The organism is Mucilaginibacter sp. SG538B, from assembly GCF_013376065.1.
Classification (GTDB): Bacteria; Bacteroidota; Bacteroidia; order Sphingobacteriales; family Sphingobacteriaceae; genus Mucilaginibacter; species Mucilaginibacter rubeus.
Genome location: NZ_JABMJI010000007.1, coordinates 57,672 through 173,014, shown reverse-complemented (window position 1 = coordinate 173,014; position 115,343 = coordinate 57,672). Strand labels below are relative to the sequence as shown.

86 protein-coding genes and 1 tRNA gene (2 of these 87 cut by a window edge) are annotated in these 115,343 nt (G+C 43.9%); 41 read left to right on the top strand and 46 right to left on the bottom strand.

All coding sequences use genetic code 11. The features are described 5' to 3' along the window. On the bottom strand, positions 1-52 hold the beginning of the coding sequence (locus FHW88_RS28130; protein WP_176628850.1) for an outer membrane beta-barrel protein. The gene continues 704 nt to the left of window position 1, outside the view; the window shows 52 of its 756 coding nt (coding positions 1-52); the start codon lies at positions 50-52; its stop codon lies off the left edge, out of view. A 341-nt stretch (positions 53-393) separates the two neighbouring features. Between FHW88_RS28130 and FHW88_RS28125 the strand changes: the two genes are divergently transcribed. Genes FHW88_RS28125 through FHW88_RS28115 form a run of 3 tightly spaced genes read left to right on the top strand, consistent with a single transcriptional unit; the run spans position 394 to position 4,196 of the window. Beyond that, a complete protein-coding gene (locus tag FHW88_RS28125) occupies positions 394-2,511 on the top strand; it encodes a prolyl oligopeptidase family serine peptidase (protein ID WP_176628849.1) in 2,118 nt (705 codons plus the stop codon). A gap of 31 nt (positions 2,512-2,542) precedes the next feature. Continuing rightward, a complete protein-coding gene (locus tag FHW88_RS28120; protein ID WP_176628848.1) occupies positions 2,543-3,319 on the top strand; it encodes a GDSL-type esterase/lipase family protein in 777 nt (258 codons plus the stop codon). A gap of 7 nt (positions 3,320-3,326) precedes the next feature. Then, positions 3,327-4,196 carry a hypothetical protein gene (locus tag FHW88_RS28115; RefSeq protein ID WP_218117318.1) on the top strand — a complete coding sequence of 290 codons (870 nt, stop codon included), beginning with the start codon at positions 3,327-3,329 and terminating at the stop codon, positions 4,194-4,196. A 22-nt stretch (positions 4,197-4,218) separates the two neighbouring features. On the opposite strand, the gene FHW88_RS28110 is transcribed toward FHW88_RS28115, so the two are convergent. The 7 genes from FHW88_RS28110 to pdhA all read right to left on the bottom strand — a co-directional run bounded on the left by FHW88_RS28110 (position 4,219) and on the right by pdhA (position 16,965). Further along, positions 4,219-9,597: a PKD-like domain-containing protein gene (locus tag FHW88_RS28110; RefSeq protein WP_176628847.1), complete on the bottom strand. Its 5,379-nt coding sequence runs from the start codon at positions 9,595-9,597 to the stop codon at positions 4,219-4,221. 348 nt (positions 9,598-9,945) lie between these two features. After that, positions 9,946-10,728, bottom strand: coding sequence for an indole-3-glycerol phosphate synthase TrpC (trpC, locus tag FHW88_RS28105; protein ID WP_176628846.1), 783 nt, complete (start codon positions 10,726-10,728; stop codon positions 9,946-9,948). 395 nt (positions 10,729-11,123) lie between these two features. Continuing rightward, on the bottom strand, positions 11,124-11,744 hold the full coding sequence (locus FHW88_RS28100; protein ID WP_176628845.1) for an anthranilate synthase component II: 621 nt from the start codon (positions 11,742-11,744) through the stop codon (positions 11,124-11,126). 77 nt (positions 11,745-11,821) lie between these two features. Continuing rightward, positions 11,822-13,231 carry an anthranilate synthase component I family protein gene (locus FHW88_RS28095; RefSeq protein ID WP_176628844.1) on the bottom strand — a complete coding sequence of 470 codons (1,410 nt, stop codon included), beginning with the start codon at positions 13,229-13,231 and terminating at the stop codon, positions 11,822-11,824. A 248-nt stretch (positions 13,232-13,479) separates the two neighbouring features. Next, the gene (locus FHW88_RS28090; protein ID WP_176628843.1) at positions 13,480-13,905 is read right to left on the bottom strand and encodes a cytochrome B; all 426 of its coding nucleotides are present in this window, start codon (positions 13,903-13,905) and stop codon (positions 13,480-13,482) included. 272 nt (positions 13,906-14,177) lie between these two features. Next, positions 14,178-15,830 carry a dihydrolipoamide acetyltransferase family protein gene (locus FHW88_RS28085; protein ID WP_176628842.1) on the bottom strand — a complete coding sequence of 551 codons (1,653 nt, stop codon included), beginning with the start codon at positions 15,828-15,830 and terminating at the stop codon, positions 14,178-14,180. 139 nt (positions 15,831-15,969) lie between these two features. Continuing rightward, positions 15,970-16,965 (bottom strand): pyruvate dehydrogenase (acetyl-transferring) E1 component subunit alpha, encoded by a 996-nt coding sequence (gene pdhA / locus FHW88_RS28080; protein ID WP_090534807.1) that lies wholly within the window; start codon positions 16,963-16,965, stop codon positions 15,970-15,972. 467 nt (positions 16,966-17,432) lie between these two features. On the opposite strand from pdhA, the gene FHW88_RS28075 reads away from it, so the two are divergent. Both FHW88_RS28075 and FHW88_RS28070 read left to right on the top strand, forming a co-directional pair. Next, positions 17,433-18,038, top strand: a complete 606-nt coding sequence (locus tag FHW88_RS28075; protein ID WP_090534806.1) for a C40 family peptidase — start codon at positions 17,433-17,435, stop codon at positions 18,036-18,038. A gap of 62 nt (positions 18,039-18,100) precedes the next feature. Continuing rightward, positions 18,101-19,243 carry a CapA family protein gene (locus tag FHW88_RS28070; protein ID WP_090534804.1) on the top strand — a complete coding sequence of 381 codons (1,143 nt, stop codon included), beginning with the start codon at positions 18,101-18,103 and terminating at the stop codon, positions 19,241-19,243. Between the two features lie 289 nt (positions 19,244-19,532). Here FHW88_RS28070 and FHW88_RS28065 read toward each other — a convergent pair whose 3' ends face one another. Then, positions 19,533-19,721: a hypothetical protein gene (locus FHW88_RS28065; RefSeq protein ID WP_090534854.1), complete on the bottom strand. Its 189-nt coding sequence runs from the start codon at positions 19,719-19,721 to the stop codon at positions 19,533-19,535. A gap of 94 nt (positions 19,722-19,815) precedes the next feature. Here FHW88_RS28065 and FHW88_RS28060 point away from each other — a divergent pair, with 94 nt between their 5' ends. Next, positions 19,816-20,763 (top strand): SPFH domain-containing protein, encoded by a 948-nt coding sequence (locus FHW88_RS28060; protein ID WP_090534803.1) that lies wholly within the window; start codon positions 19,816-19,818, stop codon positions 20,761-20,763. Positions 20,764-20,789: 26 nt separating this feature from the next. Next, complete coding sequence (locus tag FHW88_RS28055) at positions 20,790-21,347, top strand: DUF922 domain-containing protein (protein WP_090534801.1); 558 nt, start codon at positions 20,790-20,792, stop codon at positions 21,345-21,347. Positions 21,348-22,023: 676 nt separating this feature from the next. On the opposite strand, the gene FHW88_RS28050 is transcribed toward FHW88_RS28055, so the two are convergent. Together FHW88_RS28050 and FHW88_RS28045 are read right to left on the bottom strand one after the other, a co-directional pair. After that, positions 22,024-22,668, bottom strand: coding sequence for a DUF2306 domain-containing protein (locus FHW88_RS28050; protein WP_090535026.1), 645 nt, complete (start codon positions 22,666-22,668; stop codon positions 22,024-22,026). Beyond that, a complete protein-coding gene (locus FHW88_RS28045; protein ID WP_176628841.1) occupies positions 22,665-24,569 on the bottom strand; it encodes a WG repeat-containing protein in 1,905 nt (634 codons plus the stop codon). The genes FHW88_RS28050 and FHW88_RS28045 overlap by 4 nt, the downstream gene beginning before the upstream one ends. A 186-nt stretch (positions 24,570-24,755) precedes the next feature. Here FHW88_RS28045 and FHW88_RS28040 point away from each other — a divergent pair, with 186 nt between their 5' ends. Both FHW88_RS28040 and FHW88_RS28035 read left to right on the top strand, forming a co-directional pair. Then, positions 24,756-25,301 carry a peroxiredoxin gene (locus tag FHW88_RS28040; RefSeq protein WP_090535023.1) on the top strand — a complete coding sequence of 182 codons (546 nt, stop codon included), beginning with the start codon at positions 24,756-24,758 and terminating at the stop codon, positions 25,299-25,301. Between the two features lie 233 nt (positions 25,302-25,534). Further along, positions 25,535-26,119 carry a carboxymuconolactone decarboxylase family protein gene (locus FHW88_RS28035; RefSeq protein WP_176628840.1) on the top strand — a complete coding sequence of 195 codons (585 nt, stop codon included), beginning with the start codon at positions 25,535-25,537 and terminating at the stop codon, positions 26,117-26,119. Positions 26,120-26,374: 255 nt separating this feature from the next. Here the strand turns inward: FHW88_RS28035 and FHW88_RS28030 are convergent, their stop codons facing one another. The 4 genes from FHW88_RS28030 to FHW88_RS28015 are packed head-to-tail and all read right to left on the bottom strand — an operon-like array spanning position 26,375 to position 30,997. Continuing rightward, positions 26,375-27,919 carry a DHA2 family efflux MFS transporter permease subunit gene (locus FHW88_RS28030; RefSeq protein WP_090535020.1) on the bottom strand — a complete coding sequence of 515 codons (1,545 nt, stop codon included), beginning with the start codon at positions 27,917-27,919 and terminating at the stop codon, positions 26,375-26,377. A 4-nt stretch (positions 27,920-27,923) separates the two neighbouring features. Then, positions 27,924-28,979: an HlyD family secretion protein gene (locus tag FHW88_RS28025; RefSeq protein WP_090535019.1), complete on the bottom strand. Its 1,056-nt coding sequence runs from the start codon at positions 28,977-28,979 to the stop codon at positions 27,924-27,926. A gap of 22 nt (positions 28,980-29,001) precedes the next feature. Next, positions 29,002-30,366 (bottom strand): TolC family protein, encoded by a 1,365-nt coding sequence (locus FHW88_RS28020; RefSeq protein ID WP_090535017.1) that lies wholly within the window; start codon positions 30,364-30,366, stop codon positions 29,002-29,004. After that, positions 30,350-30,997: a TetR/AcrR family transcriptional regulator gene (locus FHW88_RS28015; protein WP_090535016.1), complete on the bottom strand. Its 648-nt coding sequence runs from the start codon at positions 30,995-30,997 to the stop codon at positions 30,350-30,352. The genes FHW88_RS28020 and FHW88_RS28015 overlap by 17 nt, the downstream gene beginning before the upstream one ends. 263 nt (positions 30,998-31,260) lie before the next feature. Here FHW88_RS28015 and FHW88_RS28010 point away from each other — a divergent pair, with 263 nt between their 5' ends. Continuing rightward, a complete protein-coding gene (locus tag FHW88_RS28010; RefSeq protein WP_176628839.1) occupies positions 31,261-33,714 on the top strand; it encodes a PIG-L family deacetylase in 2,454 nt (817 codons plus the stop codon). Between the two features lie 561 nt (positions 33,715-34,275). Next, complete coding sequence (locus FHW88_RS28005) at positions 34,276-37,170, top strand: DEAD/DEAH box helicase (RefSeq protein WP_176628838.1); 2,895 nt, start codon at positions 34,276-34,278, stop codon at positions 37,168-37,170. Between the two features lie 141 nt (positions 37,171-37,311). Here FHW88_RS28005 and FHW88_RS28000 read toward each other — a convergent pair whose 3' ends face one another. The 6 genes from FHW88_RS28000 to FHW88_RS27975 form a co-directional block, all read right to left on the bottom strand. Next, complete coding sequence (locus FHW88_RS28000; protein WP_176628837.1) at positions 37,312-38,568, bottom strand: pyridoxal phosphate-dependent aminotransferase; 1,257 nt, start codon at positions 38,566-38,568, stop codon at positions 37,312-37,314. 236 nt (positions 38,569-38,804) lie between these two features. After that, positions 38,805-39,539, bottom strand: a complete 735-nt coding sequence (locus FHW88_RS27995) for an acyl-CoA desaturase (protein WP_090534794.1) — start codon at positions 39,537-39,539, stop codon at positions 38,805-38,807. Between the two features lie 156 nt (positions 39,540-39,695). After that, entirely contained in the window at positions 39,696-40,709 is a 1,014-nt protein-coding gene (locus tag FHW88_RS27990) for an LLM class flavin-dependent oxidoreductase (RefSeq protein ID WP_176628836.1), read from the bottom strand. 182 nt (positions 40,710-40,891) lie between these two features. Next, on the bottom strand, positions 40,892-44,221 hold the full coding sequence (locus tag FHW88_RS27985; protein WP_176628835.1) for a vitamin B12-dependent ribonucleotide reductase: 3,330 nt from the start codon (positions 44,219-44,221) through the stop codon (positions 40,892-40,894). A gap of 380 nt (positions 44,222-44,601) precedes the next feature. Beyond that, a complete protein-coding gene (locus FHW88_RS27980) occupies positions 44,602-45,363 on the bottom strand; it encodes a phosphosulfolactate synthase (RefSeq protein ID WP_176628834.1) in 762 nt (253 codons plus the stop codon). 268 nt (positions 45,364-45,631) lie between these two features. Further along, the gene (locus FHW88_RS27975; protein ID WP_110586176.1) at positions 45,632-47,035 is read right to left on the bottom strand and encodes a tetratricopeptide repeat protein; all 1,404 of its coding nucleotides are present in this window, start codon (positions 47,033-47,035) and stop codon (positions 45,632-45,634) included. A gap of 238 nt (positions 47,036-47,273) precedes the next feature. Here FHW88_RS27975 and FHW88_RS27970 point away from each other — a divergent pair, with 238 nt between their 5' ends. The 13 genes from FHW88_RS27970 to FHW88_RS27910 all read left to right on the top strand — a co-directional run bounded on the left by FHW88_RS27970 (position 47,274) and on the right by FHW88_RS27910 (position 61,297). Further along, positions 47,274-48,815, top strand: a complete 1,542-nt coding sequence (locus FHW88_RS27970) for an aldehyde dehydrogenase family protein (protein ID WP_176628869.1) — start codon at positions 47,274-47,276, stop codon at positions 48,813-48,815. A 273-nt stretch (positions 48,816-49,088) separates the two neighbouring features. Next, positions 49,089-50,738 carry a S8 family serine peptidase gene (locus FHW88_RS27965; protein WP_176628833.1) on the top strand — a complete coding sequence of 550 codons (1,650 nt, stop codon included), beginning with the start codon at positions 49,089-49,091 and terminating at the stop codon, positions 50,736-50,738. Between the two features lie 162 nt (positions 50,739-50,900). Further along, positions 50,901-51,425, top strand: a complete 525-nt coding sequence (locus FHW88_RS27960) for a YceD family protein (protein ID WP_176628832.1) — start codon at positions 50,901-50,903, stop codon at positions 51,423-51,425. 16 nt (positions 51,426-51,441) lie between these two features. Then, complete coding sequence (rpmF, locus tag FHW88_RS27955; protein WP_090534782.1) at positions 51,442-51,633, top strand: 50S ribosomal protein L32; 192 nt, start codon at positions 51,442-51,444, stop codon at positions 51,631-51,633. Between the two features lie 16 nt (positions 51,634-51,649). After that, positions 51,650-52,588, top strand: coding sequence for a phosphate acyltransferase PlsX (gene plsX / locus FHW88_RS27950; protein WP_176628831.1), 939 nt, complete (start codon positions 51,650-51,652; stop codon positions 52,586-52,588). A 10-nt stretch (positions 52,589-52,598) separates the two neighbouring features. Next, positions 52,599-53,588, top strand: a complete 990-nt coding sequence (locus tag FHW88_RS27945; RefSeq protein WP_176628830.1) for a beta-ketoacyl-ACP synthase III — start codon at positions 52,599-52,601, stop codon at positions 53,586-53,588. Positions 53,589-53,844: 256 nt separating this feature from the next. Then, on the top strand, positions 53,845-54,318 hold the full coding sequence (gene accB, locus FHW88_RS27940) for an acetyl-CoA carboxylase biotin carboxyl carrier protein (RefSeq protein ID WP_176628829.1): 474 nt from the start codon (positions 53,845-53,847) through the stop codon (positions 54,316-54,318). 148 nt (positions 54,319-54,466) lie between these two features. Next, positions 54,467-55,801 (top strand): acetyl-CoA carboxylase biotin carboxylase subunit, encoded by a 1,335-nt coding sequence (gene accC / locus FHW88_RS27935; protein ID WP_090534775.1) that lies wholly within the window; start codon positions 54,467-54,469, stop codon positions 55,799-55,801. A gap of 74 nt (positions 55,802-55,875) precedes the next feature. Further along, a complete protein-coding gene (gene tatC, locus FHW88_RS27930) occupies positions 55,876-56,742 on the top strand; it encodes a twin-arginine translocase subunit TatC (RefSeq protein WP_090534774.1) in 867 nt (288 codons plus the stop codon). 170 nt (positions 56,743-56,912) lie between these two features. Next, positions 56,913-57,350: a ribose 5-phosphate isomerase B gene (gene rpiB, locus FHW88_RS27925; protein ID WP_176628828.1), complete on the top strand. Its 438-nt coding sequence runs from the start codon at positions 56,913-56,915 to the stop codon at positions 57,348-57,350. A 144-nt stretch (positions 57,351-57,494) separates the two neighbouring features. After that, complete coding sequence (locus tag FHW88_RS27920; protein ID WP_176628827.1) at positions 57,495-59,063, top strand: M28 family peptidase; 1,569 nt, start codon at positions 57,495-57,497, stop codon at positions 59,061-59,063. A gap of 322 nt (positions 59,064-59,385) precedes the next feature. Then, the gene (locus tag FHW88_RS27915; protein ID WP_176628826.1) at positions 59,386-60,774 is read left to right on the top strand and encodes a LutB/LldF family L-lactate oxidation iron-sulfur protein; all 1,389 of its coding nucleotides are present in this window, start codon (positions 59,386-59,388) and stop codon (positions 60,772-60,774) included. 4 nt (positions 60,775-60,778) lie between these two features. Next, on the top strand, positions 60,779-61,297 hold the full coding sequence (locus FHW88_RS27910; protein ID WP_176628825.1) for a dihydrofolate reductase family protein: 519 nt from the start codon (positions 60,779-60,781) through the stop codon (positions 61,295-61,297). Positions 61,298-61,378: 81 nt separating this feature from the next. On the opposite strand, the gene FHW88_RS27905 is transcribed toward FHW88_RS27910, so the two are convergent. The 4 genes from FHW88_RS27905 to FHW88_RS27890 all read right to left on the bottom strand — a co-directional run bounded on the left by FHW88_RS27905 (position 61,379) and on the right by FHW88_RS27890 (position 64,515). Next, positions 61,379-61,939, bottom strand: a complete 561-nt coding sequence (locus FHW88_RS27905; RefSeq protein ID WP_090534765.1) for a hypothetical protein — start codon at positions 61,937-61,939, stop codon at positions 61,379-61,381. A gap of 209 nt (positions 61,940-62,148) precedes the next feature. After that, complete coding sequence (locus FHW88_RS27900) at positions 62,149-63,072, bottom strand: ROK family protein (protein WP_176628824.1); 924 nt, start codon at positions 63,070-63,072, stop codon at positions 62,149-62,151. A gap of 61 nt (positions 63,073-63,133) precedes the next feature. Continuing rightward, positions 63,134-63,745, bottom strand: a complete 612-nt coding sequence (gene gldD / locus FHW88_RS27895) for a gliding motility lipoprotein GldD (protein ID WP_255485473.1) — start codon at positions 63,743-63,745, stop codon at positions 63,134-63,136. Next, complete coding sequence (locus FHW88_RS27890; protein ID WP_091173039.1) at positions 63,709-64,515, bottom strand: shikimate dehydrogenase family protein; 807 nt, start codon at positions 64,513-64,515, stop codon at positions 63,709-63,711. Before FHW88_RS27890 ends, gldD begins: the two co-directional genes overlap by 37 nt. 361 nt (positions 64,516-64,876) lie before the next feature. Here FHW88_RS27890 and FHW88_RS27885 point away from each other — a divergent pair, with 361 nt between their 5' ends. After that, entirely contained in the window at positions 64,877-67,591 is a 2,715-nt protein-coding gene (locus FHW88_RS27885; RefSeq protein WP_176628823.1) for an ATP-binding protein, read from the top strand. 637 nt (positions 67,592-68,228) lie between these two features. Here the strand turns inward: FHW88_RS27885 and pyk are convergent. Then, the gene (gene pyk / locus FHW88_RS27880; RefSeq protein WP_112651752.1) at positions 68,229-69,668 is read right to left on the bottom strand and encodes a pyruvate kinase; all 1,440 of its coding nucleotides are present in this window, start codon (positions 69,666-69,668) and stop codon (positions 68,229-68,231) included. A 65-nt stretch (positions 69,669-69,733) separates the two neighbouring features. Continuing rightward, a complete protein-coding gene (locus FHW88_RS27875; protein WP_255485472.1) occupies positions 69,734-70,159 on the bottom strand; it encodes an IPExxxVDY family protein in 426 nt (141 codons plus the stop codon). A gap of 148 nt (positions 70,160-70,307) precedes the next feature. Here FHW88_RS27875 and FHW88_RS27870 point away from each other — a divergent pair, with 148 nt between their 5' ends. From FHW88_RS27870 to rnc, 3 genes are read left to right on the top strand one after another with little or no spacing between them, the layout of a single operon-like run. Then, positions 70,308-70,544, top strand: a complete 237-nt coding sequence (locus FHW88_RS27870) for an acyl carrier protein (protein ID WP_031266521.1) — start codon at positions 70,308-70,310, stop codon at positions 70,542-70,544. 19 nt (positions 70,545-70,563) lie between these two features. Continuing rightward, on the top strand, positions 70,564-71,817 hold the full coding sequence (gene fabF, locus FHW88_RS27865) for a beta-ketoacyl-ACP synthase II (RefSeq protein ID WP_090534755.1): 1,254 nt from the start codon (positions 70,564-70,566) through the stop codon (positions 71,815-71,817). 10 nt (positions 71,818-71,827) lie between these two features. Then, positions 71,828-72,553: a ribonuclease III gene (gene rnc / locus FHW88_RS27860; protein ID WP_090534754.1), complete on the top strand. Its 726-nt coding sequence runs from the start codon at positions 71,828-71,830 to the stop codon at positions 72,551-72,553. Positions 72,554-72,571: 18 nt separating this feature from the next. On the opposite strand, the gene FHW88_RS27855 is transcribed toward rnc, so the two are convergent. Further along, positions 72,572-73,381, bottom strand: coding sequence for a hypothetical protein (locus FHW88_RS27855; RefSeq protein ID WP_129567832.1), 810 nt, complete (start codon positions 73,379-73,381; stop codon positions 72,572-72,574). Between the two features lie 224 nt (positions 73,382-73,605). On the opposite strand from FHW88_RS27855, the gene FHW88_RS27850 reads away from it, so the two are divergent. The 3 genes from FHW88_RS27850 (at position 73,606) to nadD (ending at position 75,825) form a co-directional block, all read left to right on the top strand. Beyond that, positions 73,606-74,481: a YicC/YloC family endoribonuclease gene (locus tag FHW88_RS27850; RefSeq protein ID WP_229701771.1), complete on the top strand. Its 876-nt coding sequence runs from the start codon at positions 73,606-73,608 to the stop codon at positions 74,479-74,481. A gap of 101 nt (positions 74,482-74,582) precedes the next feature. Next, positions 74,583-75,164: a guanylate kinase gene (gmk, locus tag FHW88_RS27845; protein ID WP_090534749.1), complete on the top strand. Its 582-nt coding sequence runs from the start codon at positions 74,583-74,585 to the stop codon at positions 75,162-75,164. Positions 75,165-75,252: 88 nt separating this feature from the next. Further along, positions 75,253-75,825, top strand: coding sequence for a nicotinate (nicotinamide) nucleotide adenylyltransferase (gene nadD, locus FHW88_RS27840; RefSeq protein WP_090534747.1), 573 nt, complete (start codon positions 75,253-75,255; stop codon positions 75,823-75,825). Between the two features lie 71 nt (positions 75,826-75,896). On the opposite strand, the gene FHW88_RS27835 is transcribed toward nadD, so the two are convergent. The 4 genes from FHW88_RS27835 to FHW88_RS27820 form a co-directional block, all read right to left on the bottom strand. After that, positions 75,897-76,358 carry a MaoC family dehydratase gene (locus FHW88_RS27835; protein ID WP_090534746.1) on the bottom strand — a complete coding sequence of 154 codons (462 nt, stop codon included), beginning with the start codon at positions 76,356-76,358 and terminating at the stop codon, positions 75,897-75,899. Positions 76,359-76,421: 63 nt separating this feature from the next. Next, complete coding sequence (locus FHW88_RS27830; RefSeq protein WP_176628821.1) at positions 76,422-78,038, bottom strand: ATP-dependent DNA ligase; 1,617 nt, start codon at positions 78,036-78,038, stop codon at positions 76,422-76,424. Beyond that, complete coding sequence (locus FHW88_RS27825; RefSeq protein WP_176628820.1) at positions 78,035-79,132, bottom strand: ligase-associated DNA damage response exonuclease; 1,098 nt, start codon at positions 79,130-79,132, stop codon at positions 78,035-78,037. Before FHW88_RS27825 ends, FHW88_RS27830 begins: the two co-directional genes overlap by 4 nt. Positions 79,133-79,375: 243 nt before the next feature. After that, a complete protein-coding gene (locus FHW88_RS27820; protein WP_176628819.1) occupies positions 79,376-80,314 on the bottom strand; it encodes an LD-carboxypeptidase in 939 nt (312 codons plus the stop codon). 121 nt (positions 80,315-80,435) lie between these two features. Here FHW88_RS27820 and metG point away from each other — a divergent pair, with 121 nt between their 5' ends. Both metG and FHW88_RS27810 read left to right on the top strand, forming a co-directional pair. After that, entirely contained in the window at positions 80,436-82,505 is a 2,070-nt protein-coding gene (gene metG, locus FHW88_RS27815) for a methionine--tRNA ligase (protein ID WP_176628818.1), read from the top strand. A 138-nt stretch (positions 82,506-82,643) separates the two neighbouring features. Beyond that, a tRNA-Arg gene (locus FHW88_RS27810) sits at positions 82,644-82,715 on the top strand. Between the two features lie 162 nt (positions 82,716-82,877). Here the strand turns inward: FHW88_RS27810 and FHW88_RS27805 are convergent. The 3 genes from FHW88_RS27805 to FHW88_RS27795 form a co-directional block, all read right to left on the bottom strand. Continuing rightward, complete coding sequence (locus FHW88_RS27805) at positions 82,878-85,967, bottom strand: ABC transporter permease (RefSeq protein WP_176628817.1); 3,090 nt, start codon at positions 85,965-85,967, stop codon at positions 82,878-82,880. A 761-nt stretch (positions 85,968-86,728) separates the two neighbouring features. Beyond that, positions 86,729-88,363, bottom strand: coding sequence for an ABC-F family ATP-binding cassette domain-containing protein (locus FHW88_RS27800; protein WP_176628816.1), 1,635 nt, complete (start codon positions 88,361-88,363; stop codon positions 86,729-86,731). 323 nt (positions 88,364-88,686) lie between these two features. Next, positions 88,687-89,451: a DUF4382 domain-containing protein gene (locus FHW88_RS27795; RefSeq protein ID WP_176628815.1), complete on the bottom strand. Its 765-nt coding sequence runs from the start codon at positions 89,449-89,451 to the stop codon at positions 88,687-88,689. A gap of 217 nt (positions 89,452-89,668) precedes the next feature. On the opposite strand from FHW88_RS27795, the gene FHW88_RS27790 reads away from it, so the two are divergent. The 4 genes from FHW88_RS27790 to FHW88_RS27775 all read left to right on the top strand — a co-directional run bounded on the left by FHW88_RS27790 (position 89,669) and on the right by FHW88_RS27775 (position 93,077). Further along, on the top strand, positions 89,669-90,262 hold the full coding sequence (locus tag FHW88_RS27790) for an FMN-dependent NADH-azoreductase (protein ID WP_176628814.1): 594 nt from the start codon (positions 89,669-89,671) through the stop codon (positions 90,260-90,262). An 8-nt stretch (positions 90,263-90,270) separates the two neighbouring features. Continuing rightward, a complete protein-coding gene (locus tag FHW88_RS27785; protein ID WP_176628813.1) occupies positions 90,271-90,609 on the top strand; it encodes a YciI family protein in 339 nt (112 codons plus the stop codon). Between the two features lie 5 nt (positions 90,610-90,614). After that, on the top strand, positions 90,615-91,856 hold the full coding sequence (locus FHW88_RS27780) for an RNA polymerase sigma factor (protein WP_255485470.1): 1,242 nt from the start codon (positions 90,615-90,617) through the stop codon (positions 91,854-91,856). Between the two features lie 180 nt (positions 91,857-92,036). Next, positions 92,037-93,077: a methyltransferase gene (locus FHW88_RS27775; RefSeq protein ID WP_176628812.1), complete on the top strand. Its 1,041-nt coding sequence runs from the start codon at positions 92,037-92,039 to the stop codon at positions 93,075-93,077. Positions 93,078-93,123: 46 nt separating this feature from the next. Here the strand turns inward: FHW88_RS27775 and FHW88_RS27770 are convergent, their stop codons facing one another. Further along, positions 93,124-93,900, bottom strand: a complete 777-nt coding sequence (locus tag FHW88_RS27770; RefSeq protein WP_176628811.1) for an SDR family oxidoreductase — start codon at positions 93,898-93,900, stop codon at positions 93,124-93,126. Between the two features lie 163 nt (positions 93,901-94,063). Then, positions 94,064-94,321: a hypothetical protein gene (locus tag FHW88_RS27765; RefSeq protein WP_176628810.1), complete on the bottom strand. Its 258-nt coding sequence runs from the start codon at positions 94,319-94,321 to the stop codon at positions 94,064-94,066. Positions 94,322-94,489: 168 nt separating this feature from the next. Here FHW88_RS27765 and FHW88_RS27760 point away from each other — a divergent pair, with 168 nt between their 5' ends. Next, complete coding sequence (locus tag FHW88_RS27760) at positions 94,490-95,104, top strand: DUF1349 domain-containing protein (RefSeq protein WP_176628809.1); 615 nt, start codon at positions 94,490-94,492, stop codon at positions 95,102-95,104. A 240-nt stretch (positions 95,105-95,344) separates the two neighbouring features. Beyond that, complete coding sequence (abc-f, locus tag FHW88_RS27755; protein WP_176628808.1) at positions 95,345-96,934, top strand: ribosomal protection-like ABC-F family protein; 1,590 nt, start codon at positions 95,345-95,347, stop codon at positions 96,932-96,934. Positions 96,935-97,001: 67 nt separating this feature from the next. Here abc-f and FHW88_RS27750 read toward each other — a convergent pair whose 3' ends face one another. Next, positions 97,002-99,980, bottom strand: coding sequence for a ligase-associated DNA damage response DEXH box helicase (locus FHW88_RS27750; protein WP_255485469.1), 2,979 nt, complete (start codon positions 99,978-99,980; stop codon positions 97,002-97,004). Between the two features lie 84 nt (positions 99,981-100,064). Here FHW88_RS27750 and FHW88_RS27735 point away from each other — a divergent pair, with 84 nt between their 5' ends. After that, positions 100,065-100,736 carry a hypothetical protein gene (locus tag FHW88_RS27735; RefSeq protein ID WP_176628807.1) on the top strand — a complete coding sequence of 224 codons (672 nt, stop codon included), beginning with the start codon at positions 100,065-100,067 and terminating at the stop codon, positions 100,734-100,736. 161 nt (positions 100,737-100,897) lie between these two features. Here the strand turns inward: FHW88_RS27735 and FHW88_RS27730 are convergent, their stop codons facing one another. The 4 genes from FHW88_RS27730 to nagB form a co-directional block, all read right to left on the bottom strand. Continuing rightward, complete coding sequence (locus FHW88_RS27730) at positions 100,898-103,759, bottom strand: M16 family metallopeptidase (protein WP_176628806.1); 2,862 nt, start codon at positions 103,757-103,759, stop codon at positions 100,898-100,900. 71 nt (positions 103,760-103,830) lie between these two features. Further along, the gene (locus FHW88_RS27725) at positions 103,831-104,376 is read right to left on the bottom strand and encodes a DUF2059 domain-containing protein (protein ID WP_176628805.1); all 546 of its coding nucleotides are present in this window, start codon (positions 104,374-104,376) and stop codon (positions 103,831-103,833) included. Position 104,377: 1 nt separating this feature from the next. Further along, entirely contained in the window at positions 104,378-105,490 is a 1,113-nt protein-coding gene (locus FHW88_RS27720; RefSeq protein ID WP_176628804.1) for an acyltransferase family protein, read from the bottom strand. Positions 105,491-105,691: 201 nt separating this feature from the next. Beyond that, positions 105,692-107,611 (bottom strand): glucosamine-6-phosphate deaminase, encoded by a 1,920-nt coding sequence (gene nagB, locus FHW88_RS27715; protein WP_176628803.1) that lies wholly within the window; start codon positions 107,609-107,611, stop codon positions 105,692-105,694. Between the two features lie 442 nt (positions 107,612-108,053). Here nagB and FHW88_RS27710 point away from each other — a divergent pair, with 442 nt between their 5' ends. Then, positions 108,054-109,247: an anhydro-N-acetylmuramic acid kinase gene (locus tag FHW88_RS27710; RefSeq protein WP_255485467.1), complete on the top strand. Its 1,194-nt coding sequence runs from the start codon at positions 108,054-108,056 to the stop codon at positions 109,245-109,247. 81 nt (positions 109,248-109,328) lie between these two features. Here FHW88_RS27710 and FHW88_RS27705 read toward each other — a convergent pair whose 3' ends face one another. The 4 genes from FHW88_RS27705 to FHW88_RS27690 form a co-directional block, all read right to left on the bottom strand. Then, the gene (locus tag FHW88_RS27705) at positions 109,329-110,231 is read right to left on the bottom strand and encodes a glycosyltransferase (protein WP_129567866.1); all 903 of its coding nucleotides are present in this window, start codon (positions 110,229-110,231) and stop codon (positions 109,329-109,331) included. Positions 110,232-110,351: 120 nt separating this feature from the next. Beyond that, entirely contained in the window at positions 110,352-112,304 is a 1,953-nt protein-coding gene (locus tag FHW88_RS27700) for an OmpA family protein (RefSeq protein ID WP_176628802.1), read from the bottom strand. A 1-nt stretch (position 112,305) separates the two neighbouring features. Beyond that, on the bottom strand, positions 112,306-113,304 hold the full coding sequence (locus FHW88_RS27695; protein WP_176628801.1) for a PorP/SprF family type IX secretion system membrane protein: 999 nt from the start codon (positions 113,302-113,304) through the stop codon (positions 112,306-112,308). Continuing rightward, a protein-coding gene (locus FHW88_RS27690; RefSeq protein WP_176628800.1) for a gliding motility-associated C-terminal domain-containing protein crosses the window boundary here: on the bottom strand, positions 113,301-115,343 show its 3' portion. The gene runs 792 nt beyond the window's last position; 2,043 of the gene's 2,835 nt are visible here — the last part of the coding sequence; the start codon falls outside the window, past its right edge; its stop codon occupies positions 113,301-113,303. Before FHW88_RS27690 ends, FHW88_RS27695 begins: the two co-directional genes overlap by 4 nt.

Genomic DNA, 115,343 nt, shown 5'->3' with positions numbered 1-115,343 from the left:
ATGCCAGCAGCATTAAAAGGCCTGCCGTAAAAAAAGTAAGGGTTTGTTTCATGTTTGTTATTATGTAACTGTATTACCGTAAGTTGCCGCTGCATCCTTAACCGCAAAGCAAACGTGTAAAAAAACGCATTATTATTGATACTTCGGTGATAACAAGCTCCGCTTCCGGGTTAAAAATCACACGGGTTATCGACTCCAAAAGTTAAAGGGGGTAATTTTTAATAACTTGCCCTTATTTTACAACAGTTTTTTCACGCCGCTAATATAGCCTGCCACGGGCAATTAAACAGCAACCGGGTGCAAAATTAACAACTTTTAACCTTTTGAACCGTTATTGCCTTGCGGCAATGTAACCTGAATAGCTATCTTTAGTTGCCTGTAATTTAAACAACCATGACAAAAACGTTCTGTTTATTTGCATTAGCTGTTTTATTTTGCAGCTATACACATGCACAAATGACTATAAAAACACTTCCATACCCTAAAACAAAAAAAGTTGATGTTGTTGATACCTATTTTGGCACACAAGTGCCCGATCCCTACCGCTGGCTGGAGAATGACCATGCCGATGATACCAAAGCCTGGGTACAGGAAGAAAATAAGGTAACGTTCAACTATCTCGATCAGATCCCCTACCGGGCCGACATTCATAAGCGCCTGGAGTTTTTATGGAATTACGAAAAATATAGCGCTCCCTTTAAGGAAGGCAAATACATTTACTTTTATAAAAACGACGGGCTGCAAAGCCAAAATGTATTGTACCGCCAGTTGGGCGATAACGGCGCCCCCGAAGTTTTTCTCGACCCGAATAAATTCTCTGCCGATGGTACTACCTCTTTACAGGGCATCCAGTTTAGCAAAAACGGGGAGCTGGCAGCCTACCAGATCTCTGAGGGAGGCTCGGACTGGCGCAAGGTTATCACTATTAACACCGAAGATAAAAGCGTTGTGGGTGATACCCTGAAAGATGTAAAATTCAGCGGACTGGCATGGCATGGTACCGATGGCTTTTATTACAGCAGCTATGATAAGCCGACAGAAGGCAGCCAGCTTTCGGGTATGACACAGTTTCATAAACTTTATTACCATAAGCTGGGCACACCTCAAAGCACCGATAAGCTGATCTTCGGCGGTGATAAAACCCCTCGCCGTTACATAGGCGCTTACCTTACCGAGGATGAACGCTTTTTGGTGATCACAGCCGCCACTTCAACAACCGGCAACGAGCTTTATATCCAGGATTTAAGTAAACCCGGCAGCCAGATCATTAACGTTGTGAACAATTTTGATAACCAGCACAGCGTTTTGGATAATGTGGGGAGCAAGCTTTATATCCTCACCAATATCTACTCGCCCAATTTTAAAATAGTTACTGTTGATGCTGCCGAACCCGGCATTACCCATTGGAAAAACCTGATCCCCGAAACTAAAAACGTATTAAGCGCCACTACCGGCGGAGGTAAAATTTTTGCCGAATACCTGCAGGATGCCACCTCGCTGATCCAGCAATATAATATGGATGGCAAACTTGAACGTACTATCCAGTTGCCGTCAATAGGCTCCGCGTCGGGTTTCGGCACAAAAAAAGAAGAGAAGGTTACCTATTACACTTTTACCAATTACATATACCCGCCAACTATTTTTAAGCTGGATATTGAAACCGGTGCCTCCTCTGTCTATAAAAAATCGGGGGCAAAGTTTGATCCTGAACAGTATGAATCAAAACAGGTGTTTTATACCTCGAAGGATAAAACAAAGATCCCAATGATCATCACCTATAAAAAAGGGACGGTACTTAACGGGCAAAACCCAACCTTGCTGTATGCTTACGGTGGTTTTGGCGTTAGCTTAACCCCTGCTTTCAGTACATCAAACATCATATTGCTTGAGCATGGAGGTATTTATGCTGTGCCTAACCTGCGGGGCGGCGGCGAGTATGGCGAAACCTGGCACCGCAAAGGCATCAAGCTAAAAAAACAAAATGTGTTTGATGATTTTATTGCCGCGGCCGAATACCTTATCAAAAATAAATATACTTCCAAAGATTACCTTGCCGTTTCGGGCGGCTCAAACGGTGGCCTGCTTATCGGCGCTATGCTAACCCAGCGTCCCGACCTGTTTAAAGTAGCATTCCCTGCCGTAGGCGTGCTTGACATGCTGAGGTATAATAAATTTACTGCCGGGGCCGGCTGGAGCTATGATTATGGCACCGCCGAAGATTCGGAACAAATGTTTAAATATCTTTATAACTACTCACCATACCATGCCCTTAAACCGGGTATTTACCCTGCTACCATGGTTACTACCGCCGATCATGACGACCGTGTAGTACCAGCCCATTCCTTCAAGTTTGCGGCACGCCTGCAGGAATACCAGCAGGGGACTGCGCCAACACTTATCCGCATTGAAACCAATGCCGGCCACGGAGCAGGACAAAGTACAGCCCAGCTCATCAATGGCCAGGTTGATAAATGGGCGTTCATGTTCTGGAATATGGGGATAAAGTGGTAACGATTTTTTAATTTCAATACTCAATTTATAAATGAAAAAATACCTGTTAGCTGTTGTTCTGTTATTCGTTGCCTCGGCAATAACATTCGCGCAGCATAAAAAACCAAATTTAAACATTGTATTTATAGGCAACAGCATAACCCAGGGCGTGCAGCTGGCCAATCCGGCAACTGAAGCGCCGCCAGCCACGGCAGTGGCTTATCTGCAAAAACAAAATAACCTGGACACAGTAAGTTTCAGTAACCAGGGCCATAGCGGCTACACTACACTCGATTTTTTGCCAGGCACAGGTACTTTTGCCAAAGTTGAAGAAGCTGCTAACGCTTTTACCAATAAGGACGCATTACTCATATTTTCGGTAAAACTTGGCACAAATGACAGTGCTATACACGGGCCGCATGGTGCTCCCGTATCGCCTGAAGATTATCAAAAAAATTTAAAGACCATAGCTGATAAACTTTTAGCCGATTTTCCAAAAGCGGTTATTATTTTCCAGCATCCGCTATGGTACAGCCCCAATACATACAACGGCGCAAAATATTTGCAGGAAGGGTTAGACAGGCTGCAAAGCTATGTGCCGATGATAGATGCGCTTGTAAAAGCATACGCTTCAACAAACCCCAAACAGGTTTTTGTGGGCGATACCAAAGCGTTCGCCTACTTCGAAAAAAATCATTTAACTGATCTCATCCCAGAGAACGGTAAGCAAGGTACTTTTTATCTTCACCCCAATAAAAAGGGGGCCGATGCTTTAGGGCAGTTTTGGGGGATGGCTATCAATAAAATAATAAAGCGTTATTTTAAATAAACAGGCGATGGGTTACATAGCACATACCAAGATCCGGATTTTTACGGTATCGATATGTTTATTCATTTGCTCGTGCAAACCATCTTTAAAACAGCCTGCTCAAACTGGTAGCAGCCATGCAGCAGTGCCCAAATTCAAAACCATTGCTTATACTGATACCGCTTTTAAAGTAATCCATGTTTTTGTTGCCCTTTGCGATAATAAATATCAGGGAATAGTACCTGTGCCGCCCGCAATTGGAAATGGTCAGGATCCCGAAACCAATTTATATTGGGGCTGCGATAACGGTGTGCGCACCTATTTTAAAAAAAGTAAAGACTGGCAATTGCTTAAAAAACAAAAAAGAAGCCCAATGATATTGGAAAGGCTCATCTTTCGGCATCGCACAAAAAAGGTTTATTTAGTAGCCGATGCCTGGGATGGCCAGGCTATTGAAAAAACTACCGAAGATTTTTTATTCAGTTGCGCGGGCCAATTAAAGGACACCATACATTATAACAGACGGGTTATAGGCATTAATGGCAATGCGCAATTGCTGGCTTATATTGGTCATGATGGGCTGATGGACTTCAAACTACCCAACGAATTTAAAAATGCAGATAGCAAAACCCGGGATTGCATCATTTTGGCCTGTATCAGCAAAAAATATTTTGGCGATTTTATTAGTACTGCCAAAGCTAATCCCCTGCTTTTAACAACCGGGCTCATGTGCCCCGAGGCCTACACTCTTCATGATGCTATAACAGGCTATGTCAATAACGAATCGCAATCAAGCATTCGGAAGCGGGCAGTTGCGGCTTATGTAAAATATCAAAAATGCAGTATCAGGGCGGCTGAAAACTTATTGGTTAACAATCAAGCGTCGGTAACTCATTAAATTGTTTGTTAATTTCATTCCATCACCTCAAAATCACTACATAGCCCGAAATAACAATGTTATTCATCTTTGTATTTACTATATAGTAGTAAGTACCGGACGGTAGCGGTTTTCCCTGGTAAGTGCCATCCCAGGGTTTAGGATAGCCTACAGAATGAAATAAAAGTTGCCCGTAGCGATTGTAAACATCAACGGTAGAATTTTCATATGCTACTAAGCCTTTAATTTCCCAAAAGTCATTTACCCCATCACCGTTTGGTGTAAAGGTGTTACTAACGTTTATTACCGGCGAAACCTTAACCGCAACAGTGCTCTTGTTAACGCAGCCGTTTGACTTATCGGTGATTTTCAGTTGATAAATGATATCCTGATCACCTGTTACTACCGGGTTTTTAGCTGTAGGGTTATCCAGACCGGTGGCCGGTGTCCATTCATAGCTTACGTTTTCGCTGCCTACTACCGGGTTTAATGTGATGATATGCCCTTTTAAAACATATCTCGTATCGCCGGCTGCATCTGCCTGCACTGTTGGCGGCGGAACAAAATTAATGGTGATGTCATCAGTCGGCGTATGACAATTATCAGCCTGGGTTGCTCTAAGCGTTAATTTAACCGAGCCTTTTGCAATATCTATTGGGTCGGGCTGAAATGTTGGAGCGTATACATCATCCGAAGGGATAAATTTACCTAAGCCCGATGCTGACGTCCACTTTACGGTTGTGCCTGAAAGCGGCTGGCCATTTAATGGCACCATAGGGTTTTGATTACAAACATTATCAATGCTTGGTGGTCCGGCATCGGCACCAGGATCCGGTGCAAACTTAAATGTTACATCTTTTGATACGGCCGAACACCCATCAGGACTTGTTGACGTAAGGGTTAAAGTGACGGAACCAGCATTCTTATCTGCAGTTGATGGAAAATATTTACCTATCGGGTCATCCTGTTTAGAGAAAGTGCCGCTGCCGCTGGTACTCCAGATACCGGTTCTATATACGCTAATCACCTCGCCGGCAAGTTGTATAAATGGATCATTAACACATACGTTATGAGAAGGGCCGGCAACAACAATTGGGAGCGGGTTAACTTTAACGTCTACTGGATCACTTGGTTCGCCCGGGCAGTTATTAATTATCAAATACAAATTATAAGGACCCGCGTTAGCAGCTGTGGCGTTTGGAATGGTTGTGCTCGGGCTTTGAGTTTCCAATCTAAAATTGTTGGGACCGGTCCACAAATATGTTGCACCTGCTATAGGCTGGGTTTGCAGTATAATATCGTTGCCTTCGCAAACGGGGCTGTTGCTGTGCCCATCTATTTTTAATGTCTGGGGCCTTACAGTTACCGTATATTTAACTGGAGTGCCCGGACAGCCAAATGCTACAGGCGTTATGGTATAAGAAACCTGGATAGGGTTTGTTGTAGTATTAACCAGGGCTTCATTAATAGGATTGGCGGTTTGATCGGTAACCGGGGCATTGCTGATGCCGGTGACAGCCGGCCTGCTCCATAAAAAAGTAGCCGTAGATATATTGGATGTTAAAGTAAGCCCCAGTGGTGTGTTGTTACATTTCGGCTCTGAAGGTGGTGGATTGGTAATTACCGCTCCCGGATTAACCCTTACCTTAAGCGGATACGGGATTCCCGGACAATCATTTGTTTTAAAATTAAACACGTAAATAACATCAATAGGATCAGTGGTGGTATTATAAAGCACCTCTTTTATGGTAGGTGACGCCTGGCCCGCTACAGCAGCATTACTGATACCCGGAACGGCCTCCCTGCCCCATGTAAAGCTTGTAACCTGGGTGTTAAATTTAACTTCATAATTGGTGCTTGTACCATTACAAACCGGGCCGGGGGGAGCACTTTTAACCACAGGGGTGGCATTTACCTTTACTGTGTATGTAAACACAGGCCCGGGGCAACCGTTTAAATATGGTGTTATTTTATATGCCACGTCAACAGCTGCACCGTTTGCATCGTTATTTAACAGTGTTTCGGTAATTGAGCTTGATGTTTGGCCCGTTACCGGGGGGTTACTGATGCCGGCAACCGCGGGGCGGTCCCATGAGAAAGTGGTACCGGGCTGGTCGGCGGTGATCGCGTAATTTAGCGCGGTACCGCTGCATATCGGATCGCCTGTGGCGCTGCTTATTACCTGTGGGGCGGGCGTAACTTTTACATCAACTTTAGTGCGTTCACTAATACAGTTATTAACCTTAGTCTCCACATAATAAGTTCTGTTGATGGTTAACGGAGCTGTAGGAAAAGGGTTTCCCTGGTGTACAGGGGTGCCTCCGACGGGCACATTGTACCAAGTGTAGGTGCCCGTTGAGCCGCTTGCGGTAAGTATAGCAGATTGGCCTTCACAAACCGTTGCTGTGTTATCGGTGCCAACCGTAGGTGCTGCCGGAGGGGGTATCGCCTTAACCAAAACAGGGGTACGCGCACTGGTAATACCGCCCACTGTTGTCGCAACATAATAAGTAATATCGTTTAGTATTGGCGGGGTAGTAAATATCGGGCCAACCTTAAGAGGTGTTCCACCGGTAGCATCGCTATACCAGCGGTATGTTCCGCCCGGCGCTGTGGCTACGAGGGTGGTTGTACTGCCTGTACAAACAGATTTACCAGGGGCCGTTGGCGCGGCAGGCACCGGGTTTATAGTTATGGTAACCGTGCTTGATTTTGAACCGCAAGGTCCCGCAGGATCATTAGATGTTAAAGTTAGTGTCGCTACTTTTTCTCCCGTAGCCGGCGTATAAACAGCATCCTTACTTGTTGGGTCGGAGAACGTCCCCGCGCCGCCTGTCCATTTTACTGATGTAGCCCCCCCTCCAAAACTTCCGGCCAACTGTACAAGGTCGCCCTGCTTTTTAACCTGGTCCGGGCCTGCATCAACGATAACCCTATTGTAAATAGTTATCTGGTTGGTAGCAATACTTTGCGGACAGCCGCTGCTCGCCGCTATAGTATTGGTTATGGTGTACGGCCCGCCGGCGCGGCTTCTCACCAGGTCAATCTCGCCGGTGCCGGGATTCTTAAATACGATATTACCGGTCGGTTCGCTGAAAACGCCGGCACTTGCCCCCGGCTGGAAAACCGGCAGCGGGTTTTTTACATCGTTACAGATGGGAGTATTATATGTAAAAGTAGCATCCGGTGTTGTTACTATGGAGATGCTTTGGCTGGCCGTTCCCGGGCATGAGCCCCCATAGGTAAAAGTAATGGTGTATTTTCCGGGAATACTTGCCGCCACATTGATCTCGCCTGTGGTGTTACTCACAAAAACCAGCCCGGGTGTTGACGAAAAAGTACCTCCGGCCGGATTAAGAATAGCAGGCTTTACATTACTTCCCGATGTACATATCGTGCCCGAAGGATACCGAAACTGGGGGTCAATAATAGATGTTATTGATACCGTGAAAGCGGTACGCGGACTAACACATGTGCCATTAACGGCCTCGGCATAAAAAGTTGTTTGTGCAAACAAAGGGTCGGTAGTATAAGTGTTGCCGGTGTGCACCGGTGTACCGCCTGTAGCACCAGTATACCATTGGATGGTTGCGCCCGAAGCCGGAACGCTTAAATTGGCAGGGTCGCCGGGGCATACCGTTGCAGTACCGTTAACCGTTGGAGCGGCAGGCAGTGGGGTAACCTGTATGGTTACCGGGGTACGCTGGCTGCTACAGCGGTTGGCTGTACTTTGTACATAATAAGTGGTATTTGCAGTTAGCTCGGGCGTAACATAGGTGTTGCCGGTTATTAACAGGTTGCCGCCGGTGGCCTGGTCATACCATTCATAGTCATCGGGCGAGCCTGTTGCTGTAAGTGTAGCCGCTGTACCGGCACATATTGCCGGGACTGGTTGCACAGCGGGGGCCGGGATCGGATCAAGTACGGTTACGGTAATTGCCGATCTGTCGCTGATACATGTCCCTACCGTTGTTTGAACATAATAAGTTGTAGTGGCTGTTAAAGCGGGAGTTATAAACGTATCGCCCGAAAATATAGAGGTACCTCCGGTGGCCGCGGTAAACCATTGAAAACTTCCGCCTTGTGCCGACGTTGCTGTTAAAGAGGCTGTTTCCCCATTGCAAATTACCGGCCCGTCGGGCACCACCGGTGCATCCGGGGCAGGGGTAACAGTAATTGTTATCGGGGTACGCTCGCTTGTGCAACCGCCGGTGGTATGCTCAACATAATAAGTTTTATTACTGGTTAAAGCCGGGGTTTGAAAAGTATTGCCAGTACCAACCGAACTGCCACCTGTGGCTGCTGTATACCAGTTATACGTGCCGGTGGGCGATGGATCGGCAGTTAAGGTAATACCGGTGCCATAGCAGGCAGACGGTGATTGCGAAGGTGGCGCGGCCGGTATTGGCGTTACAGATACCGGCACCGCGATACGGTCGCTTGTGCAATCGCCTACCCGTGTTTGCACATAATAAGTAACCGCAGAGGTAAGCACCGGGGTTGTATAATCCGGGCTTGAAATTAACGGCGTGCCTCCTGAAGGTACATCAAACCACTCGGCTACCCCCGAGGCATCAGCATGCAGCGTAATAGCCGATCCGGAACAAGTGCTGTAGCCACCTGCAGGAAGTACAGGAACGGCTGGCGGCGCATTAATCCGGGCAACTACAGGGATACCAGAGCTGGCACAATCTTTAATTACTGTAAAAAGATAATAAGTGGTATTTGCAAATAATGGGGGCGTTGTATAGGTTGCATCGTTGCTCAATGGTGTTCCTGTTCCCGAGGAATTTGAATACCAAGCATAACTGTCGGCACCCGACGCTATTAACGTTGCAGGGGTACCATAACACACCGGATCTGCCTGGATGCCTGGCCGGCCTGTTACATTAACAACAACCGAGCTCCGTGTACTGGTACAGCTGCCTACTGTTGTTTCCACATAAAAAATGGTACGCTGGGTAATCGGGTCTGTTTTATATGGGTTACCAGTAAACAGGAAATTGCCATCAGCATCGTACCACTGGTAAGTTCCTCCGGGAGCCGTTGCTGTTAAAGTTGCCGAAGTATTGGGGCAAACAACCGGATTGGCTACCGTAGGCGGATTTGGAGAAGCTACAGCGGTAATCGGAATATTGGCAACCTTTGGCTGGCAGCCCGGGGTTTTATCACTAACCGTTACCGTATACGTTCCGGCTTTGTTTACATCAATAGATGGCGTATTTTCACCGGTGTTCCAGATGTAGGTAAATGGGCCTGTACCGCCCGATAGGTTAGCGGTTAACGTTACATTCTTTCCCGAACATATCGTATTAGCTGTTGAGGATATGGTTACATTCAATGTACAAACTTGACTATACCCTGCTAACGACCAAATAACCAACAGGAATAGTACAAGCAACGGCTTATTAATGTTCTTCATAAGTCTCTTTATACTCAATAAATGTGGCTGCAAGCGGCTCATTTTAACAACTCCCCTTATTGAGCACAGTTTTAAGATTGGCAAACAATACTGTTATGCTATACCAATCCGGCAATGATGTGCGCCTTTTTACGTAAAATACTAAAAATAGGTTTGATAAAACGTCAACAAAATGCACAATGAAACCCTGATGAAATTATTTCTTTTATAGATTAAAAAAATACCCGGCTAGGAAAATAACCAGGTATAAAAGAGGCACGATAGTGTACCTCGTACAATTACAGGATCTGCCGGTAATCATTCACCCCCCGGCAGCGATATAATAGTATTTTAAAGATCCGGATTGACTTATAACAAAGCCACAAAATCACGCATTGCCTGTCCAGGATCCTGTTGTTTCATGAAAGTTTCGCCAATTAGAAAACCATTGAAACCTTCCAGTTTAAGGTGCCTGATGGTTTCGGGATCGCTGATGGCGCTTTCCGAAATCTTCATAAACTCGGCGGGGATATGCTTAGCCAATTTGTAAGATGTTTCAACCGACACGGTAAAATCGGCCAGGTTGCGGTTATTTACGCCAATGGCATCCAGGTTAGGGTTAATGCTGCGTTCCAGTTCTTCGAGGTTATGTACCTCAAGCAATACGTTAAGGCCTATACTTTTGGCAAGTTTGGCCAGGGTATCAATTTCGGCAGGTGTAAGTATAGCGGCTATGAGCAGGATAATATCGGCGCCTAATGACTTGGCCTCTATCACCTGGTACTCATCTATCATAAAATCCTTGCGCAATACAGGGATGCTATTTACCGAACGCGCTTTCACCAGATCGGCTTTCCGGCCCATGAAGAAGTTACGGTCGGTTAAAACCGAAAGTGCCGAAGCGCCGGCAGCGACATAATCTGTTGTAACGGCGCTAACCCGCACCTTGTCGTTAATAATACCTTTTGAAGGCGATTTACGCTTAAACTCGGCTATGATACCGGTACGTGACGGATCGAGCAGAAATTCTTTGAATGAATAGGTTTCACGGTGAAAATGATCCGATTCTTCAAGTACGGTATATGATGTACGTTTTTTTGCCGAAGCAACTTCTCTTTTTTTGTTGGCAACTATTTTATCAAGTATCGTCATAGTATCGAAGCACTAATATTTATGTCATTGCGAGGCGCGAAGCAATTAGTCTTACCCAACCCCGTCCAGAGGAGAGGATTTTAAGTGCTTTTTAAATCTTCCTTTCCGTAGGAGATTTAGAGGGGCTAATTGCTCTCTTCCTTATAATGACATAGTTGTAAGCTATTGGTTAATAAGTGTATTTTTCAATCAATTTTATAACATGTGCGTTGCCTGCGGCCCGGGCTTTTTGTTACAAGTCCTCGCTTTTCCTGCCCCCAATCCCAACCCGCGCTGTGGGCTTTTCACTGCAATCCCTAACGCGGCCACCGCGCACCGCTAAGTGTCCTGCTCTCCGCGAGAGACCCTGCGGGGACGTTATATCAATTTTTCAAAGTTATCATTATTTCATAAAACTAAGCCTTAAGCCAGTTTTGCATCATTTCCTTACCATAATCGGTCAGGATTGATTCGGGGTGAAATTGTACGCCCCTTACATCGTATTGTTTATGCTTAAGCGCCATGATAGAATTATCGGCTTCATCAATAGCGGTAACCTGCAATGAATCGGGCAGGTCATTCCCGCTCACTACCCATGAGTGGTAACGCCCAACTTTAAAGCTTTCGGGCAAACCGGCAAATAGTTTTTCATCGCCATCTGTCACCTTTATCGGCGTCGCGATACCATGCATAGGCTGGTTAAGATTGTACAGGCTCCCGCCAAATGCTTCGGCAATAGCTTGCTGACCAAGACATACCCCAAATATGCTTTTGGTGGGTGCATACTTTGCTATTACATCCAGCAGCAAACCAGCCTCCGAAGGGATGCCCGGCCCCGGCGATAGGATGATCTTATCAAAAGCCTCCACATCCTCAATGGCAAACTGATCATTTCTCCAAACCTCACATTCCAGACCAAGCTCGTTAACCAAATGCACCAGGTTATAGGTAAAGGAATCGTAATTATCGATTATCAGGATGCGCCCCCCCCGCCCCCTAAAGGGGGGGCTTGAAGGAGTATTTATATTTTCATTCATTGTATTATATGTCTTAAAAACTATCAAATTTAAATTATCCGCTATAATTCCCCCTTTAGGGGGTTAGGGGGCGTTACTTACAGCTCCTCTGCCAGTTCAAAAGCCCTTCTCAAAGCCGAGATCTTTGTATCAACCTCCCTCAGCTCACTTTCGGGGATCGAACCGGCGACTATACCCGCGCCTGCCTGGTAATGCAGTGTATTGTTCTTACTCAAAAATGAGCGGATCATAATAGCATGGTTAAAATCTCCGTTAAAACCCAGAAAACCTATCGCACCACTGTAAAAGCTGCGTTTAATGTTTTCGTTTTCATCGATGATCTCCATGGCACGGTATTTTGGAGCGCCGCTCAGCGTGCCCGCCGGGTAAGTATCAGCTACAACTTTAAAGGCCGATACACCGGGCTTCAGTTTTCCGCTTACGTGTGATACCAAATGGATCAGGTGCGAGTAATACTGAACCTCTTTAAATGCCTTCACGGTTACATTTTCACAATGACGGCTCAGGTCGTTACGGGCAAGGTCAACCAGCATTACGTGTTCTGCCGACTCCTTAGGGTCATTCTCGAGGTTGCGGGCCAGCTCGGCATCTTTTTCATCATCGCCGCTGCGCTTAAAGGTCCCGGCTATCGGGAAAATATTGGCTACATTATTTTTAATGGTGATCTGCGCCTCGGGCGATGAGCCAAAGATCCTGAAATCGCCAAAATCAAAATAAAACAGGTATGGTGATGGGTTGATCGAACGCAGGGCGCGGTAAACGTTAAACTCATCGCCCAGGAAAGTACGGGAGAAAGCCCTTGAAGGCACTATCTGAAAAACATCGCCCCGGTAAATGTGCTGCTTCATTTTCTCCACTATGGCAATGAACTCATCGCCGGTAAGGTTCGATTTTTCATCGCCATTGCTTTTAAAGCTATACTCGGGGAAGTTTTTGTTTTTGATGAGGTATTCCAGTTTTTCGATACCGCCATTGGTTGGTGCACCTTCGGGCTGATTATGAAATATGTAAAGTTCATTTTTAAAGTGATCGATAGCGATGATGTACCTGTAAATATGGTACTGCATCACAGGGATCTGGCGTGTAGCATCATCGCTTTGCTTTAGTTTAATGGTTTCATAATGTTCAACGGCCTCGTGGGTAAAGTAACCAAACAAGCCATTGGTGATCATTTTTAGCGGCAGCGAGTCGGTTTCAAAGCTACCGGTAAAATTGTTAAGCTGTTCAATCAAATCAAACGTACCAGCCTCATGTACTTCCTGGCTGCCATCGGGATATTGTTTTTTGAGGGTACCGTTATCGAGCACAATACCGCTGAGCGGTTCGCAGCAAATGTAGCTGGTGCTGTTTTCGCGGCTGTGATAATCGGAGCTTTCCAGCAGCAGCGAGTTGGGGAATACATCGCGCAGGCGAAGGTAAATGCTCACTGGTGTAGTGGTATCGGCCAGCAGCTTTTTATAAGTTGTAGTAATTTTAAATGTGCTCATGTTTATTTTTCAAATATCTTAAAACAAAAAAACCCGGCGAATTGGGGTCGCCGGGTTTCCTATTTAGGTTCACAATTGATTAGGTTGTCTCTGATCAAAAAGCGCAAGCCGGCTGCCAATTTAATTGGTGCCACCAGCTGTTTTTATGTGTGTTTTTAATCATCGCGGTCACAAATTTATAAAGAAATTTGAATTGTCAAATTTTTTGTGAAATTATTTATTTGCTAAATCCTATTAGCTACGTAGAATTACTGTGGAATAAGCATAATACCTACCGAAATAAGTACAATCCCTATTAAATAGAAGATAGCAATGGCTTTATGCTTACCTTCGGGCAGTGCTGCTTTCTTTGATTTACTGTGCCCGATAGTGATCAAAACAATGGCAATAAGCATAATTACCCAATGCTCAACCGTGAAATAGCGGGTGATAGGATTTTTCATGGTATCCTTGCTAAATTGCACCATCGGACTGATAAAAAACAGGATGATGCCCAGCAAAAATTGTGTGTGTACCGAGATCATGGCAAACAGGTTAAGCTTACGGTTACCCTCGCCATATGGTCTTTTACCCAACCAGCCCATAAAGGCACGTACAAGGGCCAGTAATACCAATACAATAACAATGTACCTGAAACCGGAATGGAATTCCTTAAAAAAGCTATAAAGTGTCATACATCAAAATTTGCCGTGAATATACGATATAAAGGTCATTGAAGTCATTAGGTCATCGTGTCATTTTTTGCAGACATAAACTGCCGCGGGCTTTCAGCCCGTGGTGAATCACTATGTAAGCTTTCAGCTTACATTTCTTCAGCTGAAAGCTGAACCCCTGCGCAACCACGGGCTGAAAGCCCGCGGCAGTTTATTCTTATATAAACAAAAAAAGCGATGAGCCTAAACCCATCGCTTTTCAAAATCCGAAATCGAAAATCCGATATTCGAAATTATATGAGAAGCCTTACCGGCTCTTCTAATAATTGTTTTAAAGTTTGCAGGAAGGCAGCAGCAGTAGCACCGTCAACCACGCGGTGGTCGGCGCTCAGGGTAACCTTCATGATGTTGCCAGGTACTACGGCACCATTTTTAACAACCGGAACAGCCTGAATACCGCTTACAGCAAGTATACATGCGTTTGGTGTGTTAATGATGGCCGTAAACTCGTCAACGCCAAACATACCAAGGTTTGAAATGGTGAAAGTAGAACCTTCCATTTCGTTTGGCTGTAGTTTTTTAGATTTTGCTTTGCCTGCAAACTCTTTCACTTCAACCGAAATGTGGCTTAATGATTTACCATCGGCAAATTTGATAACCGGTACCAATAAACCTTCGTCAACAGCAACGGCAACGCCAACGTGAACGTGCTCATTAGTGCGGATCTTATCACCCAGGAATGACGAGTTGATAGCAGGGTGCTGCCTTAAGGCAACAGCGCAGGCTTTAACAACAAAATCATTAAATGAAATTTTAACCGGAGCGATCTCGTTCATACGGGTACGGGCCACAATAGCCTGATCCATATCAATGCTCATGGTTACGTAGAAATGCGGAGCAGTAAACAAGCTTTCGCTTAAGCGGCGGCTGATAGCTTTACGCATTTGAGTAACCGGCCTTTCGCTGAATTTCTCTTCGCCTGTAAAGGTTGGCAATACGATAGGTGCTTTTGCAGCAGCAGCCGGAGCGGCAGCAGGTGCAGCTTCAGTAACAGGAGCCGCAGCCGGTTTGGCCGACGGTGTATATTCTTCCACATCCTTTTTGATGATACGGCCGCCTTCAGCGCTGCCTTTTACATCATTAAGGTTGATACCTTTATCTTTAGCTATTTTACGCGCAAGCGGAGATGCTTTTACGCGGCTGTCATCAGTGTTAGAAGCTTCAGTGGCAGTAGCAGTTGCAGTCGCCTCCGTTTTAGTTTCAGTAGCAGGTGCAGCCTCGGCGGCAGGAGCCGAACCACCATCCTGTAATAACGGAGTGATGTCGGTACCTTCTTTACCTACTATGGCAATGATATCATTTACTTTAGCGGCTTCACCTTCTTTAACACCTATATATAACAAGGTACCGGCTTCGTAACCCACAACTTCCATGGTAGCCTTATCGGTTGCCACATCAGCCAGTGAATCATCAGCTTTTACTTTATCGCCAACTTTAAAGTTCCATTTTTCGATGGTACCTTCGGTCATGGTATCGCTTAGCAATGGCATGCGAATCACCGTAGCCGGAATGCTTGATAAATCAACCTTAGGTGCGGCTGGTGCCGGAGTAGCGGCAGGTGCTTTGTCGGCAGCTGGTGCCGCTTCCTTAGCAGGCTCTGCGGCAGCGCCACTGCCAGCCTGGTCAAGTAAAGACTTATAATCTTCACCTTCTTTACCTAAAATGGCAATTACAGAATCAACCGGGGCGGCAGCACCTTCCTGTATACCTATATACAGCAATGTACCATCCTGGTACGATTCAAAATCCATGGTAGCTTTATCAGTTTCAATCTCGGCCAGTACATCGCCCGATTTAACCTTGTCGCCAACTTTTTTATGCCATTTCGCCAATACCCCTTCGGTCATGGTATCGCTCATTTTAGGCATTTTTACTACTTCGGCCATATATTAATAGTATTATAAATTCAGTATAAATATAGTTAGTTCTTATCGTGAAGTTTAAAGTCTGAAGTTTTTAGCCTGAAGTCTTTTTTTTTGACCGCAAAGACTATAGGCTTTCGACTTAGTACTTTCGACCTAAAACTTAGTCCCTTATGTAAGGGTAATCTTCTTGAACGTAAACATCTGTATATAATTCAGATGCATCCGGCCATGGCGATTCTTCAGCAAACTTCACAGCTTCATCAACAATAGCTTTGATCTTAGCGTCCATTTCGTCAAACCAAGCTTCATCAGCATATTTTTCGGCAAGGATAGTTTGTTTGGTAGCCTCAAGAGGGTCTTTCGCTTTATAGCTTTCCAACTCCTCTTTAGTACGATACTTTTGCGGATCGGACATGGAGTGACCTTTATAGCGGTAAGTACGCATTTCAAGGAAGGTTGGACCTTCGCCTGCACGCGCGCGCTGAACAGCTTCGTCCATTGCTACGTGTACAGCAGCAGGGTCCATACCATCAACCGGCGATGAAGGGATTCCATAAGGCAGGCCTAGTTTATAAATATCAGTCTGCGCGGTTGTACGCTCAACAGAAGTACCCATGGCGTAACCATTGTTTTCGCAAACAAAAATTACAGGCAGTTTCCAAAGCGCAGCCATATTAAAAGTTTCGGTAAGCGCGCCCTGGCGTACGGCACCATCGCCCATATAGGCAATGTTCACAAACTCGGTACCTTTATATTTTTCGGCAAAAGCAATCCCGGCACCCAGTGGTACCTGGCCGCCCACAATGCCGTGACCACCATAAAAATGTTTTTCTTTATCAAACATGTGCATAGAACCACCTTTGCCTTTTGAGCATCCGGTAGCTTTACCATACATTTCGGCCATAATGGCGTTTGGAGTTACACCTTTAGCAAGTGCATGAGCATGATCACGATATGCGGTGATCATACTGTCTTCAGGTTTAATTACAGACATGGCTCCGGCCAAAACAGCCTCCTGCCCAATATATAAGTGGCAAAAGCCCCTGATCTTTTGTTGTCCGTATAACTGTCCTGTTTTTTCTTCGAACCTGCGCATCAATAGCATCTGTTCGTACCACATCAGGTAGGTGTCCTTGTTTATTTCGATTGAACTCATGTATTAAACAACCTTTTTGGAGTAAAGCGCAAATCTAATTATATCCTGCAAAATATCGAAACCTCAAGCAAATTGTTGCAAAATTTTATTTGGTGGCCTTAAAGTGTGTTTAAACACAACAAACTGGCTGTTTATTAGTTTGGCATAGTCCGGCAGGTTAAAATAGAACCTAAAAAAACACACCACGGCGCAATAAATTATCGTTTTACGAAGTTTTAGAAGGGTTGTTTTTCGCAAAAGACTAAAAAAAGCCTTTAAATAATTACAACCAAATTACATTAATACACGTACAAAAGCCTGTTTATTAAAAGGATGTGTAATAAAAAGCACTTTTTTATATTTTTTGAAAAATAAGCTGCATTTATTTGCAATTTTAAAAAATATAAATAGTTTTGTAGAGCACGATAGACATAGTGTCTGATTTAATAAACAATTTGTTGTCCTAACTCAACAAACAAACTGATTAAATGAAGAAATTTGCCCTGGCTATTGCCTTACTTTTCAGCGTCGTAGCTTCACAAGCTCAAACCAAAAGTGCTCAAAGCACCAGTGATGATAACAAAGACGACCAGGAAAGTTTAGGTAAAGCATACTTTTCCCAAATTATGGGAGTTGCTTTATCTGCTACCTCAAACATGAAACTCTTTCACTTTGTTTACGATTGGATTGGTACCCCTTACCATTTTGGCGGAAGCTCAAGAAGAGGCATTGACTGCTCAGCCTTCACCAAAGAATTGTACAGCGAAGTTTTTAACCTTGATATTAAACGTAACTCACGCGATATTTTCAGCATGGTTAACCCTGTTGGTAAGGATGAGTTAAAAGAAGGCGATTTGGTTTTCTTTAAGATCCACAGCCGCAGCATTTCGCATGTAGGTATTTACCTGGGTAATAATAAATTTGCTCATGCCTCGTCAAGGGGTGTAGCCATCAGTAGCCTTGACGATGCTTACTACAGCCGTTTCTTTTATAAAGGCGGCAGGTTGTTAGCTTCATTTAAGGATGAGTTTAAAGGTTCGGCATCGACGGGTAACAACGATATGGGCGACGACGTAGACGAAAGCAAGAACTAAACGATTTTGAAATAAATAAACTAATTTGGTCCCTTCATCCCGGTGAGGGGATTTTTTTTATAATGAAATTTTTATTGCTTACGGCAGCCTGCCTGGCGCTGTTTTTACAAGCGTGTAACCATCCGCCAAATAAAAAACAAATCCTGGCCCCTGCACCTAAACCCGATACTGCCACTACAACAACTACAGCAGTTGTTCAGCCTGATTCATCCATATCCATTGCCGCTGTTGGCGATATGATGCTCGGAACATCGTACCCTAATAATTATACCCTCCCACCCGACAGTGCGAAAAACAGTTTTAATGTAATAGCTAACGAACTAAGAAACGCCGACGTAACTTTTGGCAATCTTGAAGGCAGCTTGCTTGACGGAGGGAACCCCGCCCATTATAAACTGCATCAACGAAGTAAAGCTTACTTGTTCAGGATGCCTACAGCCTATGCAGGCGTTTTTAAAAACGCCGGTTTTAACTTGCTGAGCCTGGCCAATAACCATATAGGCGATTTTGGCGATACGGGCCGGATGAGTACCACTCACGTGCTTGATAGCATAGGGATTAATTATGGCGGATTGCTTAGCCACCCCTCCACGGTGTTCGAACGTAACGGTGTTAAATATGGCTTTTGCGCTTTTGCCCCCAATGCCAATACCCTGCCTATTCTCGACCTAAAGAACGCAGCCCGTATCATAAGCCAACTGAAACAGCAGTGTGATATTCTCATTGTATCGTTTCATGGTGGTGGCGAGGGCGTAGCTTATGAACATATTCCTTTTGCAATGGAATCATTCATCAGCGAAAAGCGTGGCGATGTAAATGCCTTTGCCCATAATGCTATTGATGCCGGTGCGGATATTATATTGGGCAATGGCCCGCACGTGAGCCGGGCAATGGAGGTTTATAAAAACCGGCTGATCGCTTACAGTCTCGGTAACTTTTGTACTTATAAATCAGTAAGTGTAGCGGGGGTTTGCGGTCTGGCGCCATTACTAAAAGTAAACCTGAATAAAAAGGGAGAGTTTTTGAAAGGGCGCATCATATCCCTAAGGCAAGCGCATGATAAAGGGCTTGAACTTGATTCGCTTAACCGTGCTGCTATCCGGATCAGGGAACTTACAGAAGCCGACTTCCCGAATGCGGGATTACTTATATCCGACACGGGCGAGATCAGCCTTAACCCGGCTATTCAGAGCGAGAATTTATAAATAGATACCAGGGCAGGAATTGACTCCGGTATCTACATAGCTGTTAAACTTAAGAGAAAAAGCGCGGGATTGTGCGATTCCCCTCTTGAGATGGGCGGAGGGGTGTGTTGCTACTTTGGTAAACTTGTAGCAGAAACATACCCCCGCTCCCGCTCGCTTCTCCGCCCCCCTCTCAAGAAGGGATTTTTATTTTTCTACACTCTTTTCCCGAAGGAAAAGAGTGGTCGTACAGCAAAGCGCAGGCCGGGTGAGTAAATTATGCGATTTACCATACAGGCTAACACGCTATTTAAGCCGCTTCATCCTTAGTATTCCGCACCAGGCTGATACCCGTTGTAAAAAATATTAATGAGATAATACCTATTACCACCATGGTGGTTATTTGCGCGCTATGGTTTATGATAGCTACACCGGTATAAATAAGGCCAACTATACCAAGCACGCTCAATATAGCTCCAAAAGTTCGTTTTAAGTTCATAACAGGTGTGTTGTTTTTTATAAGCATTTTTTAAAAAACAAATAACACACCAATAATTAATGCTACTTTTATTTTAAACATAATAAACCAAACCATGCCCGAATCATTTGGATCATTGATAACAATCATCATTTTTGTTGTTATCCTTATTACTATTTTCACCTCGTTTGTGTCTGTAAAACAGGGCACTATAGTAGTTATCACCGTATTTGGCAAATACCGCCGCATCCTAACCCCGGGGCTTAATTTCAAGATCCCTTTTATCGAAAACATTTACTCCAAAATCTCTATCCAAAACCGCTCGGTTGAGCTGGAGTTCCAGGCGGTAACTTACGACCAGGCCAATGTGTATTTTAAGGCCATGCTGCTGTACTCGGTACTTGACCAGCAGGAAGAAACCATCAAAAACGTAGCTTTTAAATTTGTTGATGAGCGTAACCTGATGCAGGCCCTGATCCGTACGGTTGAAGGCTCCATCCGTGCTTTTGTAGCTACCAAACGCCAGAGCGAGGTACTGATATTACGCCGCGATATTGTGGAACACGTAAAAGAGCAACTGGATGTGATACTGGAAGGCTGGGGCTACCACCTGCAGGACCTCCAGTTAAACGATATTACTTTTGATGACGTGATCATGAAATCAATGAGCCAGGTGGTGGCATCAAACAACCTGAAGGCCGCTGCCGAAAACGAAGGCCAGGCCCTGCTCATCACCAAAACCAAAGCTGCCGAGGCCGAGGGTAACGCTATCAAAATTTCGGCCCAGGCCGAGCGTGAGGCAGCTCAATTACGTGGCCAGGGCATTGCGCTGTTCCGCGAGGAAGTTGCCCGCGGTATGACTGTAGCCGCTAAAGAAATGGCCGAAGCCAACATGGATACCTCGGTGATTTTGTTCACCATGTGGACAGAATCCATCAAACACTTTTCCGAAAACTCAAAAGGGAATGTTATTTTCCTGGATGGCTCAACCGATCAGATGCAACATACGTTAAAAGAAATGATGGCCTTAAACCTTTTACATACTGACAACGTCAAAAAGTAACAGTTTGAAACCGCCAGTTTTTTTAAATGAAAAGAAATATAGTGAAAGTGATAGGCCCTGCGGCCATGTGTTTTTTAATGATGATTGCGCCTGCTTCGGCACAGTCATTTCACCAGCTAACTGCCAATGATTTTTGGGGAACGCCGCGGGCTAATGCCGGCGGCGTTGTAGCTTATACCAACTGCACCATCGATTACCGGTACCAGGCCCGGCGCGAAGGCAGGGGCTACCGGCTTAATTTTAACATCAGGCTCATCCTTAACAACAATAAATCTTGGCTTGATAAAAGCAGGGTTAATACGCCGCAGCAACTCAGCGAAATACTGAAACATGAGCAGGGCCATTACACCATTGCGTTTTTAGAGCAGCAGGAGCTGTTACGCATAGTAAGCAACACCCGTTTCAGCAATAATTACAACTACGAAGCCATGGCCATTTTTAACCGTATCGACGCCAAGTATAAACAGCTCAATGCCGATTATGATGAGGACACGGCTCACATGACCGACCGCAAGCAACAGCATAGCTGGGACGTGTATTTTCAGCAGAAGCTTAAGTTTTTGCCAGGGGATACGGAGAGTTAGTTTTTTTTGCATGCTCAAGCATCTTTTGCCTAAGGGGTAAAAGCGAGGGATTGCGCGATTCCCTTCCGGGCATAGCCGTCAATTTAAGCGAAAGCAATAAAAATGAGTTTTTTTTGAGATTGAGGGCAGAACGTAGTTTGCCCGTAAAGGCAAACTTTATGTATTTTTGCTCTTATAGTTTTATTTCTATTTTTTTGAAAGGCAGACCGGTGGAGGTCCTTGATGTTGATCTCAAGACTTGTATCTCTCTACAAGGCAATTCTATCGCTAAAAGTCGCTTCAGGGCTCCTTTGATAAACTCCGTCAGCCCTTCATTATACTTTTGATGCAAAGCCTGTTTCGATATATTAAGTGACTGCCTTAACATCAGCTGCATACTCATGCCATTAAATGATTGATTACTATCAAATAGCAGCGTATCCAGAAGGATCTGCTCCGCTTATCTTCCTTAAACGTTTGATCACTCCTGTCTCTTTCCCCAGGCTATCAAGAAATCCATGGTCAAATAATTCCGCTTTTAAGCGTTTAAATAACCCTGTCAGGCTTGGTTGGCCCATTCTTGCTCTTAAAAATTTTTATACTATTCCTTAAATTGACGACTATGCTCTCAACAGGGGGGGGCTTAATGCGCATTAGCGGCATTGCTTTGTTCCTTTACAGCAATGACGCTTTTATTTTACACCGGTTCTCGCTCTACCTCAACCGGCCTTTTACCATACCTATTAATAACTTCAGCCAAAATCAAATTAGGTACCCAGCTTAAAAAGGCAATGATGAGGTAGTTATTATGAAAATTTACGCCATTACCTAAAACAGTAAACAGCCAGATATAAAAGCGCAGGGTAACCGCGCCGAAGGCAAGGGCATAACTCCGGTTCATCATTTTGATGTGATCGTCAATCCTTCCTTTTTTTATCAGCAGAAACGCAGCCAGTGTAAAAGCAGCCCACAATGTGTTTTGCAATAAAAAAGATATGAATACACCCGTTCCCCGGTTTATAAAAAGCGTCATGACATAGGCTCCCGGCGCAGCAAAAAAAAGCACACCAAACACATACAATTTTCCCAATGCCCTGTGCAGCGCTTTATTATTATATACCTTTTTTGAAAACTGAAAGAATCCGGCCAGTAGGATCACACTGCTGCCTATAATATGACAATAAAAAGCAGGCAGGTACCACCCGGTTTCAACCGCCTTTTGTTTGATGTGCAAAAAGTAGGAGTCATGATTAAAATCCCAGTATTGAATAAATGTGCCCGCACAAAGCACAAACACCCAAAAAAAGGCAAAGTATCTCAATATGCGGGTTGTAATGCTCATTTAGCTGCAAGTACATTAGGCTTTATTGCCGGCAATCCTTTAAGCTTCTGATCAATCCACTGGATATTATATTTGTCAATTTCGGTAAGCGAATCCTGAACGCTGACGTTTTCTGATTTATAATGTCCGTAAAATTGTTGTTCGAACATCTCCGTCCAGCGTTTGTCTTTAAACTTATAATTATAATCGGCATAAATTTCGTTTTTCATATATCGCAGCACTTCTGGCGAAATTGCCCCGCTGCTGGTCATTTCATATCGGCCATCGATCATCTTATAACAAATGTAACAGCCATCAATAAAATGATTGTCCATTTTACGGAATTTAGTAAATGCAAAAACCCTTTTGGTGTTCATCGTTTCCTCCACCTTGCCGTTTTGTATCTTTAGCAGATGAAATACTGGCAGTTCATTTAGATATGTGTTGTTATATAATTCAATACTTCCAACAGATGTTACTTTAACCTCCAGTAACGAATCGCTCAGCGCATTGATGTTAAACTCATTGCAACGGCCGCTGAATTCGCCGCCACCTTCTTCAGTATTAATATCGGTATTGATCCGGTAACCATACAGCTTATTATTCTTGTTATCAATAAGCACCATATTGTTGCTGTCATAAAATTCCGCCCGGCCGCCTATAAAGTAATCGCGGATGGAGTAATAAGCACTTTGGATCCAATTATCGCTACCTGTTGCTGAGCTGTTTACAGGCAAAGCTTTGGCTTTTACAATGTACCGACTGCTTGACTCTTCAAAATAAACATGGTTTCGCAGCGGATTTTTAAATTGTTTAATTCCTGAAATTAAATGCAGATCATCAAGGTATGAAGGAGGAATGTAAATAGCTCCATGCTGCTCCCTTGAATTAAACTCGGTAATCCCGCCTGCCGGACTCTGATTTAAGGTGAATGAAGCCGGTTGCTTAAGTTTACCGAAAATATCCTTCACGTGAATATCCGCCTTTTCCGAAACCGTATAATCGCTTTTCAGCCAAAAATAATCATCGCCCTTCCTAATAGCTGCAACGTTTTCAGCATCGTTCAGAGGGAATATCTGGTCATATTCCACAGGTAATACTACTTTGCCGCTAAGGTCATAGAAGCCGCGTTTGTGGCCTTTTTCTACTTCAACAAGGTTAGGAAAAGTGCCGCCTATGGTATATACAAGATCGTATTCGGCCGGAATTATCTCTTTGTAATCAGGACTTACCAATCCCATTTTATAGGTTTTAGCGGTATCTTTTTCCTGCTGAAATTGTTCTGAAAAATCCCATTTGCCTTTTACCACATAAAAATAGGTTTGATCTTTAATGTGGCTAAACCAGATTATGCTATCGTATTTGGTCTTTAGGTTATTAACATCGGCGAAAGCCTTTAAAGTTACCGGGCTGTAAATCTCTTTATCACTGTAATTTTTTTGCCAGGCACTGCTTTTATAAGCTATATAATCAGTCATGAAACTGGTGCCATCAACCTGGTAAATTTTGTATTTGTTATTCTCTTCTTTTTCAATAGTGAACGTCAAACTACTTAGTCTGCTGCTGAGATGATCACCACTAAATGTTACCGGTACCACTGCAACCGCAAGTTCGGGGTTCGTAAAGGTGATCGTGCTTTGATCAACATTCAACTCAAGCTTAAACGAGGTTTCAGGGTCATCAGCTTTGTTGATCAATGCCGCAATTAAACGGCTGATAGGTTCACTGTTTTGCTTATCCTGGAAATATGCGAGTAAGGAGTCACGATTACCCTTAATTAATTGTTGATTGAAATTTTTCAGGAACTGGGTTATATCGCCCTGTTTTGGAGAGGAAGCATCCTTCCCTTTCAATAAGAAGTATCCGCTTATAGCTAAAATAACTACAGTTACCGTAATGATTATAACAGGTTTGGTTTTCATACAACCAAGGTAAGCTATTTTTTGAAATAGTAAAAACGAGCCAAAATCCTTAAAATTAGGCCAATAAATATTACTTATATTACATAATAACTATATAGTTAAAATCTATATAACATCAATTATTAGTATTCCGGAGGCGGCTTTTAATTTCTATATTTGCATAAACATTAAAAGAAATATCAAAATATGTTAACCATAGGACAAAAATTCCCCGAATTTTCTAAAACAGCAGTAGTAAGCCTTGAAAAAGGTAAAGAGTTTGAAACCCTTACTTCTGAGTATTTAACCAACGATGATAACGTTTGGACTGTAATGTTCTGGTGGCCAAAAGACTTCACTTTTGTTTGCCCTACTGAAATTGCCGAATTCAACAAAAACTTTGGCGAATTCCGTGACCGTGAAACCCGTTTGATCGGTGCTTCTACCGACTCTGAGTTTGTTCACGCTGCCTGGAGAAGAGATCATGACGATCTGCGCGATTTGAAATTTCCCATGCTTGCTGATACTTCAAAATCATTAGCCGAAGACCTGGGCATTTTAGAGCCAACTGAAAAAATTGCTTACCGTGCTACTTTCATCATTGACCCTCAAGGTATCATCCGCTGGGTATCAGTTAACGACCTGAGCGTTGGCCGTAATGTAAAAGAAGTATTACGTGTACTTGACGGTTTACAAACTGACGAACTTTGCCCTTGCAACTGGGAAAAAGGTCAGGAAACTTTAACTGTATAATCGTATAACAGATAATTGTCCCCGTACTGTATCCGGTGCGGGGATTTTTTACACCCTTTTTTAAGCTGAAGAAAGATCGAAAACGAAAGGCTAAAAGCCTAAAGCTGAAGTTGTTTTAGTAGAGACGCATCACATGCGTCTCCCTCCAGGACACGCAACCTGCTTAGCGATATCGATTTTCATGTGGGAGACGCATGTGATGCGTCTTTACAATAAAAATTAACCAAAAAAAAATGAACGAAAGTACCGAAGTGATCCAGGAGATACTTGAAAGTATCGGATTAGATAAAAATTACCGTACAGCCAGCCTGGGCCTTTTAGAAACAGGCGAATCACGTTACCTGCGCGATTTAAAGCTGAACTTTACGAGCACCCTTACCTCCGCACATTTAACTAATAAAGAATGCGCCCTGCTTGGTTTGGCTACTGCTGTAAACAATAACAACGTACCGCTTACCAACTTCTTTACTACATACGCTAAAGAACAGGAGGCTACTGATGCCGAAATTGGCGAAGCTGTAGGCTGTGCTTCCTTATTGGCATCAAACAATGTGTTTTACCGTTTCAGGCACTTTACCCAAAAGGAAAAGTACACCCAGATCCCGGCACGAATCCGTATGCAACTCATGATGAAACCGGTAACCGGTAAAGAATTTTTTGAACTGGCCAGCTTAGCTGTATCGGCTGTTAACGGTTGCGAAATGTGTGTAAACGCACATGAGGATTCGCTTATAAAATTAGGCACCACCGAGGAGCGTATTTTTGATGCCGTACGTATAGCGTCATTAATTACCGCTACAGGTAAAGTTATATTTTAACAAGCTTAACTTATTTTAACAATGAAAAAGGCATGAAACAATAAAATTTCATGCCTTTTTCATAAATAGTATTTTATTGCCCAATAAAATTTGCGTTTATTAATTAAAATCCAGTAAATTTATACCTTAAGATTAAACAAACCCCGGTCGCAATATTCAAATATGTTGTTTATGCGGGAGGAGTTACTTAAATTTTAATTGTTAATTTTTTTTGGGGAAAGCCGTTCCGGTAATAGTGGAACGGCTTTTATTGTTTTAGTGCGAATCCGCAACAGCTTTCAGCTTTTTGAACGGCTGCAGGTAAAGCAACGGTATCGAAAATAACATCACCAATCCCGATATCCAATAAGCATCGTCATACGTTAACAACAATGTTTGCCTGGTAACCATACCTTCGATAGCCTGATATGCCATATGGGTGGCATCAATCATTGATTTGCCTTTGGCCATAAATCCCTGGGTAAGCATGTGCAAACGGTCATTAAACGGATTGTTATACGGATTGATATTTACAAGCAGATTATTGCGGTGCACACCCTGGCGTATATGGATGAGGGTGGTTAATGTAGCTATCCCGAAAGAACCACCCAACTGGCGCATCATATTGTTCAAGCCCGATCCCTGACCTAACTCAGGGCCCTTCAAATCTGCCATGGCCAACGTAGTAAGCGGCACAAATAATAAAGCCATACCCACACCACGGATTAATAACGGTATTAACACATCCTTTTCGCCCGTAGCCAGTGTCGAATTGCTTAACATATGTGTAAATACATAAAAAAGGAACATGCCCGCAGTAGCCATAAACTGGGCTGGTATGCCCTTATTTAGCATTTTGCCTATAAATGGCATCATCACAATGGTACATAAACCACCGGGGAACAACAGCTCACCGGTTTGCTGGGCGTTAAAGCCAAGCAGATTTTGACAAAACACCGGGAACACGAACACCGATCCATACAAACCAAACCCAAGTATAAAGGATGTGAACATGCCCACAGCAAAACTTCGGTGCCGCAGAATGCTGAAGTTTACAATCGGGTGCTCGGTACTCATCTCACGCCAAATGAATAATATGGTACCTAATACAGCCGATATAGTTAAAACCAGGATGTATGGCTTAGCAAACCAGTCTTCACTTTCACCTTTTTCAAGTACGGTTTGTAAGCTGCCTACTGCAATAGCCAGCAGGATAATACCCCACCAGTCAACAGGTTTGCCTTTGGCATCCTTGGGTGTTTCCCGCACGAAGGTGTACGTACAAAACGCCGCCAGCGCCCCCACCGGGATATTCACGTAAAAGATCCAGGGCCATGAGTAGTTTTCAACTATCCAGCCGCCAATGGTTGGGCCTACTGTTGGGCCTACAACCGCTCCCAAACCAAATAGCGCGGTTGCAGTACCTATCTGCTCACGAGGCCAGGTTTCAAGTAATATGGCCTGGGCTGTCGAAATCAAACCACCGCCGGCAATACCCTGAATAATCCTGAACAATACCAGCTCATCCATACTGTGCGCGTTACCACATAAAAATGATACGATGGTAAACACTATGATAGATGCCATGAAATAGTTTTTACGCCCAAAACGGCCGCCCAGCCAACCCGACATGGGCAATATGATCACGTTTGCTACCGCATACCCGGTAACTACCCAGGCCACATCCTCGAGGGTTGCGCCAAGGTTACCTTGTATGTGAGGCAACGCTACGTTAACGATAGTGGTATCAATCAGCTCCAGTAATGAAGCTGTGATCACCGTAATGGTGATGATCCACTTTTTAAAGCCAGTTTCAGCCATAATATTATTCTTTAATTACTGATACGTTTACGCTCATACCCGGGCGTAATTTTGCAAGCTCCTCTTTAGTGCCGTTGATTTTAATTTTTACAGGCACACGCTGTACAACTTTTACGAAGTTACCGGTAGCATTATCCGGAGGCAACAGGGAGAATTTGGCACCCGTAGCAGGCGAAAAGTTGTAAACCTGGCCTTCCAGCTTCATGTCTGGATAAGCATCAACTTCAATTTCAACTTTTAAACCATTTTTGATATTGGTAAGCTGGGTTTCTTTGTAGTTGGCAGTAATGTATAAGCTGTTGTCATTCACAATTGAGAACAAAGTTTGACCAGCTTGTACCAACTGACCCAACTGTACATTCTTTTTAGACGCTAAACCACTGGCAGGTGATTTTACCAGCGTGTAACTTAATTGCAGTTTTGCATAATCAATATCAACCTGCCTTTGCGATACACCCGTGTGGGTAACAGCTAACTGGCTGCGGGTTGTACCAATTTGCTGAACGGCTGCTTTGTACTGATCCTGCGATGCCTTGTAATTAGCTTTTGCAACATCCAAATCGGCCTTAGCCTGGTCAAATTGTTGCTGGGTTACCGACCCGTCTTTTACCAGGTTAGCGTAACGGTCGTAATCTTTCTGTACTTTTTCTAAATGGGCCAGATTTGATGAAACCTGGGCTTTTGCACTTGCAGAGTTTGCTTCGTTGGCGAAAATTTGTGATTGATTTACATTAATGCCTGCGCTTGCGCCAACTTGTGCCGCCTGAGCCTGCTCTAATTTTACTTTATAGTCGCGGTCATCAATTTTAACCAGCGGCTGACCAACGTTTACATGAGTGTTTTCTTCAAAATAAATTGAATCAACATATCCGCCAACGCGGGCAACTACAGGGCTGATATCACCGTCGATCTGGGCATCATCAGTATCAATGTGTTTGCTAAAGTAGATGTATTCTTTTATACCGAAAATTACGCCGCCAATAAGTACAATGCCTAATATGATGGGGATAACTTTGTTTTTCTTTTTCGGTTGTTCCGGTGTTTCTTGTTCCTTTGCCATTTTATTTAAAGGTTTGGTATTGTTATTTGTTGATTTTTCCTGTTGATTTTAATAGTGTATAGTAAGCCAGACCCGCATCGGCTTTAGCCAATTCTAAATTGATCTGTGCCTGGTAAAGCAAGGTTTCGGCATCGGCCCTATCGGTTGCAGATGCTATATTGCTTTTGTATTTTGATTCGAGGATCTTGTTGTTTTCACCGGCCTGATCAATAGAGGTTTGTAAAAGTTTAACCTTTTCGAGCGCCTGGGTATAGCTTTGGTAGCTTTGGTTCACTTCATTTTTTATCCTGTCGGTAGTGATGCCTTTGTTGATCTCAACCTGCTGCTCCTGGATCTTAGCCTCGGTAACTTTGTTCTTGTTGGTCCAAAGGGAGCTGAAGTTCCATGATACGGTTAATCCTACAGATATAGGGGTGATAAAATTACCGCTTTTAGGTATCGGGTTGGCGCTTACATCAACATAATAAGCAGCAGCCGATGCGCCTACCGTTGGCAGGTTATTAGCTTTAACGCTTTTAGTATTGGTTTCAGCAACGCGACTGCGTAAAGCAAATTGTTTAAACTCAGGGCGGGCGGCCATTGCTGTATCAAGGTAAGCAGTTAACGGAGATACCTGCCTGTCGGCTTCGGTGATCTGGTCGATGTTTAGCTGTGTCCCTTCCGGTAAACCTAACAACACATTAAGATTATAGTTGATGATACGACGGTTAGTTTCCAGGTCGACACCGTTAACCTCGATATTTGAGCGTTGTAATTGAAAGCGCAGCACATCGTTTTTGGTTACCAAACCCTGTTCAAAAAAACGCTGTGCCTGTTTAATTTGTACATCAACAGTAGCAAGGTTTTGAGCTACCACCTTTTTACTTTGCAGCACTTTGTAAAGGTTATAGTACGAACTGATGATATCATAAACTACCTCGTCTTTATCATTTTCAACATCAAGGCGGGAAACCTGGGTGAGCAGATCGGTAGATTGGCGGGCATATTTCAATTTATTACCGCCAAATATGGTTTGGTTTAAGCTCAGGATCCCTAAATACGCATCGGCATGTGATGGCAGGTTAATGCTTTCAGAACCCAAGGCCAGCCTGTTGGCCGGGATCTGGGCACGATTGTAGCCATAACTTACTTTACCTGTTGGCAATGCTTCGTCTTTTGCCTGATTATATTGAGAAACAGCTTGCTCAACTTTTGAATTTGATAGTTTTAAAGTTTTGCTGTTTTCAAGGCCGAGTTTAATGGCTTCGTCAAGTGTAATTGTCCTGTCTTGTGCGCTGGCAGCAAAAGGCAGGCTCAAAACTATGAGGGCGATACTACCGCGTAAAATGGGCCGTAACACCTGCTTTAATAGCTTAAGGTGGTTGGTTTTGTTATTTTGAGTTGTCATGTTCTTTAACTAAATAAGCTTTTAAAAGTCTTTTCATGTATGTTTTAACACGTGGTTTCAGTTCATTCTCCATAAACTTTTCATCACGAATATCATGTCCCAGTATTAATGATGATAGCTGCGGCATGTTAACTATGTAATTTTTTGTGCCAAAAAGGGTAGCTATTACCAGTGCTATATCGGCATCTGTATGAAACAAGCCGCTGTTTACGCCTTCTTCCATAATCCTTTTTACCTCATATACATTTACCATCAGTATTTCGATGATCTTATCGGTAAGGTCGCCACGTTTATTCATGGACACTTCCCTGTTAATGAGTTTTTGAAAACAGTTGTTGGCTATGATGCGTTCAACGTAATTGTCGACACATTTATCCAGTTTATCCCAGGCATTCATGCTGCCATCGCTGTTAATATTTTGCAGCAGCGTACGGAACGAATTGATCTTGCGTTCAAAAACAGCCAGGAAAAGCCCTTCTTTTGATCCAAAATAGTAATTGAGCATAGCCATGTTTACACCGGCTTCGCCCGATATGGTACGGGTGGAGGCTCCGTCATAACCCAGGTCCGCGAATACCTTTTCGGCCACGTCGAGGATATGTTCCTTTTTATCTATCTTATCTTTTTCCATTGTTTTAACGGCACAAAATTAATCAAACGATTGATTAAGCGTATCGGATTGAAGCAGAAAAAGTTAATCAGTTGATTAAGATTACCATCGAATGACAGATTTGTTTGACAATGCTTAAAAAAATTGTAAAAATCAAAAGTGTTTGTTAAAACATTTAATATTTATCATTAAAAACTTTAACAGATTGATGGTCACCGTAATGGTTTTGTTATATTATTGATACAGGAAATACAGAATATCTATCTTTCAATATATTTGTTGCTATGAAGCGTATCCACCTCATTGCAGTATTCCTGTTTGCAACTGTTTTTTCAAAGGCCCAAACCAACCCACCTACCGATCTCGGCACTATTCAACAAAACCTTAAAAAACTTGATGTGCTTGGTAGTGTATTATATGTTGCCGCCCATCCCGATGATGAAAACACCCGCCTGCTGGCTTACCTGGCGCAGGAAAAACATTATCGCACCGGTTACCTGTCGCTCACCCGTGGCGATGGCGGACAAAACCTGATAGGCAATGAGCAAAGTGAGCTGCTTGGTTTGATCCGTACGCAGGAATTGCTGGCTGCCCGCCGGATTGATGGCGCCGAACAGTTTTTTACCCGCGCCAATGATTTCGGCTTTTCAAAAGGACCGGAAGAAACGCTAAAGATCTGGGATAAGGAAAAAGTATTGGGCGATGTAGTTTGGGTGATCCGCAAATTCAGGCCGGATGTGATCATTTGCCGCTTCCCAACAACCGGCGAGGGGGGCCATGGGCATCATACCTCTTCCGCTATATTAGCGCAGGAAGCTTTTACAGCCGCCGCCGATCCAAACCGTTATCCCGAGCAGTTAAAATATGTAAAACCATGGCAGGCCAAACGCCTGATGTGGAACACTTTTAGTTTTGGCAACATTAATACTACCTCGGCCGATCAGTTTAAGATCAATGTTGGGGTTTATAATACCATCTTGGGTAAAGGTTATGGTGAAATAGCTGCCGAAAGCCGTAGCAATCATAAAACGCAGGGTTTTGGTTCGGCCAAACAACGCGGCGAATCATACGAATTTTTTAAAACTATTTTGGGCGATGCCCCGCAAAACGACCTCATGGATGGCGTTAATACCACCTGGAAGCGCGTTAAAGATGGCGACGCTATCTCAACGTTAACAGGTGTTATCAGCCGGAACTTTATTAGTGACGCGCCCGAAAAATCAGTACCGGCATTGGTACAATTACTGACGAAAGTGGAGAAAATATCGGATAACTACTGGCGCGAACAAAAAGCCAAAGAGCTGAACAACCTGATTACAGCTTGTGCCGGTCTTTGGTTTGAAGCTTACGCAGCAGAGTCAACATATGCTTTGGGCGATAAAATGAGCATACGTGCACAGGTGATCAACAGGTTTAACTATCGTGTTAAGATAAACAGCATTGATGCTAACGATAGCGCATTAGCATTGCAAAGCAAGGAGATACCATTTAATCAACTGCAAACTTTTGAAACTACTGCCGCCGCATCTATGTTAACGCAGCCGTACTGGCTTGCAGCCTCGCACCCGATTGGTGTTTACACTTTGCCAGATAATACCTTGGCCGGTAATCCTGAGAACCCCGATCTACCTAAAATTACCTTCCAGTTTATCATTGAGGGGAAGCCTATTAATATTGACCGCCGCATAATATATAAATACGTTGACCCGGTAAGGGGCGAGGTTTATCAGCCTATTGAAATAACGCCGCCGGTAACCGCCAATATCGAAGGCAAGGATTATATCTTCAGCACACAGCAGGTACAAACGGTATTGGTAAACCTGAAAAGTTTTACCAAAGCAAGTGGTACCATCAGCCTGAAACCTGTTCCCGGCTGGAAAATAAGCCCCGAAAAAATTGACTTCACCGATAAGGAAAAAAATGAGGAATGGTCGGTAGCATTTACGGTTACCCCAACTGATACCAAAACTAAAGCAACCGATCTGGAAGCGGTGGTTAACGCTAATGGCAAACCGTTTTCACTCAGCCTTCGCCGTATCAGGTATGACCACGTACCGGCCATTACGCTGTTCCCGCCTGCCCAAACAAAACTCGTTTACCTCGATCTTAAACATAACGGCAGAAAAATAGGCTACATTGCCGGTGCCGGCGACCAGATGCCTGAAGCTTTGCGCCAGGTAGGCTACGAAGTACACATACTAAGCGAAAACGAGGTAATGAACGGTGATCTTTCAGGCTATGATGCCATTGTAACCGGCGTACGTGCCTACAATGTGAACGAGCGACTTGCTTATCAGCAATCGAAATTAATGGCATATGTAAAGAACGGCGGCAACCTGGTAGTGCAATACAACAATAACAATGGTATTGTTGTAAAACAAATAGGCCCGTATCCGTTCACTGTAGTGAACAGGAGGGTTACCGACGAAAATGCCGAGGTAACTGTTTTAGATCCTCAAAACCCGGTGTTAAACTATCCTAACAAAATAACCAATGATGATTTCAGCGGCTGGATCCAGGAGCGCGGACTGTATTTTGTAAGCAATATCGACCCGCAGTACAAACCCATTTTGCAAATGCATGATAAAGGCGAGGAACCTCTTAACGGATCATTAATTGTTGGTGATTATGGCAAAGGCAGGTTTATATACACGTCACTCGCATTTTTCAGGGAATTACCTGCCGGTGTGCCCGGAGCTTACAGGTTGTTCATTAACTTGTTGAGCAAGCCAAAGTAAGCGAATAAATGCGTATTGCCGGGCGAAGATATCAGGATCCTCTGTGAGAGACCCTGATGGAACGTTAAAAAATCATGATGACGTATAAAAATAGTTTAGCGATAGTGCGTGGGCCGCGTTAGTGATAGTAGCGGATGCCGGCCTTGTGGCTAATGCCTGTGCAGTATGAGCGGATAGCGCGGCCGCAGGCAACGCCCATATTTATGATATTGATCAAAAAAACACATTTAAAAATCAACAACTTACAATAACGAAGACAACCCGACCGGAGGGAACTCATTAATACCTATATAATTATTAATAATCCCAAACTGTACAAGCAGCCACACAGAACTGCTCTTCTAAGTGGAGATTGCTTCGTACCTCGCTATTAAGGCTATCTTTATCTTTTCCTTTACTAAACGCGACTATCCGGCAAAAAACACTTTATGTTATCAAAACCGTGTCAATTTCAGCGCGTTAACAATTTTTTAATATAAAACTCTTTCAATTACAGTAAATTCTATTTACGTTTGAATTTTTTCTTGATGTAGCTTCAAATAATTTTTTACCCTGAAGCACATGTTACGCGTCGACAGTTCCAAACCATGCCAAATTATTTATGCCATTGCCAAGCATGACTACCTGTCGTATGTTATTGAGCCTCACATTGTTCAGCTTAACCCCAACGGTGAATTTTCGTTAACCCATCAGCGTTTATTTTCCAATACCGCCAAAGAGTTTTGCGAGTTTTTGGACGAAACTGATATTAGGTTGATCAAATTGTTGGAGGAGATGGAGCAGGGAAATGTGATCAAAAGGTATTACAAAAAACCAATCCGCCCGTTCGAGTTTTTCTCCAAGATCTTCAATGAGCAGATGTTCGATATGATCCGCCCAAAACTGGAGAAACGGATAGCTGAAGCGTTGTCATTACTTTGCGGCAAGCAGGTATACCAGATGAGTAAAGAAGGTTATCCGGGCGAACGCAAACTTCAGCTGGCTACCGAGGCGGCATCGGTGTTATTTCATTTCAGGCGCAGTGAAGAAGAGATCAGGTATTTTCCTACCATCAAATACCAGGGTATGCGCATCGAGTTCATGTTTAAAAATGCCGAGATCATTTGCAATCACCCGGCCTGGATGCTGCTCGACGATACCTTGTATTATTTTGATAAGGAAATTGAAGGTAAAAAACTACAGCCCTTCCTGAACAAGCGTTTCATCGCTATACCAAAATCGTCGGAGCAATCATACTTTGAAAAATTTGTAGCCCCGCTTATCGAAAAGCATAATGTTTATGCCGAAGGCTTCACCATCAATACTGAAAAGTATGACGCCTGCCCTGTGCTTAAACCTATTTATATTGAAGGCGGTACTTCGCAGCTGCAACTTTCTTTTAAGTATGCGGGCTATGTATTTCCTTATGGCGATGGCAGGCACATTTCTGTGCGGATGGAAAAAACCGGCGATGATTACCTGTTTCACCGTATTAAGCGTTCAACTACCTGGGAAAAAGGCAAAATGCACCAATTGGAGCAAATGGGGCTTAAAATAGCTTCATCATTGTTCCAAAACCTTGAAGTTGCCGGACACGATGAAGATGACGACCGCTCGTTCTCCGTTTTTGAATGGCTCAATCAGCATCATGATCAGCTTATTGAACAGGGCTTTGAACTGGAACAGCCTGAAGGGCAAAAACGCTACGTATTTGGCAGCAGTAAAATTGAGCTTGAAGTAACAGAAAATAACGACTGGTTTGATATCAACGCCATGGTGAGCTTCGGCCCCTACCGAATCCCTTTTATCCAGTTAAAAAACCATATCCTCAATCATAAAAAGGAATTTACATTACCATCGGGCGAGATAGCCGTGATTCCCGAAAAATGGTTTTCACAATACGGTAACCTGCTGCACTTTACCGAAGGCAGCAATGAGTTAAAATTACGCCGTCATCATATAGGCCTCGTTACCGATTTGGCCGAAGGCGAAATGGCCAGCGTTACCATGACCCGTAAACTGCAAAAGCTAACCAATTTTGATGAGCTGGAGGATGCGCCGATGCCTGTTAATTTTGAAGGTCATTTGAGGCCGTACCAAAAAGCAGGCTATAACTGGTTCCACTTTTTAAAGCAATACCACTTTGGGGGCTGCCTTGCCGATGATATGGGTTTGGGTAAAACCATCCAAACTTTATCACTGCTGCAAAAGCACAAGGAAGATACGGAAGAGGCTGGAGGCAAAGCCACTTCGCTGGTGATCATGCCAACCTCGCTGATATATAACTGGCTTAATGAGGCCCGCAAATTCGCGCCACAATTGAAACTTATGGTACATACGGGCACTATGCGCTACCGCAGTGCCGAAGTTTTTGCCAATTACGATGTGGTGATCACTACCTATGGTATCAGCCGCATTGATATCGAAATGTTTAAAGGCTTCTTTTTTGATTATGTGATCCTGGACGAAAGCCAGAATATCAAAAATCCGTCGTCGAAATCATACCAGGCGGTTAAACAGCTCAAGTCTCGCTTTAAATTGATCTTGAGCGGTACCCCGGTCGAAAATTCGGTTAACGATTTGTGGACGCAAATGTCGTTCATTAATCCTGGTTTATTGGGCGCGCAACAGTTTTTCCAAAACGAGTTTGTGGCGCCGATAGAAAAGAAAAAGGATGAAGATAAGGCCCGCAAACTTCAGGCCCTGATTAAGCCTTTTGTGTTACGCCGCACCAAAGAGCAGGTAGCAACAGAATTACCACCCAAAACTGAAAATCTTTTCTACTGCCAGATGACAGAAGAGCAGTCGTCGGTTTATGAAGAGGTAAAATCCGAATACCGGAATGAGTTGCTGAAAAGCCTGGAAGATGGCACGTTTGCTAAAACACAGATCCAGGTACTACAGGGCTTGATCAAGCTAAGACAAATTGCCAACCATCCGATCATGATCGATAAGGATTATGAAGGCGACAGCGGTAAATTTGAAGATGTGGTTCATACCTTAGGCAACGTGCTTGACGGTGGGCATAAAGTGCTCATATTTTCGCAGTTTGTAAAACAGCTGAGCATTTACCGCGAGCATTTTGAGCGCATTGGTATTCCTTACGTCTACCTGGACGGCGCTACGCAAAACCGGGGCGACGTGGTTAAACAATTCCAGGAGGATGAAAAAACGCGTGTGTTCCTGATCTCGATAAAAGCGGGGGGCGTAGGTCTTAACCTTACCGAAGCCGATTATGTGTTCATCCTCGACCCATGGTGGAACCCGGCTGTTGAGCAGCAAGCCATTGACCGCACACATCGTATCGGGCAAACCAAAAACGTTTTCATCTATAAATTCATCACCAAAGATTCGGTTGAAGAAAAGATCCTGGCCCTGCAACAGCGTAAGCTCAGTCTGTCAAGAGCATTGATCACTACCGAAGAAAGCTTCATTAAATCGCTTACAGCTGAGGATATTAAGGAAATATTGGGGTAACCGCCCCCTCCCAAACCTGCCCCCTGAAGAGAGAGTGCTTTAAACGAAAAAGCAATGAATAATTAATACTCATCGCTTTTTTCGTTCTAATAACACGCTGTTTTTAAAGTCTCACCCTTCAGGGGGAGATTTAGAGGGGGCTTATTTTAACTTGCTCAACGCCGCTTTAACCCTCGGTATCAGGGCTTGAATTTCGCTCAGCGGGGTAGCACCTACAGAGGCACGGAACCAGTTCACCTCATCACCTGTACCAAAGGCCGAGAATGGAACAAATGCGGCTCCGGCCTCTTTAATTAAATAAAAGTTAATATCTGCCGAATCTTTCAATACTTTGCCGTCCGGAGTGGTTTTGCCACTGTAATCTATTTTCAGGGTAAGGTAAATAGCGCCCATAGGTTCAATAGAATCTACGTTTAACCCGCTGGTTTTCATCTCCTGGAAACCTTCATGCAGGGCAGTAAGGCTTGCCTGGATCTTTCCTTTTAAGTCATCAAGATAACTGTTTACATCAGCCTCGTCAGTTAAAAATTTGGCCATAGCCATCTGTTCAGGCTTTGGCGACCAGGCACCCATGTGGCCTACAATGGCTTTCATATTTTCGATAACCAGCTCCGGCCCGAAACCCCAGCCTACACGTACACCAGTTGCTGCAAAACATTTTGAACCGCCATCAACAAAAATCGTGTAATCTTTTAATTCAGGGCGAAGGGTTACCGGATCGTAATGCTTATGCTCGCCAAAAGTTAACTGCGAGTAGATTTGATCGTATAATAAATACAGTGGTTTCTCACCCGCTGCACGGCTCTTGTTTTCGGCAATTACAAGGTCGCAGATCTCTTCCAGGTCCTTTTTGCTGAACATAGTACCGGTAGGATTTAAAGGCGAACACAACGCCAGCAAAGCCGCTCCTTTTAAATGCGGGCGAATATCATCTGCAGTAGGCATAAAATTATTTTCAGGAGCGGTAGGGATTATCACTGCATCAGCATTCAGCAGATCGCTGTAATGGTTATTGTTCCATGACGGTGCAGGGAAAACCACTTTTTCGCCGGGGTTAACTACCGCCAAAAATATAGAATAGATCAGCGGGCGCGAACCACCCGAAATCAGGATCTGGTTGGGTGCATAGTCAAGACCTAAACTTCTTTTCAAAAAGCCACTTACACTCTGGCGCAGATCAAGCATGCCATCAGCAGCCGGGTAGTTGGTTTGATTATGATTATAGGCGTCAATAATCTTTTCCTTTAGAGGAGTTGGAATAGGATAAATATTGGAATCGAAATCGCCGATGGTAAGGTTGGCGATATTCTGGCCTTGTCGTTTTAATTCGTTGATCTCGCCCGCAATCTTGATGATCTCCGAGCCATGCAAATTTTGAGCTAATAAGGAAACACTCATGGATTTATGTATTTATGAGCGGCAAAGATAGCCGATTGAGGTGAAAGGCGAAAGGGTATAGGAAGGTAAAAGGATAAAGGCAAAAGGTGAAAGGTTTATTTGAGGGATTACAAAAAGCTGTATGGCTAAAAGAAAACCTTTTGCCTTTGACCTTTTGCCTTTAACCTAAAAAGAAAAGGTCAAAAGCAGAAAATAAAACCTTTTGCCTTTGACCTTTTGCCTTTAACCTTAAAAGCTTATAAATATGCTTTGCGCAGTTTAATGATCCGCATCCAGTGCATGAGTTTCATTACGGGGTAAACCGGGTCTATCTCAAACCATTTGGCGCCAAAATTGGCTTTGTTGGGGTGTTTGTGATGATTATTCTGAAATAGTTCGCCCAGCATTAAAAAATCGAACGGGGTTGTGTTTTTTGATTTATCACCGTTATCAAAGTTTTGATAACCGTATTTATGACCGCACCAGTTAACAATAGCACCGTGTATTGGCCCCATTAAAAAGTGGATAGGGATCAACAGGAACATCCACCATGCTGTAGCAAACTCCACGTAAAATAAAATGTATAAAACTCCAAATGAGATGCGTGATACCATTGATGAGCCAATAAAATCAACAAAACGCCATTCAGGGATATTACCCTTAAAGCGCTCTTCGGGCTCCTTCAGCTTCCTTACATGCAGCCTGTAGCTTTTAGCCGTATATACCATCATCTGGAAAACATCCTTAAAAAAATGAGGCGAATGCGGGTCTTTTTCGGTATCGCTATATGCATGGTGTTCGCGGTGCATAATGGCATAAGCTCTTGGGTTCAGGAACGATGATCCCTGGCAAATATAGGTAAGCAGGTAAAAAGTCCCCTCGTAAAACTTATTGGTTGTGAACATTTTGTGAGACGCGTACCTGTGCAGGAAGAACGTTTGAAAAAATAGCGACAGAAACCAGTGCGCTATGAAGAAAATGATAATAACCATTGAAATGTAGAAAATAGACTTATTTATAATCTTTCCAAAGATACAATTTAAAGCCTTATAAAGTTTTTAATATGTGAATAATCGTAGCAGCCTCAATAAAAAATGCCGTTCCTGGCATAAAAACGGCATTTGCTTAAAAAAGTTGTTTTACGAGAATTATAATAATTCAAACTGTTCGGCCAATAAGCGGTACGATTCCAGCCTGTCTTCAAAATTTTCGGTAATGGTAACAGCCATAATTTCATCCACTTCGTAATCATTGGCAAGCCATTTTAACTTCAGCTTAAGTTCAGTTGGCGAGCCGGCAATTACGCGGTACCGGTTATAACGGATGCGTTCCTGCTCAGCCGGGGTATACTCAACATCTTTTACATCATCATAACTCAACGGAATTATTGGGCCCCCTTTTTCAAACTGTAAAAAACGGTGGTCCATAACGGCCTGGTGCTGCCTCACTTTTTCCTCATCTTCAGAACAGAAGATAAATACAGCTACATTGGCCTCTGGCTGTTGCAGATCATCAGATGGCTGAAATCGCTCCTTGTACATTTTAACACTTTCGGGGCCGCCGTTGGGGTTAATAAAATGTGCAAACGAAAAACCCATACCAAAGTGTGCTGCAAATAAACCACTTTGCCCGCTTGAGCTTAGCAACCACATGTTAGGCACGGTTTTAATCTGCGGGATAGCCCTGATACGTGCCTGTATGGTTCCCGGCTCGTAAGTATCATGAAAGTAATTCTGCAGGTCGGCCAATTGTTCCACAAAATCCTGCTCCCTGAACTGGTTTGAAGGATTAAGGGCTGCTGCAGTGATGCGGTCGGTACCCGGCGCGCGGCCCATTCCCAGGTCAATCCGGCCGGGGAACAGCGCTTCCAGCATCCGAAAGTTTTCGGCAACTTTTAGTGTACTATGGTTCGGCATCATAATACCTCCCGAACCCATGCGCATGTTTTTAGTTTCACCTGCTAAATGGGCTAACAATACCTCGGGTGTTGAACCTGCTATGATACCCATATTATGATGTTCCGAAATCCAGAAACGGGTATAGCCAAGGGTATCGGTATATTTTGCCAGTTGTATGGTTTCCTGTATGGCCTGCTCGGCAGTAGCGCCTTTTCTTATCGGCGACTGGTCAAGCACGCTCAATTTGATCTTATTTGTGCTCATATATATTCTGAACACAAAAATAAGCATCGGGTTGCAGGTGGGGTTTATGTCCGGGCTTTTATGGCATTGCAATTACCATTACTGCTGCATCAATTTTACGCCTGGTAATAAATAAGCCCCGCCTGGGGAGCGGGGCTAAACATAATTAACTATTTATAATTGATTTGAAAAATCCGTATTGATTACGAGCATCCCATTGAGTTGCCGCAGTTTAAGCATTTGTAACAGGTACCCGAACGAACCGTGGTATGCCCGCAAACGTTACAGCTTGGCGCATCACTTTGTACGCCCATGCTTACATCGAAAGATAAGCCTTTTCTTTGAGCATTTATAGAATTATCTGAAAATTGAGTAGATGGCTGATACACATTGGTTTCATCGGCATTAAAATCCTCATCACCCATTTGCGGGTTTCCCAATACGCCGTTTTTATCGGTTATGATGTGTACCAGGTCGGTGCGGTCCTGGTATTCATAGCCCAGCATCCTGAAAATATAATCGATAATGGAGGTTGCACTTTTAATATTGGTATGCCCTACCACCATTCCCGCCGGTTCAAAACGGGTGAAGGTAAATTTTTCTACGTATTCCTCCAGCGGTACACCATATTGCAGACCGATAGAAACCGCGATGGCAAAACAGTTCATCAATGAGCGGAAGGTTGCACCTTCTTTATGCATATCTACAAAAATCTCGCCCAGGGTACCGTCCTCATATTCGCCGGTACGTACAAATACGGTTTGCCCGTCAATACTGGCCTTTTGCGTAAAGCCGCGGCGTTTGTATGGCAGGTGTTTCTTTTGCACCACGCGCGAAAGCTGGCGCATAAAATTGGTATCCTTTGATTTTTCCATGATGGCCATGGCTGCTTCAATAACCTGCTCGGGTGTCAGATCGCTCAGTTTTACGTTGGCAGCTTCGCCTAATACTTCTTCAACCGTATCCAGCTTGTCATCGGCTTCTTCCTTAACGTCTGATTTGGTTGACAGCGGTTGAGATAGTTTACAGCCATCACGATAAAGTGCGTTGGCTTTCAGGCCCAGCTTCCACGAAAGCTCGTAGCAATCTTTGATCTCATCAACTTTGGCTTCGTTTGGCAGGTTGATGGTTTTTGAAATGGCACCCGAAAGAAATGGCTGCGCTGCTGCCATCATTTTGATGTGCCCATGGGCATGGATATAGCGCTCGCCTTTTGCGCCGCATTTGTTGGCGCAATCAAAAATAGGATAATGATGTTGTTTCAGGTACGGCGCTCCCTCGATGGTCATAGTACCGCAGATATACTCGTTAGCTTCTGCAATTTGTTTTTTGCTGAAACCAAGTGCGCGCAGCACATTAAAATCGGGCGCATTATACTGCTCGGCCGTGATGCCCAAACGTTTCAAACACTCTTCGCCCAGCGACCAGATATTGAAAGCAAAGCTGATCTCAAAGGCAGATACCAGGCCCTTGTCCAGTTTTTCCAGTTCATCATCATTAAAACCTTTGGCTTTAAGCGCATCTATATTGATATGCGGAGCACCTTTTAGGGTTGCTGCACCTTTAGCATAATTAACTATGGCGGTAACCTCATGATCCTGGTAACCTAAATTGCGCAAAGCCTCGGGCACGGCCTGGTTAATAATTTTGAAGTAGCCCCCACCAGATAACTTTTTGAATTTCACCAACGCAAAATCCGGTTCGATACCGGTAGTATCGCAATCCATCACTAAACCGATAGTTCCCGTAGGCGCAATAACGGTAGTTTGCGCATTGCGGTAACCGTATTTTTCGCCCATTTCAACGGCCCTGTCCCAGGCATTGCAGGCCGCTGCAAGCAGGTAATCGGGGCAGTGCTTTGGGTTGATGCCCGGAGGGGTAATTTCCAGGCCCTCATAGTTTTCGGTAGAGTTATACGCAGCATAGCGATGGTTGCGCATCACCCGCATCATGTGCTCTTTGTTATCATTATAGCGGCTGAATGTACCGAGCTCACGGGCCATTTCGGCCGAGGTTCCATAGGCAGTACCGGTCATGATGGCGGTAATGGCTCCGCCAATAGCACGGGCCTCATCGCTGTCATAAGGAATGCCGTTCACCATCAGGGCCGAACCCAGGTTGGCATAACCAAGGCCAAGCGTACGGTAATCATAGGATAATTGTGCCACCTCTTTTGATGGGAATTGTGCCATCAATACGGAGATTTCCAGTACAATGGTCCACATGCGGCAGGCATGTTCAAAACCCTTTACATCAAATACACGTGTTTGCGAATTAAAGAAATGGGCAAGGTTGATGGATGCCAGGTTACAGGCCGTATTATCCAAAAACATATACTCCGAGCAGGGATTAGATGCATTGATGCGACCACCTTCGGGGCAGGTATGCCACTCATTAATGGTGCTATCAAACTGCACTCCCGGATCGGCACAGGCCCAGGCGGCAAATGCGATATCATCCCACAGTTTTTGTGAGGATATGGATTTAACGGTTTTGCCGGTCATCCGACTGGTTAGGTTCCAAGCCGAGCCGGTTTTAAGTGCTGTGAAAAAGCTATTGGGAATGCGTACCGAATTATTGGAATTTTGACCCGATACCGTGCGATAGGCCTCACCTTCATAATCAGACGAATAACCTGCGGCTATCAGGGCCGCTACTTTCTTTTCTTCTTCTACTTTCCAGTTCACAAAACCCTCAATTTCGGGGTGATCCAGATCAAGGCAAACCATTTTGGCTGCCCTGCGGGTTGTCCCGCCCGATTTGATGGCTCCCGCTGCCCTGTCGCCGATTTTCAGGAATGACATCAGTCCTGATGAATAACCACCGCCCGATAGCTTTTCACTCTCGCCGCGGATCTTAGAAAAGTTTGTGCCTACGCCCGATCCGTATTTGAAAATGCGGGCTTCACGAACCCAAAGGTCCATAATGCCGCCCTCGTTCACCAAATCGTCATCAACAGAAAGGATGAAGCAGGCGTGCGGCTGCGGGCGTTCATATGCTGAAGTTGATTTACTTAACTGTTCTGTTACCGGGTCTACATAATAATGCCCCTGTGGTTTGCCGGTAATGCCGTATGAGGTATGCAGACCGGTATTGAACCATTGCGGCGAGTTTGGAGCAGCCAGTTGGCCAACAATAGTATAAACTATTTCATCATAAAAGATCTCAGCATCTTTTGGTGAAGCAAAATAACCATATCGCATGCCCCAATCTTTCCAGCAGTTGGCCATACGATGGGCAACTTGTTTAATGCTTTTTTCAGATCCGGTTGAGCCGTCGGGTTGAGGTACGCCTGCCTTACGGAAATATTTTTGAGCCAGGATATCAGTAGCCACCTGCGACCAGCCCGCCGGCACCTCAACGTCGTTCATTTCAAATACAGCATCGCCTGAGGGGTTGCGGATCACCGACGATCGCTTTTCATATTTAAACAGGTCGTAAACACTGGTACCTTCTTTGGTGAAATAGCGTTCGGCTTTGAGCCCCTTTTCCCCGCTTGCTGCGGGCGCCTTCCTGGTAATGTTTTTAGCCATAGCTTTACAGATTATGATAAAATTAACTGAGTACGTGCAATACTAAAAAGGTTCAGGGGTTTTAAATCAAATCTATTAGTATGCTGAACAGCATAATAGCCGGAGTTTTCCACATGCCTGGAATAACATGCATCCCTTGTTCTTATGCAAGAGAAATTAATTGATTTTTAAATACTTGCAGTGTTGATAATTAAGAATTGATGTACTTTTTAAGAAAAAAGACATATAGTTTTAACCATGCTCAGTCACTGTGTTTTAGCCTGCCGGTGCCAGTCTTGTGAGGTTGCCTGTATGTAAGGTTGACTCTTGCCTTCTAAAACAAAAAGCCTCCGGATTACTCCGGAGGCTGGGTTAATTGTTATATTAAGATCAGTCAACAATTACATCTCTAAAAAATGGTCGAAAGTATCGCTGCGGATACCTAACCTTAGGGTTTCAAGCGGGATGATATCCGTTGGGGCGATATTACCCAGGCTTACATTTGCACCTATCAATTTAATGAACCAAACTTGCTGCGCTTTTTGAGGCGCTTCCCAAATAATAGTCCCTTCAGGAATCTGGGTTAGGATCTCATCAATCAATCCCTGGCGTACCTCTCCCGAATCACGATAAATACCCACATTTCCGCTTTCACGTGCCTCAGCAATTACTTTCCATGAGCCGGCCTCAATTTCGGCATTCATCAGTTTGATCCATTTATAAGGGGCAAAAATCTTTTGAACATCTTTTGAGCCAACTTCGGATATTACCGTAACCTGTTTGGCCAGCTCGCTGATATAGTTACATTTAACATCATGCTCAATGGTGATGGAACCATCGGATACTTCGCAATGTTCCAGTTGGTACTTATCCAATAAACGGCGGTAATCGTCAAACTGGTTACGTACAATAAAGGCCTCAAACAAGGTTCCCCCAAAATAAACAGGGATCCCCGCCTCCCGGTAGAGCTTTAGCTTTTGTTCAAGGTTAGGGGTTACATATGATGTAGCCCAACCCAGCTTTACAATATCGGTATACTGCCCGCCAACTTCAATAAAATCTTCAACCTGGCGCAAGCTAAGGCCTTTATCCATAACCATGGTAATACCTTTATCACGTGGTTTAGTTGTACGGTCAGGAAGATGATTAATAGTGTAGTTCATTGTAAGTATTTGTTATAGCCTATAACTAAAAGTTCTAACGAAGCAAAGGTCGCAACAAATATGCAGATGTGCAAATTTCAAATGTTAAATGATTTTAAAGCTCATGGTAAATTCATTATTGTGATTTTTATGGTGAGTGGTTGATTGGGTTGATTAGGAGAGTAGTTTAAATACCCCTAAAACACAAAAGACGCATAATACGCGCCTTTTATGTTTTAATTTTTATTAGTGAGATAATTCACCTAATCAACCCAATCAACCATTCTCCCTACTTAGTATACCTGTTGATAATATCCACAATCACTTTATTCTTTTGCAATTGCGGCAGGTAATCAAACAGGATGTAATGTTTTTCCGGATCGGCTGCTAAAGCATACTCCAGGTTGTTAAGGGCTTCATTGTATTCGCCTTTGGCAAACAGGTAAGCCACCATACGGTAGTATAGCTCGGCAGCTTCGGGGTTATTTTTGATAGCCTGGGCTATAATTTCAATAGCTTCATTAAGCTTTTGCTGCTCGTAAAGTATCGACGAATAATCAAGCCAGGCATCAATATCAAGCGGATTTAGCTCAACCACCTTTTCGTAAGCCTTTTCTGCTTCATCCAAATGCCCGAGCTTATATTCGGCATCGGCAATAGCAAACCAGTAATCGGCATTGGCGATGTCAAGGTCAAGTGCCTTTTTATAAAAGTGCAGGGCCTCAAAATAGCGCTCCTCAAAATCAAGGGTTACACCTATCCCAAACCAGGCATCGGCCAGCTTTGGATCCATTTTAACCGATTTTTTGTAGAAAGCCCGGGCGTCGTCCATTTGCTCCAGCTTTTCGTAGCATTCGCCAATGGCACAATACGTATCGGCATTAGGCTGTTCATACTCAAAAGTATGACGGTATACTTCTATAGCTTCTGCATATTTTTCAAGGTTAACCAGTGCGTTGCCTTTGTTAAAATAGGCCGAAGCAAAGCTGTCCTTAATTAATATAGCATAGTCATAAGCATCGATGGCTTTTTCAAACAGGCTTAGCTTGGTATAAGCGTTGCCCAAGTTATACCAGGCCGCGTAGCTGTACGGTTCGTTATCGATATATTGCTGATAAAACTGTACGCTTTCCTGCTGGTTGTCCATCACGTCGTAGCAAAAAGCCAGCTCGTAAAGGGCATCCTGGTTTTCCATATTTTGCTTAAGGCAAAGCTTAAGATAGGTTATAGCAGTATCATAATCGCCCATGTTTTGATAAACGTAGGCTATGTGCAGCAGGATCTCGTCGGTCTCTTCGGCAAGGTCAAGCGCTTTTTCGTAATTTTCCAGCGCCTCGGAGTAACGCTCCAGGCTTTCGTACAGATTACCACGGATGATATAGATATCCGCGTCAGATGCTTCGAGCATAGCAGCTTTATCCAGTGCGGCAAAAGCCTCCGGAACCTTGTTGCTTACCACAAGCAGTTGGGCCTGTTTAATCAGGAAAATTGCCGCAAAAGGGTGCTGGCTCCGCGCGTACTCTGCTACCTGTAATGCCCTGGCCGGATCATTTTTTTCGATGTAGTAGTCGATAATGTTCTCAAACGCCTGGGCATCAAAAAAGTACAAGTCCTGATTTCTGATCATTTCCTCGTACCGTTCTACCGAGAATTTTGGGTCTTCGGTAAAACCAAATTCAAATTCTTCTTCCATTCAATTTTGTTTGCAGAACATCCGCTTTAGGTTGACAAATTGCCTTGTAAAGACTTATTGAGTTCAAATTACAATAAGTAAGCATCCAAAATGCAATTTAGTTTTCAACATTCAAACATTCTTAACAACTGTTCAATACAAAGCATTGATAATTAATGACAATGGATACAACAGGCAAGCGATGAGTGATTCTGAAAAATTGCCCTAAAGATTTCTACCTTTGGCAAAAGTAACAATTATGGAGCCTAATATTTCAGATATCCTAAAACGTTTACATATAAACGATATTAATGACGCCTTTAGTACAGGCAGTACCTGGGGCAGCAGCGACGGTGCCGCAGTAAAAGATATAACATCGCCGGTCGACGGCAAAAAAATAGCATCAGTAAGGCTGGCAACCGAAGCAGATTATAACCAGGCGGTTGAGCAGGCAGCCAAAGCATTTAAAACCTGGCGCAAAACCCCGGCACCTAAACGGGGCGAAATAGTGCGCCAGATTGGTGAGGCTTTACGCGCAGCCAAACAAGACCTGGGCACCCTGGTGTCCTACGAAATGGGCAAAAGCCTGCAGGAAGGCCTGGGCGAGGTGCAGGAGATGATAGATATTGCCGATTTTGCAGTTGGCTTAAGCCGCCAGCTTTACGGTTTAACCATGCACAGCGAAAGGCCAGAGCACCGCATGTATGAGCAATATCACCCGCTGGGCATTGTAGGTATTATTTCGGCATTTAACTTCCCCGTGGCGGTTTGGAGCTGGAACTCCTTACTTGCCTGGGTTTGCGGCGATGTATGCATCTGGAAACCATCCGAAAAAACGCCTTTAACGGCTATTGCCTGCCAGCATATAGCGCAGGAGGTGTTTAAAAAGAATAATATTGAAGAAGGTGTTTCATGCCTGGTTATTGGCGACCGTAACATAGGCGAACTTATGGCTGCTGATACACGCGTTCCGTTAGTATCTGCCACCGGCTCAACCCGTATGGGTAAAGCTGTAAGTGCCGCGGTTGGCGCAAGGCTGGGCAAAAGCCTGTTGGAACTTGGCGGTAATAATGCCATCATCATCAGTGAAAATGCCGATTTAGACATGTCGCTCATCGGCGCGGTGTTTGGCGCCGTGGGTACTGCCGGCCAGCGTTGTACCAGTACCCGCAGGCTTATTATTCATGAAAGCGTTTACGAGGCATTTAAGCAAAAGCTGGTTAACGCTTATAAGCAGATCAGGATTGGAAACCCATTGGATGAACACAACCATATGGGCCCGTTGATTGACACCGATGCTGTTGCCTTGTATCTTGAGTCGATTGAAAAATGCAAGGCCGAAGGCGGCAATTTTGTGGTTGAGGGCGGTAAGCTGGAAGGCGTTGGTTATGAATCTGGTTGCTATGTTAAACCGTGCATTGCCGAAGTTGAAAATCACTTTAAGATAGTGCAGCATGAAACCTTTGCCCCTATCCTTTACCTCATCAAATACAATACTATTGAGGAGGCTATCGATCTGCAAAATGGTGTTCCGCAGGGATTGTCATCGGCTATTATGACCAATAATTTGCGCGAGGCAGAACAATTTTTATCCTACGCAGGTTCTGATTGCGGAATTGCCAATGTTAACATCGGTACATCGGGCGCCGAAATAGGCGGCGCTTTCGGCGGTGAAAAGGAAACAGGCGGCGGCAGGGAGTCAGGCTCGGATGCATGGAAAGTTTATATGAGGCGGCAAACCAATACTATAAACTATTCAAAAACGCTGCCTTTAGCTCAGGGGATAAAGTTTGATTTGTAAAGTCTGAACCAGGATTGGGGGCGATTTTTAAGATTTATGGGATTTGCTTGTCCTATTTATAAGTAGGACGGGAATAAAATCCCGATTTATAAACAGGATAAGAAATAAAATCCTGGCCATCCACATAATCCACCCAAATCCCGGTTCGGATAGTTTCACTAACGCCCCGGAAAATAAAAATTAACCTAAATGAAAGTCGGCACGTAAAAAGCCGGAAGATTAAACTAAAACAATTTATTAAGTCTTAGATAAGACATACTATAACCCAAGTTCATGTTCAAATTTTGCAAGTACGTAAGCGCAACCACTTTATCAGCAGCATTATTAGTTAATTTACCGGTATCGGCACAACAGGCACCTGTTGCCGACCCCGCCCCGCCAAAAGCCTGGCACCTGCTTGATTTAAAGGAAAGCGGCTTTTACGGCATCAGTTTAAAGCAAGCATACCTGTTTGTACAAGGCAAAAAAAGCAAACCTGTTCTCGTCGCAACTATCGACAGCGGTGCCGACACCCTGCAAACGGACCTAAAAACGGTGCTATGGGTGAATAAAAAGGAGATCCCGGGAAACGGCATTGATGACGACCATAATGGCTACGTTGACGATATACATGGATGGAACTTTTTAGGCGGCCCCGGCGGCAAAGCCGACTTTACCGAAACCACAGAAGAGGTACGTGAATACAATAAATTAAAAGGTAAATATGCTTCGGTTACGGATTCGACCGCTACCAATAAAAAAGAATATGCTTACTGGCTGCGTGTTAAAACGGTTTATGATTCAACAGTAAACAAGGCCAATACCGAAATCGGCCAGCTTTCGCCGGTGATGAACGCGTTGATGGTTACCAGCGGGTATATTAAGCGCGGTCTGAACTTACCGGCAAACGGCACTTTTACCCAGGCCGACCTTGTAAAGGTTAAAGCCACTAATGACACCCTAAGCCAAAGCAAATATGTTTGGGAATCGGTGTTTTCGCAGGAGGGCGCGGGTTCTACCAATGCCAAAATCATTAAGGACCTGAGCGAATACCTGGCGAAACTTAACAATGATGTATCGCCCGACCTTACATCGCGCAAACGCATTGTAGGCGATGATCCGGATACAATGGATGGCAAACCATATGGCAATAACCTGGTAAAATTTGCAGATGCGGCACATGGCACCGGTGTGGCCGGGCTCATTGGCGCGGTGCGTAACAACAATTATGGTATCAATGGCGTGGCCGATAATGTAAAACTGATGATCATTAAGGCCATCCCTAATGGCGATGAATATGATAAAGACGTAGCCAATGCTATACGCTACGCGGTTGATAACGGTGCCAGGGTGGTTAACATGAGTTTCGGAAAAAAGATCTCGCCGCACAAGGAATGGGTAGATGCCGCTTTCAAATATGCTGCCTCAAAGGATGTTTTATTAGTGATGGCTGCCGGTAACGATAACCAGGATATGGATCTTCAGCCCGAATTTCCAAATGATATTTTTTTAGATGGCTCATCAAGCGATGCTGATAACGTGATTAGCGTTGGTGCATCGGGGCCCAGAATGGGGCAAAACCTTGCCGGTGATTTTTCCAATTACGGCAAAAAGAGCGTTGATATATTTGCGCCAGGGGTAAAAGTTACCTCAATTACTACCGATGCTGAGGTTGATACAGAAGACGGCACCAGCTTTTCGTCGCCAATAACGGCAGGCATTGCGGCTTTGATATTAGAATACTATCCAAGCCTGAGTGCTAAGCAGGTAAAGGAAGCTATTTTAGGCTCGGCAACACCGCTAAGGGGCACCATGGTATTAAAACCCGGCAGCAAAACCGAAAAGGTTGATTTTACAACGCTATCCAAAACCGGGGGCATAGTCAATGCATACAAAGCGCTGCAAATTGCCTCAAAAATGAAGGGCGAGGTTTTATCAAACTAATTCCATAAAGATAGAACAGTGATTTTTGCATTGCGTAAAAATCACTGTACTCCAGCCTTTTACCTTTCTCCTTTTACCTTTAACCTCCTCAAAAGGGCAAAATAAAAAAACACTTTCCAGTTATGGTATTTTTCTCTACATTTGCGGGCTAATTGTTGCTCATTGAAATCGCTTAAAAAATATTCGATTCCCTTTACGGGGCTTAAACTTGGGAAACACCAGTTTGAGTATGACATACAGGATGACTTTTTTGATGAGTTTGAATATTCGCTCGTAAAAAAAGCAACCCTGCACTGTGAGGTTGAACTGGATAAGCAGGAAACTATGCTGATCCTGCATTTTAAGATAGACGGCACAATTGATACTACCTGCGACAGGTGTTTATCGCAACTGCCGCAGCAGGTTGATATTACTGAACAGCAAATAGCTAAGTTCAGCGATGAACTGATAGATGAAGACGAGGAGATCATTATCCTTGGCAAAAACGATCATGAGATTGATATAGCCGGGTTGATTTACGAATACATTAACGTTGCAGTGCCGTTTATATCGGTTTGCGACAACGAGGGTGAAACCCCTTATTGTGATAAAGAAATGCTTGAAAAACTAAATAGTTTTTCGGCAAATGGTGAACAAAGTGAGCAAACAGACCCACGGTGGGATGCGCTCAGGAAAATGAATAAATAATTAATATTAGGATATTATGCCACATCCAAAGCGGAAATTTTCGAAATCAAGGAGAGATAAACGCAGAACGCATTACAAAGCGGAAGCTCCAACTTTAACTACCTGCCAAACTACAGGCGCTGTGCATTTGCCGCACAGGGCATATACTGTTGATGGTAATGTTTACTACAACGGTAAAGTTCTTATTGAGAAAGCAGCAGTAGCATAAGTTTAATTTTCTGAGAATGAAGATTGGCTTAGATATTATGGGCGGTGATTACGCTCCCAAAGCAGCTGTTTTAGGAGCTATCGAAGCGTATAAAACTTTATCTGCCGACCAGAAACTGGTACTTATTGGCGATAAGGAAGTTACAGTAAGTATTCTTCAGGAAAATGGTGTAAGCCCTGATAACTTCGAATTTGTACATACAACCGAAGTTATTGGTATGGGTGAACACCCTACCAAAGCTATTGTTCAGAAGCCTGATTCGAGCATATCAGTTGGTTTCCAGCTGTTAAAAAGCGGCGAAATCCAGGCATTCTCATCAGCTGGCAATACCGGCGCCATGCTTGTTGGTGCCATGTTCAGCGTGAAAACTATTCCGGGTGTTGTACGTCCGGCAATGACTACTATTGTACCCAAACTTAAAGGCGGTTTGGGTATTTTGTTGGATGTAGGTGCCAATGCCGATTGTAAGCCCGATGTGCTTGTTCAGTTCGGCGTGCTCGGCAGCTTGTTTGCCCAAACCGTTTATGATATAGCCAATCCACGGGTTGCGCTCATAAATATTGGCGAAGAAGAAGAAAAAGGTAATATCCTTAGCCAGGCCACCTACCCATTAATGAAAGCTACATCGTTGTTTAACTTTGTAGGTAATGTTGAAGGACGCGATCTTTTTAGTGAAAGCGCCGACGTTTATGTATGCGACGGTTTTACCGGCAATGTAATATTAAAGCTTGCTGAATCGTTCTATGTTATAACGCGGAAAAAACAGCTAAAGGACGAGTTTTTTGACAGGTTTAATTATGAACAATACGGTGGCAGCCCGATACTGGGCGTAAATGCTCCCGTTGTTGTTGGTCACGGCATCTCGAGCCCCGAGGCAATAAAAAACATGGTCCTTTTATCAAAGAACATGGTAGAGAGTAACCTCGTTGATAAAATAAAACAAGCATTCCAGTAATTTTATAAAGATGAGTAAAGTTCATGCCGCTATTACCGCAGTACATGGTTACGTTCCCGACTATGTATTAACCAACCAGGAACTGGAAACGATGGTTGATACAAATGACGAATGGATAACCAGCCGTACCGGTATCAAGGAGCGGCGCATATTAAAAGGCGAAGGCCTTGCTACATCAGATATGGCGGTCCCTGCTGTTACCGAGCTGCTCAGAAAACGCGGCATCGGTGCCGATGAGATCGATCTTATCATCTTTTGTACTACAACCCCCGATATGATCTTCCCCGCTACAGCAAATCTTTTAGCGCATAAAATTGGTGCTAAAAACGCATGGGGATTTGATTTGCAGGCAGCCTGTTCAGGCTTCGTATACGGTTTAACCACCGGCGCTCAATTTATTGAAAGCGGCAAGCATAAAAAGGTGCTGGTTGTTGGCGGCGATAAAATGTCGGCTATTATTAACTACCAGGACCGTGCTACCTGCATCATTTTCGGCGACGGCTGCGGCGCGGTATTGCTTGAGCCTAATGAAGAAGGCAACGGTATTATCGATTCTATTTTAAAAAGCGATGGTTCGGGCAGTCAGTACCTAAACCTGAAAGCCGGCGGTTCATTGAAACCGGCGAGCCATGAAACGGTTGATGCTAAAGAACACTTCGCCTACCAGGAAGGCCAGGCCGTGTTTAAATTTGCGGTAACCAATATGGCCGATGTTGCGCACGAGGTAATGGAACGCAACCACCTTACCGGTGATGATATTGCCTGGCTGGTACCACACCAGGCCAACAAGCGTATTATCGATGCTACTGCAAACCGTACAGGTATAAGCTCAGATAAAGTGATCGTTAACATCGAGCGCTATGGCAATACCACCAACGGCACCATCCCGCTTTGCCTGTGGGAATGGGAAAGCAAGTTTAAAAAAGGGGATAACCTCATTTTAGCAGCCTTTGGCGGTGGCTTTACCTGGGGTTCAGTTTATTTAAAATGGGCTTATTGATGTGCTGATTCCAGATGTGCGGATGTGCCAATTTACATAAAGGAGGTATATTCATCACATCAGAAATTTAAAACATCTGTAAAAAGTACATGTTATCTGCTTAAGGGAATAGAAAACAGACCGCTTAATTACGATAGCCGGTCATTTTAAAAGCTAATTAATCAACACATAACTTGCATATCTGCGCATTTGCATATCTGCACATTTGACTATAACTTAGATATAAACTTTGTCCAAAACCAATTAATCCTTCAACATGGATATTAAACAAATTCAGGACCTTATTCGCTTTGTTTCCAAATCGGGCGTGAACGAAGTATCAATCGAGCAAAAAGATTTTAAGATCACCATAAAAACCAACGAGGTGCAACCTACAGTGGTTCATGCCACTATTCCGGCAGTTACGCAACCTGTTACACAGGCATTGCCATCTGCTCCGGCTCCTGCGCCTGTTGAGCCTGCTGCACCGGCTGCTCCGGATACATCGAAATACATTACCGTTAAATCGCCTATGATCGGGACTTTTTACCGCTCATCAAGCCCGGATAAACCTATGTTTGTTAATGTTGGCGATGAGATCAAACCAGGTTCTGTAGTATGTATCATTGAAGCTATGAAACTGTTCAATGAAATTGAATCAGAAGTTTCGGGCCGCGTGGTAAAAATCCTTGTTGATAACGCCTCACCTGTTGAGTACGATCAACCCCTGTTTTTAGTAGAACCAGTTTAATTGATGCGCGTATGTGCAAATTACAGATGTGCAGATGATATTTAATTCGTTTGCACATTTATAATTTACATATTTGCCCTTCAATCATTCATTAATATTTTTCATCTGCATATTTGCACATCTGTAATTTGCATATTCAAGAAAAACAATGTTTAAAAAAATATTAATAGCTAACCGTGGCGAAATCGCCCTTCGTATTATCCGTACTTGTAAAGAAATGGGTATTAAAACGGTAGCTGTATATTCAACTGCAGATCGCGATAGTCTTCATGTTCGCTTTGCCGACGAGGCTGTTTGTATCGGCCCGCCGCCAAGCCGCGATTCTTATTTAAATATTCCTAACATCATTTCGGCTGCCGAACTAACCAATGCAGATGCGATCCATCCAGGTTACGGTTTCCTGTCTGAAAATGCTAAATTTTCGGCCATTTGCGCTGAGTATGGTATCAAATTTATCGGTGCTACTGCCGAGCAGATCAACCAGATGGGTGATAAAGCTTCGGCCAAAGATACCATGAAAAAAGCCGGTGTGCCTATTGTTCCCGGATCTGATGGTCTGCTTGCCGATGTAAAATCGGGTATTGCTATCGCCAATAAAATAGGTTACCCTGTTATATTAAAAGCAACTGCCGGCGGTGGTGGCCGTGGTATGCGTATTGTTTGGAAAGACGAAGAGTTTGAGAACGCCTGGGACTCGGCCCGTGCCGAATCAGGTGCAGCCTTTGGTAACGATGGCTTATACCTTGAAAAATATGTTCAGGACCCGCGCCACATCGAAATTCAGGTTGTGGGCGATCAGTTTGGCAAAGTATGCCACCTTTCTGAACGTGACTGCTCTATCCAGCGCCGTCACCAGAAACTGGTTGAGGAATCACCTTCCCCTTTCATGACCGAAAAACTCCGTAAAAAGATGGGTGAGGCAGCTATTAAAGGCGCCAAAGCTGTTAAATATGAAGGTGCCGGCACTGTAGAGTTTTTGGTTGATAAAGACCGCAACTTCTACTTTATGGAGATGAACACCCGCATCCAGGTAGAACACCCGGTTACCGAAGAGGTGATCAACTTCGACCTGATCAAAGAGCAAATTAAAGTAGCTGCAGGAATCCCTATCTCTGGTAAAAACTACGAGCCAACAATGCATGCCATTGAATGCCGTATTAATGCCGAAGATCCGTTTAACGGTTTCCGTCCGTCACCGGGTAAAATAACCAATTTCCACTCTCCTGGTGGCCATGGTGTACGTATTGATACACACGTGTACACCGGCTATGTTATCCCGCCAAACTACGACTCGATGATTGCCAAGGTAATTTGCGTGGCCCAAACACGCGATGAGGCTTTGAGCACCATGGAGCGTGCGTTGAGCGAATTTGTGATAGAAGGCGTGAAAACTACAATTCCATTCCATTTAAAATTATTGAAGGATCCTAACTTCCGTGCTGGTAACTTTACCACCAAGTTTATGGATACATTTGAATTATAAAAATAAATTCAAACTATCTTCATACTATAAAACGTATTTAGCACTATAGCGTTGATACAGCGGTATATATTACAATGAGCGAGAACAAGATCATCAAGGCCATAAAGGATAAAGGTAAAACGTTAGAGGCAGAAATGTCGTTCTTTGATCACCTCGAAGCCTTGAGATGGCACCTCGTAAGAGCTTCGGTAGCAATTGTAATATTTACCGCTGTTGTTTTTTACTACTACGACTGGATCTTTGATACCATTATCATGGGGCCCAGCAAGTCAACCTTCTGGACTTACAGGATGCTTTGCAAAATTGGCGCCGCCCTGCACCGTGATGGTTTTTGTATTGACAAAGTAAACATCAAGCTCATTAATACCGAAATGGCGGGCCAGTTTACCCTGCAAATCAACTCGGCATTAATTATCGGTATCACATTGGGCGTCCCTTACCTGATATGGGAGATATGGCGTTTTATTAAACCCGCATTGCATGACGCCGAGCGTAAAGCCGCTACCGGCTTTGTGTTTTATGCCTGTGTGCTTTTCTTTTTAGGGATCACTTTTGGTTACTTCGTGATCACACCGATGTCAATCAATTTCCTGTCGAGTTATACGGTGAGTGCGGCTATCCAAAATTTATTTGATATCGATTCTTATATCTCGTCGGTAGCTACCCTTACCCTGGCTACAGGCGTTGTTTTCCAATTGCCCATCATCGTGTATATATTGGCCAACCTGGGTGTCATGACACCTAAGTTCATGAAAGAAACCCGCCGTTACGCTATTGTAGTGATCCTGATCATAGCCGCCGTGGTTACCCCTACTCCTGATATGCTTACGATGACCGTAGTTAGTATCCCGCTGTTTGTTTTGTACGAGGTTAGTATAGTTGTAGCCGGTCTTGTTGAAAAACGGAGGATTAAAAAAGAACAGGAGTTAGATAAAGCGTAATTGCCTTCTTTAAACCGGCAGCATGCTTTTTTAGTGAATGAAGACTACAAAAAAGGCGAGATTCGCATATTTTTCGGGTAAGTATTTCCTTTTTTAAGCAATTACAAACTGGCTGGTTTATAACAAAAAACTTACCTTTAACAAGCGATAAAACGTTATACTTTTGATAAATGAAGCAAGGATTAAAAATAGCTATCGGTTCGGACCACGCTGGGTACGATTACAAAAAAATTTTAACAGAGGCGCTGTCTTCTGTCGAAGTAAAAGATTTCGGCACCTATTCATCCGAATCGGTTGATTATCCTGATTTTGCACACCCTGTGGCCAATGCCGTTGAAAGCGGTGAGTGTGACCTCGGGATCCTGATTTGCGGCGCAGCCAATGGCGTTGCCATAACTGCCAACAAACACCAGGGCATTCGCGCAGCCATTTGCTGGAAAGAAGAAATAGCAGTACTGGCCCGCAGCCACAACAACGCCAATATAGTTTGCGTACCTGCCCGCTTTGTTACCCCCGAAGAAGCGAAGGCTATAGTAACTACATTTTTAAATACTGAATTTGAAGGCGGCAGGCATGCTAACCGTGTAGAAAAGATAGCCTGCGTTTGATTTAGGTTGGAGGTGAAAGGTTAAAGGAAAAAGGCAAAAGGTGCCAATCGTTCCAATATTGCTATGATTGCAGCTACCTTTCGCCCTTAACCTTTTGCCTTTGACCTCAAATTCACCTCAGAAAAAGAACTATTAACTAAAAGAATGAATAAATTACCACTATTGCTCATCGCGCTGGCTTCGGCAACGACAGCCTGTGCCCAGCAGAATGCTACGGCAATGAAATATGCCGGGCTGATAACTGCTGAAGATGCGAAAAAGCACCTGAGCATCCTGGCTTCGGATGCCTTTGAAGGCCGGGAAACAGGTAAACCCGGCGCCGAAAAAGCCGCTAACTATATAGCTGGCGAGTTTAAAAAATTAGGGCTCCAGGCTCCTGTTAACGGATCGTACTTTTTTGATGTTCCTCTTACCGAAAATGCGTTAAAAGTAACAGCATTCACCGTTAACGGCAAATCATTTGAGTATGGTACCGATTTTTATTTAGGAGGTGCGTTCCCTGATAAAAGTATATCTGTAAGTGATATCGTTTTTGTTGGCTACGGTACCGATGCCGAAATAGGCAGCACTGATTTGGCGGGTAAAATTATACTTTGGATCAACGAAGATAAGCCCGAAGCAGGAGCAACACCAAATACCAGCTATCGCATGAGCAATGCACGTATGAAGGTTGTAAAAAACTTACAAAGCAAAAATCCCGCTATCATATTAGCTGCTAACCCGGGTATTGCAGCTGCACTGGCCCGCTTTGGAAAAAGCGTAACAAGTCCGCGGTTAACTATTAAAGATGACGCAGCTAAACCGGCAAACACCAATGCCCCTGTATTTAACATCACGTCTGCATTAGCTGACGAACTGGTAAAACCAACCGGTAAAACTTATGCTGATCTTAAATCTGCTTCTGCAGCAGCAGTTACCCCTGCTACTGTTATAAAAGATAATGTAGTTATAAACTACGCAACTACTAAAAAAGATGTAAAAGCAGTTGACGTATTAGGTTACATGCCTGGTACCGACCTGAAAGATGAAGTATTGATCTTTTCAGCACACTATGACCATATCGGTTTAAACCCAGATGAAAAAGCAAAAGATAAAGTGAACAACGGCGCCGACGATGATGGCTCGGGTACTACCGGCATTTTGGAAATTGCCCGCGCTTTTGCAAAAGCTAAAAAAGACGGTCACGGCCCCCGTCGCAGCATCCTGTTTTTAGGTAACGTTGGCGAAGAAAAAGGTTTATTGGGCTCAGAGTATTATTCAGACCATCCTGTATTTCCATTGGCTAACACCATTACCGATTTAAATATTGACATGATTGGTCGCGTTGGTGAAGAATACATCGGCAAACCCGATTCTGCAAATTATGTATACCCCATCGGCTCGGCCATGCTGAGCAAGGAACTGCATGAAATTGGTGAAAATGCCAATAACACTTACACCAAGTTAAAGCTTGATTACAAGTATGACGATCCAAATGATCCAAACAGGTTTTACTACCGCAGCGATCATTATAATTTTGCAAAACATGGCGTACCAATCATCTTCTACTTCAACGGTGTACACGCTGATTACCACCAGCCGGGCGACGAAGTAAGCAAGATCAATTTCCCGCTGCTGGCCAAACGCGCTCAACTGGTATTTTACACCGGATGGGAGCTTGCCAACCGCGATAAACGCCCTGTAGTGGATGCAGCGGCTGCCGGAGGGAAATAGTGAGTGGTTGATTGGGAGAGTGGTTCTCTCAATAAAATAAAACACAAAAGGCGCACAATATGCGCCTTTTGTGTTTTATAAATAACTGCCGCGGGTTTAGCGCAGCGCAACCCGTGGGTTGTATCGGTTAAGTTTTCAACTTAACCACTGAAGCTGAAAGCTTCAATTATTTAGAACCACGGGTTACGCTGCGCTAAACCCGCGGCAATGAGAAGCTTTTAAAACTTTCTAACATGCTATCTGTTCAAAAACAACCACTCACATAATCAACTAAATCAACCACTCACCCAAAAAATAAAACAAAAATCCTACTTTCGCATATATGGGAGCAACCGCTGAAGAATTTTTGGTAAAATCGGAGGAGAAGGCTTTTGATGCCGATCACCGTCGCATCATCAACTTCAATATTGACCGGTACAATACAGCGGTATCGCGGGGCCTTTCGCGCATTATCAATTTAGATAATGCCAAAAAGAAAGGTCATGTGCTTAAATGGAAGGTGATGGAAAACCTGGATAAGTTCCTCCCCGAATTTGAGGCCAATTTTCAGAAACGAGGCGGCAAGGTGATCTGGGCTAACGACGTAGAAGAGGCCCAGCGTGAGATCCTGAACATCATCAAAAAAGCCGACGCCAAAACTGTGGTGAAATCCAAATCGATGGTTACGGAAGAAATTCACCTGAACGAGTTTTTAGAGAGCAATCAAATAGAATCGCTTGAAACCGACCTGGGTGAATATATAGTGCAGCTGTTGGGCCAAAAGCCATATCATATTGTTACCCCGGCTATGCACCTCAGCAAGGAGGATATCGCGAAACTTTTCCACGAAAAATTTGGCACCCCCATTGATGCCACGCCCGAACAAATTACCCTGAAAGCCCGTGAGTTGCTTCGTGAAAAATATGTACAGGCCGATGTAGGTATCACTGGTGCCAATTTCTTATTAGCGGATACCGGCAGCATCGCCATCAGCGAAAATGAAGGCAACGCGCGCCTTTGTACTACATTCCCTAAAATCCATATTGCCATTGTGGGGATCGAGAAGATCATCCCTTCCATTACCGATCTGGACTTGTTTTGGCCAATGCTATCTACTCATGGCACCGGGCAAAATCTTACCGTTTACAATACTATATTAAGTGGTCCGCGCCGGCCGGATGAAACCGACGGACCTGAGGAAATGTACGTTGTACTGCTGGATAATGGCCGCACCAATCTGCTGGCAAAAAAAGACCAGCGCCAGGGCCTTTACTGCATCCGTTGCGGGGCTTGCCTTAACGGTTGCCCCATTTATAAAAACATTGGAGGCCACACTTATGCCACCACTTACAGTGGCCCGATAGGCTCTATTATTACTCCGCATACCCAGGGGATGGAAAATTTTAAACACCTGAGCTATGCTTCAAGCCTGTGCGGTAAATGTACCGAGGTTTGCCCGGTTAAGATCGACATCCATAAAATGTTGCTCCTCAACCGCCGCGATGCGGTGAACGAAAACCTGGTTACCAATAAAGAACGCTGGGGCTGGGCTATCTGGAAAAAAGGAATGCTTAAACGCAAACTCACCGATTTTTTTGGCGGAGGCATGAAAAACTTCCTGCTTAAAACCTTCTTTAAACGTACCTGGGGCCATTTACGCGAGATGCCGCATGTAGCTGATAAATCATTTAGCAAGCAATGGCAGGAAATGAACAACACACCCGAAGAATAATGCTATGCGTAAAATAATTTTAAACGTAGCTGTTAGTCTCGACAGCTATATTGAGGGCCCTAATGGGGAGTACGACTGGTGCTTTGACGACCAGGATTATGGCCTTACCGACTTTTTTAAAGCCTGTGATGCCATCTTCATCGGGCGCAAAAGTTATGAGCTGATCATGCGTACCGATCCAAAAATGTTTGCCGCCATGAAAATTTATGTGTTTTCAGATACACTTCATGATCCGCAAGCTGATAATGTTGAAATACTGAGGTCTGCTGATTTTAAAAACAGGGTCGAAGAAATCAGGAGCCAGGAAGGACGCGATATCTGGTTGTTTGGCGGGGCAGAACTTGTTGAAGCGTTTATCAAAAACAATCTAATCTCCGAATTATTACTATCCGTACACCCGGTAATTTTAGGTAGTGGAAACCCCCTTTTTACAAATATAAAAGAACGCATTAACCTGGTATTGCTTGGTGCCGAGCAATTTTCAAGCGGACTTATTCAACTCAGGTATATCATCAAACCGTAGTTCAATTTGGAATTGCTTAATGGCATTGTAATTCGAAAGCTTATAGTTAAACGCCATATGCCCGCTCTGCGCTTAGGTACCCTATCCTACTTCAATAACCACAAAATCCTTTTGCATCCGTTTCACCTGCTCGGCCATGCGTTTAATAAACAGGTAATTTGCCGTACCGCCAATAACCGCGCCTACAACCGGAACCAGGCGTTCGGCAGTGCGGGTACCTAATATCATGAGCATCCTTTCGGCAATGCCCTCCATCATGGATTTGGTGATAGCCACGCCGGCTTCCACCCTTACCGATGTTGCTACTAACGACATAAAATCGTCGAACCCATTATCATACGTGCCCCGGTAATAATACATAATGCCCATAATAGCCCTAAACTGCTGGGTGATTAAATTGATGAAATCAAATGGGATCCCCGCTACGAGGGTAAACATCCCCCCGCTGCCTGCCATAGCCCCCGAACCTGCTGCAAGACAAGCGCACTGGTTAATAAAACCTTCGAGGCCGAGTTTATCAACGCCGTTTTTTATTTTAAGCTGATCGATACCTTCAAATATCTTCCTAAACCCCATATGGGCAAGGCTTTCGGTATGCAACCGGATATCATTACCTATTTTATTGAATTTGATGAGTTTCATTGTTTATTAATTAATGGCAGTTATTAAGCCGCTGTGTTATTAACAACAGATCCATCTGCGTGTTTGTAAATTTGGCGGAAACAGAACAATAAGTTTTAAGGAATAGCTAAACCATATTTCCATCCTGGTCGGGATGGTTACTATAGAGGCAAGCTTATTCAGGTGGAATGATTTTCTGAAATTGTGAGAAACTGACCTTGAAGGGTTAATTAACCTATATGCCTCCTCAGGTTTTCAATTGCCCCAACGGGCACTGCCAATTCGCCTAATTCGGCTATTACTACCCCTGGCCCGGGCAAAAACAGGATCATGGTATTAGCCCGGATGGCGTTTTGTACCCGAACGCGCAAAGGCTCACCCAATAAGGATAAGCCTCCGCCTAACACTATAATATCCGGATGAAAGAGATGAACAGCATGTGATAGGCCGAAGCCCAGGTCGGCAGCGGTATCATTCAATATTTTCAGTGCATCTGCATCTCCCTGTTCCAAAGCAGTTAGTAACATTTTGGCCTCGCCTCCATTTACATCCGCACAAAGTTGGGCCAGTTTACCATCAGGCTTTTGAGCGATTACTGTACGGATCTTTTTGTCAACCGCCCAGCCCGAGCAGCTATCTTCAAGCGTAAGGCCTTCGCGGTTAAGGCGGATGTGCCCTATCTCAGCTTCTCCAGGTTTGGTCCCGTGATAAATTTGGCCGTTAATGACCATTCCGGCACCTGCACCACTGCCAAGAGTTACATAAAATACATGTTCATAGTTACGCCCGGCCCCTTTTAATGCCTCGCCAAGGGCCGCTGCATTAGCATCATTCTCCAAAATAACCGGTACATTAACCTGCTGCTTCAACCAGCCAGAAATGTTAAATCCGTCCCACCCGCTTAACTGGTGCGACTTAGCAATACAGCCCGCCTGCCGGTCAACCGGTCCGCCAAAACCGATGCTTATACCTTTAATGATATACTCTTTTGAAATATTGGTGATGGTTTGGGCAATATGCTCCCTGATCCCTGCGGCAGCCAACACTCTGTCTACCGCAAAACGAAATGTCCTGTTGATAACAAAACTATCATCGGCCAAAACTATTTGCAGTTTGGTTCCACCTATTTCAATACCTATATAGCAATTTTGCATGGTTAAAATATCCAGCTCTTAAAGTCTTGCTTCTATTATCTTGTTGTCTTGCTTCTGGCTTCTACTTCCACTTAAAACTCTTAATCATCACCGCCATGTCCTGCTTTATAAAACTAAGCACAGGTTGTATGGAGTCGAGCCGGGGTTCGGTGTTAAAATATAGCGCTCCCCGGATATAACTATGCACACTATCCGTAAGGAAAAACTGCGCTGATGAAGCGGCATTGCCGTCTATAGTATAGTAAATGCCATAAACCTTTTTATCAGCATAATGGATAATGCCTTCGTCAATGGATGTGGCTTTTACGGTATGCTTAAAGGCGAAGGTGCGGGCATCCTCCACCAGTTGGTTAAACTCTTTTTTTGAGGTGATGGGCTGATAGCTTAAATGCAGCGTGGCATTAAACCGCGGGAACTGCATGTTTATCCAGCAAGGTTTGGCACCCCGCTTTTTATCTGGTTCAATAAAGGCGTACCTGGGATATGTAAAAGCATACGGACAACCGGCAGCATAATCCTGGTATTCTTTTTTAGGGAACGCAATGCGATAGTAGCCGCGGGGCTTGGGCGCGTAATCATGATTGCCGCTGCATGCGGACAAAAACAATAGCACTGCTGCCAGTAAACTTACATACTTCATGGATGTTTCTCCTTTGAGTTCCAGATCTCCCATGATTTTTCGGCCTGTAAAACCAGCATTTCGTAACCATTTTTGGTAACAGCACCGCGCTCGCGGCCGTGTTTTAAAAACAGGGTTTCTTCGGGATTATAGATCAGGTCGTACAAAATATGATTTTCGCCAATAAAATCATAAGGTATAGGCGGGCATTCATCAATATTAGGATGGGTACCCAAAGGAGTTGTATTGATGATAAGTTTGTGCTGTAAGATATGGTGTGGCTGAAGATCTTTAAACAGAATATTATCCGCATGGTGTGTTGGCTTGCGGGTAACAACTTTATAGGTGATACCTAAATTTTCCAGTACACATTTTACTGCTTTTGCAGCACCTCCATCGCCCAAAACCAGGGCGTCATCATTGCCATCGCCAATTAAAGGCTTTAATGATTCCTCAAACCCATAAATATCGGTATTATAGCCTTCCAGTCTGAAATCATGGTCTTTAACCCCTATCTCGCCCGAAAATGCGGCTTCAATCGGGCTTTCGGCAGTCACCCTGATACAGTTTACGGCGCCGGCTGTACGGGCGTCATGCTCTATCCAATCTAAAAAAGGCAGCACGTTTATTTTATGAGGAATGGTTACATTAAGACCGCAAATATCCGGATGCTCATCAAGCAGGTCCTGCAGGTCCTTGATATGCTCAATAGGGTAAAGATCATAGCGTGCATCTGTAATCCCTTCGTTTTTGAATTTTTCGGTAAAAAACTTTTTTGAAAATGAATGAGAAAGCGGAAAACCAATTAGCCCGTAGTGTTTCATGGTCAATTTTATAACGATATCAGCTGCTAAAGTAATCAATTATAGCTTAAGCTGGCATAGCTTTAATGGTGTAATATTAACAGCAAAATTGGCAGTTTTAACTATTGATTTAAAACGGGTAAGCTGAAAAAACCTTGAATAAAAATTGTTTATAAGGAGATTTATTTCAAATTAGGGTAATTCCGGCCGCTGATAAAATTGTAATTTGGGCTTCAATATCATGGTCCCTATTACAATTTACCCTATTCATCTTTTCCGAAGGACCATCACTTTTTGTGTTATCATTTTATGCAGCTTTGCTGCACTGGCTCAAAGTCAATCCCGGCCCGCTAAAGAACCTGTATTAAAAATGCTCCGCAGCATGAAAAGTCCGGATTCGGCAGCTGTGCTTACAAAAAAGCTGATCGATTCGGCCAGGAAAAACAACAATAAACCATTTGAAGCGCGGGTATTGCTGGCCCGGGCTTACCAGGCTTATGGCATAGGTAATGAACATGATGCTTTAACGTTTGGCCGTGAAGCTACCAAATTGACAACCCCGGCCGATTCACTTACTTATGAAAAAGCACCAATAATGGTAGCCTACATGCTCAGTCGCGAGGCCAAAACGGTTGAAGCCTTAAATGTTGCCTTTAAAATACTGAAAGAGTGCGATAATCGGGGATGGAAAAGCTTGAGTATAGACTGTCGAGCTTGTATTGCCGATATTTATCGATCTATAGGTAACCCTAAACAAGCCCTGCCTTATGCTGAGCAAGCTTCAAAAGATGCATTGAGCATAAAAGATACAGCTTCTTATATTTTTGCGCTGAGTAACCTATCCAACATCCTTTCCGAACGGAGTATATCGTCGCCGGGTAACCTGGTAAAAGCTACCCTGCTAATGGAACAGGTACTTGATAAAAAGTATGCTCATTTTCTTTCAGATTTTAGCATAGCACGTTACCAGGGCAATCTGGGCCGGCTTTACCTCATGACCAACCAGGATAAAAAGGCAGAGGAGATCCTGATGAAATCACTGGAATTATCCCGCAAAGGCGATTTCAAAACGCTCGAAAAGCATAACCTTAATGAACTTATGACCATGTATGTTGATCATAAGGAGTTTAAAAAGGCCGCACGATTCGGTGAAATGGCCGTTAGCCTCCAACCCGAATCACAAAGTAACATCACCGTACAAAAAAACATCTATAATCATTTAACCGATGCATATGAAGGTATTGGTGATTATAAAAACGCTTTTAAGTATAGTTATCTGTACCGGCGGCTTAATGACAGCATCAACCAGCTCGATAAAGCAAGGGATGCTTCCGAACTGGATAAAAAATACCAGGCCGATAAACGATTATTAATCGCCGCCGGTGAAACTAAGCTGGTGGAGGTACAACGGAATTTTTTAATTGTGCTTGCGCTGTTTATAATAATGGCCTCCATTATCAGTTATCGTTGGTTTATTCTTAAAAAGAAAAGAGAGACGGCCTTACTGGCCGAAGAACATAGTCAGCTGGAAAAAATGGATGCTATGAAAACACGCTTTTTTGCAAACATAAGTCATGAATTACGCACTCCATTAACGCTCATCATGGGGCCGGCGGTTCAGCTCCTGGCTTTTACTAATTATGAAGATGAACAGCGTAACATGCTGCATTCGATATTACGCAATAGCAAAAAGCTACTCAATATGACCAACGAATTGCTTGATCTTGGCAAGTTGGAAGCAGGGAAATTAGCATTACAACCCAAGCCCGTTGCATTATTATCATTTGTGAAGATACTATACCAGGGTTTTGTATCGGCCGCTGAATATAAACAAATCGATTACAGATTGCTCAACTCTATTGATCCGGCGCTTTTTGTTTTGCTCGATCAGGAAAAGTTTGAAAAAATAGCCAATAACCTCATCAGTAATGCCATTAAGTTTACGCCTTATGCAGGTACTATAACCATTACTGCTGATATAAGGCAGGAAATGATTGAGTTTGGAGTAGCCAATACCGGTGTGGGGATTCATCCGGATGATCTGCCCAATATTTTTGACCGTTATTACCAGGGCAGGGGTAATAACGCGCTCTTAGAAGGCGGCACAGGCATAGGCCTTGCTATAGCGCGTGAACTTACAGAACTGATGGGCGGGCATATTGCGGTTGATAATAATTGGGGAAAGGGTGTGTTTTTTAAGATAGTTATCCCGCTTAAGGCAACTGAAAAGCCGGCAACTGAAATGTCCGGAACAGAAGCCGTAATTGTTTCGAATAGTAAAACCGTGGGGAAAGACACTAACGGGGAACTTATTATGCTGGTTGAAGACCATCATGAAATGGCTGCTTATATTGCAGATATTTTACGGCCACAATATCGACTCATCACTGCCGGCAATGGCCGCGCAGCACTGCAAAAACTGCAGGATATGCCGGTAATGCCCAGCCTGATCATATCAGATGTGATGATGCCCGAAATGGATGGCTTTACCCTGCTTGAAACCCTGAAGCAAAGCCCGGCTTACTGCAACATCCCGGTGATCATGCTCACCGCATTGGCCAATACACGGCATAAGCTTAAAGCGCTTCACATTGGTGTTGATGATTATCTCACCAAACCATTTCTAAGCAGCGAATTGCTTGCACGCACTGTTAATCTTATTAATAACGCCGCCGCCCGCTCCGGGGCTACCATTCCTGATGATGATGAGCTGATTACAGGAACCAATGGTCAGCAGATTGAACAACCGGCAGAAAATCCGGGCTTGAAACTTTCGCCTGCCGATTTATCCTGGCTTGCGGAATTGGAAGCCCAGGTACGAAAACATACCGGCAAAACCGATCTTACCCTTGCCGCACTGAGCTATGAACTGGCGATCAGTGAGCGGCAATTGTTTCGCCGCATAAAATCAATTACCGGACTTACGCCTAATAAATACATCCGCGCCATTAAATTACAAATAGCACGCGAAGCTATCGAAAGCGGCAAGTACCGCACCATTGCTGAAGTGTCATATGCCGCGGGGTTTGATACACCTGCATATTTTGGCAAATTGTTTAAGGAACATTATGGCCGCGACGTTAACGAGCTACTTTAAACAATCCGGCCGGCTATCATTGTCTTTTTAATTTCAGAAATCTTTAACTGACAGGAGGCTTTTTTTAAGCAAATGGCGGTTTTATAAAGCTAAATGGCAGTTTTATTATATCGCTTTTAAGCAGCTTTGTGAGATACAATCACCCCCTAATATAATGACTGTGACTTTTAATGAGGATAATCTCCGTACCCTTAACAGCCAAACCGATACAATACCAACTATCGGCAAAGCGCCTGATGCAATATGCCCAAGATGCAAAAACAAATTTTGCGACCGGATAAAAAGAGGTGCTATTGTTAAACTGTTGCTTCCCCGGCTTGCAGTAAAACGCTATCGCTGCAGCAGGTGCTCAAACAGGTTTTATAAACGCGGATAAATTTATTTAAGCATCTACCTTTTATTTTTTAGGATAGCAAGAGAAATCAGCCTTTCAACTTAAACCTGAATTATGCCTGATTTTAATTGTGCTTTGCCGGTTTACCCTCGGGTAGCCGGCATTGTTTTTCATGAACGGATCATCTTATATCCCATAGGGCGGAACTCGCTATTCCATTGATACCTGCATATACCGCCAACAAAAAAGCCCGCCAGTTATCCCGGCGAGCCCTCTTCATTAAAAGTAAGATTTTAAATAACCTTATTCCACAACGCTTAATTTAAGCGTATTGGTTTTACCCTGTTTAATTATAGGGGTAGAAGCAGTGTTAACAACTACGTCGCCCGTTTTAATCAGACCTTCGGCTTTAAGAGTGTCATTAACATCAGCAATGGTTTGATCTGTGCTTTCCAGCTGATCATAATAATACGCCCTCACACCCCAAACAAGGCTAAGCGCATTCAATAGCTGCTTGTTGGATGTAAATATATATGTACTGGCTTTAGGCCTGTGGCTTGATATTTCAAATGCAGTATAACCTGAAGTAGTCATGGAAACGATACCTACCGCATTGCTTTGCTCAGCAATATGTACGGCAGATTCGCAAAGTGCATTGATCAGGAAATCCGGAGAAGAAGGGTCTTTAACTGTCGCTTGCTTTGGGGCGTTAAACGGATAGCCTAATTCTTCAACATTGCGTACAATTTTGGCCATAGTTTCAATAACAATAACCGGGAACTCACCAACTGATGTTTCGCCGCTTAACATAACCGCATCGGCACCATCAAGTACAGAGTTGGCAACGTCATTCACTTCGGCACGGGTAGGGCGAGGTGTGGTGATCATTGATTCCAGCATCTGGGTAGCTACGATAACCGGTTTTGAAGCAGCGCGGCATTTACGGGCAATCATTTTTTGCAGTAACGGTACTTCTTCAAGCGGCATTTCAACACCAAGATCACCACGGGCAACCATTACACCATCTGTAGCAGCAATAATGGCATCAATATTTTCAATAGCTTCCGGCTTTTCAACTTTGGCAATTACCTTAGCCGCCGAACCGTTGCGTGCTATAATACGTTTCAGGTCAATGATATCCTCACCTGTGCGAACAAAAGAAAGACCGATCCATTCAACATCCTGTTTAAGGGCAAATTCAAGGTTGATCAAATCTTCTTCTGTTAAGCTTGGGATAGACACTTTGGTGTTAGGCAGGTTAACCCCCTTGCGTGACGTTAAGATACCGCCGTGAACAACCTCACATATAACTGTATCAATTTTGTTGGTTTCAATAACCCTTAACTGCAGTTTGCCGTCATCAAGCAAAATAATTTCGTTTGCCTGCACGTCCTGTGGGAAGGTATCATAAGTAATATAGATCTGCTCATCGTTACCAATGCACTCGTGAGTGGTAATTTTAATGTGCGTTCCGTTAACTAAATGAATACCGCCGTCCTTTACCAGTCCGATGCGGATCTTTGGGCCCTGTAAATCGGCCAGGATACCTACGTTGGTTTTGTATTGCTCGTTAATTTCACGGATAAGATCGATCACTACCTTATGATCTTCAGGCTTACCGTGCGAAAAATTAAGACGGCAAACGTTGACACCTGCCTTGATCATCGCTAATAAAACATCCTTTTTAGCTGATGCCGGCCCCATGGTGGCAACAATTTTTGTACGATTATAGTATAGTTCCATATTATTCGGGTTAAAACTGGAGGGTATTTAATGATTGTAAAACCAACATCTTTTTAAATTCGGCGCTAAAATAAAAGATTTTCCCGTGATTTTATTTTTTTTGGGTCAATCTTTACAGCTGCAACTATCTCTGGTATTTTATTAAGCGATGAAATGATCGTATCAAGCTCATTATCATCTATATAGTTACGGATCATTAAAAAATAGTCGGCACTTTTTATTTCAGGCACCAGGTAGCCATCTGAACCTTTATTGCCTATAAAGAAGAAGTCTGTTTCGGTGGTTTCCCAGCTGTAACGGTATAATGAAAACAAAACAGGTTCGCTCCCGGGGTAAATATCTACTTCCAGGTCATCGGTTTTTACGAAATTAAAATTCAAGTACCTGTTTATAAGAAAACAAACCCGGTAATCTTTAAGTGAGCTTGTTACTGCAATGAGCACAAAATCAAAATCGATCTCAAACTTTAAAAATTTCCTGTTCAAAATCATTACTTTTACGCCGTCAAAATTACTAATACAAACCGTTTCAATAAAATTTTGTTTAGAGATTTATATTGTAAAAGTTTTAGATTTGTTTATTGACAGAATTTATTTTTCTTTGCACTGAATTTTTATTAATCATTAAACTATAAAGACTATGTCTGATATCGCTTCAAGAGTAAAAGCTATTATCGTAGAAAAACTGGGTGTTGACGAAAGTGAAGTTACGCCAGAAGCGAGTTTCACCAACGATCTTGGTGCCGACTCGTTAGACACCGTGGAATTAATCATGGAGTTTGAAAAAGAATTTAACGTGGCTATTCCTGACGATCAGGCTGAAACTATTGGTACTGTTGGCCAGGCAGTTGCTTACCTTGAAAAAAACGTTAAATAAAACTCCTTAACTGGATTAAATGGAGTTTAAAAGAGTTGTAGTAACCGGGCTTGGAGCACTTACTCCTATTGGTAACACTGTTTCAGATTATTGGAACGGACTGATCAATGGAGTAAGTGGCGCTGCCTTGATCAAAAGTTTTGATACCGAAAAATTCAAAACTAAGTTCGCGTGCGAAGTAAAAGACTTTGACGCAGATGGTTTTTTGGGCCGTAAAGACGCCCGCAAATTGGATCCTTTTGTACAATACGCCTTATTTTCAACCGAAGAAGCCGTAAAAGACGCAGGATTAGATTTTTCAAAACTGGATACCAGCCGTATTGGCGTTATCTGGGGCTCGGGTATTGGGGGGTTAAAAACTTTCCTCGACGAGGTGACGGCCTTTGCCAAAGGTGATGGCTCTCCGCGTTTTAACCCGTTCTTCATCCCTAAAATGATTGCTGATATAGCCCCCGGCCATATATCTATTAAATATGGTTTGCGCGGCCCCAACTTCACTACTGTTTCGGCATGTGCTTCATCAAATAATTCCCTGATAGACTCATTTAACTACATCCGTTTGGGTAAAGCTAACATGTTCATCAGCGGTGGTTCTGAAGCCATTATCAACGAAGCTGGCATAGGTGGTTTTAACGCCATGCACGCGTTATCAACCCGTAACGATGATCCGGCAACGGCATCGCGTCCGTTTGATCTGGATAGGGATGGTTTTGTGGCCGGTGAAGGAGCAGGTACTATTATTTTAGAGGAGTTAGAGCATGCAAAAGCCCGCGGCGCTAAAATATACGCCGAAATGGTGGGTGGCGGCATGAGCGCCGATGCCTATCACATGACAGCACCTCATCCCGATGGCTTAGGTGCCGCATTTGTAATGCGCGCAGCCCTCGAAGATGCTAACCTTAGCCCTGCCGATATTGATTATGTGAACGTTCACGGCACATCAACCCCAATCGGTGATCCGCAGGAAATTAAAGCAATACAGGATGTGTTTGGCGATGATATTTACCGTATCAACATTAGCTCAACCAAATCAATGACAGGCCATTTACTTGGTGCTGCCGGCGCGGTTGAAGCTATTGCATCGATACTGGCATTAAAAAATGGTATCATCCCTCCAACCATTAATCACTTTACTGATGATCCGGCTTTTGATCCTAAGATCAATTTCACTTTCAATACCGCTCAAAAACGCGATATTAATATAGTGCAAAGCAATGGATTTGGTTTTGGCGGACACAACGCTTCTGTAATATTTAAAAAGTACGAAGATTAATTGTGGTTTGATGCCTATAAGTCGGTTCTACAAGCTTTATATATCACCCAACAGAAAGTATGTTAAAATTTTAAAGAATTTGCTCGGTTTTGTGCCGGGCAATTTGTCTTTATACCGCATGGCTTTCCGTCATAAATCGGTAGCCCAAAACATCAAGAAGGGGGTAAAAAACAGTAACGAACGCCTGGAGTTTTTGGGCGATGCCGTACTGGGCAGTGTTGTTGCTGAAGTACTTTTTAAATTATACCCTTATGAAGATGAGGGCTTTTTGACCGAATTACGCTCAAAAATAGTAAGCCGTGTAAACCTTAACGCACTCGGAAAAAAACTTGGCTTTGATAAATTGATTGAGTATGATAACCGCATGCTTAACTCAAGCAGGCAGGGATCATTACTGGGCGATGCCTTTGAAGCCCTGATTGGCGCGGTTTATCTGGATAAAGGCTATGACTTTACCAAAAACTTCCTCATCAACCACATCATAAAACCTCATATTGATATTCATACGCTTGAGCAAACGGAAACTAACTTCAAAAGCAAGCTTATTGAATGGTGCCAGCGACATGGCCGCGATATTATTTTTGAACTGGTAACCAACCAGGACGGCGAAAGTACCAAGCTTTTCACTGTACAGGCCAATATAGATGGTGAAGTAATGGGCTCGGGCAAAGAGTTCAGTAAAAAGAACGCCGAAAAGCTTGCCGCCGAAAAAGCCTGCGAAGCCTTGGGCATCTGATTCAAAGTTTTTTAACAATTAAAGCGGTGGCTGCTTTTCTTTTTTAAGCTGCACCGGCCCCTCTCCCAGCTTTACAGTTGAATCGGGCACGATGAATGTTGGACTGTTTAGCTTTTCGAGCTTTTCTTTATCACTGCTGTTTTTGTAATATTCATATGCCCGTATGGTGTGCTTTATCAGGTCATAATCAGTCCAGGCTTTAATATCTTTGTAGGTAGGCGTATAATAATTCATGAATTTACGGGCAAGGCTATCGGTAGCCAGGCCGGTATATTGTTTCACAAATGGGATGTTGTAATGTTTGTGAATTTCGGCCTGCTCCAATTCGCTTTGGGCGTTTTGAGCAAAGCGACGTGCGCGATTGGGGGTTGTGCCCAAAAGCTCATAAAGACCGGTTACCGGGTTACTTAAAAAAGATAACGCCGGCGGCTTGCCATTATAATAAGTTCCCTGTTTCTTATAATCGTTCAATACCTGGTTTATTTCCTGCCGTTTGGTTTGGCCAACAACTTTTACCTCGTCAAGTTTTATAATGGGCTGCATGTAAACGGGCATGTCGCTATTGTTCAGTACCACTACTTTTTGAGGGGTATAGTCATCGCGGGAAAAAAGCAGGGTATCGCCAACACGAGTCTTTATGCTAAACCAGCCAACATCATCACTAAGTATCAATGTTTTGGTATTCAGATCTTTAACAAAAACCTGTCCTACACGCTCATTAGTCACCTTTTTTGAGATAACCCCTTTTACCGTAAACTCCTGGGCCGAAACATGAACGGTTATAAGGCATAGAACGCCTGTTACAAGCAGGTATAAATAGTTGCGCATCAGTGATAATTGAACGTAAATATAGGAAGTGTATTTTATTTGAAATGTGAAAAAGTGTTAAAGCGCTTCGCTTTGGTGATTGGAGGTTAGAGACCAAAGGTTAGTTTTACTTTTTTTGAATGATAAATTCTCTCTATTGAATTTATTTCAAATCCGAAATTTAACAGTGACCTAACCTCTAATCTCCGATCTCTAACCTCTAACTAAATTTGCTATCTTTGCGCATGATAAAATCCATGACAGGGTATGGAATTGCCAGTTTTGATTCGGGCAGTACAAAATACACCGTAGAGGTTAAATCCCTGAACAGCAAATTTTTAGAATTATCACTTCGTTTGCCGAAGATTTTTGCCGAAAAAGAGTTTCAGCTGCGTAATGACTGCAGCAAACTTATCGAACGCGGTAAAGTTAATTTATCTATCAATACCGAGCAGGTAAGTCAATCAGTAAAAGCGGCCGGCATTGATAAAGATCTGCTCAAACATTATTACAACCAGCTAAAATCAGTAAGCGAAGAGCTCGGCGAGCCAACCGGCAACCTGCTTCAGCTGGCATTGGGCTTACCCGAAGTTGTTAAATACGAAGAAGATACCATATCCGAAGATGAGTGGAAAGCCGTTGAAAAAACTTTTCAGCAGGCGATGGCCGCTTTCCAGGACTTCAGGGCTCAGGAAGGTAATGTTATTGAACAGGAGATTAAAGGGCGTATTAACACTATATTAAAAAACCTGGAGCTTGTTGAACTGGAAGATCCTAAACGTGTTCCTTTGATTAGAGAGCGCCTTAATACATTCTTAGCAGAAGCCGCAAGCCGCGAAGCTATAGATCAAAACCGGTTTGAACAGGAACTGATCTATTATATTGATAAGCTTGATATTACCGAAGAAAAGGTAAGGCTGAAAGCGCATTGCGAATACTTTATCGAAACATTAAAAAACGCTGATGCAAACGGCAAAAAGCTAGGCTTCATTTCGCAGGAGATTGGTCGCGAGATCAATACATTAGGATCAAAAGCCAATGATGCCAACATCCAGAAACTGGTAGTAGGCATGAAAGAAGAACTTGAAAAAATTAAAGAACAACTGTTAAACGTATTATAGTATAGTCATTGAGTCATGAGGTCATTAAGTCATTGATTGCTTTGTAAGCAATTTTTGAAAAATGACGCAATGACTTAATGACGCAATGACGTGTATAATCAATGACCAAAGAAGGTAAACTCATCATATTTTCGGCTCCGTCGGGTGCTGGTAAAACCACAATAGTACATCATTTGCTGGGGAAAATTCCTGATCTTGAATTTTCCATTTCGGCCACCACGCGTGAGCGCCGCGGCGATGAGGTGCATGAAAAAGATTACTATTTTATAAGCAAAGAAGAGTTTTTGCACCGCATTGCCAAAAAACAGTTTGTTGAATTTGAAGAGGTTTATACCGGTACTTTTTATGGCACGCTCCGTACTGAAATTGAGCGCATTTGGGCAAAAGGCAAAACAGTAATATTTGATATTGACGTTGAGGGTGGCCTTCACCTTAAACGCAAATACGGTCCCCAGGCTTTGGCTATATTTGTACAACCGCCATCGCTTGAGGTTTTAATTGAAAGGTTGACCGGCCGTGGCACCGATAGCGAAGAAAAACTGAAAGAACGCTTTGCTAAAGCAGAAAAAGAGCTTAAATACGCTCCGCAATTTGATATTATACTCAAAAATTACGATCTTGAAACTGCTTGCGCAGAGGCTGAGGAATTGGTGAGTAACTTTATTAGCCCCCCGGCCCCCTAAAGGGGGAGTGCAAAAAACTCATTTTGTACACCGGGAGCATTTAATCTACAAAACTTTTAATTTCCCCTTTAGGGGTTAGGGGCACAACATGAAGATAGGCTTACTGTTTGGTTCATTTAATCCTATACATATAGGGCATTTGATTATTGCCAATTATATGGCAAACCATACCACGCTTGATAAGGTATGGCTGGTTGTATCGCCCCAGAATCCGTTAAAAAAGTATGGCGATCTGATCAACACTTATGACAGATTGGAGATGGCCCGCCTGGCTACTGATAATGCAACCAATATTAGTGTGAGCGATGTTGAGCTGAAGTTGCCCCAGCCATCGTATACCATTGATACCCTTACTCATTTAAAGGAAAAATATCCCGAGCATGAGTTTGCCCTCATCATGGGTTCGGATAACCTTGGCTCCCTGCACAAGTGGAAAAACTATAAGCTTATCCTGCGCGATTACCGCATTTACGTGTACCCGCGCCCCGGGTATGAAAACGCCGAACTGGCCGATCATCCTTCGGTTACCATCACCATGACGCCGCTTATGGAACTTTCGGCTACGTTTATCCGCAAATCAATAGCCGAAAAAAAGAACGTGCAGTTTTTTGTACCAGATCCGGTATTGAAATTTATTGAGAGCAAAAGCTTGTACAGGTAACTCTGTAAATCTAAATCGCCCGTCATCGCTTCGTACCTCACAGCAATAACGGGCGATTATTAAGTGTGGGTTTACCCAATAAAATGATATAAAAACACTACTTCGCCGGTGAAAGCCGGTTTGCGTTGGTCTTTTATTTCAAGTTCGATGGCCATGGTGGATTTCGTTGTGCCACGAAGGTTAAGCAAGCTGGTCAGCTTTACCTTTAACCGTACTTCATTATCAACCAGCACCGGTTGTGCAAAACGAAGGTTTTCGATACCGTAATTAATTTCCATTTTCAGGTTTTCGATCTTTACGATCTCTTTCCATAGGTGAGGGATAAGTGAAAGTGTAAGGTAGCCATGTGCAATGGTTGACTTAAATGGGCTTTCAGTTTTTGCCCTTTCCGGGTCGGTATGGATCCATTGATGATCGAGGGTTGCATCGGCAAATTTGTTGATCTGCTCCTGCGTAATGGTGTGCCATGATGATACGCCAAGGTCGTTGCCAACCTGCTGTTCAAACTCCTGAAAACTGCTGATTACAATCATATTGGTTTATTGATAGTTAGGTTTTTTTAATATTGAAGCCGCAAAGGTATTAAATTATAGTGTTTATTCGCCCAGTAATGCCTTTAAGCTTTCCAGTGTATCAGCCTCTTCTTTGGGTTTATCATGCCGCCACCTCAATATCCGCGGGAACCGCAATGCTATGCCCGATTTATGACGGGTGGATTTATTGATGCCCTCAAAACCTATCTCAAACACTAACTCGGGCTTTACGGTACGTACGGGGCCGAATTTTTCGATGGTATTGCGTTTTACAAAATAGTCTACCTTATTGATCTCCGCATCGGTAAGCCCCGAATAAGCCTTGGCAAAAGGTACCAGCTTGTCGCCATCCCAAACGGCGAAAGTGTAATCGGTGTATAGGTCGGCCCGGCGGCCATGACCTTTTTGTGCGTAAATCATTACAGCATCAACCGATAACGGATCGATCTTCCATTTCCACCAATCGCCCCGGCGGCGGCCTACCTGGTAGGCCGCGCTTTTGCGTTTCAGCATGATCCCCTCGGCTATCATAGCGCGCGACTGTTCCCTGATACTTCCAAGCTGCTCCCAGCTTTCAAACTGAATCAGCGATGAAATACGGAACACTTCGGAATACCGTGTCTCTGTTTGTAACTGTTCCAAAATTTCCCGTCTTTCAGTTTGGGATTTATAGCGGATATCTTCGCCTTTATGTTCCAGGCAATCATAAGCAATAACGGCTACCGGGCTTTCTTCCAGAATTTTTTTGCTGAGATTTTTTCTGCCGATACGCGTTTGCAGCACGTTAAACGGCATAGGCAAGCCATTTTGGAAACTGAGGATCTCACCGTCAATCACCGTACCATCGGGCAGGGCATTTAAAAAGAGATGCAGCTCAGGAAACTTTTCAGTAGCCAAATCTTCTCCACGGCTCCAGATAAAAATCTCGCCGCCGCGCTTTATCATTTGCGCACGGATCCCATCCCACTTCCACTCAGCCTGCCAATCGAATGCATCACCGAGGGCGATCCCTACTTCAGCGGGAGTTTTTTGTTTTTCGGACGTTTCCTGGATAGGATAAGCCAGGAAAAAAGGATAAGGCCGGGAGATATTAGCTTCGGCATCCTGCTCTGCCATCAATTGCGAAAACTGATAAGTTTCGGGCAGCCAGCTCCCCATAATGCGATGGGTAAGTACTGCGGGTTCGAGTCCGGAAATATCCGCCAGCGCCTTGATTACCAAATTTTGTGATACGCCAACCCTGAAACTGCCGGTTAGCAGTTTATTAAACACAAAGCGTTCCTGGCTATCCAGCATGGCCCATGAATCCATCAGCCATTCTTTTTTTTGCTCTTCAGTTTTATCGTTAAGGGCATTAATCTCGGCTATCCATTCGGTAAGCGTTTTGCTGCTGCTTGCGTCACTTTGAGGCATAAGTAGCGCCATAGTTTCGGCGAGGTCACCTACTACATGATAGCTTTCCTCAAAAAGCCAGGCCGGGATGTGTGATGCCTCGATAGCCCAGTTACGTACCAAGGTTGAGTTGATCTGCCGTTTTGGCCGGCGACCGGTAAACAAAGCAAGCATGTGCATTTTATCGGTATCGGGCACCGTGTTAAAATAGTCTTTTAATACTTTAACCTTTTCGTTGGTTTTATTGGTTTCGTCAAGCGAAAGAAAGAGTTGGGCGAAGGCTTTCATGAATCGGCCCCTCCAACCTCACCTAAATCCTCTCCAAAGGAGAGGACTTCCTTTTCTGGTTCTCCGGCGCTTGGAGCCTCCCCTTCGGGGAGGTTGGAGGGGTCTTCTTCGCCTCCATACAAAGTATGCACCTCCCGGGCATTAAAACCAATCTCATTTAAATATCTCGAAAACGTGGCTGTGTATCCATGGGTAAGGTAAACGCATTCACACCCCGTAGCATCAATAGCACTAATAAGGCCATCCCAATCGGCATGGTCAGAAAGCACAAAACCCCTGTCGGCAGCGCGGCGGCGTTTGGCGCCACGGATGGCCATCCAGCCAGAGCAATAACCAAAACTATAAGGCTGAAACTTCCGCATCCAGGGCGTACCTACTGATGAGGGCGGCGCTATGATGATGCCTTTGCGCACCTCTTCTTTTGAACTTTCGGGGGTTATCCGCTCAGTTGGGTTTAACAATACGCCATTACGGCGCAAGGCTTCGTTGGTATTTTCGATAACACCATGAGTGTAAACTATGCCATTAAACAAATCGAGGTTTTGCAAGATTCGTTGTGCTTTACCTAAGGAGTAACCTACAATTACTGTTGCCAGTCCGTTATCGAGATTATGACGCCACCAGCTATTGATCTCATTGAAAGTTTGTACCTGCGGCTTCCATTGGTAAACCGGCATCCCAAAAGTACACTCTGAAATAAAGTGATGGCATTTAACCGGCTCAAACGGAGTAGAAATCCCATCATCTTCTACCTTGTAATCGCCGGATACTACCCAAACCTCGCTTTTGTATTCAACCCGGATCTGCGCTGAGCCGATCACGTGGCCTGCCGGGAAGAGAGACACAGTAACACCATTCTTGTGTACTATTTCACCATACTCAACCGTTTGCAGGTTGATTTCGCCTAAACGGTACAACAAAACCTCGCGCGAAAGATGATGGGCAAGGTAATGTTTATGCCCCCAATAAGCATGATCAGCATGGGAGTGGGTTATTACAGCATCATCAACCGGCTTCCATGGATCGATATAAAATTTGCCCTGCGCGCAGTAAATCCCTCTATCTGTAAATTCAAGCAGCGGTTTTTTAGCCATGTTATATAAACTACTGATAAGCAAATTGGTTTGCCCCCCGGCCCCCTAAAGGGGGAGCATCCCAAAAACAAAAAAAATGTCATTTCGATAGAGCAAGGGCAGACTTGAGCGGCGGGGCGAAAGAAAAATCTTATACGCCATGCAGGCCGCTATGCATGGCGTAAGATTTCTCCTCCCCCCTTCACACATTTTCCACAACCGGTTCGTCGAAATGACATTTTCTTTTGAAGCTTACGTTGTTGGTTATTTAAACCACAACTTCGCCTGCTTTTCATCTACCTGCAATCCCACTTCTCGCCCTAATACCAAACTGTTATTATCGGGGATATGCCCTGCCGGGAAATCGAAACATACTGGGTAGTTATATTCTTTAACAATCTCCATCACTATTTGGGACACAGTTTGGCCAAACGGTATGTCATTATCTTTAATATCAGTAAAGCCGCCTACTACCAGGCCGGCAAGATTCTTTAGTTTACCCGCCCTGTCCAACATGCGCAGCATCCTGTCTACCGAATACAGATATTCACCAACATCTTCAATAAATAGAACCTTATTGTTATAATCCAGATCGGACACCGACCCTGCAGCAGCTACCAGCAACGATAAATTACCGCCTACAATGGTACCTTTGGCTTTGCCGGGTTTATTAACATCATGTGTTGCAAATTCATAATTTAATTCTTCGCCAAATAGTGCCCGCCTTAACGTATCGATCGAATGTTTGGATGCATCAGGGATATTAACCGGCATTTGCCCGTGAATAGTTTGGGCACCATAATTAGTGAACAAGTGCGTATGCAATAGGGTTATATCGCTAAAGCCAATAAGCCATTTGGGATTTTGTGAAAAACGGCTAAAATCAACTTTGTCAATCATCCTCACGGTTCCGTAGCCCCCGCGGGCGGCAATGATGGCTTTGATACTGTCATCGTCAATAAAACGCTGCATATCGGCTGCCCTAAAATCATCATCGCCGGCAAATTGATGAAATGAGGCTTCTACAGTATCTCCCAAAACAACTTCCAGTCCCCAGCTCTGCAGAAGCGCGATAGCATCTGTCATGGGGTTGGGCAGTTTTTTGGCAGGGCAGGTGATGGCTATTTTGTCGCCTTTTTTGAGGTATGGAATTAGTCCGGAAGTCCGCAAGTCCGCAAGTCCGGAAGATTTTATATTATTCATTTGTAAATTATAATAAAACTATGTGTTCGGTCTTCAGACTTTTCCGACTTTCGGACTTCCGACTTCCTCACTCCCACTTAAATCAATTATCTTTGCACACTATTTACCAAGGCGATATTTAATGTCACAACTCAACAAATATAAACGATTCACCATTACATCGGCCCTGCCTTATGCCAACGGCCCCTTACATATCGGTCACCTTGCTGGTGCTTACCTGCCGGCAGATATTTTTGTGCGGTATTTAAGGCTGAAAAAGAAGGACGTGGTGTACATATGCGGCTCGGATGAGCACGGTGCTGCTATTACCATCAAAGCCAAAAAAGAAGATACTACCCCGCAGGCCATTATCGACAAATACCACAAACAGATAAAAGATAGTTTTGAAGAGTTCGGTATCGCATTTGATATTTATCACCGTACCTCGTCGCCTATTCATCATGAGCTGAGCCAGGAGTTTTTTCTGAACCTGTATGAAAAGGACGAGTTTATTGAAAAATTCTCCGATCAGTATTTTGATGAAGACTATCAGCAGTTTCTGGCCGACCGTTATATCATTGGAACCTGCCCTAATTGCGGTAACGAAAATGCCTACGGCGACCAGTGCGAGCGCTGCGGTACCTCCCTTAGCCCTACCGACCTCATCAACCCAATCTCAACCCTGAGTGGCAAAACGCCCGTGCTTAAATCAACCAAACACTGGTACCTGCCTTTAGATAAATACCAGCCATGGCTGGAGCAATGGATAGATGCCAAAGAAGGCAGCTGGAAAGTGAATGTTTTTGGCCAGTGCAAATCATGGCTAAAATCGGGCTTGCAGCCACGCTCCATGACCCGCGACCTTGACTGGGGTATTGACGTTCCATTAGCCGAAGCCAAAGGCAAAAAGCTTTACGTGTGGATGGATGCGCCTATCGGTTATATTTCGGCCACCAAACAATGGGCTATTGATAATAAAAAAGACTGGAAACTATACTGGAAAAAGCAAGCCGACGAACAGGACGATGCTTGCTTATTGCATTTTATCGGTAAGGATAATATCGTATTCCATTGTATTATTTTTCCATCGATACTGCATGCGCACGGCGAATATATTTTGCCGCAAAACGTACCGGCCAACGAGTTTTTGAATTTAGAGGGTGATAAACTTTCCACTTCACGTAACCACGCGGTTTGGCTGCATGAGTACCTGGAAGAGTTTCCGGGCAAACAGGATGAATTACGCTATGTGCTAACCTCTATCCTACCCGAAACCAGCGACAGCGAGTTTACCTGGAGAGATTACCAGGCCCGGGTAAATAACGAGCTGGTGGCTATCCTGGGCAACTTCGTGAACCGGGTAATGATACTGATGCATAAGTTTTACGATGGTAAAATTGAGGCGGATACCGACAGGATTGAATTTACCGACGAAAGCCTGAGCAACGGCATCGGCGAATATTACGACGAGATAGAGAAGAACCTTGAAGCTTACCGCTACCGCCAGGCTTTGCAGGCGGTAATGGATGTGGCCCGCTTAGGTAACCGCTACCTGACCGAAAAAGAGCCGTGGAAAACCATTAAAACAGACCCTGCCGCTGCCAAAGAAGCGCTGCACAACTGTTTGGTACTGATTGGTCATCTGGCTACTGCTGCGCAGGCGTTTTTACCGGCTACAGCTAAGAAGATCATTACCATGCTTAACTTGCCAAATGAGCCGATTGCTTATGACCATGAAATGTATTTCAACAACGGCCACCAGTTGAACCCGGCTGCGCTGTTGTTTGAAAAGGTAGAGGATGATGTAATAGAAGCCCAGCTTAAAAAACTTGCAGATAAAAAGGTAGTAGCTCCACCAAAATCGGCCGATGTGCTGCCAGCAAAGGAAAACGTTAATTACGAAACCTTTGCCACCATGGATATCCGTATGGGTACCATTTTAGCTGCCGAAAAGGTTGCCAAAACCAAAAAGCTGCTGAAACTAACCATTGATACCGGTATCGACGAACGCACCGTAGTATCAGGCATTGCCGAATATTACGAGCCGGAGAACATCATCGGTCAAAAAGTGAGCATCCTGGTAAACCTGGAGCCAAGGGAGATCAAAGGCATTGTATCGCAAGGCATGATCCTGATGGCCGCAAACAGCGAAGGCAAGCTGAGCTTTGTTGCCCCTACTGAAGATTTCCACAATGGCGCAGTAATTCGTTAAATGTGCAGACTTCAGGTGCGAAGATGCGCAAATGAGCAGTTTTTAAATTTTGAATTTTAGGGTGTGATTTTTCATTGAAAAATTGCACCTTTGCAAACTAAATAAAAGATCGGTCTTTTTTGAGGCTGATTTTTAAACGGTCCCGTAGTTCAACGGATAGAATAGGAGTTTCCTAAACTCTAGATATGAGTTCGATTCTCGTCGGGACCACGTATACTTTTTTCAAGAGCAATCATAAGCCTGTAAATGTTTAATTTACAGGCTTTTTAGTTTTGGTAAAATGACCATTTTTAACATCATTTATTATAAACCCTGATTGCCTTAACTTTTACCCGTAGATTAAGCTATGCAATCGTTCTTTTTGGTACAAGCCTATTCAGAACGGAGTGTTTTCACCGGATTAGCCATTGCAGCCTTTATCGCCTGAAAGCTTACGGTAATCAGCGCAATGGCTAAAGCGGCAAATCCAGCTATGGCGAACATCCAATATTGTATTGTTGTCCGGTATGTATAGCTCTGCAGCCAGTTGTGCATCAACCACCATGCTACCGGAAAAGCAATAACACATGAAACAGTTACCAATTGCAGAAATTCTTTAGCCAGTAAACCGGTTAGTGCTGTAACAGATGCGCCGAGTACTTTCCTTACACCAATCTCTTTTGTACGGCGTTCGGCCGTATATGCAGCCAATCCAAATAAGCCCAAACAGGAAATAAAGATGGAGAGCATGGCAAACAATCCTGCAAGGCTACCAATAAGCGTTTCGGAGGAAAACAGATCATTAAAATCTTTGTCGGCAAACCTGAATTCAAAGGGGAAACCCGGGTTTTCCTTCATCATTACCTCACGGGTTTTTTCCAACCCCTTCGACAAGTTTACGTTTGGTTTAAAGCGCAAGGCCATCACAGTGGCTGAATAATTACCGTTAAACATTACTAAAGGGGCCCCACTTCCATATACATCATTGTATATAAAATCTTTAATTATGCCAACTATGGATAGTTTGTATCGTCCCGTGGCTATTATGCTTCCAAGTTTACCTTCTTTACCCATCAATCTGGCCATGCTTTCATTGATAATCACACTTGTACTATCCACCATACCGGGGTAAAAATCCCGCCCTTCAACCAATTGCATATGCATGGTCTTCACGTATTCAGCACTAACCACGTTTGAATGAATTGCAAGTTTAGCATTTGGATTTTTTCCCTGCCAACTAAAGCCGTTGCCAACACTATACACGTGCAATGCATCGTGTAAACTTGTTGCTGCGTTTTCAACATACCCCGTTGCAGTAAGATCGTTTTTTATGGTGCTGAAGTGGTCTTTCATGTTGCCTTGCATATCCATATAAATGAGGTGATTCTTATTATAACCCAAATCTCTTTCCTTTATATGCTGAACTTGCCTGTAAACCACTATAGTGGATATAATCAAAATAACGGATGAGGCAAATTGTATGATCACCAGCCCCTTGCGAATAAAAATAACACTTGCGGCGCTTTTTACTTTAATGCCTTTTAAAGCTGTTATCGGATTAAATGACGATAAATAAAAGGCCGGATAAAGTCCGGCAACAATCCCGGCTATTATACCGATACCCAGCAGTCCCCCGAGATGGGTAAGGCCAAACAAGTTAACTGATAGCTGTTTTTGTACAAGGTTATTGTAAAATGGCATTAATATGTACAACAGGGCTACGGCCATTATTATTGCAATAAATGACATCAGCATTGATTCGCTGATAAATTTTCCTATTAAATTTACCTTGTTTGCTCCTATGACCTTAAGCACGCCTACCTCTTTACCACGCTGCTCCGAACGTGCTGTGGATAGATTCATAAAATTGATGCAGGCTATAAGCAGAACAATAATCGCTATCATTGAAAAAAGCTTTACGTACTTTATACTGCCTCCGTTTTGCATGCCGTTTACAAAATTGCTTCGCAAATGCCAGTCATTCATGCTAAACAAAAAACACTGATTGGTTGCTTTATCAACTTTAGTGGCTAAATAGGTTTTTAATTTTTTATTAATGGTTGCAGTGTCGGCCGTTGGCGAAAGCTCAACAATGGTTTCTGTAAGGTTATTGCCCCAGGGCTTTAACCAGGTATTTGCATTTTCCCATGTGGTATACGGAGAAAGCCATTGAAAATGATAATAGCAATTTGCAGGCAGATCTTTGTATACACCGGTAATCTTATAAAGCCCGTCAACGCTATATGCTCCTTTAGCATTCATTCTGATGGTTTTCCCAACTGGATTACTGTTACCAAAAAATTTGCGGGCCATGGTCTCACTGATTACCACATCATTAGGATTGTTCAATGCTGTTGTAAGGTCCCCATAAATAAAGGTTAACGAATACATAGAAAGTACCGAAGGATCAGCGTACATACCGTTTTCTTTAACAGTTTTTTCACCTAATACAACAAGTTCATCCATTGCCCAACTGAGCCGCCCGCTATTAACAATCCCGGGGATCTCCGCTTTCAAAGCTGCAGCGAGCGGCCCCGGCGTTGAACCGTTAGTATTTATGCCCGCATCGCTTTTTTCATTTTGCATAACATGATACAAGTGGTCGCGCTTCGCGAAATTGTGGTTGAAATTCAATTCATCTTCAACCCACATAAAAATTAGCGCGGCACTAACTATACCTGTCGCCAAACCCACAATGTTTAAGGAGCTATAAACCTTATTCTTTTTTAAATTTCGCCATGCGGCTTTGAAATAATTTTCAAACATATTGTTGCGATTTAATTTGTAAGCAGACCACTTAGTTAGCGGATCATGACTCAAAATTAACGGCGCAAGTTGGTTGCTACCTCCCAGGTTATAAGATGGGAGTACTTTTTGAAGGTGATTTTTATATTCAAGCGGGCTTTTTCCGGTTAGCTGCTTAAAAATACGGTGAAAGCTACTTTGCGAATTAAAGCCCGATTCAAAAGCGATTCCGAGAACGGTTATATGATCATAAGCAGGGTCTTGCATTTTACGGGTCGCCGCCCTAACACGGTACGCATTGATGAAATCATTAAAGGTTTTTTTTAGCGCCTGATTGAGGATCCGCGATAGTTCGTGTGCGGTAATGCCCAGCTTTTCTGCAAGAGAACTTAAACTTAATTCAGGGTCCTCGTAATACCGGTTCTGTTCAACAACCCTTTTAAGCCAGATTCCTTTTTGCTTAAGATCCGATGTTAGCAAAGGCGTTAAATTTAAAACAGCGGTTGACTGTACTTCAATTTCCTGTCTTAAAAATGCCCTGGCTGCCATACATATCAAAGTCACCATCAAGAGAAAATAGATGGGATAGTAGGCTTGAACGCTTAATTCGTAACGGTAAAAGCAATAGTCGGCAACCGTAAAAGGTATCCACAGCAACCATATTAACCCCAAGCCCGAAAGTAGGTTTTGAAGCCATCGAAACTCGTGCCGGTACCGGTCCCCGCCATTGAATTTCATTTCCTTATAAAAGTTTTGGCTCAAAATATAACATCGGTGTAAGTAAACAATGACCGAGATGAATGTTAAAAAATGAATGCCAGAGTTTGATAATTGAAATAGAAGTGAATTGTAATTTATCAGCCCTGTATTAAGGGCTTTGTTTGCCTGTAAAAGATAAAAGCTTAATTCCAGCAACGAGGGAACAAAGTGTAGTAAATCCTGGCGTTTGAGTTTTTGTTTAGGATAAATTATGCTTCGTGCGTAGAAATAAAGCAGAGGCCCCAGCGCCAGTGAATAGTGCAGGGGCAGCAAGTTCCAAATCGGATTATAGCTGAAGAGTTTACTACCTATCCCAACAATTTGCCCCATCCACAACGCTGCTATAGTAACGAGAATTGCCAAAAAACGGTTTGCTAACTGATTGCCTCTCCTAACGAACAATAGGAGGAACGCCAAAGTAAATGCGATGAATAGCATTCCGAAAAAGGCGAGATCATAAAGGGTAATATGAAACGTATAGGTTTTCAACTAATACAAAATCTCAATTCACGATCCAGAAACGCAATTATCTAACCAGCAAAATGTTATCTGATATTTCAAGTATAAACTGTATCGAAAGCGAACAAAATAATGTCCGTTTTTGAATTAACTTTTAATCACATTGCTTGTATCCTCTGAAAAGGTATTGGGCTCTGATATTTTAACGGCTATTAAAATAAACAAAAGCCTGCAAATGTTGATTTGCAGGCTTTTATTTATTCATCAAAGCAATAAAAATTTTACCCCTGCTCAATCTGCTTCAAACTATCCATCTTCTTATACGCTAAAAACCCTTTAATGTCCTCAAAATGTTCGCGCACGCGTTTATTGCCAAACTCAAATACTTTTTGTACCAGTCCGTCCAGGAAATCCCTGTCGTGAGATACGAGGATAAGCGTTCCGTCGAAATCTCTTAGAGCATCTTTGATGATATCCTTGGTCTTCATGTCCAAATGGTTGGTTGGCTCATCCAGGATCAGTACGTTTACTGGCTCCAGCAACAGTTTGATCATAGCCAAACGGGTCTTTTCTCCGCCCGAAAGTACCTTTACCTTTTTGGTGGTATCATCACCGCTGAACATAAATGCACCCAAAAGATCTTTAATTTTTACCGTGCCATCGCTCAAAGGAATCTGATCAATGGTTTCAAATACTGTTAAATTCTCATCTAACAAAGCTGCCTGGTTTTGGGCAAAGTACCCGATCTTGGCATTGTGACCTACTTTTAAACTTCCTTCAAAATCTATCTCGCCCATAATGGCTTTGATCATGGTCGATTTGCCTTCACCGTTTTTACCAACAAAAGCCACTTTTTCGCCCCGCTCAATCACCATAGCTGCCTTTTGGAACACCACATGGTCACCATAGGTTTTTGTCAGGTCTTCAACCATTACCGGGTACTGGCCAGAACGCGGCGATGGTGGAAATTTCAATCGCAATGCCGAAGTATCTACTTCATCTATCTCAATAACCTCAAGCTTTTCGAGCATTTTCACGCGGGATTGTACCTGTAAAGTTTTAGAATATGTACCTCTGAACCGATCTATAAATTCCTGGTTATCGGCAATAAAACGCTGTTGTTCTTCGTAGGCTTTCAATTGATGTACCCGGCGGTCAGCCCGCAGCTGAAGATAATGGGTGTATTTGGCTTTATAATCGTAGATTCTGCCCATTGTAACCTCAATGGTACGGTTGGTGATGTTATCAACAAAGGTACGGTCGTGGGAGATAACCATCACTGCCTTTGCCGAGTTTACCAGGAAATCTTCCAGCCATTGTATACTCTCAATATCCATGTGGTTGGTAGGCTCATCCAGCAAGATCAGGTCTGGTTTCTTTAATAGAATTTTGGCCAGTTCGATCCGCATGCGCCATCCGCCCGAAAACTCGGAAGTTTGGCGGGTGAAATCCTTGCGCTCAAAACCCAAGCCCTTCAATACCTTTTCAACCTCTGCATCATAATTCACCTCCTCCTGCGAATAAACTTTTTCGCTCAGCTCCGATACCCGTTCAATCAGCTTCATGTAGTCGTCACTATCGTAATCGGTACGAATGTTAAGCTGCTCATTCACTTCGTCCAACTCTTTCTGCATCTGATTGGCCTCGTCAAAAGCTTTCATCGTTTCCTCAAAAACGGTAACGTTATCCTGAGTAAGCAAATGCTGTGGCAAATACGCTATTACCGCGTCTTTAGGGCCGGTTACAGTGCCGGTAGTTGGTTTGGCAGCGCCGGCGATGATCTTGAGGATGGTCGACTTGCCTGCGCCATTCTTACCCATCAGGGCTATCTTATCGTTCTCATTGATGGAGAAGGTTACGTTGCTAAATAAGGTGGTTCCGCCAAATGAAACGGAAATGTTGTTGACATTGATCACTGTATGCTAATATTGAATTGCGCGCAAAGATAAGCGAAAGACATAGAATTATGGCAGGAAGTATGAAGAGACACTATCGGACGGCGTTTGCCTATACAGATGTTGAAGATTTGCAGTTAGCTGAATCCAAAAAAAACCGATGGACAAAGAATACTAAAACACTACAAGCTATGAGCTTAGAAATATCCTCACTGAGGCCAATTTCAACTAAAAAGCCTTTAATCTGAAGATCAAAGGCTTTTTACAAGATATAGGTTAACGGTGCGGAGATCATCTAACCATCCGCTGAATCTCCGCTGTTTCCTTTTTATAGTAAACCAGGGTTACTGGGTAATATTCACCGTTCCCATATCAGTGACGGTGCCGTTTGTTACCGAAATGTTAGTTACTGTTTTGATGGCATAGGGGCTAACCGGCACAAATTTCACCTGGTAACTGCCTGCTGCGAGGCCAGGAAAATAATATTTACCGGTGGCATCTGTAGTTGAGCCAATGGTGTCGGCACCCGTAATAGCATATACCTTCGGTGAGGATGCGGCCGGGCTAACAACACCGGTCAGTGCACCCGAAGCGGCAGTGGCAATTGCACGGATCACCGGTTTGAGGATATACTTGCCGTTACCGGTAAGTACAACGGATTGTGCGGCGTCGAAGTCCAAACGCATAGTGTAAGCGATACCGGCGGTAAGCTTATCATGAACGTTCAGCTTCACGCCGGAGGTCTGGCCGCTTGGCGTAGTCAGGTCATATGATACTCCGGCTACAATCACACGGTTACCGCTATCGTTCAACACCAGGCGCACCTGCTGAATAGCTCCTGCGGGGATGTCCTGATCGGCCAGCACAGTATCACGGCCCGAACGGAAACGCAGGATATCAACCGCACCTCCATCCACATTGAGTGTTTGTTCACCCTTGTCGGTTACAATGATCACACTTTTGATATTCAGGATTACGGCATCAAAAGCGCCGGGGGCATCGGTCATCTTCACGGTCACGTGGGCGGTACTCCCGTTATTGGTACTATCCTTTTTACAGGAAAAGAGCATAAGGCTTAGGGCTGCAGTAAATAAAAATAGCTTTTTCATGATTTAAAAAGTTTGTTTATTGAGGGAACAAATCCGCCTATTTTTTGTGTCAATGTGACGATGAATGAGGTGATTGTGTCGACGAATAGCCTCATAGCAGTTTGCAGCAATGCTTTATCACCTTTTGCCGGAAGCACAACTCATTCTCTTCGCAAGAAAATATCATGCCATGTCCCCCTTTACCAAAGCTGATCGTCAATAGCACAAACAATAAACTATGAAAAGTGCATTACATATTATTTCAAGCGCGCGCGGCGCGTTGTCGTACAGCCGGTGTCTCAGCACAGCAATCATTAATAAGCTCATCGATAAAGGTGAAATCGACAAGGTAGTAGAAAGGGATTTGGCCAAAGCACCTCCGCCGTTTTTGGATGAGGCATTGATCTGGGAGTTCTATAAATTTCCGGAGATGATTGACGAGAGAGGGGAAAGATTCCTTAGCTATGCCAATGCTATTTTCAACGAGATGAACGAGGCTGAAATCATTGTCATAAGTACGCCTATGCATAACCTGGGAATATCTTCTCTTTTAAAAGCCTGGCTCGACCAGTTGGTACGTGTTGGTGTCAGCTATAAGTTTAATGCGGATGGCACAAAAACAGGCTGCCTAACCAGCAAAAAGGTATATTTGGCTATAGCATCCGGCGGAAGACTGGCATATTGGCCCAGGGAGTATGAGTTTATCGAATCATATATAAAAGCAGTATTTAGTGCCTATGCCGGAATTACCGACGTTTGCACCTACAGAGTTGAGGGTACTGCCGAGCCAAATTTCAGAGTAGATTACGAAGGCATTATACAAAACCTTTAGTTACAGATATGAAAGAGTTTATGCTGATTTTCAGGATGAAAGACGTTGAGGATTTTAAGCCGACACCGGAACAGATACAAGAACGCCTGAACTGGCTGGCCGGTATTGCCGCTCAAAATAAGTTGGTAGACCATGGCAATTCTCTATTACCGTTTTCGGGAAGCGCGGCAACTATACGGACTGGTGGCGTAGTGACCGATGGGCCATATACCGAAATTAAGGAGTTTATAGTAGGCTATGTTATTATAAGGGCAGAAACAATTGATGAAGCGGTTGAATTGGTTAAAGATAGTCCAATCTTCAAGCTTGGAGGAAACGTTGAAATCAGGGAAGTTTTAAAACGTTAGCGATATTGGAGGCTACGCAATTGAACAATAATACTTTATTGACTGAGCTTTACAGGCAGGAATACCTTAAGATGATTGCTGTGTTGTGCCGCTATTTTGGATTGAAGCATATTGAAATTGCAGAAGATATCATCGGTGAAACGTTCCTTAAAGCATCTGAAAGCTGGACCATCGCCGGTGTCCCTGAAAACCCCGTGGCCTGGCTTTATACTGTTGCTCAAAACAAGACGAAAGATCATTTTAAACGTGCTACGCTTTTTGATACGAAAATTGCAGCCAACATTAAACAGAACACGGCAGAACCGGAACCAGATGTTGAATTCGGGAGTGAGCCTATTGGAGACAGCCAGTTGGCTATGATCTTTGCAGTTTGTGACCCGGGTAATTCTGCCGGGAGCCAGATCTGCCTGGCGCTACGGATCCTTTGCGGTTTTACTATAGAAGAAATCGCCAATGCTTTTTTGACCAGGACAGAGACTATAAAAAAACGCTTGCACCGGGCCAAAACCAGCCTTCGCAACAGCCATTTCCAGATCGGGGTATTAACCGAATCCAATATTAAGTTTCGCTTAAATAACGTACTTAAAACATTATACCTGTTATTTAATGAAGGTTATTTTTCAAAAACAAATGATCAACTGATCAGGAATGAACTCTGTGCGGAAGCCATAAGACTGACACTTATCCTGACAGCAAACCCGTTAACCGATACAACACAAACCAAAGCGCTCCTGGCCCTGATGTGTTACCAAAGCTCGCGGCTTGAAGCACGTACCAACAATAGTGGCGAAATTATTCTTTATGACGAACAGGATCAAAATCTATGGAATAAAGATCTCATTGAAAAAGGTAATTACTATTTTGTACAATCCTGTCAGGGTGATCAAGCCTCAAAATATCATCTCGAAGCGGGTATCGCCTATTGGCATACCAAACCTGCAGATCGCGATAAGTGGCAGCATATTTTGCAACTTTATAATCAGCTTATTTTAATAGAATACTCACCTGTAACCGCATTGAACAGGGCATTTGCCATTGCCAGGGTTTACGGACATGAAAAAGCTATACGGGAGACAGAGAAACTAAAACTGATTGATAGCGATCACTATCACAAGCTATTAGGCTATTTGTATGAAACGGTAGATGTTGATAAAGCGGTTGAACAATACAGCCTGGCGGCTCAAATAACCAGGGCTAAAACAGTAAAACAAGCTTTGAATAAAAAAATAGAACAATTAAGACGCTGAAGCTGCCATAAGAAAGAAGCCTTTTAAACGGTTAACGAACAAATACATTCTTCACAATTATCAATCCCCCTTTTCTTTTTAAATTAAATACCTGTATTTTAGATAATTAATTTCTCCCGCCCGGGTAGAATTCGCCGAAAGGCATTACCAGTTTTAAACCGATATTTAATAATAACAAAAATGGAACAGCAACCTAACCAGCCATCACCCGAAAACATTATGAAAATTGGCACAGGATTTTGGGCCTCAAAAATCCTTTTAACCGCCGTCAGTTTTCAATTGTTCACCCGGCTTGCCGAAAAGAAAACCATGAAAGCCAACGATATCAAAAACATTTTAGGGCTTAAATGTACCGACAGGAATGTTTATGATTTTTTAGATGCTTTAACCGTGTTTGGTTTTTTAAAGCGTGAAGGCATTTTGGATACCGCTATTTATTCAAATACGCCGGACACAGATACATTTTTAGATAAAAATAAGCCATCATATATTGGAGGCATCCTCGAAATGATGAACAATCGCTTATATACATTTTGGGGTAGCCTGGGTGAAGGGCTGCTTACCGGGCTTCCGCAAAACGAAATAAAAAAAAGCGAGGATTTTTTTGGCCTAATATATTCAGATCCTGAAAAATTGAAAGGGTTTATTAATGCAATGAGTGGCATTCAAATGGGGAATTTTATGGCCTTTGCTCAAAAATTTGATTTTACCCAATATAAAACACTGATTGATGTAGGCGGTTCGGCCGGGCTACTTTCATTGATGGTTGCCAGGCATAATGCCCATATGCGTTGCACCAGTTTTGACCTCCCGCCGGTTGAACCAGTTGCAATCGCAACTATACAGCAATTCGGGCTATCCGAACAGGTAAAAGCAGCAAGCGGCGACTTCTTCACTATGCCGATACCCAATGCTGATGTGGTTGTAATGGGAAATATCCTGCATGATTGGGACGAGGAAAATAAAATATCATTAATGAAAAAAGCTTATGACGCGCTCCCCGCCAACGGAGCATTTGTAGCTATCGAAAACATAATAGATAGCGAGCGAAAACAAAATGTTTTTGGAATGATGATGAGTTTGAATATGCTTATTGAAACAGGCACCGGGTTTGATTACACATTTGCCGACTTTAACAGATGGGCAAATATTGCCGGGTTTAAATCAACTTCAATTATTCCATTAACCGGGCCATCAAGCGCGGCAATTGCATATAAATAGATCAGGGGTTCGATATTACAAATACAGGCAATAAGTTCGAACTTTATTAAAAAATAGCGCGGCTGGCACCTCCGTCTACCTGTATGGTTGTCCCGCTGATGTATGCCGCCTGGGCAGATGAAAGGAATGCTACCAGGGCTGCAAACTCTTCCGGCTTACCAATGCGCTTGAGTGGAATGCTTTTAGCTTTTTCCTTAATTGCCTCTTCGGGGTCCACGTCCTGGGGCAATGTGTGCCTGATCCGATCTGTCAAAATAAGGCCCGGCGCAATGTTATTGACAGTAATTCCATAAACGCCTAATTCGTCGGCAAGCATTTTTGCCGTACCAACTACGCCCATACGCATCGCGGTAGACAGCACCGAGTTGGTCAATACAGACTTGACCGAACCGCTAACGATATTGATAATACGGCTATTGCCTGCCGTTTTCATGAACGGTAATACCAACCGGGATGTACGAACAAAACTCAGCAAGTTTTGTTCATAAGCCTGTTGCCATTGAATGTCGTCAAAGCTCTCAAACTTTCCGAAAGGTGGCCCGCCGGCGTTATTAACCAATATATCTATCCGTCCGTATAGGCTGCCCGCCCCATTTATAAACGAAGTCAATTGCCCGCTATTGCTAACGTCTACCGGGAAGCAGGACACTTCATTGCCCGTTTTTGAGCTGATTTCTTCTGCGGCCTCGTTAAGTTCTGCCGCGTTCCGGGAACCGATGATGACTTTCGCGCCTTCTGCTGATAAAGCCATTGCCGAGGCTTTTCCTAATCCTTTACTTGCAGCCAGCACTACAGCTACCTTTTGATCTAATCCAAGGTTCATAAGCAAATCTTTTAAGAAGCAAATCTCCTGAATTTTTAACTATAAGACCTGCTGTTCTAAAAAATTGACGATTAGCCCACAGTCAAACAACTATTCAGTTTTTTTGCGAAAGATTACAAATACTCCATGTGGTTTTTACTTTGATTTGGGGCTGATTTTTCTTTCACCTGTTCGCCCTGCTCAGTTTCATTCTAAACCTTGAAGCCAGGGATTCCAAATCGCGTTTCTCAATGTCTTCAGGCTTATGGAACTGGGATAAAACAAGGGACCTTGAAAGTTGAATAGTACCGTTGGTGGTTTCTACAAGAACGTTGTCTCCGCGTTCTGAATGATTTTTATAATTTCCGATTTGAGGATCGATACCGGCAAGGCGCATCAATAATTCAACTATAGCATAGAGCGGCAGTTTGTTCTTCGACATACATTTTGCTTATGTTGTTTAATACTAAGTTAAGTATATTTTAACAATTAATAAATAATACCCCTTCTCTGGCCTTACAAGGCGTGGTGTGATAAGGCCGGCCAAACAAAAATTTATAGCCTAAAACTATCTTCATTCTTTATTATCATATATCATAAATTTACCTCTATGAAAAAACTAACCTTTTTAACCTTATTTGCCCTGCTCAGCAAATTTGGTTTCGCACAAAATTTAAACAGTATGCAATGGTACAGTAAACCTCAAAAATCATTAATAGAAGGCAGTACGCTGCACATGGCCGTTGACCCCGCAACCGATTACTGGCGGATAACACATTATAGCTTTATCAGGGATAACGGTCCATTTTATTTTACCGAACAGGAAGGTGATTTTGAAGCCAGCGTAAAAATTACCGGGGCCTACAAAGAGCTGTTTCACCAGGCCGGGTTAATGGTAAGGATAGATAACAAAAACTGGATAAAAACCGGAATTGAATATGTTGACGGGGTGCAAAACGTAAGCGCTGTAGTTACCCGCGAAGTTTCGGACTGGTCGGTAGTGCCGAGGCATGACAGCCCCAAATCGGTTTGGCTGAAACTGCTGCGCAAAGGCGATTTCGTAGAAATCAAATATTCGTTCGATGGTGAAAAATATGATATGCTCCGCCTGGCTTATTTTCCGCCTAATGTAAAAGCGATGATTGGCATGGTTGCGGCAGCACCCGGCAAACAAAGCTTTGATGTAAAGTTTGAAGATTTTAAAGTACAGAAGATCAGCAAGTAATTTTGCCGGAAGATGGATAGAGCTAAGCCTTTGAACTGGAGTTTGAAGGCTTTTTTATTTTAAAAGTATTATGGTAGAAAGAGGAAGAATATCGCTTTCATTACATTTCCACCATTTTTATTATTTTTGCCCCGGTAACCAACCATTCCCTTTATGTGATAAATAATTTCTTTCAGGACAAATAAACAGCGCCGTTACCACAACGCCCCTGCAATTATTCACGCTTTAAAGAAAGAAATTATGCTTATTCTGCACGATATCACTTATATACACCCTAACCGTGATCTTTTATTTGCCGGTATAGATCTCGTAGTCAATAAAAATGATAAAATAGCCCTGATAGGCAACAACGGTACCGGAAAATCAACCCTGCTTAAAATATTAGCCGGAAACTTACAACCCGCAAGCGGCGTAGTAAAAACTACTTCGAAGCCATATTATGTGCCCCAGATTTTTGGACAGTACAATGCGTTTAGCGTTGCCGAAGCCCTGCAAATAGCCGATAAACTAAATGCCTTAAAGCAGATCCTTGAAGGCAATGTTACCGACGAAAATATGACCCTGCTCAATGACGACTGGGCTATTGAGGAACGCTGCCAGGAAGCGTTTATATATTGGCAGCTTACGGATATTGATCTTTCGCAAAAAATGGACACGCTTAGCGGCGGGCAAAAAACAAAAGTATTTTTAGCAGGCATCGCCATTCATCGCCCCGAAATAGTTTTGCTGGATGAGCCGAGCAACCATTTGGATAATTCAAGCAGGGAGCTGTTGTATAATTATATCCAATCAACCAACAATACGCTGGTGGTGGTTAGTCACGACCGTACCTTACTCAACTTACTTAATACGGTTTGCGAACTTAGCAAGCGGGGCATAACCGTTTACGGCGGAAACTACGATTTTTATGCCGAACAAAAAATGATGGAGAGCGACGCCCTGAACCAGGATGTAAGAAACAGGGAAAAAGCGCTCCGCAAGGCTAAGGAAACAGAAAGGGAATCAATTGAACGGCAGCAAAAGCTGGATGCCCGCGGTAAAAAGAAACAGGAAAAAGCCGGTGTGCCCACTATCATGATGAAAACGCTTAAAAACAGCGCCGAAAAAAGCACCTCGAAGATGAAGGGTGTCCATGCCGAAAAAACTGATGCCATCGCACAGGAACTAAGCCGGCTGCGTACACGGTTGCCGGATATTGATAAAATGAAGATGGGTTTTGACAATTCGGCACTACATAAAGGGAAGGTACTGATTACCGCTAAGGACCTCAACTTTGGATACGGAGATCAGCAGCTCTGGAAGTCGCCGTTAAGTTTTCAAATCGCCAGCGGCGAAAGGCTGGTGATCAAAGGGGCAAACGGTTCGGGCAAAACAACGCTGATAAAGATGTTGTTGGGCTCACTGAAACCACAATCCGGCACAATAGAACGCGCGGCGGTTAAAGCCATTTATATCGACCAGGATTATTCACTCATCAATAACAATCTCAGTGTTTATGAACAGGCAGAAGAATATAATTCGGGCGTATTGCAAGAACACGACATCAAAATTCGCCTCAACAGGTTTTTGTTTACTAAGGAGTATTGGGATAAACCATGCAGCGCACTGAGCGGCGGCGAAAAAATGCGGCTGATGCTCTGTTCATTAACCATCAGCAACCAGGCACCAGATATGATCATCCTGGATGAGCCCACCAATAACCTCGATATTCAAAACATCGAAATTTTAACAGCAGCTATTAACGATTACCGGGGAACGCTCATCGTTGTATCGCACGATGAATATTTTTTAAAGGAGATAAACGTAGAACAGGAGATTTTGATAAGGTAAAAAGATAGAAAAAAAGGGGGCCACCGTTTGCTTCGCATACAGCTGGCCTCTTTTGTTTTTCATTTATTTAAAACCCCTTCTTCCTTGTGATCCCCGGCTTTCTGCTTTTCCGCTCTGCAGGTTCAGGAACACCTTCTGCTCCGTAGCTGCGGGCCATTTTGGCTATGCGCTCTTCCATGGTCTCGGTAGTTAGTCTTTCCCGGCCGAGGCTGTCAACCATGATCGGAAAGGCAAAAGGTGTTGGTCGCTCAATCACTTTCAAAATGATATTTTGTGTTTGGATCCGTTGCAAAGCAGCCCTTAGCCTGAACTCTTCTAATTGAAAGGCCAAAGCCTCGTTATAGGCCTGGCGTACCAGTAAGTTATCCGGCTCATACTCGCTGAAAACTTCAAACAATAATGAAGTTGATGCCTGCAAATGCTTGTTCTTAACCTGCTGACCGGGATAACCCGTGAAAACCAAGCCACCGATATGTGCTATATCCCTGAAACGGCGGCGGGCCATTTCATTGGCGTTTAAACTGTGCTGGATATCATCTATCAGGTTATCTATCGAAAAAAAGCCGGTATCCTCCAGTGCTTCTTCAATAGGGATATCGTCGTCGGTAAGCAATTCAAAGCCGTAATCATTCATAGCGATAGAAAAACTTGCAGGCCTTATTTTACTGATGCGATAAGCCAGCAGCGATGCCATGCCTTCGTGCACCAATCGCCCTTCAAAAGGATAAAACAACAAGTGGTGCCCTTCTTTTGATTTAAATGACTCGATCAAAAACTCGTGACTTTGCGGTAAGTGCGATAATTGCTGCTGCAAATCAAAAAGCGGTTTTAAAGCTTTAACTTCTACATCTTTTTCGATGCCATGCGCCACCTCATCCAGCTTCAGCCTGAATACAGCCGCCAGTTGTGATGATAACGGCATGCGTCCCCCGTTCCAACTCGGGATGATGCCTTTGGTTGAGTTGGATTTTTTAACGTAGGCTGTCATTTCTTTCACCCGTACAAACTCCAAACTCCGGCCTGCAAACCAAAAGGTATTCCCGGGTTTTAACTTCGATACAAAGGACTCTTCAATAGTACCCAGACTACCGCCGCTGAGCCATTTTACGCGGATGCTTAATTCACTGGTAATGGTACCGATACTCAGCCGGTGGCGCATGGCTACTCTGCGGCTATTTACTTTATACAATCCGTTTTCAACCTCAACTTTTAAAAATTCATCATACTGGGCAAGTGTTTTACCGCCGCTGGTAATAAAATCAAGTAATTGTCCAAATTCGTTCCTGCTCAGATCAGCAAAGGCATAAGTGGTTTTAACCTCCTTAAAAAGTTCGTCGGCGTAAAAACCATCAGACACGGCCAGTGTCACCATGTACTGAATCAGCACATCCATGGTGAGCAGCATCGGATCGCGGCTTTCAAAAATCTTATCCTTAATAGCTTCCTTCAGCGCCGCGCCCTCCAATAACTCAAGCGAGTGCGTGGGTACAAAATAAGCCAGAGATGTCGCTCCCGGATGGTGCCCGCTTCGCCCGGCACGCTGCATAAAACGGGCAACACCTTTGGGACTGCCAACCTGTACAACGGTATCTACAGGGCGAAAATCAACCCCCAGGTCCAAACTTGAGGTGCACACCACCAGTTTTAGGGCTTCGGCATGCAGAGCGGCTTCTACCCAGTTGCGCAGCTCGTTATCCAATGAGCCATGGTGCATAGCCATGATGCCCGCATACTCGGGGTAATTATCCAAAATGGCATGGTACCAGATCTCCGATTGAGAGCGCGTATTAGTAAATATCAGTGTGGTTTTACTTTTGGCAACTATCTCCATCACCTCGGGCAGCAGCTTTAAACCGATATGCCCCGCCCAGGAGTAATTCTCAATATTCTGTGGAATAATAGACCGGATATCCAGCTTTTTCTCCAGGTTAGCGCGTACCATTTTAACCTGTTCCGGCGGAAAATCATTTCCTAATAAAACTTCGGCAGCCTGTTCAAGATTGCCAATAGTTGCGGAGATACCCCAGATTTTCACCCCACCCCAACCCTCCCCGAGGGGGAGGGAGCTTTTTTCTAAATATTGCTTAATGGAATCAATTACCTTTTCAGGATTTTGCAACACTTCATCATTAGTATATCTCAGCACGGTATATCCCTGTGAATTTAAATATGCTGTCCTTTCTTCGTCTAAATGTTGTTGTTCTATGCTGGTATGATATCCTCCATCAACCTCAACAATCAATTTCTTCTCAAGGCAGATAAAATCTGGTATATAATTCAACACAAGATGTTGCCGCCTGAATTTATATCCCGTCCTTTTACCTCTCAATAATTGCCACAAAATATTTTCAGCTTCGGTAGGTTGATGACGCATAAACTTTGCATTATCAATATTTGCCTGCCAGCTCAAAGCATCGGTTGTATGATAGCCGGGATATTTTTCTTTTACTTTAGTATCTAACTTTTCGGCTCCTTCTCCTTTGGAGAGGGTTGGGGTGAGGTGCTTTAATCTGGACAAACCCAGCTCCACCTGCACTCCCCTTTTTGTACCTAACAACTCATGCCATTCATCGATCACAACTACCTGCAGCTGACTGAATAACTTAGGATATTCCTTTTGGGCAAGCATGAGGTGCAAGCTTTCCGGCGTGGTAAGCAGTACTTCGGGCAGCTTTTTTTTGAGGGCTTGCTTTTCGGCAGCAGGGGTATCCCCTGTGCGGGTAGCTATGCGCCATGGTAAACCTATCTCATCGCAGGCTTCCTGCATGGCTTTACGGATATCGTTGGTAAGCGCCCGCAATGGGGTTATCCAAAGCATCAGCAAGCCATTATTTTGTTTGGTTTTATAGGTATCGGGATGTGTGTTGATAAACCCTGCCAGAAAAGGCAGGAACAGGGCAAAAGTTTTACCGCTGCCCGTGGGAGCATTCAACAAGCCTGAATAGCCGCCAAGGTACGCCTCCATCATTTCGGCCTGGAAAGGGAACTGCTCCCAGTTTTTTTCCATGTACCATTGCTGTATAACCTGTTGGCCTTTGCTTGTCATTATTCTGTTAACAAAATTTTTGTTGTTTGGTTATTGCACGAATAATCGAGCCAACAAAATAACTATTAAATTGGTTATGGTAATATGACGATCAGAAATAGCTTAATAATCATTTCGATAGCCATCTGCCTTTTGGCCTGCGGCAACAATTCAAAAAAAGAAACAACTTTGGCCGATACCAATCACGTACCCAGGGATACCACAGGCCAATATCCTTTCGATAAAAACGATACAACTACCCACCATATCATGGCATCGGATGCTAATACGGCCAACACCGTTCAGTCCGACTGGCTGATAACTCCCGGCAAAAGCATCGGGCATATTATTTTAAATGATGATGTGCAAAATGTGATAAAGCGATTGGGCAAGCCTGATAGCTCCGACGCGGCCATGGGCAGTTCATTGATGGTCTGGTTTGCCAAACATGATATTACCCGTTACCGTACCGCGATTTTTTCGCACCGCAACATGGGCAGTAAGGATGAATCAATAAGTCATATACAAAAGATCCTCGTAACATCGCCGCGGTTTAGAACCGGTGAGGGCGTAGGTGTAGGTTCAACCAAACAGGATATTCAAAAATATTATTCATTAAAGCCAACCTCTACCTATACCAACAATGGCGGCAAGGTGCAGATTTACACCGATCCGGGTAAAGGGATTTCTTTTGAAATAGATAGCAGCGGCCGTTGCGTTGGCGTGGTAGTACATAAAGCCAATGATACTGCAGTGGCTTATTTGAATATGCATTGATTGTTTTCGACATAGAAACACATAATTGCGTCCTGGGCATACAAATCACGATAATTAAGCAAAGCCGCTTGTCCTGCCGAAGACGCATGTGATGAGTCTTTACAAATAAAGAAGGCCTTCCCGAAACGGAAAGACCTTCTTTATTATGATATCTACTATCCTTATTTCTTTTCGGGCATCAATATCAATTTAATCAAATTTTTACCGCTTAGGTATTTATTAGCTGCATCTTTAGTGCTTTGAGGGGTTATTTGTTCAAGGCTGCTTACATGCCCCAGGATTTGGTCCGGGTTTTCGCCGTTTTGCGATGTAGAGGCAAGATATCCTGCCCAGAAAACATTTTGCTTTAGCTGCTGCTGGGTTGAACGGGCTTCTTCGGCAACAAATTTCTGGATATCTGCCGGTAAGGCGCCGTTCTGTTTAATTTTGGCTATCTCCTCCATGGTAGCGTTGATCAGCTTATCCACATTTTCGGGTGCGCAACCAAAAGATATGGTAAAAGTGTAACGCCCCCCCGGAATTTTATGGTAGCCGGCCCTTACCCCGGGAGCATATACACCGCTTTCCTGCTCACGTAACCGTTCAATCAGTTTAATGTTCAGTATTTCTTCCAGCGCATCTACCTGTATATTGTTAGCTTCATTGTAATCATAATCGCCGCTAAAAACCAATTGTACTGTGCTTTTTTCACCTACCCCTTTATTCACCGTTTTGGTGATCAATCCTGCAGGCGGCTCAATATTCATGTTTTTATAAGTTTCCTTGCTGTTGGTTGAAGGCAAACCGCCAAGGTAATGCTCAAGGTATGGCTTAATTGTTTCTATGTTAAAATTACCCACCAGTGTAAAGGTAAAACCACTGGCGTCGGCAAAGCGTTTTTTGTAAAAATCGTAAGCTTTATCAAGTGTTGCCGCATTTAACCTTGGTAAGGTAGTTACCATACCACGGAAATTATAGTTACTTAATACAGCCGATACCGTATCCTGGTAAACACTTCCGGGATCAAGCCCGCGGGTACTCAATATCGACCTGGTTTGATCGATGTTGGCATCCCAGATGTCTTTGTCTTTACGCGGCTGGGTAAAGTACAGGTAAATCAACTGAAGGGCTGTTTCAAAATCGGCTGGTGAGGTATTTCCCGAAATACCCTGTGCAAACTCACTGATATACGGCGAAATACTCAGGTTTTTGCCAGCCAGCTTTTTATCAAGCATGCCCTGGTTAAACTGCGCTATACCGCTTCCGCTGATAATAGATGAGGCCAGGTTTGCCGACGTAAATTCATCATCACTTGCCAGTGATGTACCGCCAAAAGCATAACCGTTTATCAGGATCTGATCGTTACGGTATTCAGTAGGTTTTAAGATCACTTTTAAACCATTGCCTAAAGTAAGCGTGGTTGTACCAAGGGCCTCATCTGTTTCTTCTTTAGCAACTTTAGTACCTTCAGGAACTTTGGCCAGCAGCGGGTCACTTGATACGTTATCAATATAGGCAGTTACATTTTGGCCGCCTGTGGCAATCCAGTTCAGCAAGGTTTTTTCGTCGGGCAAATTAGCTTTTTCTTTATCCGGGGCCTGTACTACCACCACACGGTTTTGATCGCTGATAAATTTACCGGCCATGGCGTTCATATCGGCCAGGCTTACTTTATAGATATTGCCTATATAAAAATTATACTCATAGCTGATGCCGGGGATAGCCTCGCCGGTTAAAAAGTTGGCCTGGTATTCACGTACAAAATTTGCCGAAGGGGTTTTATCCCTCTCCCGGTAAGCATTCCCAATACCAACCAGCGCATCCTGCTTGGCGCGTTCCAACTCGGTAAGGGTAAAACCAAATTTGCGGGCGCGTTCAGATTCGGCCACTACGGCTTTAACCGCTTTTTCAAGTTCACCGGGTTTGGCGACAACCAGTGAAGTATAAGCATCCTGGTCGCCGATAAAATTACCATAGCTGGTACGGCCATATAAAAACGGCGGATTAGGTTTTTGCAGCAACTCGTTTATGCGCGAATTAAGCATCTGGTTAAACAACTGCACCCTTACTTGCTGCATGTAATCGCCGATAGTTTTAGTAACCGTGCCGGGATGTTTTACAATGATCTGTGCAACAGTGTATGGATACTCGGGATCCGTAACAATTTTTACCGCGGTACCCGGTGTTGCAGGTACGGAGTATTTTGTCCTCGGCTTTTCGGCGGCCGGGTTTTTAAGCTGCGAAAAGTTTTGTTTAATGAGCGCCTCAACACGTTTTGGGTCAAAATCGCCCACTGCAACAACAGCCTGCAAATCGGGGCGATACCAATCCTGGTAAAAAGCTTTGATAGTTTCGGGCTTAAAGTTTTTCAGGATATCTTCCTTTCCTATCGGCAAGCGGAGCGCATACCTTGAGTTGTTAAGCAGTACGGGCAATGTTTGTTGTTGCAGGCGTTCCTGGGCATTTTTGCCGCGAAGGCGCTCTTCTTCCAAAACAACGCCGCGTTCTTTATCAATTTCGGCAGGATCAAAACTTACATACCCGGCCCAATTAGCCAGTATATTAAAGCCTTTTTCAAACACACTGACGGTATCGGTTGGCAGAGGTAATTGATATACGGTTTCGTTAAACGAAGTGTAAGCGTTTAAATCGGCGCCAAATTTTACGCCTGCTTTTTGCAGGTAGTCAACCATCTGATTTTTTGGAAAATCGCGTGTACCGTTAAAAGCCATGTGCTCGGTAAAATGGGCCAGGCCCTGCTGATCGTCATTTTCCAAAACCGAACCAGCTTTATTAACCAGGTAAAGTTCGGCCCTGCTTTTAGGCTCAACATTGGCACGGATATAATAAGTTAAGCCATTGGGTAATTTACCAATGATCACATCCTTGTCAACCGGTAATATATCGCTCTTGGCAGCAATGGCCTGGGTGCCGGGTTTATTTTTAGGCGACGGAACAGGTTTCTTTTTTACTTGTGCAAAAGCACTTCCGCCCGAAAGTGTTAAAGCCAATAGGGCCAGCGGAACGTATTTGTTCAGGTTCATTATAAAGTTTAAATAGTCAGGGTACTAAGATGCAAAACGAAAATCTTAGTTACAAAGTATTGTTATGAAAATTAATGTTTTGTAGCTGATTTTGAGGCTGGCTTTTTAGCGGGAGGCTGATTAGCCGGAGCCTGGTTAGAAGAACCAAAAGCATCCTGCATCATTTGCGTCAGTTCGTCTTTATGTTCTGCAACCGCATTCTGGCCAACCATCATCCCCCTTTGCATTAACGCAGGCAATTTTGAGCTTACTTTTTGCCCTATCGGTGAGCTATAAAACACAGAAATCTGATTAAGCTCATCTTCAGTAAATTCTTCAGCATAAATAGCTGCCATCTTATCTTTAAGCAAATCCCAGGTAAAGTATTTGCTCATAAAGGTTTTCATCACATCAATGAATTTGGCACGCTGCTCTGCAGGCATTTGACTACTTGTGGAGTTAATGATATTATCCATCATTCCGCCAAACTGTTTATCTATACCAATAGAAATTAACAATTGCTCGGCGGCCTTTAAATGTGATTGGGTAATAGTTTGAGTGGTTGTTTGCGCTTTTAAGCTTGAAAAAGAAAACAGGGTGATTCCTGTTAATGCGATAAGTTTAAGTTTTAGGTTCATATTAAATTTTGATAAAGATCTTTTTGATGTAGAACACCCACATCACCACCCATAAAATGAGCACTGTAAATATAGCACTTATCAATGAAGCATTTACAGGTGAAAAATAAGGAGCAAAAAATGTTTGATAGATGGATGAACCGTTTATTTTAATCATCCCCATATAATGCGGTATAAAGCCCGACAGCACATATGCTGTTATAGCATTGGTACCAAATACCACAAAGGGATAAGTAAAGCGTTTGTACCCTTGTATGTCAATAAGCCAGTAGCATAAAGCCAGCCCAATGGTTGCCAGGCCGCCGGTATAAAGCACAAAGGAACTTGTCCACAAGGCTTTGTTAATAGGAAAAAACAAATCCCAGAACAAGCCTGCTATAACCGCGATTATTCCGTAAACAAACATCCAATTAGTTTTGATATTGTCATCGCGGTATTTACGTTTTAGCCAGCTGCCTACCCTAATACCAAATAGGGCTGTGGCAACGGCGGGAATAGTTCCCAGCAAACCTTCCGGGTCCCAGGTATGCGATTCGCGCCAGAGGTGATCGGGCGTAAATACCAGCCTGTCTATCCATGCCCCTATATTGGTTTCGGGCTCCAGGTTGGCATAACCCACGCCCGGTACCGGGATAAAGGTCATGATGATAAAATAACCTATAAGCGCTCCGGCAAAAATCCAGTCGCGTGTTTTTTGCGATGTCTTGAGATAAAGCACCGTGCTGATGAAATATACCAGGGCTATGCGCGGCAACACACCTGGCAAACGTAAATGAGCCAGCCCGGTATCGGGGTGAAAGATCAGTTGAGTTGCCCAGGGAATCAGCAGCAGGATCACGGCACGACGCAGCGCCTTCAGGATGAGGCTACTATGCGATACCGTGGTCTTTTTGCTTTCCATAGCGTATATAACCGATACGCCAACCATAAACAAAAAGAAAGGAAAAACCAGGTCGGTAGGTGTGCAGCCGTTCCATTTAGAATGTTCGAGCGGTGCATAAATATGCCCCCAATCGCCAGGATCATTAACGAGGATCATCATGGCGATGGTAATGCCCCGGAATACATCAAGGGAAAGAAGCCGTTTTGGTTTTTCGGTTATGGTTGAGGTCATAGGCTACATTAAAGAAATTCCCTCCCTTGGGAGGGGTGCGTTTGGAATGTGCATTGGCAGGGAGGGGTTTATACACCCTGTCAAAAACAAGGCTAATCGATGAAACCCCTCCCTACACCCTCCCAAGGGAGGAAATCGCACATGGCCTTCAATTATTACCCCATTGCCTGCTTCCACAAGACAATGAGGTTCTATAAATCCTTAAAACATATATCGTTTAAACGCTTCCATGGCCTCATATTCCGCAAGGCCAAGACGATCATAACGCTGGGCGGTGTCGCGGGTGCGGTCTTCTGCACGTACCCAAAACTCCCTTGCATCATCGCCCGGGAACACAGGCCTGTCCTTTTGCGACTGGTGTTTGAAAATAGCGTTACGTTTGCGGATCACCTCCTGCGGCGACAATGGTACTGCCATCTCTATCTCATGTGTTTCAAACTCGTGCCATGCGCCACGGTACATCCACAACCAGCAATCTTCTACCCAGGCTTCTTTGCCTTTTAATCTTTCGAGTGCAGCTAAGATGATCTTGAAACATACCAGGTGGGTACCATTAGGATCTGCAAAGTCGCCTGCCGCGAAGATCTGCTGTGGTTTTGCTTTTTGAAGCAGGTCGATAGTCAATTGAATATCTTCCTCACCTACCGAATTCTTCTTCGTTTTACCGGTTTCGTAAAACGGCAGTGCCATAAAGTGGATATGATCATCCTGTAAGCCTGCGTATCTTGCGCCTGAAATCGCTTCCGTTTTCCGGATGAAGCCTTTTACGTTTCTGATTTCCTGGGTATCAATTTCGTTTGGTTGTTTGGTTGGGAAGAAGGCACGCATATCTTCATATGACTTTTGAAGATGAGCGGTGTCTTCGCCGATGCTCTTTGTGAAATCGATAGCAAACTCCATGTACCTTAGCACGTCATCATCCCAAACGGCGGTATTGCCTGATGTTTGGTAAGCTACGTGTACATCATGCCCCTGGTCTACCAAACGGATAAATGTACCGCCCATCGAGATCACGTCATCATCAGGGTGCGGTGAAAAGATAATAGAGCGTTTTTTAGCAGGCAATGCCCTTTCCGGCCTTTGCGAATCATCCGCATCAGGTTTACCGCCCGGCCAGCCGGTAATGGTATGCTGGATCTGGTTAAAAATATCAATGTTGATATTGTATACCGGGCCCTGCTCTACTGCCAGCTGCGCCATGCCGTGGTTATTGTAATCTTCTTCCGTTAGTTTCAGTACCGGTTTGTTAACCTCATTCGCCAACCAGATCACAGCCTTTTTCTTTAACTGGTTATCCCACACGCAATCTTTCACCAGCCATGGGGTATCAAACCGGGTCAGTTCTGATGCAGCATCTGCATCCAGTACAAACTCCACATGTTGTGATAGTTGCAGGTAAGTTGCAGGTACTTCGCCCGAAATCTCCCCTTCTACCGCTTTCTTGATAATCGGCGCTTTCTTCTTGTTCCAGGCCATCAATATGATTTCCCTGGCTTTGAAGATGGTACCGATCCCCATCGTGATCGCTTTGGTTGGCACATTCGCCTTACCACCAAAATCCCTTGAAGCATCACTCCTGGTCAGGTCGTCAAGCGTTACCATCCTTGTGCCTGAGTTTGGCGCAGATCCCGGCTCGTTGAAGCCGATGTGGCCTGTACGACCGATACCCAGGATCTGAAGGTCTAAGCCACCCAATTCTTCTATCTGCTTTTCATAAGCCAGGCAGTAGCCTGCTACGGCTTCTTTATCCAGCGTGCCATCCGGGATGTGCACATTAGCTTTATCTATATCAATATGGCTGAACAGGTTTTCATACATAAAAGTCACATAGCTTTGCGCTGCTGTGGGCTTCATCGGGTAGTACTCATCCAGGTTGAAAGTGATCACATTCTTAAAGCTCAAGCCTGCTTCTTTGTGCTGCCTTACCAGTTCGGCATATACTCCTATCGGGGTTACACCGGTGGCAAGTCCCAATACCGCTTTTTCGCCTTTAGCTTGTTTCGCGCGGATCAGATCTGCTATCCGGTTCGCTACCGCTACCGAGGCTTCCTGCTGGTTGCTATATACGCTTACCGGTAACTTCTCGTAACGTGTCTCTTCCAATAAATTTAATCGTGCCATGAATCTTAGGAAATGAAAATGAGGTTAGTTGTTCAAAACAAATATATCAGATATTTACATAGTGCCGTTATTATTTTAACTTTTGCGGTAGTGTTAACCCATCTAAATGGGGTTAACACGGGTTAACACATTTCAAATCTTTAAAATAGAAAACATTAATAATCAACAGTTTAAACACAACCATGGGTTACACTAAACTGATGTTTTCGAGCAATTAACACATCCAAACGTTTGCCCCTGTTATTGACAAAAGCAAGTGCTGATGAAACCTGGCCCGTTTAACCGGCATCAGGCCATAAAACAAGTGTCATTTGATACTGATAGTTTGCCAATATCATTATCTTATTTCGTTGCTATATTAACAACAAATCATCGTCACTAAAATATTAAATGCATTTGCCCCAACTTTTGCGGGTTGCCGTACAAATAGTAATTTAAGCCCATGATAGCATTGAACCATAACCTGCAGCACCTGTTTAGCATCGCTCAAAAACCATCAAAAACGGGCATCGGCCTAATGTCTGGTACCTCATTGGACGGGCTTGACATTGCCCTGTGCAAATTTACCGGTAATGGTTTAAGCACTCATTTTGAGCTGGTACAATTTATCACAATCCCCTATCCGGATGACTTTAAGCTGGAAGTTCAGCAGGTATTTGCCCGGCGTAATGCGGATCTGGAAAAGATAACTTTACTTAACGCTTATATCGGCAGCTATCACGCCGAACTGATATTGCAGGCACTTGGTCAATGGAAAGTCGACCCGCAAGAGGTTGATTTTATAGCCAGTCACGGTCAAACTATTTACCATGCCCCCCAGCGTTTACATCAGCATAAAAACTGTTCTAACGCCACTCTGCAAATTGGCGACGGCGACCATATCGCCGTAAAAACCGGCATACTAACCATCAGCGATTTCAGGCAGAAGCATATTGCTGCCGGAGGAGAAGGCGCTCCGCTGGCTTTATATGGTGATGTATTATTGGGCAATAAAACCGGCCAAAACCGGGTGCTGTTAAACATAGGAGGCATTGCTAATTTAACCTGGCTTCCTGGTGACGGTGATTTTAATCGTGTGCTCTGCACAGATATTGGCCCCGGCAATACACTCATCGATGCTGCCTGCCGAAAATATTTTGATAAGCCTTTTGATGAGGATTCAGCCATAGCTTACAGAGGGCAGGTAAATGATGATCTATTAACGGCGCTCCTCTCCCATCCATTTTTTGACGAAAAAGCCCCTAAAACCACCGGACCAGAACTGTTCAACCTTGCTATAGTTGCTGAAGCACAGCAACGGTCAGGTATCGGGCAAATTAGTGGTGAAGACCTTATTTGTACCCTAAGCGCCTTCACCGCGGCATCCATAGCCGGATTTGTTAAGGAAAATATCGCAGGGGATCATATTAAAATTTTTACCAGCGGCGGCGGGGCGCGAAATCCATTTGTTATTGGGGAATTAAAAAAACTATTGCCCCAAGCGGCAATAGAGGATAGCAGTTTACTGGGGATCAACCCCGATGCCAAAGAAGCTATATTATTTGCTTTATTAGGTAATGAAGCCTTATGCGGTGAGCCGATCAGGATCGGAACGAACCCGGCGGTGTTAATGGGGAAATTCTGCTTCCCGGTTTAAACGGGAAGTTCAAATTAATTATTCCACGCAGAGCGGCATCACATACGTCTATACATTTGCGCTGTAAACGCTCCAAATAGCTTATCGCCCCATCTGCTGCTTCATGAACCTTCTGATCCGCTGCAGCAAGGTACCCTTTCTGTTTGCCAGGAAATTTTTGATCGCCTTATAAGCCTCTTCATTCTCCTCTATGGTGTCGGGAAATTGCGTTACCTGTTTGCGTCCCATTTGCACATGGTACATATCCTCTTTATTGGAGTGTACGCCAGTACCATCATGGCCTATATTTTGAATAAGCGACTGCGACGGGTTCAATGTCAACCCGTTCTTCAAAAAAATAGAGGCATACCAGCGAATGGCCCATGAATTATTTTTACCGGCTTTAAACTGCTCTATCTGTTTCCAGAAATTCATTTTGCCTTCTATCGAAAAGCGGGCTATTTTCAGCGTATCAAACTGAGCAATCAGCTTATCAACATCGGGTTCAAAGTTTTTCCAGGCGCGGGCCCAGGTTGCCCAGCCCCAGCTGGTGGCTGCACGATAAAAGAATGTTTCGGGCAGTTTTTTGTCATGCAAATTGTACATATAGGCGCCGATATGCATTACCTGTTCCTGGTTTGCATATTTTGTTAATGCGTCATTAAAATACTGCAAAGTATATGGCGAAGATAACAGATCGTCTTCAAAAACAATCACTTTGCCATATTCATACACCAACTGTGTTACCCCGCTGATGATGGATTCGGCCAGACCGAGATTATGATTACGCAAAATAATTTTTACCGATTTAAAACCGCTTACATCTTTTACCAGTTGCCTCACCTGTTCAACCTTTGGCTTATCGGCATCAGTTTTGGCTGAATCGCAAAAAATGTACAGGCGCGACTCATCGGCCAGCAAATTTTGCTGCAAATAACTGATGGTACGGCGGGTATGGTCGGGCCGGTTATAAACAAAAAGAGCTATCGGGGCAAGATTTTGCATGGTATGATTTCAGCAGATCAGGTATTGAAATTAAATACCTTGCATCAAGTGGGGCATTTAATTTGCAAGGCAAAATTATACCATAACCTTCCGATTGCAAACAAATAAAATAATTTGTTTTTATTCTGCCGATTTTACCGTAAATGTAGTACGACGGTTAAGCTGTCTGCCTGCAGGGTTATCCTTGCCATTTGGTAATTTGTTTGGGGCAACGGGCATTCTTTTGCCATAGCCGCGCGCAGTAATACGCGCGGATTTAATGCCTTGCAGTAACAGGTAATCAACACAAGCCTCCGCACGGGCCTGCGACAACTTCATATTCGCGGCGTCGGTGCCTATCCCATCGGTATGCGAACCAAGTTCGATCTTAATTTTAGGGTTATCATTCATGATGGCAACCAGCTTATCCAGCGTATCAAATGATTCGGACCGGAGATGGGCGTTACCAAAATCAAAATAAATATTCTCGATGGTTATCTGAACATTGATCTTGTAATTCTGCAAGCAAATTTCGGGGTTAATGAGCGTGTCAATACCCGGCTTTACTATCGGTGCAGGAATAACTTTGGTAAAGTACCCCTTTTGCGAAATCTCCAGTTTATACCTTGGCAATTTTTCCTTTACCTGGAAAACATAATCGCCTTTGGCATCGGTTACTTTAACAGCCAAACCCATTTTCACGTCCGGATCTTTAAGGATCACCCTTGCCCCTGCCATACCACCATTAGTGCGGCAATCAATTACACGGCCACTGATATATAAAAACTTATACTGCCCGGTAAACAGGCTTAAGCAGCAGTCAGAGCCGCGTGCCGAACTCAGGTAGAATTTATTTGGATTGGTTGGATCAAGGCTGTAGTACAAGTCGTCTTTAGATGAGTTAACCGGGTAACCTAAATTAACCGGGGCCGACCAACGACCAAAATCTCCTTCGCTGCGGTAAACATCAAAGCCGCCCATACCGGTAAAACCATTCGAGCTAAAAAACAACACTTTATCGGCCTGGTCATAATATGGCGACTGTTCATCATATGCTGTGTTTACCGCACCGCCCAGGTTACTTACAGTTTTCGGCTGCCCGGCATCATCAAGGTTACTTTCCCAAATGTCGTCACCGCCTTCACCGCCGGGCCTGTCTGATGCGAAAAACAATCGCCGGCCATCAGCGCTAACAAAAGGGTGCTTGGAATTATAGCCTTCGGCGTTAACAGTATTATTCAGCCTTACCGGCTGCTGCCATACGCTGTTTATCAGTTGACTAAAATAAATGGCAGATACTGTTTTCCCGTTCTTTTTATACCACCGGGTAAGGTACATCCTGGTGCCGGTACCATCAAGCGCAGATGTAGCGTATTCAATTTGTCCTTCTTTATCAAACGCGTTAAAGTTTGTGGCAAGCGCTTTAGTTGAATCGAGGATGGCAGAACTGTAAACCCTGTTGGTATAAAACTTATCCTTATCAACCAGGCGTGATGAGGTAAACCAATACCTGCCCAGGTTAACGGTAAGGGCGTAGTCGCCCTGGTCTTTATTTAAGAACACTAAAGCCGATACATCAACGGCGCGCGGGTGTTCCAATTGCTTTAATGCATACTCGCACGAGATTATTTCTTTTTTAGCGAGAGCGGCATACTGTGGATCGGGAGCGTTGTCTGCAAACTGCTTTAACTGGACCAAAGCTTCATTATACTTCCCGTTTGCCTGCAGGCAGATGCCGTACCAAAGCGGTACTAACGGATATTGGGCAGTTGGTGCTTCCTTAGCCAATTGGGCATACCAAATGGTAGCATCAGTATAATCTTTATACAGGCGGTATGATTCGGCCAGGCGATAAATGATGTATTGATTAGACTCAGCCTTTTTTGAATTGATTTTTTTTACTGCTGATGAACGCGGCACATTGCTTTTTGGCTCATCGGTTGTACCATCGGCAATATGCTTGTAATAATAGGCGGCAGTATAGTACTCATGCCTGTTAAAGGCAGTGTCGGCCAGTGCCCTGTAGTTTTTCGCCTGTCCAAATGAAACCAACGGAAAAAACAATAGTAAGAAATAGGGTAATAGTTTTTTCATATTATATCCTTGGGCAAATTGGGGCCGGGGAATCAGTGTAGCGACTAAATATATAGCTTATTGATAGTTCAAAACCGCCGCGGCCTGATGTAACCGCGCGAAGCCCTGAAGTATTAAAATCATAACTGGCACCAATCACCATCCTGCGGATATGGTAACCAACGTTGGCAATTGCAGCATCCTGTACCCGGACCATACCACCGAGTACCAGGCCGTTATCATCGGCAAACTTAAGTTCAGAATATAGTCCGAAAGCTTTGATCTCGCCTTTGCCTTGTTTAACGTAAACTGCGTTTGGGATCAGGTCAAAAAAATCAGACGCTTTTATACGCACACCGCCATGTGCAGTAAACCGCATGGGCAATTTACTGGCGATACCGCCAGCGGCAAAAGGATCTGTTACATCATTGATATGGTTAATGCTAAGCCCGCCAAACAAATTGGCTTTATTCATCGGGTCGGCATTGTAATAATAAATACCGGCGCCTGCATCAAATACCGTTTTTGACGAATAACCAAAATTTTCGAAATTGGGCAAGTTAGGGTCGAAGCCGCTGTTCGGATCGTACTGGTTATCAGACTGGAGTTTACCCGGATCAAAGCTGCGGCTGATAACACCCGCCTGCAAACCAAAATGCAGCCGCTGATTACCATCGCCCGACAGGGTTATGCCATAACCAAATGAACCATAAGCTGTAAAGTAATTATACCCGGCAGTACCTGCTTTTTGATCAAGGATATTAAGGCCGATGCCCACTTTATCGGTTGGCTTGAAATCGGCCGATACCCCTGCTGTGCGGTAGCCATTGTTGATGTTTGCCCACTGGTCCCTGTAGTTGGCAGATAAGCGCGTATCGCCGTCAAAAACGCCCGTAAGCGCCGGGTTGAGCCAAAGCGGGTAAGCGTAGTATTGTGAAAAATGCGGATCAACCTGCGCCTTCACCGTTCCTGCAACTGCAAACTGCAGCGCTATTGTAATAATGAGTAGTAGTTTCTTCATCTTAATAGCGTAATTGTTCCTTTTTTATTCAATTGCGCCCCGTTATTCATTGCCGCTTTTAAATAGTATACGTATACACCCACGGGCATCAATGAGCCTTTATAATAACCATCCCATCCTTTGTTAACATCGGTTGATGTAAAAACCAATTGTCCCCATTGGTCATACACATTAAAGGAAAGTGTTTTTATATTTTTTCCATGTGCATAAATAATATCATTATTCCCGTCACCATTGGGGGTAAAGTTGTTGGCTACATATATTACATTGTTATTATCGATGGTGGCGGCGGTAACCGCGGCCGAAGCCCCGCTAAGCGTACATGACGATGCTCCCAAGGCCTTCACTGTAATGGTAACTGATTCGTTTAAGCCAAGGCCGCTCACTTTATGCGTTAAACCGTTGCTGCCCGAACTTGGCGCGGTATAGGTTAAACCATTGTTAGTACTTACCAGGTAACTGGTAGCGCCGCTTACCGCGCTCCACTCAAAAGCTACGCTCGATGAGGTAACTTCACCAACCGTTACCACGGGCGCATCAAGCGGCTTGGTCATCTGTACCTGCACTGTAACTCTTCCGCTGCTGTTACACCCGGTGCTGTTGGTAGCTTCCAGGTAATAGTTTTTTGCCGATGTTAAGTTAGCTGTAACATATGTATTGCCCTGGGCAAGCAGGTTTCCGCCGGTTGGAGCATCATACCATGAAATAACTGCCCCGCCTGATGCTGAAGCGGTTAATGTAGCACTGGTGCCCGGGCAAACAGAAGTGCCCGAACTGCTTACTGTAACCACAGGCAACGGAATGATAGCTACACTAACCGTCCCCCGGGCCGAAGAGCCGCATCCTGCAGCGTTAACGGCCTGTACATAATAGGTTGTTGCCGCTGTTACGTTGCTGATTGTATAACTGGTCCCGCTATGTAAAATGTTAGCATCGGTGGCGCTGCCGTACCAGTTATAAACAATACCACTTTGCGCGTTTTGTATGGTAATTGTTGTTGTGGAGCCGGAGCAAACGCTAACGGTGCTTTGCGTAAATTGCGGCACCGCCGGTAATGGCGAAACAGTTACCTGTATTGTTGTTAAAGGACTGCTGCAGGCGCTGTTAGATGCCTCAACATAATAACTTTTGCCTGCGTTTAAAACGGGTGTTTTGTAGGTAGTACCCGTGGCAAGTATTGTAGTTTTAGCAGGCGAATCATACCAGTTGTAAGTTAACCCGGCCTGCGGCGAACTAATCGTTAACGTGGCTGCGGTTCCCTGGCAAATGGTTAGGCCCGATGCTACGGGCGACGGTGCAGGCGGAGGTGTTAAAACCTGAACACTGATCACATTACTTACCATTGGGGTTGTACAGGTACCTGATGATACTATACGGCGGTAGTAAGCGCCCTTGCTTAATACCGGCGGGTCATAGCTTTTTGATGTGGCCCCGGCAATATTAGCAAAGGTTATATTATCGGCAGATGACTGCCATTGGTATGAAAAAGTACCGTCACCACCGGCAGGCGTGCTGCCCGTAATTGCCGAAGGGTTACCGGTTACACAAAAATCAGTAACTGTGGGGGCTGTGATCTGATTATTGGTTACCGCTATCACGGGCTTAACAGTTAAACTTATCTTTCCGCGTGATGTAGAACTGCAACCTGTTGAACTAAGTCCCTCTACATAATAAGTTATCGCTGATGTTACATTTTGCAATACGAAAGTACTGCCGGTATGCAAAATATTGGCATCAGTTGCAGTACTATACCAGTTATAAATAACACCGCTTTGCGAATTTTGTACACTGAGTGTCACTGTTGAGCCCATACAGGCTGTAACCGTTGTTTGAGAAAACTGAGGCACAGCAGGCGCCAGGGTAACCTTTACCTGTATTGTTGCTAACTGGCTGCCGCAAGTGCCGTTTGATGCTTCGACATAATAATTTTTTCCTGCGTTTAAAACAGGAGTAGTGTATGAGGTACCTGTAGCAAGCACCGTGATTTTAGTCGACGAATCATACCAGTTATACGTAAACCCGGCCTGCGGCGAGGCAAC

What these genes read in the sequence shown, in the direction of transcription:
- fabF (WP_090534755.1), top strand. Translation starts at nt 70,564, where the DNA reads ATGGAGTTTAAAAGAGTTGTAGTAACCGGGCTTGGAGCACTTACTCCT.
- trpC (WP_176628846.1), bottom strand. Translation starts at nt 10,728, where the DNA reads ATGACGATACTTGATAAAATAGTTGCCAACAAAAAAAGAGAAGTTGCT.
- nagB (WP_176628803.1), bottom strand. Translation starts at nt 107,611, where the DNA reads ATGGCACGATTAAATTTATTGGAAGAGACACGTTACGAGAAGTTACCG.
- nadD (WP_090534747.1), top strand. Translation starts at nt 75,253, where the DNA reads ATGAAGATAGGCTTACTGTTTGGTTCATTTAATCCTATACATATAGGG.
- pyk (WP_112651752.1), bottom strand. Translation starts at nt 69,668, where the DNA reads ATGGAACTATACTATAATCGTACAAAAATTGTTGCCACCATGGGGCCG.
- FHW88_RS28090 (WP_176628843.1), bottom strand. Translation starts at nt 13,905, where the DNA reads ATGACACTTTATAGCTTTTTTAAGGAATTCCATTCCGGTTTCAGGTAC.
- FHW88_RS27945 (WP_176628830.1), top strand. Translation starts at nt 52,599, where the DNA reads ATGAGTAAAGTTCATGCCGCTATTACCGCAGTACATGGTTACGTTCCC.
- FHW88_RS27760 (WP_176628809.1), top strand. Translation starts at nt 94,490, where the DNA reads ATGAAAAAACTAACCTTTTTAACCTTATTTGCCCTGCTCAGCAAATTT.
- FHW88_RS28055 (WP_090534801.1), top strand. Translation starts at nt 20,790, where the DNA reads ATGAAAAGAAATATAGTGAAAGTGATAGGCCCTGCGGCCATGTGTTTT.
- FHW88_RS28120 (WP_176628848.1), top strand. Translation starts at nt 2,543, where the DNA reads ATGAAAAAATACCTGTTAGCTGTTGTTCTGTTATTCGTTGCCTCGGCA.
- accC (WP_090534775.1), top strand. Translation starts at nt 54,467, where the DNA reads ATGTTTAAAAAAATATTAATAGCTAACCGTGGCGAAATCGCCCTTCGT.
- FHW88_RS27750 (WP_255485469.1), bottom strand. Translation starts at nt 99,980, where the DNA reads ATGACAAGCAAAGGCCAACAGGTTATACAGCAATGGTACATGGAAAAA.
- FHW88_RS27710 (WP_255485467.1), top strand. Translation starts at nt 108,054, where the DNA reads ATGATAGCATTGAACCATAACCTGCAGCACCTGTTTAGCATCGCTCAA.
- FHW88_RS27920 (WP_176628827.1), top strand. Translation starts at nt 57,495, where the DNA reads ATGAATAAATTACCACTATTGCTCATCGCGCTGGCTTCGGCAACGACA.
- gldD (WP_255485473.1), bottom strand. Translation starts at nt 63,745, where the DNA reads ATGGGAGATCTGGAACTCAAAGGAGAAACATCCATGAAGTATGTAAGT.
- FHW88_RS27785 (WP_176628813.1), top strand. Translation starts at nt 90,271, where the DNA reads ATGAAAGAGTTTATGCTGATTTTCAGGATGAAAGACGTTGAGGATTTT.
- rpmF (WP_090534782.1), top strand. Translation starts at nt 51,442, where the DNA reads ATGCCACATCCAAAGCGGAAATTTTCGAAATCAAGGAGAGATAAACGC.
- gmk (WP_090534749.1), top strand. Translation starts at nt 74,583, where the DNA reads ATGACCAAAGAAGGTAAACTCATCATATTTTCGGCTCCGTCGGGTGCT.
- FHW88_RS28085 (WP_176628842.1), bottom strand. Translation starts at nt 15,830, where the DNA reads ATGGCCGAAGTAGTAAAAATGCCTAAAATGAGCGATACCATGACCGAA.
- FHW88_RS28070 (WP_090534804.1), top strand. Translation starts at nt 18,101, where the DNA reads ATGAAATTTTTATTGCTTACGGCAGCCTGCCTGGCGCTGTTTTTACAA.
- FHW88_RS27910 (WP_176628825.1), top strand. Translation starts at nt 60,779, where the DNA reads ATGCGTAAAATAATTTTAAACGTAGCTGTTAGTCTCGACAGCTATATT.
- FHW88_RS27970 (WP_176628869.1), top strand. Translation starts at nt 47,274, where the DNA reads ATGGAGCCTAATATTTCAGATATCCTAAAACGTTTACATATAAACGAT.
- FHW88_RS28115 (WP_218117318.1), top strand. Translation starts at nt 3,327, where the DNA reads ATGGGTTACATAGCACATACCAAGATCCGGATTTTTACGGTATCGATA.
- abc-f (WP_176628808.1), top strand. Translation starts at nt 95,345, where the DNA reads ATGCTTATTCTGCACGATATCACTTATATACACCCTAACCGTGATCTT.
- FHW88_RS27805 (WP_176628817.1), bottom strand. Translation starts at nt 85,967, where the DNA reads ATGAAATTCAATGGCGGGGACCGGTACCGGCACGAGTTTCGATGGCTT.
- FHW88_RS27900 (WP_176628824.1), bottom strand. Translation starts at nt 63,072, where the DNA reads ATGCAAAATTGCTATATAGGTATTGAAATAGGTGGAACCAAACTGCAA.
- FHW88_RS27700 (WP_176628802.1), bottom strand. Translation starts at nt 112,304, where the DNA reads ATGAAAAAACTATTACCCTATTTCTTACTATTGTTTTTTCCGTTGGTT.
- tatC (WP_090534774.1), top strand. Translation starts at nt 55,876, where the DNA reads ATGAGCGAGAACAAGATCATCAAGGCCATAAAGGATAAAGGTAAAACG.
- FHW88_RS28095 (WP_176628844.1), bottom strand. Translation starts at nt 13,231, where the DNA reads ATGAGCACATTTAAAATTACTACAACTTATAAAAAGCTGCTGGCCGAT.
- FHW88_RS27825 (WP_176628820.1), bottom strand. Translation starts at nt 79,132, where the DNA reads ATGGCTAAAAAACCGCTGCTTGAATTTACAGATAGAGGGATTTACTGC.
- metG (WP_176628818.1), top strand. Translation starts at nt 80,436, where the DNA reads ATGTCACAACTCAACAAATATAAACGATTCACCATTACATCGGCCCTG.
- FHW88_RS27905 (WP_090534765.1), bottom strand. Translation starts at nt 61,939, where the DNA reads ATGAAACTCATCAAATTCAATAAAATAGGTAATGATATCCGGTTGCAT.
- FHW88_RS27775 (WP_176628812.1), top strand. Translation starts at nt 92,037, where the DNA reads ATGGAACAGCAACCTAACCAGCCATCACCCGAAAACATTATGAAAATT.
- FHW88_RS27850 (WP_229701771.1), top strand. Translation starts at nt 73,606, where the DNA reads ATGATAAAATCCATGACAGGGTATGGAATTGCCAGTTTTGATTCGGGC.
- rpiB (WP_176628828.1), top strand. Translation starts at nt 56,913, where the DNA reads ATGAAGCAAGGATTAAAAATAGCTATCGGTTCGGACCACGCTGGGTAC.
- FHW88_RS27770 (WP_176628811.1), bottom strand. Translation starts at nt 93,900, where the DNA reads ATGAACCTTGGATTAGATCAAAAGGTAGCTGTAGTGCTGGCTGCAAGT.
- FHW88_RS28010 (WP_176628839.1), top strand. Translation starts at nt 31,261, where the DNA reads ATGAAGCGTATCCACCTCATTGCAGTATTCCTGTTTGCAACTGTTTTT.
- FHW88_RS28015 (WP_090535016.1), bottom strand. Translation starts at nt 30,997, where the DNA reads ATGGAAAAAGATAAGATAGATAAAAAGGAACATATCCTCGACGTGGCC.
- FHW88_RS27870 (WP_031266521.1), top strand. Translation starts at nt 70,308, where the DNA reads ATGTCTGATATCGCTTCAAGAGTAAAAGCTATTATCGTAGAAAAACTG.
- FHW88_RS27795 (WP_176628815.1), bottom strand. Translation starts at nt 89,451, where the DNA reads ATGAAAAAGCTATTTTTATTTACTGCAGCCCTAAGCCTTATGCTCTTT.
- FHW88_RS27705 (WP_129567866.1), bottom strand. Translation starts at nt 110,231, where the DNA reads ATGCAAAATCTTGCCCCGATAGCTCTTTTTGTTTATAACCGGCCCGAC.
- FHW88_RS28110 (WP_176628847.1), bottom strand. Translation starts at nt 9,597, where the DNA reads ATGAAGAACATTAATAAGCCGTTGCTTGTACTATTCCTGTTGGTTATT.
- FHW88_RS27830 (WP_176628821.1), bottom strand. Translation starts at nt 78,038, where the DNA reads ATGAAAGCCTTCGCCCAACTCTTTCTTTCGCTTGACGAAACCAATAAA.
- FHW88_RS28075 (WP_090534806.1), top strand. Translation starts at nt 17,433, where the DNA reads ATGAAGAAATTTGCCCTGGCTATTGCCTTACTTTTCAGCGTCGTAGCT.
- FHW88_RS27725 (WP_176628805.1), bottom strand. Translation starts at nt 104,376, where the DNA reads ATGAACCTAAAACTTAAACTTATCGCATTAACAGGAATCACCCTGTTT.
- FHW88_RS28035 (WP_176628840.1), top strand. Translation starts at nt 25,535, where the DNA reads ATGAACGAAAGTACCGAAGTGATCCAGGAGATACTTGAAAGTATCGGA.
- plsX (WP_176628831.1), top strand. Translation starts at nt 51,650, where the DNA reads ATGAAGATTGGCTTAGATATTATGGGCGGTGATTACGCTCCCAAAGCA.
- FHW88_RS28000 (WP_176628837.1), bottom strand. Translation starts at nt 38,568, where the DNA reads ATGAGTGTTTCCTTATTAGCTCAAAATTTGCATGGCTCGGAGATCATC.
- FHW88_RS27835 (WP_090534746.1), bottom strand. Translation starts at nt 76,358, where the DNA reads ATGATTGTAATCAGCAGTTTTCAGGAGTTTGAACAGCAGGTTGGCAAC.
- FHW88_RS28125 (WP_176628849.1), top strand. Translation starts at nt 394, where the DNA reads ATGACAAAAACGTTCTGTTTATTTGCATTAGCTGTTTTATTTTGCAGC.
- FHW88_RS28040 (WP_090535023.1), top strand. Translation starts at nt 24,756, where the DNA reads ATGTTAACCATAGGACAAAAATTCCCCGAATTTTCTAAAACAGCAGTA.
- pdhA (WP_090534807.1), bottom strand. Translation starts at nt 16,965, where the DNA reads ATGAGTTCAATCGAAATAAACAAGGACACCTACCTGATGTGGTACGAA.
- FHW88_RS27735 (WP_176628807.1), top strand. Translation starts at nt 100,065, where the DNA reads ATGACGATCAGAAATAGCTTAATAATCATTTCGATAGCCATCTGCCTT.
- FHW88_RS28025 (WP_090535019.1), bottom strand. Translation starts at nt 28,979, where the DNA reads ATGGCAAAGGAACAAGAAACACCGGAACAACCGAAAAAGAAAAACAAA.
- FHW88_RS27985 (WP_176628835.1), bottom strand. Translation starts at nt 44,221, where the DNA reads ATGGCTAAAAACATTACCAGGAAGGCGCCCGCAGCAAGCGGGGAAAAG.
- FHW88_RS28020 (WP_090535017.1), bottom strand. Translation starts at nt 30,366, where the DNA reads ATGACAACTCAAAATAACAAAACCAACCACCTTAAGCTATTAAAGCAG.
- FHW88_RS28065 (WP_090534854.1), bottom strand. Translation starts at nt 19,721, where the DNA reads ATGAACTTAAAACGAACTTTTGGAGCTATATTGAGCGTGCTTGGTATA.
- FHW88_RS27980 (WP_176628834.1), bottom strand. Translation starts at nt 45,363, where the DNA reads ATGAACTACACTATTAATCATCTTCCTGACCGTACAACTAAACCACGT.
- FHW88_RS27875 (WP_255485472.1), bottom strand. Translation starts at nt 70,159, where the DNA reads ATGATTTTGAACAGGAAATTTTTAAAGTTTGAGATCGATTTTGATTTT.
- accB (WP_176628829.1), top strand. Translation starts at nt 53,845, where the DNA reads ATGGATATTAAACAAATTCAGGACCTTATTCGCTTTGTTTCCAAATCG.
- FHW88_RS28030 (WP_090535020.1), bottom strand. Translation starts at nt 27,919, where the DNA reads ATGGCTGAAACTGGCTTTAAAAAGTGGATCATCACCATTACGGTGATC.
- FHW88_RS27975 (WP_110586176.1), bottom strand. Translation starts at nt 47,035, where the DNA reads ATGGAAGAAGAATTTGAATTTGGTTTTACCGAAGACCCAAAATTCTCG.
- FHW88_RS27990 (WP_176628836.1), bottom strand. Translation starts at nt 40,709, where the DNA reads ATGAGCACAAATAAGATCAAATTGAGCGTGCTTGACCAGTCGCCGATA.
- FHW88_RS28050 (WP_090535026.1), bottom strand. Translation starts at nt 22,668, where the DNA reads ATGAGCATTACAACCCGCATATTGAGATACTTTGCCTTTTTTTGGGTG.
- FHW88_RS27720 (WP_176628804.1), bottom strand. Translation starts at nt 105,490, where the DNA reads ATGACCTCAACCATAACCGAAAAACCAAAACGGCTTCTTTCCCTTGAT.
- FHW88_RS27890 (WP_091173039.1), bottom strand. Translation starts at nt 64,515, where the DNA reads ATGAAACACTACGGGCTAATTGGTTTTCCGCTTTCTCATTCATTTTCA.
- FHW88_RS27730 (WP_176628806.1), bottom strand. Translation starts at nt 103,759, where the DNA reads ATGAACCTGAACAAATACGTTCCGCTGGCCCTATTGGCTTTAACACTT.
- FHW88_RS27915 (WP_176628826.1), top strand. Translation starts at nt 59,386, where the DNA reads ATGGGAGCAACCGCTGAAGAATTTTTGGTAAAATCGGAGGAGAAGGCT.
- FHW88_RS27820 (WP_176628819.1), bottom strand. Translation starts at nt 80,314, where the DNA reads ATGAATAATATAAAATCTTCCGGACTTGCGGACTTGCGGACTTCCGGA.
- FHW88_RS27855 (WP_129567832.1), bottom strand. Translation starts at nt 73,381, where the DNA reads ATGCGCAACTATTTATACCTGCTTGTAACAGGCGTTCTATGCCTTATA.
- FHW88_RS27695 (WP_176628801.1), bottom strand. Translation starts at nt 113,304, where the DNA reads ATGAAGAAACTACTACTCATTATTACAATAGCGCTGCAGTTTGCAGTT.
- FHW88_RS28100 (WP_176628845.1), bottom strand. Translation starts at nt 11,744, where the DNA reads ATGAATGAAAATATAAATACTCCTTCAAGCCCCCCCTTTAGGGGGCGG.
- FHW88_RS28005 (WP_176628838.1), top strand. Translation starts at nt 34,276, where the DNA reads ATGTTACGCGTCGACAGTTCCAAACCATGCCAAATTATTTATGCCATT.
- FHW88_RS27765 (WP_176628810.1), bottom strand. Translation starts at nt 94,321, where the DNA reads ATGTCGAAGAACAAACTGCCGCTCTATGCTATAGTTGAATTATTGATG.
- FHW88_RS27995 (WP_090534794.1), bottom strand. Translation starts at nt 39,539, where the DNA reads ATGGTTATTATCATTTTCTTCATAGCGCACTGGTTTCTGTCGCTATTT.
- FHW88_RS27790 (WP_176628814.1), top strand. Translation starts at nt 89,669, where the DNA reads ATGAAAAGTGCATTACATATTATTTCAAGCGCGCGCGGCGCGTTGTCG.
- FHW88_RS28045 (WP_176628841.1), bottom strand. Translation starts at nt 24,569, where the DNA reads ATGAAAACCAAACCTGTTATAATCATTACGGTAACTGTAGTTATTTTA.
- FHW88_RS27885 (WP_176628823.1), top strand. Translation starts at nt 64,877, where the DNA reads ATGAAAAGTCCGGATTCGGCAGCTGTGCTTACAAAAAAGCTGATCGAT.
- FHW88_RS28060 (WP_090534803.1), top strand. Translation starts at nt 19,816, where the DNA reads ATGCCCGAATCATTTGGATCATTGATAACAATCATCATTTTTGTTGTT.
- rnc (WP_090534754.1), top strand. Translation starts at nt 71,828, where the DNA reads ATGCCTATAAGTCGGTTCTACAAGCTTTATATATCACCCAACAGAAAG.
- FHW88_RS27965 (WP_176628833.1), top strand. Translation starts at nt 49,089, where the DNA reads ATGTTCAAATTTTGCAAGTACGTAAGCGCAACCACTTTATCAGCAGCA.